This window comes from Paenibacillus sp. MDMC362, assembly GCF_003269305.1.
Classification (GTDB): Bacteria; Bacillota; Bacilli; order Paenibacillales; family Paenibacillaceae; genus Paenibacillus_AQ.
Genome location: NZ_QLYT01000024.1, coordinates 230,687 through 329,608 on the forward strand (window position 1 = coordinate 230,687; position 98,922 = coordinate 329,608).

Annotated in this window: 94 protein-coding genes and 1 riboswitch (1 of these 95 running past the window's edge); of the genes, 78 read left to right on the forward strand and 16 right to left on the reverse strand. The window is 50.8% G+C overall.

Annotated elements, in window-relative coordinates:
* From DP091_RS13530 to DP091_RS13545, 4 genes are all read left to right on the forward strand, one after another.
* Positions 1–1,041, forward strand: the 3' portion of a protein-coding gene (locus DP091_RS13530; protein WP_113058779.1) for a sensor histidine kinase. 306 nt of this gene lie to the left of the window's left edge; the window shows 1,041 of its 1,347 coding nt (coding positions 307–1,347); the start codon falls outside the window, past its left edge; the stop codon is at positions 1,039–1,041.
* Positions 1,038–1,676 carry a response regulator transcription factor gene (locus DP091_RS13535; protein ID WP_113058780.1) on the forward strand — a complete coding sequence of 213 codons (639 nt, stop codon included), beginning with the start codon at positions 1,038–1,040 and terminating at the stop codon, positions 1,674–1,676. The genes DP091_RS13530 and DP091_RS13535 overlap by 4 nt, the downstream gene beginning before the upstream one ends.
* 190 nt (positions 1,677–1,866) lie before the next feature.
* The gene (locus tag DP091_RS13540) at positions 1,867–2,820 is read left to right on the forward strand and encodes a DoxX-like family protein (protein WP_113058781.1); all 954 of its coding nucleotides are present in this window, start codon (positions 1,867–1,869) and stop codon (positions 2,818–2,820) included.
* Complete coding sequence (locus tag DP091_RS13545; RefSeq protein ID WP_113058782.1) at positions 2,804–3,481, forward strand: DUF4166 domain-containing protein; 678 nt, start codon at positions 2,804–2,806, stop codon at positions 3,479–3,481. The genes DP091_RS13540 and DP091_RS13545 overlap by 17 nt, the downstream gene beginning before the upstream one ends.
* On the opposite strand, the gene DP091_RS13550 is transcribed toward DP091_RS13545, so the two are convergent.
* Positions 3,471–4,769, reverse strand: a complete 1,299-nt coding sequence (locus DP091_RS13550) for an MFS transporter (protein ID WP_113058783.1) — start codon at positions 4,767–4,769, stop codon at positions 3,471–3,473. The genes DP091_RS13545 and DP091_RS13550 overlap by 11 nt on opposite strands.
* 157 nt (positions 4,770–4,926) lie before the next feature.
* On the opposite strand from DP091_RS13550, the gene DP091_RS13555 reads away from it, so the two are divergent.
* The 9 genes from DP091_RS13555 (at position 4,927) to DP091_RS13590 (ending at position 13,116) form a co-directional block, all read left to right on the forward strand.
* Positions 4,927–5,682 carry a DUF2087 domain-containing protein gene (locus tag DP091_RS13555; protein ID WP_113058784.1) on the forward strand — a complete coding sequence of 252 codons (756 nt, stop codon included), beginning with the start codon at positions 4,927–4,929 and terminating at the stop codon, positions 5,680–5,682.
* A 27-nt stretch (positions 5,683–5,709) separates the two neighbouring features.
* Positions 5,710–6,063, forward strand: a complete 354-nt coding sequence (locus tag DP091_RS13560) for a GIY-YIG nuclease family protein (RefSeq protein WP_113058785.1) — start codon at positions 5,710–5,712, stop codon at positions 6,061–6,063.
* Between the two features lie 149 nt (positions 6,064–6,212).
* On the forward strand, positions 6,213–7,061 hold the full coding sequence (locus DP091_RS13565; protein WP_113058786.1) for a DegV family protein: 849 nt from the start codon (positions 6,213–6,215) through the stop codon (positions 7,059–7,061).
* 117 nt (positions 7,062–7,178) lie between these two features.
* On the forward strand, positions 7,179–7,340 hold the full coding sequence (locus DP091_RS31335) for a hypothetical protein (protein ID WP_181469803.1): 162 nt from the start codon (positions 7,179–7,181) through the stop codon (positions 7,338–7,340).
* Between the two features lie 148 nt (positions 7,341–7,488).
* A complete protein-coding gene (nagZ, locus tag DP091_RS13570; RefSeq protein WP_113058787.1) occupies positions 7,489–8,832 on the forward strand; it encodes a beta-N-acetylhexosaminidase in 1,344 nt (447 codons plus the stop codon).
* A 206-nt stretch (positions 8,833–9,038) separates the two neighbouring features.
* Positions 9,039–9,989, forward strand: coding sequence for an RNA polymerase sigma factor RpoD (gene rpoD, locus DP091_RS13575; protein WP_071220275.1), 951 nt, complete (start codon positions 9,039–9,041; stop codon positions 9,987–9,989).
* A 199-nt stretch (positions 9,990–10,188) separates the two neighbouring features.
* A complete protein-coding gene (locus DP091_RS13580; protein WP_113058788.1) occupies positions 10,189–11,211 on the forward strand; it encodes a UDP-N-acetylmuramate dehydrogenase in 1,023 nt (340 codons plus the stop codon).
* 126 nt (positions 11,212–11,337) lie between these two features.
* Entirely contained in the window at positions 11,338–12,267 is a 930-nt protein-coding gene (locus tag DP091_RS13585) for a manganese-dependent inorganic pyrophosphatase (protein ID WP_113058789.1), read from the forward strand.
* 333 nt (positions 12,268–12,600) lie between these two features.
* Positions 12,601–13,116 carry a hypothetical protein gene (locus DP091_RS13590; RefSeq protein ID WP_113058790.1) on the forward strand — a complete coding sequence of 172 codons (516 nt, stop codon included), beginning with the start codon at positions 12,601–12,603 and terminating at the stop codon, positions 13,114–13,116.
* Positions 13,117–13,343: 227 nt separating this feature from the next.
* Here DP091_RS13590 and DP091_RS13595 read toward each other — a convergent pair whose 3' ends face one another.
* Positions 13,344–14,069, reverse strand: a complete 726-nt coding sequence (locus DP091_RS13595) for a hypothetical protein (RefSeq protein WP_113058791.1) — start codon at positions 14,067–14,069, stop codon at positions 13,344–13,346.
* A gap of 283 nt (positions 14,070–14,352) precedes the next feature.
* Between DP091_RS13595 and DP091_RS13600 the strand changes: the two genes are divergently transcribed.
* The 6 genes from DP091_RS13600 to DP091_RS13625 all read left to right on the forward strand — a co-directional run bounded on the left by DP091_RS13600 (position 14,353) and on the right by DP091_RS13625 (position 20,058).
* Positions 14,353–15,120, forward strand: coding sequence for an amino acid ABC transporter substrate-binding protein (locus DP091_RS13600; RefSeq protein ID WP_113058792.1), 768 nt, complete (start codon positions 14,353–14,355; stop codon positions 15,118–15,120).
* Between the two features lie 157 nt (positions 15,121–15,277).
* On the forward strand, positions 15,278–15,937 hold the full coding sequence (locus DP091_RS13605; protein ID WP_113058793.1) for an amino acid ABC transporter permease: 660 nt from the start codon (positions 15,278–15,280) through the stop codon (positions 15,935–15,937).
* A 15-nt stretch (positions 15,938–15,952) separates the two neighbouring features.
* Positions 15,953–16,699: an amino acid ABC transporter ATP-binding protein gene (locus DP091_RS13610; protein WP_113058794.1), complete on the forward strand. Its 747-nt coding sequence runs from the start codon at positions 15,953–15,955 to the stop codon at positions 16,697–16,699.
* Positions 16,700–16,893: 194 nt separating this feature from the next.
* A complete protein-coding gene (locus tag DP091_RS13615; RefSeq protein WP_113058795.1) occupies positions 16,894–18,387 on the forward strand; it encodes an alpha-N-arabinofuranosidase in 1,494 nt (497 codons plus the stop codon).
* A gap of 8 nt (positions 18,388–18,395) precedes the next feature.
* On the forward strand, positions 18,396–18,674 hold the full coding sequence (locus DP091_RS13620; RefSeq protein ID WP_113058796.1) for a DUF6171 family protein: 279 nt from the start codon (positions 18,396–18,398) through the stop codon (positions 18,672–18,674).
* 142 nt (positions 18,675–18,816) lie between these two features.
* A complete protein-coding gene (locus DP091_RS13625) occupies positions 18,817–20,058 on the forward strand; it encodes an MFS transporter (RefSeq protein WP_113058870.1) in 1,242 nt (413 codons plus the stop codon).
* Between the two features lie 153 nt (positions 20,059–20,211).
* Here the strand turns inward: DP091_RS13625 and DP091_RS13630 are convergent, their stop codons facing one another.
* On the reverse strand, positions 20,212–20,604 hold the full coding sequence (locus DP091_RS13630; protein ID WP_113058797.1) for a DoxX family protein: 393 nt from the start codon (positions 20,602–20,604) through the stop codon (positions 20,212–20,214).
* Between the two features lie 221 nt (positions 20,605–20,825).
* On the opposite strand from DP091_RS13630, the gene DP091_RS13635 reads away from it, so the two are divergent.
* Genes DP091_RS13635 through DP091_RS13655 form a run of 5 tightly spaced genes read left to right on the forward strand, consistent with a single transcriptional unit; the run spans position 20,826 to position 23,143 of the window.
* The gene (locus DP091_RS13635; protein WP_113058798.1) at positions 20,826–21,032 is read left to right on the forward strand and encodes a spore coat protein; all 207 of its coding nucleotides are present in this window, start codon (positions 20,826–20,828) and stop codon (positions 21,030–21,032) included.
* A 15-nt stretch (positions 21,033–21,047) separates the two neighbouring features.
* The gene (locus DP091_RS13640) at positions 21,048–21,410 is read left to right on the forward strand and encodes a spore coat protein (protein WP_113058799.1); all 363 of its coding nucleotides are present in this window, start codon (positions 21,048–21,050) and stop codon (positions 21,408–21,410) included.
* Positions 21,411–21,437: 27 nt separating this feature from the next.
* Entirely contained in the window at positions 21,438–22,574 is a 1,137-nt protein-coding gene (locus DP091_RS13645; RefSeq protein WP_113058800.1) for a zinc-dependent alcohol dehydrogenase, read from the forward strand.
* A 54-nt stretch (positions 22,575–22,628) separates the two neighbouring features.
* On the forward strand, positions 22,629–22,847 hold the full coding sequence (locus tag DP091_RS13650) for a hypothetical protein (protein WP_113058801.1): 219 nt from the start codon (positions 22,629–22,631) through the stop codon (positions 22,845–22,847).
* Positions 22,844–23,143, forward strand: a complete 300-nt coding sequence (locus DP091_RS13655) for a spore coat protein (protein ID WP_113058802.1) — start codon at positions 22,844–22,846, stop codon at positions 23,141–23,143. Before DP091_RS13650 ends, DP091_RS13655 begins: the two co-directional genes overlap by 4 nt.
* A gap of 93 nt (positions 23,144–23,236) precedes the next feature.
* Here DP091_RS13655 and DP091_RS13660 read toward each other — a convergent pair whose 3' ends face one another.
* Positions 23,237–24,151: an AraC family transcriptional regulator gene (locus DP091_RS13660; protein WP_113058803.1), complete on the reverse strand. Its 915-nt coding sequence runs from the start codon at positions 24,149–24,151 to the stop codon at positions 23,237–23,239.
* Between the two features lie 192 nt (positions 24,152–24,343).
* On the opposite strand from DP091_RS13660, the gene DP091_RS13665 reads away from it, so the two are divergent.
* Positions 24,344–26,107, forward strand: coding sequence for a glycoside hydrolase family 35 protein (locus tag DP091_RS13665; protein WP_113058804.1), 1,764 nt, complete (start codon positions 24,344–24,346; stop codon positions 26,105–26,107).
* Between the two features lie 94 nt (positions 26,108–26,201).
* Here the strand turns inward: DP091_RS13665 and DP091_RS13670 are convergent, their stop codons facing one another.
* Both DP091_RS13670 and DP091_RS13675 read right to left on the reverse strand, forming a co-directional pair.
* The gene (locus DP091_RS13670; protein ID WP_113058805.1) at positions 26,202–27,455 is read right to left on the reverse strand and encodes an MFS transporter; all 1,254 of its coding nucleotides are present in this window, start codon (positions 27,453–27,455) and stop codon (positions 26,202–26,204) included.
* Positions 27,456–27,484: 29 nt separating this feature from the next.
* Complete coding sequence (locus DP091_RS13675; protein WP_258394506.1) at positions 27,485–28,528, reverse strand: ROK family transcriptional regulator; 1,044 nt, start codon at positions 28,526–28,528, stop codon at positions 27,485–27,487.
* A gap of 161 nt (positions 28,529–28,689) precedes the next feature.
* Here DP091_RS13675 and DP091_RS13680 point away from each other — a divergent pair, with 161 nt between their 5' ends.
* The 4 genes from DP091_RS13680 to DP091_RS13695 are packed head-to-tail and all read left to right on the forward strand — an operon-like array spanning position 28,690 to position 32,837.
* A complete protein-coding gene (locus DP091_RS13680) occupies positions 28,690–29,742 on the forward strand; it encodes a LacI family DNA-binding transcriptional regulator (protein WP_113058807.1) in 1,053 nt (350 codons plus the stop codon).
* A gap of 25 nt (positions 29,743–29,767) precedes the next feature.
* Positions 29,768–30,928 carry a Gfo/Idh/MocA family protein gene (locus DP091_RS13685; protein ID WP_113058808.1) on the forward strand — a complete coding sequence of 387 codons (1,161 nt, stop codon included), beginning with the start codon at positions 29,768–29,770 and terminating at the stop codon, positions 30,926–30,928.
* Positions 30,929–30,979: 51 nt separating this feature from the next.
* Positions 30,980–31,711: a ThuA domain-containing protein gene (locus DP091_RS13690; protein ID WP_113058809.1), complete on the forward strand. Its 732-nt coding sequence runs from the start codon at positions 30,980–30,982 to the stop codon at positions 31,709–31,711.
* A gap of 19 nt (positions 31,712–31,730) precedes the next feature.
* Positions 31,731–32,837 (forward strand): Gfo/Idh/MocA family protein, encoded by a 1,107-nt coding sequence (locus tag DP091_RS13695; RefSeq protein WP_113058810.1) that lies wholly within the window; start codon positions 31,731–31,733, stop codon positions 32,835–32,837.
* Positions 32,838–32,972: 135 nt separating this feature from the next.
* On the opposite strand, the gene DP091_RS13700 is transcribed toward DP091_RS13695, so the two are convergent.
* Together DP091_RS13700 and DP091_RS13705 are read right to left on the reverse strand one after the other, a co-directional pair.
* Positions 32,973–33,665 (reverse strand): pentapeptide repeat-containing protein, encoded by a 693-nt coding sequence (locus DP091_RS13700; protein ID WP_113058811.1) that lies wholly within the window; start codon positions 33,663–33,665, stop codon positions 32,973–32,975.
* A gap of 129 nt (positions 33,666–33,794) precedes the next feature.
* Complete coding sequence (locus tag DP091_RS13705; RefSeq protein ID WP_113058812.1) at positions 33,795–35,633, reverse strand: DUF2334 domain-containing protein; 1,839 nt, start codon at positions 35,631–35,633, stop codon at positions 33,795–33,797.
* A gap of 175 nt (positions 35,634–35,808) precedes the next feature.
* On the opposite strand from DP091_RS13705, the gene DP091_RS13710 reads away from it, so the two are divergent.
* The 3 genes from DP091_RS13710 (at position 35,809) to DP091_RS13720 (ending at position 37,944) form a co-directional block, all read left to right on the forward strand.
* Positions 35,809–36,336 carry a GNAT family N-acetyltransferase gene (locus DP091_RS13710; protein ID WP_113058813.1) on the forward strand — a complete coding sequence of 176 codons (528 nt, stop codon included), beginning with the start codon at positions 35,809–35,811 and terminating at the stop codon, positions 36,334–36,336.
* A 97-nt stretch (positions 36,337–36,433) separates the two neighbouring features.
* Positions 36,434–37,519, forward strand: coding sequence for a redoxin domain-containing protein (locus DP091_RS13715; protein ID WP_113058814.1), 1,086 nt, complete (start codon positions 36,434–36,436; stop codon positions 37,517–37,519).
* 101 nt (positions 37,520–37,620) lie between these two features.
* Positions 37,621–37,944, forward strand: coding sequence for a hypothetical protein (locus tag DP091_RS13720; protein ID WP_113058815.1), 324 nt, complete (start codon positions 37,621–37,623; stop codon positions 37,942–37,944).
* 201 nt (positions 37,945–38,145) lie between these two features.
* Here DP091_RS13720 and DP091_RS13725 read toward each other — a convergent pair whose 3' ends face one another.
* Positions 38,146–39,039: a hypothetical protein gene (locus DP091_RS13725; protein ID WP_113058816.1), complete on the reverse strand. Its 894-nt coding sequence runs from the start codon at positions 39,037–39,039 to the stop codon at positions 38,146–38,148.
* A 359-nt stretch (positions 39,040–39,398) separates the two neighbouring features.
* Here DP091_RS13725 and DP091_RS13730 point away from each other — a divergent pair, with 359 nt between their 5' ends.
* The 10 genes from DP091_RS13730 to DP091_RS13775 all read left to right on the forward strand — a co-directional run bounded on the left by DP091_RS13730 (position 39,399) and on the right by DP091_RS13775 (position 49,900).
* On the forward strand, positions 39,399–40,268 hold the full coding sequence (locus tag DP091_RS13730) for a WXG100 family type VII secretion target (protein WP_113058817.1): 870 nt from the start codon (positions 39,399–39,401) through the stop codon (positions 40,266–40,268).
* Between the two features lie 17 nt (positions 40,269–40,285).
* Entirely contained in the window at positions 40,286–40,486 is a 201-nt protein-coding gene (locus tag DP091_RS13735; RefSeq protein WP_113058818.1) for a hypothetical protein, read from the forward strand.
* Between the two features lie 5 nt (positions 40,487–40,491).
* The gene (locus DP091_RS13740) at positions 40,492–40,812 is read left to right on the forward strand and encodes a DUF4176 domain-containing protein (protein WP_113058819.1); all 321 of its coding nucleotides are present in this window, start codon (positions 40,492–40,494) and stop codon (positions 40,810–40,812) included.
* A 212-nt stretch (positions 40,813–41,024) separates the two neighbouring features.
* Positions 41,025–43,094, forward strand: a complete 2,070-nt coding sequence (locus DP091_RS13745) for a bifunctional aldolase/short-chain dehydrogenase (protein WP_113058820.1) — start codon at positions 41,025–41,027, stop codon at positions 43,092–43,094.
* Positions 43,095–43,203: 109 nt separating this feature from the next.
* Entirely contained in the window at positions 43,204–44,469 is a 1,266-nt protein-coding gene (gene rhaA, locus DP091_RS13750) for an L-rhamnose isomerase (protein WP_113058821.1), read from the forward strand.
* Positions 44,470–44,540: 71 nt separating this feature from the next.
* On the forward strand, positions 44,541–46,010 hold the full coding sequence (locus DP091_RS13755; protein WP_113058822.1) for a rhamnulokinase: 1,470 nt from the start codon (positions 44,541–44,543) through the stop codon (positions 46,008–46,010).
* Positions 46,011–46,040: 30 nt separating this feature from the next.
* Positions 46,041–46,817 carry a DeoR/GlpR family DNA-binding transcription regulator gene (locus DP091_RS13760; RefSeq protein ID WP_113058871.1) on the forward strand — a complete coding sequence of 259 codons (777 nt, stop codon included), beginning with the start codon at positions 46,041–46,043 and terminating at the stop codon, positions 46,815–46,817.
* 105 nt (positions 46,818–46,922) lie between these two features.
* Positions 46,923–47,660, forward strand: a complete 738-nt coding sequence (locus DP091_RS13765) for a (Fe-S)-binding protein (protein ID WP_113058872.1) — start codon at positions 46,923–46,925, stop codon at positions 47,658–47,660.
* Positions 47,647–49,167, forward strand: a complete 1,521-nt coding sequence (locus DP091_RS13770; protein ID WP_113058823.1) for a LutB/LldF family L-lactate oxidation iron-sulfur protein — start codon at positions 47,647–47,649, stop codon at positions 49,165–49,167. Before DP091_RS13765 ends, DP091_RS13770 begins: the two co-directional genes overlap by 14 nt.
* A complete protein-coding gene (locus DP091_RS13775) occupies positions 49,160–49,900 on the forward strand; it encodes a LutC/YkgG family protein (protein ID WP_113058824.1) in 741 nt (246 codons plus the stop codon). The genes DP091_RS13770 and DP091_RS13775 overlap by 8 nt, the downstream gene beginning before the upstream one ends.
* A 184-nt stretch (positions 49,901–50,084) precedes the next feature.
* On the opposite strand, the gene DP091_RS13780 is transcribed toward DP091_RS13775, so the two are convergent.
* Positions 50,085–50,939: an SDR family oxidoreductase gene (locus DP091_RS13780; RefSeq protein WP_113058825.1), complete on the reverse strand. Its 855-nt coding sequence runs from the start codon at positions 50,937–50,939 to the stop codon at positions 50,085–50,087.
* 293 nt (positions 50,940–51,232) lie between these two features.
* On the opposite strand from DP091_RS13780, the gene DP091_RS13785 reads away from it, so the two are divergent.
* Both DP091_RS13785 and DP091_RS13790 read left to right on the forward strand, forming a co-directional pair.
* Positions 51,233–52,741 (forward strand): UDP-N-acetylmuramoyl-L-alanyl-D-glutamate--2,6-diaminopimelate ligase, encoded by a 1,509-nt coding sequence (locus DP091_RS13785; RefSeq protein ID WP_113058826.1) that lies wholly within the window; start codon positions 51,233–51,235, stop codon positions 52,739–52,741.
* Positions 52,742–52,764: 23 nt separating this feature from the next.
* Positions 52,765–53,850 carry a PQQ-dependent sugar dehydrogenase gene (locus tag DP091_RS13790; RefSeq protein ID WP_113058827.1) on the forward strand — a complete coding sequence of 362 codons (1,086 nt, stop codon included), beginning with the start codon at positions 52,765–52,767 and terminating at the stop codon, positions 53,848–53,850.
* Between the two features lie 220 nt (positions 53,851–54,070).
* Here DP091_RS13790 and DP091_RS13795 read toward each other — a convergent pair whose 3' ends face one another.
* Entirely contained in the window at positions 54,071–54,718 is a 648-nt protein-coding gene (locus DP091_RS13795) for a helix-turn-helix transcriptional regulator (protein ID WP_071220311.1), read from the reverse strand.
* 287 nt (positions 54,719–55,005) lie between these two features.
* Between DP091_RS13795 and DP091_RS13800 the strand changes: the two genes are divergently transcribed.
* From DP091_RS13800 to DP091_RS13850, 11 genes are all read left to right on the forward strand, one after another.
* Positions 55,006–55,242 (forward strand): ferredoxin family protein, encoded by a 237-nt coding sequence (locus DP091_RS13800; protein WP_015736133.1) that lies wholly within the window; start codon positions 55,006–55,008, stop codon positions 55,240–55,242.
* A gap of 844 nt (positions 55,243–56,086) precedes the next feature.
* Positions 56,087–57,247: an ROK family transcriptional regulator gene (locus tag DP091_RS13805; protein WP_113058828.1), complete on the forward strand. Its 1,161-nt coding sequence runs from the start codon at positions 56,087–56,089 to the stop codon at positions 57,245–57,247.
* Between the two features lie 28 nt (positions 57,248–57,275).
* Complete coding sequence (locus DP091_RS13810; protein WP_113058829.1) at positions 57,276–58,280, forward strand: asparaginase; 1,005 nt, start codon at positions 57,276–57,278, stop codon at positions 58,278–58,280.
* Positions 58,281–58,374: 94 nt separating this feature from the next.
* Positions 58,375–59,964 carry a glutathione ABC transporter substrate-binding protein gene (locus DP091_RS13815; protein ID WP_113058830.1) on the forward strand — a complete coding sequence of 530 codons (1,590 nt, stop codon included), beginning with the start codon at positions 58,375–58,377 and terminating at the stop codon, positions 59,962–59,964.
* A 114-nt stretch (positions 59,965–60,078) separates the two neighbouring features.
* Complete coding sequence (locus DP091_RS13820) at positions 60,079–61,005, forward strand: ABC transporter permease subunit (RefSeq protein WP_071220315.1); 927 nt, start codon at positions 60,079–60,081, stop codon at positions 61,003–61,005.
* A 12-nt stretch (positions 61,006–61,017) separates the two neighbouring features.
* Positions 61,018–61,926, forward strand: a complete 909-nt coding sequence (locus DP091_RS13825; RefSeq protein WP_113058831.1) for an ABC transporter permease — start codon at positions 61,018–61,020, stop codon at positions 61,924–61,926.
* 15 nt (positions 61,927–61,941) lie between these two features.
* Positions 61,942–62,946, forward strand: coding sequence for an ABC transporter ATP-binding protein (locus tag DP091_RS13830; protein ID WP_113058832.1), 1,005 nt, complete (start codon positions 61,942–61,944; stop codon positions 62,944–62,946).
* A complete protein-coding gene (locus DP091_RS13835; protein ID WP_113058833.1) occupies positions 62,943–63,932 on the forward strand; it encodes an ABC transporter ATP-binding protein in 990 nt (329 codons plus the stop codon). The genes DP091_RS13830 and DP091_RS13835 overlap by 4 nt, the downstream gene beginning before the upstream one ends.
* A gap of 46 nt (positions 63,933–63,978) precedes the next feature.
* Positions 63,979–65,439 (forward strand): leucyl aminopeptidase family protein, encoded by a 1,461-nt coding sequence (locus tag DP091_RS13840; protein WP_113058834.1) that lies wholly within the window; start codon positions 63,979–63,981, stop codon positions 65,437–65,439.
* A 29-nt stretch (positions 65,440–65,468) separates the two neighbouring features.
* The gene (locus DP091_RS13845; RefSeq protein WP_113058835.1) at positions 65,469–66,155 is read left to right on the forward strand and encodes a copper homeostasis protein CutC; all 687 of its coding nucleotides are present in this window, start codon (positions 65,469–65,471) and stop codon (positions 66,153–66,155) included.
* A 35-nt stretch (positions 66,156–66,190) separates the two neighbouring features.
* Positions 66,191–67,144, forward strand: a complete 954-nt coding sequence (locus tag DP091_RS13850; protein WP_113058836.1) for an ROK family protein — start codon at positions 66,191–66,193, stop codon at positions 67,142–67,144.
* A gap of 394 nt (positions 67,145–67,538) precedes the next feature.
* Here DP091_RS13850 and DP091_RS13855 read toward each other — a convergent pair whose 3' ends face one another.
* A complete protein-coding gene (locus tag DP091_RS13855) occupies positions 67,539–68,066 on the reverse strand; it encodes a hypothetical protein (protein WP_113058837.1) in 528 nt (175 codons plus the stop codon).
* Positions 68,067–68,325: 259 nt separating this feature from the next.
* Positions 68,326–68,456: riboswitch (cyclic di-AMP (ydaO/yuaA leader) on the forward strand.
* Between the two features lie 3 nt (positions 68,457–68,459).
* Between DP091_RS13855 and DP091_RS13860 the strand changes: the two genes are divergently transcribed.
* A complete protein-coding gene (locus DP091_RS13860; protein ID WP_113058838.1) occupies positions 68,460–68,936 on the forward strand; it encodes a C40 family peptidase in 477 nt (158 codons plus the stop codon).
* 224 nt (positions 68,937–69,160) lie between these two features.
* On the opposite strand, the gene DP091_RS13865 is transcribed toward DP091_RS13860, so the two are convergent.
* Positions 69,161–70,435 (reverse strand): stalk domain-containing protein, encoded by a 1,275-nt coding sequence (locus DP091_RS13865; RefSeq protein ID WP_113058839.1) that lies wholly within the window; start codon positions 70,433–70,435, stop codon positions 69,161–69,163.
* Positions 70,436–70,655: 220 nt separating this feature from the next.
* On the opposite strand from DP091_RS13865, the gene DP091_RS13870 reads away from it, so the two are divergent.
* Complete coding sequence (locus DP091_RS13870) at positions 70,656–71,051, forward strand: 2Fe-2S iron-sulfur cluster-binding protein (RefSeq protein WP_306438118.1); 396 nt, start codon at positions 70,656–70,658, stop codon at positions 71,049–71,051.
* A 97-nt stretch (positions 71,052–71,148) separates the two neighbouring features.
* Here the strand turns inward: DP091_RS13870 and DP091_RS13875 are convergent, their stop codons facing one another.
* Complete coding sequence (locus DP091_RS13875; protein WP_113058841.1) at positions 71,149–72,006, reverse strand: AraC family transcriptional regulator; 858 nt, start codon at positions 72,004–72,006, stop codon at positions 71,149–71,151.
* A 204-nt stretch (positions 72,007–72,210) separates the two neighbouring features.
* On the opposite strand from DP091_RS13875, the gene DP091_RS13880 reads away from it, so the two are divergent.
* The 4 genes from DP091_RS13880 to fucU all read left to right on the forward strand — a co-directional run bounded on the left by DP091_RS13880 (position 72,211) and on the right by fucU (position 76,784).
* A complete protein-coding gene (locus DP091_RS13880) occupies positions 72,211–74,004 on the forward strand; it encodes an L-fucose isomerase (protein ID WP_113058842.1) in 1,794 nt (597 codons plus the stop codon).
* A 25-nt stretch (positions 74,005–74,029) separates the two neighbouring features.
* Positions 74,030–74,689, forward strand: a complete 660-nt coding sequence (locus tag DP091_RS13885) for a class II aldolase/adducin family protein (protein WP_113058843.1) — start codon at positions 74,030–74,032, stop codon at positions 74,687–74,689.
* A gap of 73 nt (positions 74,690–74,762) precedes the next feature.
* Positions 74,763–76,274 (forward strand): rhamnulokinase, encoded by a 1,512-nt coding sequence (locus DP091_RS13890; protein WP_113058844.1) that lies wholly within the window; start codon positions 74,763–74,765, stop codon positions 76,272–76,274.
* An 81-nt stretch (positions 76,275–76,355) separates the two neighbouring features.
* Positions 76,356–76,784, forward strand: a complete 429-nt coding sequence (gene fucU, locus DP091_RS13895; RefSeq protein WP_113058845.1) for an L-fucose mutarotase — start codon at positions 76,356–76,358, stop codon at positions 76,782–76,784.
* Positions 76,785–76,843: 59 nt separating this feature from the next.
* On the opposite strand, the gene DP091_RS31880 is transcribed toward fucU, so the two are convergent.
* Positions 76,844–77,335, reverse strand: a complete 492-nt coding sequence (locus DP091_RS31880; protein ID WP_258394507.1) for a DUF4183 domain-containing protein — start codon at positions 77,333–77,335, stop codon at positions 76,844–76,846.
* Positions 77,336–77,840: 505 nt separating this feature from the next.
* Here DP091_RS31880 and DP091_RS13905 point away from each other — a divergent pair.
* From DP091_RS13905 to DP091_RS13930, 6 genes are all read left to right on the forward strand, one after another.
* The gene (locus DP091_RS13905; protein ID WP_113058846.1) at positions 77,841–78,254 is read left to right on the forward strand and encodes a DUF4183 domain-containing protein; all 414 of its coding nucleotides are present in this window, start codon (positions 77,841–77,843) and stop codon (positions 78,252–78,254) included.
* Positions 78,255–78,951: 697 nt separating this feature from the next.
* Positions 78,952–79,494: a MauE/DoxX family redox-associated membrane protein gene (locus DP091_RS13910; protein ID WP_113058847.1), complete on the forward strand. Its 543-nt coding sequence runs from the start codon at positions 78,952–78,954 to the stop codon at positions 79,492–79,494.
* Positions 79,485–80,075, forward strand: coding sequence for a thioredoxin domain-containing protein (locus DP091_RS13915; RefSeq protein ID WP_113058848.1), 591 nt, complete (start codon positions 79,485–79,487; stop codon positions 80,073–80,075). The genes DP091_RS13910 and DP091_RS13915 overlap by 10 nt, the downstream gene beginning before the upstream one ends.
* 28 nt (positions 80,076–80,103) lie before the next feature.
* Positions 80,104–81,882, forward strand: coding sequence for an ABC transporter ATP-binding protein (locus DP091_RS13920; RefSeq protein ID WP_113058874.1), 1,779 nt, complete (start codon positions 80,104–80,106; stop codon positions 81,880–81,882).
* A 276-nt stretch (positions 81,883–82,158) separates the two neighbouring features.
* Positions 82,159–83,655 carry an amidase family protein gene (locus DP091_RS13925; RefSeq protein ID WP_113058849.1) on the forward strand — a complete coding sequence of 499 codons (1,497 nt, stop codon included), beginning with the start codon at positions 82,159–82,161 and terminating at the stop codon, positions 83,653–83,655.
* Between the two features lie 20 nt (positions 83,656–83,675).
* Entirely contained in the window at positions 83,676–84,212 is a 537-nt protein-coding gene (locus DP091_RS13930) for a hypothetical protein (protein ID WP_113058850.1), read from the forward strand.
* A 143-nt stretch (positions 84,213–84,355) separates the two neighbouring features.
* On the opposite strand, the gene DP091_RS13935 is transcribed toward DP091_RS13930, so the two are convergent.
* Entirely contained in the window at positions 84,356–84,637 is a 282-nt protein-coding gene (locus tag DP091_RS13935) for a CD3324 family protein (RefSeq protein WP_006211013.1), read from the reverse strand.
* Positions 84,638–85,075: 438 nt separating this feature from the next.
* Here DP091_RS13935 and DP091_RS13940 point away from each other — a divergent pair, with 438 nt between their 5' ends.
* The 11 genes from DP091_RS13940 to DP091_RS13990 all read left to right on the forward strand — a co-directional run bounded on the left by DP091_RS13940 (position 85,076) and on the right by DP091_RS13990 (position 98,821).
* Positions 85,076–86,794, forward strand: a complete 1,719-nt coding sequence (locus DP091_RS13940; RefSeq protein ID WP_113058851.1) for a GAF domain-containing sensor histidine kinase — start codon at positions 85,076–85,078, stop codon at positions 86,792–86,794.
* Entirely contained in the window at positions 86,772–87,434 is a 663-nt protein-coding gene (locus DP091_RS13945; protein WP_113058852.1) for a response regulator, read from the forward strand. The genes DP091_RS13940 and DP091_RS13945 overlap by 23 nt, the downstream gene beginning before the upstream one ends.
* Positions 87,435–87,611: 177 nt before the next feature.
* Positions 87,612–88,172 carry an NADPH-dependent FMN reductase gene (locus DP091_RS13950; protein ID WP_113058853.1) on the forward strand — a complete coding sequence of 187 codons (561 nt, stop codon included), beginning with the start codon at positions 87,612–87,614 and terminating at the stop codon, positions 88,170–88,172.
* Entirely contained in the window at positions 88,169–89,881 is a 1,713-nt protein-coding gene (locus tag DP091_RS13955; protein ID WP_113058854.1) for a VOC family protein, read from the forward strand. Before DP091_RS13950 ends, DP091_RS13955 begins: the two co-directional genes overlap by 4 nt.
* 102 nt (positions 89,882–89,983) lie before the next feature.
* Positions 89,984–90,526, forward strand: a complete 543-nt coding sequence (locus tag DP091_RS13960) for an NADPH-dependent FMN reductase (RefSeq protein ID WP_113058855.1) — start codon at positions 89,984–89,986, stop codon at positions 90,524–90,526.
* Positions 90,527–90,645: 119 nt separating this feature from the next.
* Positions 90,646–92,265, forward strand: a complete 1,620-nt coding sequence (locus DP091_RS13965; protein ID WP_113058856.1) for a response regulator — start codon at positions 90,646–90,648, stop codon at positions 92,263–92,265.
* Positions 92,262–94,058 carry a cache domain-containing sensor histidine kinase gene (locus DP091_RS13970; protein ID WP_113058857.1) on the forward strand — a complete coding sequence of 599 codons (1,797 nt, stop codon included), beginning with the start codon at positions 92,262–92,264 and terminating at the stop codon, positions 94,056–94,058. Before DP091_RS13965 ends, DP091_RS13970 begins: the two co-directional genes overlap by 4 nt.
* Positions 94,055–95,035, forward strand: coding sequence for a substrate-binding domain-containing protein (locus tag DP091_RS13975; protein WP_113058858.1), 981 nt, complete (start codon positions 94,055–94,057; stop codon positions 95,033–95,035). Before DP091_RS13970 ends, DP091_RS13975 begins: the two co-directional genes overlap by 4 nt.
* A 131-nt stretch (positions 95,036–95,166) precedes the next feature.
* Positions 95,167–96,666, forward strand: a complete 1,500-nt coding sequence (locus DP091_RS13980) for a sugar ABC transporter ATP-binding protein (protein WP_113058859.1) — start codon at positions 95,167–95,169, stop codon at positions 96,664–96,666.
* 43 nt (positions 96,667–96,709) lie between these two features.
* On the forward strand, positions 96,710–97,678 hold the full coding sequence (locus DP091_RS13985; RefSeq protein ID WP_015736085.1) for an ABC transporter permease: 969 nt from the start codon (positions 96,710–96,712) through the stop codon (positions 97,676–97,678).
* Between the two features lie 123 nt (positions 97,679–97,801).
* The gene (locus DP091_RS13990) at positions 97,802–98,821 is read left to right on the forward strand and encodes an ABC transporter substrate-binding protein (RefSeq protein ID WP_113058860.1); all 1,020 of its coding nucleotides are present in this window, start codon (positions 97,802–97,804) and stop codon (positions 98,819–98,821) included.
* The last annotated feature ends 101 nt before the right edge of the window (positions 98,822–98,922 follow it).

Genomic DNA, 98,922 nt, shown 5'->3' on the forward strand with positions numbered 1-98,922 from the left:
GCCCAGGTGCTTTTGACGGAAGCTTACCGAATTCATTATGGGTGGTTATTCGTATGGACGGTTCCCTATTATGTGGCCGCGTGTGCCTTGCTAATTCGCGCGTTGTCGCACGAGATGAACCCGCAAAAACGCAAAGGCATGTGGATCACCACCTGGATTATGGTGCCTACCTTGCTCGGCGTGATGCTGCTGATTAATGTGGGAAATCTGATCTCGCCCGGTTATGATTCGTTCCGGTACGTGTCCCTGTTCATTCTGTATTCGCTGGGCGTTGCCGTCATCTGTACCTTTGTGTACGGCGTCCTGGGTGTACGCCTGAAGTTCGAGCGCGATCCGCTGGATCGCACAATGCAAGCCGTCAGCTCGGGGACATCGATGCTGAATCATACCATTAAGAACGAGATCGGGAAGATTGCGATGAGCACGGAAAACGTAAAGCGGCTGCTGCCACAAGACAACGGCGTTGCCATCGAACAGCTTGAAGTCATAGCGAATTCATCGGAGCATCTGCTTGCCATGGTGGGGCGCATGCAGCAGCAGATGAAGGCGTTTAAGCTGATGGAACAGCCAGTCCGCGTGGATCAGCTGCTTGCTGAACTGCAGCTCCGCGAACAGGATCTGCTGCGCAGGCATGGGGTCGGATTGAACGTAATCTGCCGGCAGCGACCGTGGCTGCTCGCGGATACCGTCCATTTGAAAGAAGCGATCAGCAATCTCATTCACAACAGCGTGGAGGCGATGCCTGAGGGCGGGCTGATTACGATAACGATAACGGCGGACCGCAAAGGGGCGGCGATTACCGTTAAAGATAACGGGACCGGCATTCCAAGAGCGCAGCAGGAGCTTGTATTTGAACCTTTTTACAGTACCAAGGGCCACAAGAAAGATAACTTCGGGCTTGGTTTGTCCTATGTCTATAACGTGATGAAGAGAAGCGGTGGTTCCGTAAGTCTGGAGAGCCGCGAATCGGTCGGTACGGAGATTTCGTTATATTTTCCGCGCAGTAAAATCATTCGATTATCCGGGAGGGAAGAAGCTTGAACCGCATACAAATCTTCTTGGTAGAGGATGATCCGGATTGGGTTAAATCGATGACCGTTTTTCTGAATGCCCAGGAAGACATGATCGTTGTCGGCACGGCCGAGTCGCCCGAACAAGCGATTGCGATGGCGCAAATCCTCTCCTTTGACATCGTGCTGATGGATATTCAGCTGACTGCAGGCCGACTTGACGGGATATACACGGCCGCCGAAATTCTTGAGCGTAAACCGCAAGCCAAGGTCATCATGCTGACCTCGCTGGGTGACGAGCTGGTGATCATGCAATCCTTTACGGCTGGAGCCGTCAATTATATTGAGAAGCCGAGGTTTAAGGAGCTTCCGGCAGCGATCCGAAGCGCCGTGCTTCATCCGGGATCGATGGAGGTGCTGCTCAAGGAATTTGCCCGCCTCAAGCGCGAAGAGCAGCTTCGCGGCTTAACGCCTGCGGAGCGTGAGGTGTTTGATCTGTTGGATGAAGGGTACACCCATTCCCAGATGGAGCAGAAACTGTTCAAAACCGAGAGCACGCTCAAAAACCAGATCAATAAAATTTTGAAAAAGCTCGGGGTAAGAAGCAGCAAAGAAGCCGTGGAGAAGGTCCGCCGGAAAGGCATTGTAAAAGAGAACGACAACTAGCACCGGTGCGGATTAAGACTGGATCATATCGAAGGATCGGAAGAGGTACTACGAAACGTAGTACCTCTTCTTGATATGTTCTACAAAAGTGAGGTCTAACGGCGAGTCTCCGGCCGCTGTAAAATGACTTGTAGATAGAGAGGTGTCCGGCTTAAGAAACTAGAGGACATCCCGAGGGGAGCTAAAGCGCATGAAGAGAAATCCGATCTATGTAGAACTCGATATCCAGACGGATATGGATAAGCTGTGGACGTTGACGCAAAAGCCTGAGCTGCATCAACAGTGGGATCTGCGATTTTCCGAGATTCATTATGTACCGGAGGCTGATTCGGATATTCAGCGGTTTTTATATAAAACCCGCATTGGGTTCGGACTGGAAGTGACAGGGGCGGGAGCCACAAAAACGGCTGTACAACCGAAGACGGGGAAACGGATCTCGGTGCTGCGATTCGGCTCGGATCAGCGCAGCTCCCTCATTCGGGAGGGAAGCGGCTATTGGAAGTATGCGGACAAGGGGAGCGGGGGCATACGTTTCTCTACCCAATACGATTACAAAACGCGGTTCGGCCTGGCGGGCGCCTGGTTTGACCGTTTGTTGTTCCGGCCTTTATTCGGCCTGGCGACGGCTTGGAGCTTTGATGTGCTGCGATTGTGGGCAGAGAAGGATATTCCGCCCTCGGCAACGATCCGGAAGGCATTCATCCATGCCTTAAGCGTGATGATGCTGGTCGTTCTATGGTGTTATGAGGGGCTGGTACCGAAGCTGTTGTTCCCCGAAGCCGGGGAGCTTGATCTGTTGAGGCAGTCGGGCTTGGCTGGAGAGCAGGAGGGGTTGGTGTTAACCTTCCTCGGCATTGCCGAGATCGGCGTCGGCTTATTGACGCTGCTCTTTCACAAGAGTCGGTATTGGTACAGGCTGCAAATTATCTTGCTTGCGATCTTGATGCTTGGAGCATGGATAACGGATCCTCAGTTAATGAAAGCCCCGTTCAATCCGTTAACGCTTAGTGGAGCCATGATGGGGTTTTGCTTGATGGCTTCGCTGTCCGCTGCAGATTTACCAAGCGCCTACCGCCCGGCACGAAAACCAGTCCCCGGGGATAAATCCCGCAAAGGAGGGGAGAAACGTGACCTCGATCTATGAAAAAGCGCTCGGCTCGCAATTTCAAATGCTCCATCCCAAAATTCGGGAGCGGTTCGGATTTGACAGCAAAGATCATATCGCTTCGATTGGCGAAGGCGTCATGGAAGAGATCTGGTACGCGCCTTGGGCTGCACTGCCTCTCTATATAGGCACGATGCGGCATATTATGTTTCCGAATCGAGGGAAAGGAATCCCGTTTCGGATTGAGAACTATGCTTATCGTGACGAATGGGGAAGAGAAACGGTGACGTGGTGCCGCAGCTTTGATTTTGCGGGTACTCAGCGGCGGTTTGATGCCACGATGATCTATAGCGCACAGCGCAGCCGTATCGTGGATTATTTAGGGAATAAACAGCACCTGGCGGTCGATCTCCGGATAGCCGCGGGGGAGAGCGGCGGCATTTGCATACAATCGGGGGAGCAGAGATTTTATGAGGGGCTTTTGCAGTTTCGATTTCCCCGGTGGTTCACCGGAACAGCCGATGTAAACGAATGGTATGATGACGGGAATCAACGATACCGGATATCCGTTGAGGTGCGCAATCCGATCTTGGGGCCTGTCTTCCGGTATAAGGGAAGCTTCCAGGCCCGCACCATTGCTGTTGCCGATGGAGCCGTTCCGCTCCATGTAAAACCTCTGCGAGTTGAGGCTAGAGAGTAGCGGCGGTATCGGAAGAGGAGAGGCTGCTGCTCTTGCGCTCACGGAACATTCGGTAGTATAGAAACGAAGATACAACATAAAGCGTTCCGGTAATGCAAAATGTGATCGCATATCCCCAATAGCTGCCGTAAGTGGTGACGAGTTTGGATTGTACGGGTCCCATGGTGGCCCAGCCCAACATGAAGGCCGTTTGCGTAACCGAATTGGCGATTCCTCTTCGGTGATCCGGTACGCGGTCGATCAGAATCGAGGATTGTATCGGATTGGCGGCATTCATCAAGGCTTGGCGGAACAGGAAGCCGACCGATGCAATGAGAAGTACGTTCGTGAATCCGGTTAACAGCAGGAAGGGCAAGGATAGAACTTGAAAGAGCACCACGGCCTTAACGGCTCCCACCCGATTCACCAGCGTAGGTCCGATCAGCATCGATACAATGGTCATGACTTGTCCAAGTGATATCAGAATGCCGACGGCCGATAAAGATACCGAGAAGCGGTTGGTAAAGTACAAATTCAAATAAGGCACGACAAGCCCCGAGCCCAGGCCGATTAACAATTGGGCAAGCGCGAACTGCCCGATGACTTTGTAATCCCCCAAACCGGGGGCGTTTACTGCTCTTCCTGCCTGAGCCGGTTGATGATCAGGAAGCGGTGCATCCAGTGCCCGTATGTCTTCGGCCTTCTGATCGGCTGTGAACAAGAGCGGGATGAATGCCGCCAAGGTAGCCAGGCCGCCTATGAATAGCACGGTTTTCAAGCTGCCGATCTTGTTCATACCAACGGCCTGCAGGGCATCCGCCAAGAATCCGCCTCCCATGCTGCCGAGCACTTGAGAAGCAAGGACAAGCGAGGCGTGGATGCTGAAGATCCGCATGCGAGCCGATTTCGCCGTGTTTTCCGCTAGAAAGGGGATAGCCAGCACCTGAAAAAAGGATGCGAACAGACCGGTATATATCGCGAGACCGAGCAAGCTGAATTCGCTCTCCAGAAAAGAGCGCGCGATCAGCCCCGCACCGCTTAACAATGCCCCCAAGACGAGGATTCGCTTGCGGCTGCCGCGGTCTCCGATCAGGCCAATCGGAATGAACATTAATGCCGTTGCCAGGGATTGAATACTGACCACTGTTCCATTCATGGAGTCATTATACCCAAGACCTTGTATGTACAAATTGTAGAGCACGCTAAACATGCCGGTACCGATCTGATACAGCACGTTGGCTAGAAAAAACAGCTTGATGTTGCGCGGCCAAGAACGCATTTCTTTTGCCGACTGTTGGATGAAACTCATGATGATACCCCCTAAATTTTACAGCAGCAACCTCTATTCTAGCAGGTTCCACATAAGGGAGAAAGAAATATTATATCGAAATGAAGTGTGATTGACATGTTATAGACAAAAATATAAAATGTCTATATAAATTACTAATTGAAAAGTGGTGTTTGCATTGGATCCTAACGAGCGATTCTGGAATGCTTCTGTAGATGAGCTTAAACAAGGCTATATCGACGAAGGTCCCGTTTGGGTATGCCTCCTGTGCGGCAAGACGATCGAGAAAGGGATCATCTATCCGGACCAGGATGTATTGTATGAGTCAGAACGCTATATGACCGTTCATATCCGCCGGGAGCATGGCTCGGTGTTTCAGTATCTGTCGGGGCTCGATAAGAAGCTGACTGGATTGACCGAGCATCAGAACCGATTGCTGCAGCTTTTCTATCAAGGCATGAACGATAAAGAGGTGCAACAGGAGCTCGGCATAGGCAGTGCTTCGACGATTCGCAATCACCGGTTTGCCTTGAAGGAGAAGGAAAGACAGTCCAAGGTACTGCTGACTTTAATGGAGCTGCTGAAGGAAAAGGATGACCATGCACCGGCATTCGTGGAGATTCCCAAGCGCGCCAAGATGGTGGATGAGCGCTACAATGTCACCGAAGAAGAGCGGCAAGCGATCCTGGCCAAGGTGTTTCCTGAAGGGACCGATGGTCCGCTGAAGACCTTTAAGCTCAAAGAGAAGCAGAAGTATGTTGTGTTACGAGAAATTGCAGCTCGTTTTCAACCGGACGTCAAATATACGGAGCAAGAAATCAACGATACGATCGGGAGGGACCATCCCGATTATGTGACGATTCGCCGATATTTGATTGAATATGGTTTTTTGGATCGCAAGGACGATGGAAGCGAGTACTGGTTAACGACGTAAACGCTAAGATTAGGAGGGTTTAACGCGATGAATCGCAGACAGGAACTAAATCAAATGTATAAGGAAATCAAGATCGAAGCAGGCGTGTATCAAATTCGAAACACAAAGAACGGCAAAGTGTTTGTGGCCGGAACGAATAACCTGAAGACCATGAACGGCAAACGATTCGAGCTGCAGATGGGAACGAGCTACAATAAGACGCTCCAGCGGGAATGGATTGAGTATGGCGAGGATGCTTTTGTCTTCGAGATTCTGGAGACCCTGGAACCGAAGCAGGAACCGTTCTATGATCTGAAGGACGCGGTCAGCAAACGGGAGGCATATTGGATTGAACAGCTGGAACCTTTTGGGGAAAAGGGGTATAACGCAGAGCGAAAATAAGGTTTTTGTGTGGCGAACTGATGTGCAGCCATGAAATCACATTCCTTTCGTTTGCAATACGCAGTAAGGGTAAGATATGATGAATTTAGCGGCTTTAATCGCTTCCTTTCCTACTTCTTACTACACGAAAGCGAGACGTGAACACTATAATGAGATCCATAGCATGGGTAACCGACAGCACGAGTACGATCGATCCTGACTTCGCCAAGGAGAATCATATTTATATTGTACCTTTGAGGTTGATACTTGGACAGGAGGAGTACAGGGAAGGAATTGACATTACGGCTGAGGCCTTTTATGAAAGAATGAAAGATGAACCGAAAGTCAGCAGTTCACAGCCTCCAATCGGCGAATTCATCGAATTATATGAATCCTTGAAAGAGAAGTATGATGATATCATCGCCATTCACTGTTCTTCCGAGCTCAGCGGAACCTTGAATTCATCTATGCAGGCGGCAGAGATTGCCGAGGTACCCGTGGTTGGCATCGATTCCCAAGCGGGAGCGTTCCCGGTGCGCGAAATGATCCTGTCTGGGATTCACTGGCATAGCCAGGGGGATACCGTGCAGGTGATTAAAGAGAAAATTCAGTCCATGGTGCAAAATATGTCGTTCTACCTTATTCCGGCAAGCCTGCACCGGCTTCATAGCAGCGGCCGGGTATCCGGCACCCAGCTTCTTCTCAGCAACCTGCTCCGCATTCATCTGCTGCTCCGTTTTGATGAAGGCAAGGTCATTGTGGAAGAGAAGATCCGGACGTTCAAGAAGGCTAAGTCGCGAATGCTGGAGCTTATGAGAATGGATTTGCAGAAAATTAAAAAGGTCTGCATCATGCACGCGAACAACGTAGAAGAGGCCGAGGAGATCCAGAAGGAAATCAGCGGAGCCCATCCGGCGTTGAAAACCGAAATTATGACCTTTATTCCCGTTGCGGGCATCCATGCCGGCGAAGGCACCATTGCCATGTCGTGGATTAAATATCATCCCGCATATTCCTAGTTATAGTACAGATCCTGCCTGCAGATACTATCTGCAGGCTTTTGCTCGTAATTCGATTCGATATGATCTTTGATGGTTGTATATGTAGTAGGAGACGATTCCAAGGAAAGGACTGACGTGAATATGAAGGTGATTATCACGCAGGCTGAAGCGATGCAAAAGAATATATGGGATGATATTATGCTGATGTTCGGAAGAACGGATGAGGATGAAGTGTGGGACACAGAGCAGTTTATATTAACAGAGGAGCAAGCCCGTAAGCTCGGCCTGCTTAAATAGGCGGAGATGGGTCGCTGTTGACGCGGCTCTTTTCTACTTCTATCGAGCAGCTTCAACGGGTTTGGACTGTATGGAAATCATGTTATGATGGAAGGACTCTGTGGAACAGAGGACGAATATAGTAGTGTGAAATTGAAGGAAGGTGACAATGTTGAAGCGTGAGACAAAATGGATGTGCTTAACGATGCTGGTTGTCATCTTGCTATTGGCTGTGGCAGGTTGTCGGGGCGGAGCCGAACCGGGCAACCCCGGGGACAACGGACAAGGAGCTTCGCCGTCGGAGGAAATACAGGAGCCGCAGACTTCGTCTCCAGCTGATGAAGACGGGACACCGCCTCCATCTGGCAGCACGGACAACAAAGGCGAGGAAGGGAACCTGCCCGAGGACGGGACTGATGAGGCGGTAACGGAGCTTCTGAATAGCATGACCGTCAAGGAGAAGATCGGTCAGCTGGTGCTGGTGGGAATCGAAGGGACTACCATGGATGATACCTCGCGCAGATTGCTGAAGGATTACCATGTTGGCGGTTTTATCTTTTTCAAGGATAATATCGAGAACGCCCAGCAGTCGGTAGACCTGCTGAATGAGCTGAAAAAAGCAAATGCTGTGAATCCGGTTCCGCTCTGGCTGAGCATTGATGAGGAGGGAGGACGGGTTACCCGTTTTCCTGATGAATACGTGAAGCTGCCGTCAAGCGGTAAAATTGGGAGGAGCGATGATCTTACGCTGACCAAGCAGGTTGGCGGTCTTATCGCGCAGAAGGTGTCGGGAGTCGGAATCAATATGGTTTTTGCCCCGGTGCTTGACATTGACAGCAATCCGGACAATCCGGTTATCGGCGATCGATCGTTTGGCACAACGGCAGAAGCCGTAAGCACGCAGGGAATCGCCTCGATGAAGGGGATACAGGAGAATGGTGTCGTACCTGTAGTGAAGCATTTCCCTGGGCATGGCGATACTTCGGTCGATTCTCATCTTGGGCTGCCCGTTGTTGACCATGATCTGAAGCGCCTGCATGAATTGGAGCTGGCACCGTTTCAACAAGCGATTGATGAAGGAGCCGATGTAGTCATGGTTGCGCATCTGCTGATGAAGAGCATCGATCCGGATACGCCATCCTCCTATTCGAAACCCGTTATCAACGATTTGTTAAGGGAAGAAATGGGGTTTAAGGGTGTCGTTATAACGGATGATATGACTATGGGGGCGATTTCCGGCAGCACGGACGTAGGAGAGGCTTCCGTGAAGTCCGTCGTCGCAGGGAGCAACATGATTCTGATCGGACATGAATATGCATTGGAAGAAGCCGTCATTCAGGCATTAACCGAGGCTGCCCATAGCGGCGTGATCCCGGAGGAGATGCTGAACGACCGGGTGAGGGCAACGCTTGAACTAAAGCACAAATATCAGCTGAGCGATGAGCCCTTGAAGGCTCCCGACGTGAAATCGTTGAATCAAGAAACGAAAGCGGTACTAGATCAGCTTAAGTAAACGTAGCATATGTAGTGTACGAAGATGAAGCATATAAAAACCCGATCTCAGCCTGAGATCGGGTGAACAGAACTAGAATATATTAGAAGTTGATATAGTGTGAAAAATATGCTAGAATGAAGGATAAATAACTATTGGCTTAATGTCATAATAACCTAATGCTAGATTAGCATGAAAATATGGGATTGTCAACAGGGGGGCATAGAATGGAGAACCGTCAAAGTGCGGATTTTGCATTGGAACGAGAGGTTACGGAAACAGAGAAAGCGGCTAATTCTCCGACAGAGGATTTTTCGGTTCATGACGATCTCTCACTTCCACCAGGCATCAAGATTAGCGATCCGGTTCGCATGTACCTGAAAGAAATCGGTCGTGTTCCCCTCCTTACAGCCGATGAAGAAGTGGAACTGTCCAAACGAATAGAGGAGGGAGATGAAGAAGCGAAACGCCGTCTCGCCGAAGCGAATCTTCGTCTCGTTGTAAGTATAGCAAGACGCTATGCTGGCCGGGGAATGCAGTTCCTGGATCTGATACAGGAAGGCAATATGGGCTTGATCAAAGCGGTGGAGAAGTTCGACTACTCCAAGGGATTTAAGTTTAGTACGTATGCCACTTGGTGGATTCGTCAGGCGATTACCCGCTCGATTGCTGACCAAGCAAGAACCATCCGGATTCCGGTGCATATGGTAGAGACGATTAATAAGCTCGTACGTGTCTCCAGGCAGCTCCTTCAGGAGCTGGGACGCGAACCGACACCGGAAGAAATCGGTAAAGAGATGGATATCTCGCCAGAAAAAGTACGTGAGATCCAGAAGGTATCCCAAGAACCTGTGTCTCTGGAAACGCCGGTCGGCGAGGAAAGCGACTCCAATCTGGGTGATTTCATTGAGGATCAGGACGCATTGGCGCCGGCAGATGCCGCAGCGTTTGAGCTGCTGAAGGAACAGCTGGAGGAAGTGCTGGATACGCTCACCGAGCGTGAAGAGAATGTGCTCCGACTGCGCTTTGGACTTGAGGATGGACGGACCCGCACCCTGGAGGAAGTAGGCCAGGTATTCGGCGTTACGCGTGAACGCATTCGGCAGATCGAGGCGAAGGCGCTTCGTAAATTGCGTCATCCGAGCCGCAGCAAACGACTCAAGGATTTCCTTGAATAAATTCTGGGGGACAAATAAAGAGATGATGAATGAATCCTTGGTTACGGTCTACGGGCTGTAATCCAGGGATTTTTTGCTATTTCGCCAGGATTCCACTCCAGATTGACACCACCTAAGCAGTTGGATCATAATGATGTAACATCCCCACATTTAGTAAGGAATGTGCCTAATGTGAAGAATAGGGAGTGACATGTCTACGATGACTTTACATACATCTGCTATCGACCGATTGTGCAAGCGCAATGTGGAGCTGTCTGCTTTTTCGACGTATGGGATCGGCGGTTCAGCCAATTATCTGGCCATGCCTGAAACGGCAAATGACCTGGCGGATCTCCTGCAGGACTGCAGGAAACGCGGGATACCATGGTACATCTTTGGAATGGGCTCGAACATTCTGTTTCCGGATGAACCGAAACATGACCTGGTGTTTATATCGCTCAAAAACCTGGTGGAGCTGCGGGTGTCGGGCGATAAATGGTACGTTTCATCCGGCGCGCCGATGTCGTTATTGTCTTTGATGGGGTTAATGGGTGGGACGGATTTGCTTGATTTTACTTTTTTGCTGCCTGGCTGCGTAGGGGCCGGCATCTATATGAACGCTAAATATAATGCTCGTCAAATCTGCGATATTCTGGACACGGTCTATTATATCGATACGACGGATCCGAGCTTAAAGGTACGGTCCATTCCCGTAGCGGACTGTTTATTTGCATACAAGCAATCCATCTTCCAGCAGCATCCGTGGATCATAGTAGGGGCCGATCTTAATATTCCGGTCAGCTCGGAGGAACAGATCAGCATGACATCTGAAGTTCTCACAGAGTGGAAGACTCGCGGCAGCCATCCATCCTCATTGCCATCGTTTTTCTCATTCTTTCTGGGTGAAGTGCACGCGCTGGCAGGAAGGGGAATAGAGACGCCGCAGTCGATGCTTGACATCATCAAGTACCGGACGAGTAAACGCCATTTCGACTACCCGTCCTGCGGTTCCGTATTCAAAAATAATTATGATTATGGAGTAGCCGTCGGCTCGCTCGTGGATCAGCTGAATATGAAGGGAACCGAATATGGCGGCGCGATCATCTCTCCGCATCACGGCAACATGATTCTGAACCAGAAGCATGCGAAGGCAACCGATATCCTCTACTTGATGAATCTGATCTCGGAATCGATTAACAACCATTTTGGATTCGTTCCGGAGCCGGAAATTGTATTGGTATAAACACGGTCTAAAAATAATCTCTGTAAAGGAATTGGAATAAGTAGAATTTAACGATATAATCAGATAGGTGATCATCTGTTTATTGATATAAACGATGAAATTTATGTTGCGAGAGGGGCATTATATATGGCAAAAACATTAATTTTTGGACACAAAAATCCGGATACGGACACAATCTGCTCTGCTATTGCTTATGCTGATTTGAAGAACCAGCTCGGCCTTTCTGCCGAGCCCGTGCGTCTTGGAGACGTTAACGGTGAAACGCAATATGCGCTCGATTACTTTAAGGTCGAAGCTCCTCGTTTCGTTGAGACGGTTGCAAACGAAGCCCAAGACGTTATCCTCGTGGACCATAACGAGCGTCAGCAAAGCGCAAGCGACATTGATCAGGTTCGCGTGATTGAGGTTATCGATCATCACCGCATCGCGAATTTTGAGACAAGCCACCCATTATACTACCGTGCGGAGCCTGTCGGCTGCACAGCTACCATTCTGAACAAGATCTACAAGGAAAAAGGTATCACCGTTCGCAAAGAAATTGCTGGCCTGATGCTGTCCGCCATCATCTCGGACTCCCTGTTGTTCAAATCCCCAACCTGCACAGACGAAGATATCGCAGCAGCTCGCGAGCTGGCTGAGATCGCTGGCGTGGATGCAGACAGCTATGGGTTGGAGATGCTCAAGGCAGGCGCCGATCTGAGCGACAAAACCATCGCGCAATTGATCTCCCTGGACGCCAAGGAATTCCAAATGGGCGGAGCCAAAGTGGAAATCGCACAGGTTAACGCGGTGGATACCCATGATGTATTGTCCCGTCAAGCCGAACTCGAAGATGCGATTCAAGCGATTATTGCCGACAAAAACCTGGACCTGTTCGTCTTCGTAGTGACAGATATTCTGAACAACGATTCGATCGCTCTTGCACTCGGTAAAGAGTCCAAGGCCGTTGAGAAAGCCTACAATGTGTCCCTGTCGGAGAACAAGGCTCTTCTTAAAGGCGTGGTTTCCCGCAAATCGCAGATTGTTCCTGTCCTGACCGAAGCATTCAATCAATAATATTTGTGTGAACCTAAACAAGCCTGACCATCGACTGAGGAATCAGCGGGGAAGGCTTGTTTTTTTATTTGGGATGTTTCCCGGTTCGACATAGCGGACGATCCTTCATCGTCCCGTATTTAAGCGCTTCCGAAGATTGAAATATTGTAATGAATTTACATCAAATTGACATCCATTTTACCAAGTGGGTCCTTATAATAAAGTTATGAATGATAAAATACATATACGTTTCAAATATCCAGGAATTGGGTTACTAATATTTAATGCGTGATAAGTCGGGTAGGGTTCACGAGCTGAATCCATTTAATGGAAGGAAGAGGGAGCGATGAGAAGATGAAGAAGTCGGCTTGGAAATTGGGAGCAATGATGCTGCTGGTACTGATCATGATGACAACCGTTGGCGTAGCCTCAGGCAACAATTATGAGCCGGTTCCGAAAGCTTCGAATCAGGAAGCTGTCTATATTAACGGGCTTGAGATTAGAGACGGCAAGGTCTATCTGCAAGTAGATCCGATTGAATGGTACGAGGGCGAGGAAGCGAATCAGGTATTCCGCGAACGGGAGCAGGACCCTGAGATGACGGAAGCACCGGATGGTTATTATATCGTAAATGATACGGAAGAACAGATTGAACTTCCTGTGGCTGATGATGCCGAAGTGCTGCTTCAGTTGTACGATCATACCGGACGGTATGAGGATGCTCAGATTTCCTGGAACCAGATGGTGAGCCTGGACAAATTCACGAATATCTACGAAAAGGATGATATCGTAGACATGAAATGGTTTCCATTTCATATCACCGTCGAAGATGGCGTCGTAGTGAAGATGATCCAGCAATATGTGCCTTAAATGGATGTTAAATAGAATAAACGGACGATAAAGAGCCGCTTCATGGGTTATTCCTAACCGATGGAGCGGCTCTTGTGTTAAGAGATAAGAAAGTATAAACATCCGAGGCTTAGCATCCTTATCTCGCAACAAAAACTTCCGCTAAATGCGGTCTGTCTATTTGGGAAAGTACGTCGATAGACGTTTTTCTTATTCAATGACAAAAGGTTATGCGTTAAGCGGGTACATTACCGGCTATGTTTCATCGGTTTGAGTTTACCATTCACCACATCGCTCACGAACGGAGCAATTCTGGATTTGCGCTCCTCGTATTCTTCCTTCGTCAGTTTGCCTTCGGTCAACTTCTGATCCAGGCGCTTCGTGAGTGCCTGGACTTGTTGATCAATGACGGACTGGACGGGCACGTCTTGCTCCTTCGCGATCTGTGCCAGCGATTTTCCAGATTGGAGCGACTGTTTGAGTGCTTCCGGCGTCGTCTTCAGAAGTTTGGCCAGCTCGTCGCTATCCGAGATCAACCGGCCATGGCGCTGATGCATCCGCTGCTTCTGCCACCCGCCTTTGGCGTCAAGCAGCTTGTCCGCGGCAGCGGAGTAATCGATGGATTTGCCCAGCTGCTTCGGATGCGAGGAGATTTTATCCTTCAACAGCTCAACGATCTTGGCTTTTACGGCCTCTCTGGATACACCTTGTTCCTTGGCTATTTCCGCGAGTGTCGAGGTTTTGAGTTTATCTCGAAGAACTTGCGGTTCCAGCTTCAGAAATTCGGAGATTGCCTTGAACATATGACCGGGTTTATGTTGCCCGCGTTCGTCTTGGGAAGAAGGAACAGCCGGTGATTCTGTTTGCTGTCCGACCGGTTCCGCCGAGACCGAGACGGGAAGATAAGCGAGGCCCATGACTACAGCGATGGCGACAAGCACCAGCCGCTTCACTGACTTCAAGTGGGTTGTCATTGTTGTTTACCGCCTTTCTTGATGTTGGTCTTACAGTCCATCATTCTTTCCCGCTAAACTGAATCCATCCTTAAAATAACCTTAAAATAGGATGAAAATACATAAATTTCATATCAGGCCGTGAAAATTGACCATTCTATGAAACTATCGACTCTTCTCTGCTAATATGGTATCATGGAGTCTTGATAACGTATTAAAGTGAAAAAGCAGTTTTTGCATCTGATGCGGATTCCTGTGCATCCAGAATATAGCTGCGTTTAATGTCTACAAGGGGGATTTTTTGGTGAAAAAGATAGCATCAGTATTAGCAGGCTTCATGCTTTTATTAACCGTAGTCGGCTGTTCAAGCTCAGCGAGCGGTGGCAATGAGCTGGTTGTCGGGATCGATGACAAGTTTGCGCCAATGGGTTTTCGTGACGAGAGCAATGAAATTGTCGGCTTTGATATCGATTATGCCCGTGCAGCAGCTGAGAAGATGGGCAAGGAAGTCAAGTTCCAGCCGATTGACTGGAAATCGAAGGAGTCCGAACTTAGCAGCGGCCGCATTGATTTGATATGGAACGGCTATACCATCACCGATGAGCGTAAGGAGAAAGTGTTGTTCACCAAGCCTTATCTGGAGAACAGTCAGGTCGTCGCCGTGCTGGCTGATTCGGATATAACTTCGATCAGCGATTTGGCAGGCAAAGAGATCGGTTTGCAGTCGCTGTCCTCGGCTGCCGATGCGTTAAGCGCCAACGAGATTCACACGCAAGTGAAGAAGATTAACGAGTTCCCTGACAATATGCTGGCTCTGAGCGATTTGAAGAATGGACGCGTAGAGGCTGTGGTCATAGACGAAGTCGTGATGAAATACTTCATGTCCAAGGAAGAGGGAACATACAAGATTCTCGAAGAATCCCTGGCACCGGAGCAGTACGGGATCGGGGTTAAAAAAGGCAACGAGGAGCTGCTTCAAAGCCTGCAAAAAGCACTGGACGAAATGAATGCCGATGGCACGGCAGCCAAGATTTCCGAGAAATGGTTTGGCGAAAACAAAGTGTTGAAGTAAGATGTTCCACAAGGATGGTTAATCATCCTCCCATAGGTATTCCAAGAAACCGGACTTTGACCAAAGGCTCCGGTTTTGTGTTCCTTCCATGGGTCTACGATATTCTTGAAGAACTTCAAGCATCTCAAGAAGTTTTTCCATTAGGAGTTAAGCGTATATGAGTATGGATTACATTGTTCAAATCGGCAAACCGATGCTGGAGGGCGCACAGACAACGATACTGTTGTTTTTAATTGCTATCCTGGTTTCCATCCCGCTCGGGTTTGTGTTCACGTTAATGGTTCGAAGCGCAATCAAGCCGCTGGCTTGGTTGGCCAATGCCTATATTTATGTGTTTCGTGGTACCCCGCTGCTGCTGCAGCTGTTGTTCTTTTGTTTTGGGCTGCCAGTGCTGCCCGTGATCGGAGAGTATCTCGTGCTGGACCGTTTTGTAGCCGCATGTTTGGCATTTGTGCTAAACTATGCCGCTTATTTTGCGGAAATTTTCCGGGGAGGCCTCTTGGCGATTGACAAGGGTCAATATGAGGCGTCCAAGGTGCTGGGCCTGAACCGCTGGCAAACGACCACGAAAGTGATTCTGCCCCAAATGTTTCGCGTAGCCCTGCCGGCGGTATCCAACGAATCCATTACGCTGGTAAAAGATACGGCATTGCTATATGCCGTAGCGGTTCCGGAGTTGTTGCACTTCGCCTATACGGCGGTCAATCGCGATGTTACGATTATGCCGTTTTTCATTGCAGGCGTAATCTACCTGCTAATGACGCTCGTGTTAACCATGTTGTTTAAGTTTCTGGAACGTCGATTTAAATATGAATAGAAGGACTGTCGTGTAATGGCAATTATCGAAGTAACCCATGTGAAAAAATCCTTCGGCCAGCTGGACGTGCTGAAGGACGTCAGCTTTGAGATTCAGAAGAATGAAGTGATTGCCGTCATTGGACCTTCCGGTTCGGGTAAGAGCACCATGCTCCGGAGCCTGGTGCATCTGGAGGAGATTAATGGCGGATCGATCAAGCTGCAGGATCAATATCTCGTGAAGGACGGCGTGTATGCCAGCCCGCCGGGGATCAAAGCGATCACGTCCCGGATGGGCATGGTATTCCAGCATTTCAACCTGTTTCCTCATCTCACGGTACAGGAGAATCTGGTGCTGGCACCCAAACATGTGAAGAAACAATCAAAGGAAGAAGTCCGGTTAAACAGCGCCTCTCTGCTGAAGAAGGTCGGTTTATCTGATAAAGCAGATGTATACCCCGGAAATCTGTCGGGCGGACAGAAGCAGCGTGTGGCCATTGCGAGAGCACTGATGATGAATCCGGACATCATGCTGTTTGACGAACCGACATCGGCGCTGGATCCCGAGCTGACAGGCGAGGTGCTGGCAGTTATCAAGCAGCTGGCCGAGGAGCATATGACGATGGTGATCGTCACGCATGAGATGAGTTTTGCCAAAGAAGTGGCGGACCGAATTATCTTCATGGATAACGGACAGGTCGTCGAATCCGGCACGCCGGATCAAATATTTAATCAACCCAAGGCAGAGCGCACCCGGGAATTTTTAATCCGGGCGACGCGTTGAAGAGAGACTGGCCCAGAGCCCGATCGGAAGATCGGCTTGGGCCGGTCTTTTTTTGGTGAAAAATAAGGCTATTTCGTGAAAGCGTTTAAATTACGGGTTGACGGAATCCGGTTTGGTCGATATCATTGTTTTAAAGATTATTAAACTGTTTCATATAAACATCTATAAAACAACGGCGAGGAGTCGAATAAGTCATGAGTCATGTTATTACCATTCATTCGGATTTATCCAAAGGCAAGATCAACCGCAATATTTATGGTCATTTCTCCGAACATCTGGGTCGCTGCATTTATGAGGGCATATGGGTGGGCGAGGATTCACCGATCCCGAATACGGAGGGGATCCGCAATGATGTACTGGAGGCGCTGAAACAGCTTAACATACCGGTACTGCGCTGGCCTGGCGGTTGTTTTGCCGACGAGTACCACTGGAAGGACGGCGTCGGTCCGCGAGAGAACCGGAAGCAAATGGTCAATACGCACTGGGGCGGCGTTGTGGAGAACAACCATTTTGGCACCCACGAATTCCTCCGTCTTTGCGAGCTTCTGGGTTGTGAACCATACATATCGGGCAATGTCGGCAGCGGCACCGTGCAGGAAATGTCGGAATGGGTTGAATATATGACCTTTGATGGCGTGTCGCCGATGGCCGCATGGCGCCAGGAAAATGGCCGCGAGAAGCCATGGAATGTAAAATATTTTGGCGTGGGGAACGAGAACTGGGGCTGCGGCGGCAATATGCGGCCGGAGTATTATGCCGATCTGTACAGACGTTATCAGACTTATGTTCGCAACTATGGCGATAACAAGATCTATAAGATTGCTTGCGGCCCGAACGTGGATGATTACCGCTGGATGGAAACCGTCATGAGAGAAGCGCATCCGTTCATGGATGCCATCAGTCTTCACTATTACACCATTCCGGGCGAATTCTGGACAGGCAAAGGCGCTGCTACCGGATTCAGCGAACAGGAATGGTTCACCACGATGAAGAAGGCGCTTCATATGGATGAATTGATTACGAGACATTCGGCAATCATGGACCAGTATGATCCTAACAAGCGGATCGGCCTCATTGTAGACGAGTGGGGGACCTGGTTTGACGTTGAGCCTGGCACCAATCCGGGCTTCCTGTATCAGCAAAATACGATTCGTGATGCTCTGGTGGCGGGTTTAACGCTGAATATATTCCACGAGCATAATGATCGGGTGGTCATGGCGAACATTGCGCAGATAGTCAATGTGCTGCAGTCCGTCATTTTGACCGAAGGCGAGAAGATGATTCTTACTCCGACCTATCATGTGTTTGATATGTATAAAGTGCATCAGGATGCAGAGCGTTTGGCTACCAACTACAGCGGCGCTGATTATGAGATGGACGGCGAGAAGATTCCGCAAGTATCCGTAACGGCTTCGAAGGATCATGCCGGCAAAATCCATGTGAGTCTGTGTAATGTGAGTCATTCGGAGCAAAGCGACGTGACGATTCAGCTTCGAGGATTAAGCGGAGCGGTGTCCAAGATCGTAGGCCGACAGCTAGCCTCCGATTCGCTGGACGCTCATAACACTTTTGAATCGCCGGAGACCCTGAAGCCGGCAGCATTCCATGCTTTTGAACAGGAAGGCGACGTACTGCGTGCCAAGCTGGCACCGATGTCCGTTACCGTCCTCGAGATCACGGCAGGATAAACGAAGGGATGGCGGATAATCGGTGTAAAGGTTGTCATGACGATTACCGGGTTAATGAGGAACAAATTATGCGCGTCCTATCTTCTCCAATGTTCACGTCTGACCGTTGCGTGCCGGATGGTGAGTATGATGCCCGCCTGCGTGCGTGCTTCTCCTGTCCAAAGCTGCAAGGGGACGCGACATGCACGCTGTGCGGCTGCATCGTACAGGTCTCCGCAAAGCTGAAAGACAAGCGTTGTCCTTATCCGGGGCAGGACCGTTGGTCGGTTGCCCATAGCGCTTCATAGCCGAGTTATAGTAAGTCTGCTCTCATGGATAGATCATGGGAGCAGGCTTTTTATAGTATAGGTGAACTTCCGTTATCTTTACAGAAGCTTTCAACCTATGTTATGACTATTAGAAAAAAGATCAGCAGGGCAGGGTGTGAACATGAAACGAGGAGGCTTTCTATACTACTGGACCGCGCATTCAAGCATTTCGCTTGCAGGCGTTGTCTACATCATGGTACTGACTACCTTTATGTACCAAGAATCCGGATCGGCCTTTATTGCCGCGTTATTCCCGCTGTTTAACGCAGTCGCACGGTTAATCGCCGGCCTTACGGCTCCGCTTGTGATGGAGAAATTCGGCTTCTCCAAGCTTCTGGTGAGGCTTCAAGTCATGAAAGCTCTGTTGTTAACCGCGTTGGTTATCGCATTTCCCTACATCTCATCTCAGGTTTCCGTGCTGTGTATGTTTATCTTGTTCATTGCTTTTACTGAAGGATGGGGAAACCCGCTCATTCAGTCCATGGTTCCGAGAGTAGTTGCACCTGACCGGCTGGTTAAGGCTAACAGCTCTCTGTCCGTGACCAGTCAATCCTTGCAGATTGCAGGATATACCTTCACGGGCTTTCTCGTTGTTCGGTTTGGACATATGCCGACGTTAATCATGACCTGCGTACTCATCTGGATATCCGTTGTGTGCCTTTCGATTGCTGCGCGCTCCATGAGGGAGAAGGAAACGGCTGCGACTGGACGTGCGAAACCAGGCTGGGAAGTGATTCGTGAAGGCTGGTTCTACCTGTGGAGAAATTCTACATTAAGAATCGTCACGATGATGGATATGATTGAAGGGATCGCGGGAACCATCTGGGTGGGAGCGATCACGTTGGTATATGTCAAGGAAGTGCTGCATCAAGGCGAAGCTTGGTGGGGATTCATTAATGCCAGTTATTATATAGGCGCCATTGCGGGTGGGCTGCTGATGCTGCTCCTGTCTTCCTTTATCCAGAAAAATCTGATTCCATGCATGGCCGTAGGATCAGCGGTGTTCAGTCTGCTTACCCTGTGGTATGGCCTAAACAGTGTCCCGATCATGGCATTGATCCTATGCATTGCGATGGGACCAGCCTATCAGCTGCGGGATGTGGCGCAGCAAACCGCGCTCCAATCCAGTGTGGATCAAGAGCTGTTGCCGAAAATTTACGCTTCGCGTGATATCTTGCTGTCCACGGTAACGAGTTTATCGATTGCGGTCATGGGTCTAATTGCGGATACACTCGGTATTCGCATGGTGTACATTGCAGGCTCAATCTGTATTGCGATATCCGCAGGGTTGTCCTTCGCCCTTCTGAGACTGCAGAGGAAATCGGCTATAGCGGCCGAAACGGGCGGCAGCAGCTTTTCATAACATGTAAAAAAGAGCCGTACCTTCGGATCAGGATCTTGGGAGACTGATCTTAGGTGCGGCTCTTTTTAAGATATCAGAAAGTATAAACTTGGGAGGATGTGCTGCCTGATATAAGGTCGTCGTCTGGATTACCGGCAAACCTTTGCGTATACTTTAGGCTTTGTTTTTCTTGCTAAACAACGAATCGATTGAGAGCAGGCTGCTTCCGCTAAGGGCAAGATGAACGGCCATGGCCAGCAAGGCAATATCCAATTCATAGCCACCCAGGAAGCCCATGCCGAGCTTGGCCTGAAAAATAGCTACGACAAGCACAACGCCAAGAACAAGGGAGGCAATTCTCGTTCCCAAACCGATAATCAATGCAATACCACCCACGATTTCGATAATGGCCACAACGGTCGCCATGAATGCGGGGATTCCCAAACTGGCGAAAAAGCCCTCGATGTTGCCGATGCCGCTCTGGAATTTATCCAAACCGTGAGCCAAAAAGATAACGCCCAGAATAACCCGAATAATGAAAGTACCCGTAGAAGAATAACTACGCATGAATGGTAACAGCTCCTTATTTTTTAAATGGTTATCAACTAACTTTTGTATAGCTGAAACTATAGATTGTATCATACTCATTAATACTGTTGATTGTCAAGTAACTAACTAAAAATAATCGAAATATACTATTTCCAATAAACTTACAAGAAGATAGCATAGTTCGAATGGATCTAGGTGAAAATATTCCCGTTCATAAAAATGCTAGGAGGGAATACCCTATGCCGCAACAAGGACTGGCCATGCATGAATCGATGGAATTGCACGAGTTGCTCAATTTTAAGACCGTATGTCTTGCAAAATCGAAAATGATGCAGGGCTTGGTATTTGATCAGGATTTAAGAGCCCTTATGCAAAAAGACGTGGAGCAATCACTGCAGGCGATCAGTGAATTGCAGAGTCTCTATACCAACGCAACGATCCAATAAACGGAGGGAAACTTAATGAATCAGGATTACTTGGACCCTATTAATTCCGAAGGCATGCCCGACCTAGCGAACTCTTTCCTGGCCCTGGACTTCTTGTTGTCCGTCAAGACGGGCGTTCGCAATTATGCGTTTGCCTTGTCCGAGACAGCTACGCCCGAAGTCCGAAATATGCTGAGGACACAATTGGACCAAAGCATCGCGCTGCATGAAGAGCTCAGCCGACTCATGATTGAAAAAGGCTGGCTTCATCCGGTGGATACCGGGAAACAATATCAGCTGGACATGAAGTCGGCCCAAATGACTGCCCAGATCGCCCAGATGAAATTGTTCCCGGAAGATACATCCCGCCTCGGTACCTTTGCGACACCAGAATATTAACCTTGGAATATTGGAGGATACCCGATCATGAAAGCCGTCACGTACCAAGGCATCAAGAATGTGCGGGTCAAAGAAGTCCAGGCTCCCAAAATCCAAAAAGACGATGACATCATCGTTAAATTGACGTTATCCGCGATTTGCGGTTCGGATCTGCATTTGATTCACGGTATGATCCCGAACTTTCCGGCAGATTACATTATCGGACATGAGCCGATGGGTATCGTTGAGGAGGTAGGGCCAGCTGTGACCAAGGTTAAGAAAGGCGATCGTGTGGTCGTTCCGTTTAACGTAAGCTGCGGGGAATGCTTCTTCTGTAAAAATCAACTGGAGAGCCAATGCGACAATTCCAATGAGAACGGTGAGCTCGGAGGGTTCTTTGGCTACTCCGATTTAACGGGGGGATATCCCGGGGGGCAAGCGGAGTATATGAGGGTACCCTACGGAAACTTTACGCCATTTCGAATTCCGGATGACTGCGAGGTAGAAGACGAGAAGCTGTTATTAATGTCAGACGTAATGTCTACTGCATATTGGAGCGTGGATAATGCAGGGGTGAAGGATGGGGATACGGTCGTTATTCTTGGCTGCGGGCCTGTGGGGCTGCTTGCACAGAAGTTTGCGTGGCTCAAGGGCGCTAAACGCGTCATTGCCGTTGATTACGTTGACTACCGGTTGGAGCATGCCAGACGCACAAACAAGGTGGAAACGGTGAATTTCGAGCAGCATGAGAATGCTGGCGAATATTTGAAGGAAATCACCAAGGGCGGGGCAGACGTTGTCATCGATGCGGTAGGCATGGACGGGAAGATGACGCCGCTTGAATTCCTCGCCTCCGGAATGAAGCTTCACGGAGGGGCTATGGGTGCGCTGGTCATGGCCTCTCAGGCTGTTCGAAAAGGCGGAATGATCCAGATTACAGGTGTATACGGAATGAGATACAACGGTTTTCCACTGGGCGATATTGTTCAACGCAATGTTAACATTCGCTCGGGACAAGCTCCCGTTATTCATTATATGCCTTATCTGTATGAATTGATCACGAAAGGCAAAGTCGATCCAAGCGATATTATTACGCATATGCTGCCGCTGGAGCAAGCCAAGCACGGATACGAAATTTTTGATACAAAAACAGACAACTGCATCAAGGTTGTTCTGAAGCCGTGAGCGTGCAGCCTGCCGGTAACCCTTTATGTTGATGAATGGAGGTGTTTTTGCTAGATGTCCCACACATACGGAGTTCATGAAACGCTGGATTTGCATGAGATTGCAGCATTCAAGAGTAATGGCCTGATCAAGGCGAAAACGATGCAGCTCCTGGTGTCAGATCCGGAGCTTAAGACGCTGCTGAAGCAAGATGTGGATTTGTCGACTCGGCAAATACAGCAGTTGAGCGATCTGTTATCCAAAACGGTGCCGAATGGAGGATATACATCATGAACACCATTATCGAGTATTTAACCGGAATGAATGCCATGAACGATCAAGCCGTCGCAACGGATTTCTTAATCACGGCAAAAAGCGGGATCCAGAATTACGCTGTAGCGATTACCGAGACAGCTTCACCGGAGATCAAGGCGGTGCTGCTTCAGCATCTGCACGAAGCCATTCAAACCCATGAGCAGATTACGAATTACATGATCCAAAAAGGCTACTACCATCCTTACCAAATATCGGATCAGATCCAGCTTGATCTTCAAACGGCACAGACAGCTCTGAAGATCCCGTCAAGCTAATATCAGCAAATTAGCCATCCTTTTAGGATGGTTTTTTTGTTTGGTTACCGTTGTTTGTTTAGGATGCTAAGCAAACCCTGCAAGGGTGAAAACTTAATGTCTTGGACGGTATTCTGTCGGCGACTGCCCGGTCCAGCGGCGGAATTGCCTTGAAAAATGGCTGGCTGAGCGAAAGCCGAGTTTGTCGGCAATCGCCGTCATTGGCAGATGGGTCGTGACCAGCAGCTCTTTGGCCAGGGTGAGCTTTTGTCGGCTGATATATTGTCTTGGCGATATTCCGTAAACATGGCGAAACAACTTGCTGCATTGGCTGCGGCTTAAATTCAGCTCTTTGGATACGGCTGCGACAGAGATCTCCTCTGTGAGCCCTGATGACAGCTTCTCTTCAATGGCGTGCGCCGCATCGGCTGCAAGCAAGGAAGACGGCTTGTGGGAGCCTGATACTGCCTGTGTCGACGAAGACAGCTTGAGCTCATCCTGCACCTTCAGGAGAGAGAGCACATCGTGGATGATGAGCAATGTATAGGATTGGAGCAGCAGTCTGTCTTCAAAAGTGAGATTGTATTCAGCCCTCGGGTTCTCCGGTTGAAGCGAATGGGATTCCGGCTGACTGCGTCGAACGATTCCCTCCAGCTCTTGAACGTATGCCTTCAGATTGCTGTGCTCGCTTTCCTGCTGACGAATGTGGCGGTAAGGGGCAGCGGATAATGAGCTCCGAATTTCCCGATCATCGAGATCAAAATGAACATTAAAGTATCCATATGGCCCATTGGCCAGATTCGTGGTTTGATGGGGGACTCCGGATTTGATCAGAAGCCATTCTCCTTGCCGCAGCGTAAAAGACTCCCGATGAATTTCCTGCAGGACTTCGCCTTCCAGACAGTACAGCAGCTCAAAGAGGTGATGATGATGCCTCGGATAACTCCAGCCGGGCGGCTGGGAATCAAAATGGCATCCCGTTACTTGAAGCGTGTGAATCATATTGGGAAAGCGAAAAGCGATATCCATAATGGCCATGCTCCTTTAGCTTCGAAAATTCCAGTGATTATGCCATATATTGTATCATAATAGGTTCTTCTCGATTCTGAATATTGGCACAAAAGGTATAAAGAATGCTCCATATGGGGATTGAGCAGCACGAGCTTTTGATAGATGATGACAATAGCAAGCAAAATGATACGAGCAGGGAGGAAACAGGAAATGAAAGATCAACTGAAAGCGGTTAATCAACAGTTCGTGCTCGGTGATGAGCCGATCCAGATTTTGTCGGGTGCCGTACATTATTTTCGGATCGTGCCGGAGTATTGGGAAGACAGACTAATGAAGCTGAAAAGCTGTGGATTAAACACCGTGGAAACCTATATTCCTTGGAATTTGCATGAACCCAAGGAAGGACAATTTACGTTTGATGGCATCGCCGACTTGGAGAGATTCGTCCAAATCGCCGGTGATCTCGGGCTGCATGTGATCCTTCGGCCAAGCCCTTACATATGCGCAGAATGGGAATTTGGCGGGCTGCCGTCCTGGCTGCTGCAGTATCCAGATATCCAACTGCGATGCATGGATCCGTTGTATCTGGAGAAGGTTGACCATTATTATGATGAACTGATTCCGCGGCTGGTTCCGTTATTAACCTCCAATGGAGGCCCGGTGATTGCAATGCAAATCGAGAACGAGTACGGGAGCTACGGAAATGATACGGCATATCTGGAATATTTGAAGGATGGCTTGATCAAGCGGGATGTAGATGTATTGCTGTTCACTTCGGATGGTCCCACCGACGGAATGCTGCAAGGGGGAACCGTTCCAGGCGTGCTTGCCACCGTCAATTTTGGTTCAAGAACCGAAGAGGCTTTTGCCAAACTGCGGGAATATCGGGCGGAAGACCCTCTCATGTGCATGGAATACTGGAATGGATGGTTTGATCATTGGCTGAAACCGCATCATACCCGGGACGCGGAAGATGCTGCCGCCGTATTCAAAGAGATGCTGGACTTGAATGCATCCGTGAACTTCTACATGTTTCATGGGGGAACCAATTTCGGATTTTATAACGGGGCGAATTTTCACGAGAAGTATGAGCCGACGATCACCAGCTATGATTATGATGCCCCACTCTCGGAGTGCGGGGATGTAACGGCTAAGTACGAGGCTATTCGCAGCACAATTGCGAAGCATCAGGGAAAAGAGCTCTCTGATTTTCCAAGTTTGGCTCAGCCCGTCAAGAAAAAAAGCTATGGCTCGGTTCGCATGACGCATTCTGCCGACTTGCTGGAGCATCTGCCGACGCTATCCGAGGCGGTGAAGCGTACAACACCTGTACCGATGGAACTGCTGGGTCAAAGCTATGGCTTCATCGTTTATGCAACGGATATTTCCGGACCTCGCCAGGGAGAGTCGTTGCATCTGCAAGAGGTGCATGACCGGGCACAGGTATTCCTGGACGGTAAGTATCAGGGGACGGTTGAACGCTGGAATCCCCAAGCCCTCCAGTTCGATGTTCCGGCAGCCGGCGCCAAGCTGGAGATCGTTGTCGAGAATCTGGGGCGTATCAATTACGGCCCGAAGCTGAAGGACTATAAAGGAATCACTGAGGGAGTCCGGATGAACAACCAGTTCCTGTATGACTGGAACATCTATCCTATGCCGCTAGACAATCCCAATGCGGCACCGTTTCAACCGCTTACGGGTCCGTTTGAACAGCAGGATCGCCCTACCTTCTATCGGGGTGAATTCTCGGTGGATGACATTGGAGATACGTTCGTCCGCTTGGACGGATGGGGAAAAGGGGTTGTCTGGGTCAATGGCTTCAACCTGGGGCGTTACTGGGAACAAGGACCGCAAGCAGCGCTTTACCTGCCTGGACCCCTGCTGAAGCAGGGCCGCAATGAAATCTTGGTGTTTGAGCTGCATCATACCGAAACGGCAAGCATCGAACTTGTCGATCAACCCGACTTGGGTTAATTCGGGTGTGTGTAGGCAAACGACCATAATCAATAAAAGGGAGCCCTCTTGTACTTATAAGAGGGCTCCCTTTAGTGTTCAAGGAATCATAGGATTAGACCAATTGCTTGCGGACTTTTAGATAACGGTACAGAAGGATGCCAAAGAGCGAGCATAGGATGGCACACAATCCGATGAAGCCATAGCCGGCCTGAAGCCCGCGCAGCAGCCCGAGCTCAGTTCCGCTGCCGTACATTTGCTTGAATCCGTTCGTGATCGCGCCGATCGCGTAATTGCCGATAACGCTGCCGATTCCCATCATGGTGACGATGAACGTAATCGCGGTGTCGCTCTCTTTCGGATATCTTTTGGCAATAAGCGCCATGACCGTTGGATATATCGGAGCAATTCCAATGCCTGCTGCCGCGAACAGGAACGCATAGGATTCTCCGCCAAAGATTGCAATAAATGTGCATACGCCTGTCAACGCGGACAGGATGATGATGGACAGCGTGAAGCCGATCCGGTCCGTTATTGGCCCGAGCAGCAGGCGTGCTGCCGAGAAGCAGAGGAAGAAGGCGGACAGCATCCCGGCAGCAGCCGTGGGTTCCCATTTGTACGATTTTTCAAGAAAGTTTACGAGCCAACCGCCAACTGCCATCTCCGATACGACACCAAAGGATAGGATCATGACGACCAGCCACAGCGCAGGATCTTTAACTAACAACTTGAGCGGGGTTCGGTCCGTTTCGGATAGATCGTCCCCGGGAAACTTGCTCATGAGAGCCGGGATCATCGGCAGCACGGATAACATCAGCATGGCCAGATACATGCCCCGCCAGTCCAGCGTGTAATTAAACACGGTTACGGTCATGAGGCCGGATGCAATCATCGGTGCCACGGTTGAGCTGATTCCGTAGAAGAAATGGGACAGATTCATCATCGTGCCTGTGTTTCGCACAAAGATCCGGGCCGCCAATATGGCGAGACCGATCTCCAGCATACCGTTTCCAATGTACATCAAGAAATAGGATGCGGTAAACATCGGGTAGCTGTGCGACAGGAAGATCAACACACCCGAGATGGCCATCGAACCGAAGGCAGTCATACTGACCCACTTGATCCCGATCTTTCGGGTTAACAGCGCGGTAAAAGAGCAGGCAATCAAGTACCCGAGCGCGTTCAGCGATAGCAAGGTGCCGATCTGCATTTCATCCAGGTGGAAATCGAATTGAATCCTTGGAATGGCGGGTCCCTTAATGTTTTCCGATATTCCAAATATGATAAAGCCCAGAAAGATGGTTGCCAGATGAAGGGTGTAGTCTTTGCTGAATTTAGGTTTTGCTTTCGTTTGAAGGTCTGTATTCACGGTTATTCCCCAATCGTCATCGTTGAATTTTACATTGCACTTGTATCGGATATCATCATGTCCAGAGCAAGCCGCTGCAGGCCGGCTATATAGTCTTGCTCCCATTCGCGAAGCAGCATTTCGGGCAGATGGCGCTCCGGTACGTAGGCGGATGCCCGGTCTTTAATGGAGAGCAGAGTGGAGGGCAGCAGGTTATGCTCACACCACAGAATGGCATCCGGATTGAGAATCGCGGTGAAGGCGGCGCTTAATCGGCCCAACGCATCGATTTGCTCCTCATCCGGTTCGATGAGACTGCTCATGACGGCACTTTTACGCTCCAATACATCTTGAAAATTGTTGTTATTGCTCATCGGTACGTAGCCGATCTCACCCGTGAAGAACGACTTGCCCCGAACGACGTTTCCGTTGATCAGCAGCCCGGCCCCCGGTCCATTGTGTCCGAGATACACGTATACAAGAGAAGCTTCCTCCGTGCGGCTCAGATTCTGATAGCCAAGCACGGCCGCATTCATGTCATTCTCCACGATCACTGGAATCGAGAACTGTTTCTCCAGATAAGATTTGAGGTCGTAATCCTGGAATGTCCCGTACAGCGGCACGTGAAAAACGACGCCATCACGCACCGCAGCCGGCATGCCGACGGCGATCGAGCGGATCTTCGGATAACGGTGGATCCAGCTTCTTAGCTGGGAAGCCAGCGCTTCCGGTCCAAGCTGGAGAATGCCCTCTTCAGCTTGTCGTTCGACCAGATCGCCGTTCCAGTTAAACATGGTGTACACGCTCCGCTCCTTCTCATAATAAACGGCGAGACCCAGCATATAGTCCGGGTTAAACGCGTAGCGGTTTGCACGTCTCCCGCCGCTGGACTCATCCAGTCCGAGCAGGGTAACTTCGCCTTCCTGCGCCATCTGTTCCAGCACTTTGCTCACCGTTGGAAAGCTGATGCCGAGCCTGTCACTCAGCTCCGCTTTGGTTCCGCTACCGAGCTCCAGCAGGGAAGCGCGGAGCGCGCGCCGTACGGCGTATTTCATGGATTGCGGTGTGGGTAAAGGTTCTTTGCGCGTATCCATCACCACTTCCCTTTCTTTTTAAACAGGTTTAATAAGTATCTGGAGAAGATTATGGCACATCTGAAATAAGGGTGCAAGAACAATTTTGCAGGTTAAGACGGTTGACAACAGCGAGGCTCCATGAGAAAATGTACGCGCGTACATAAATTGCAGGAGGCTTGATGAATATCGCTAGTCGTAAAGAGGTAGCACAGCTTGCCGGCGTTTCGGAAGCGACGGTCTCCCGCGTATTGAACGGGGTCGGACCTATCAAGGAAGAGACCAAGCAGCGGGTGCTGGAAGCGGCGGATCAGCTTGGGTATGCCCCGAGTGCGCTTGCCCGAAGTTTTGCCCGCCGAAGAAGCGGTAATCTGGGCGTTGTCATGCCCTACCTGCCGAAAGCCCGCATCTTCTCCGCTTATTATTTTTCCGAAATATTAAGCGGTATTGGCAGTAAGGCGCTGGAAAGCCAATATGACCTATTGATGCTGTTCCGTGAGCCCGGCGGTTCAATGGACTACTTGAACCTGTTCCGCACCCAGAAGGTCGACGCTTGCATTATTCTTGGCTCGCGGGATGATGAAGGCGAACGTGCGGCCATCAAGCAGCTGAGTGAAGCGGATCACCCTTATTGCCTGATTAATCAATACTTTGACGGCGAGGCGTTTCACGTTATGGATGCCGATCATGTGGATGGCAGCTATCAAGCCGTTCGTCACTTGACGCAGCAGGGATTTCGGAACATTGCTTTTCTTAATGGGCCGCCCCTGTATTCCAATAGTCGCGATCGGTTGAAGGGGTACAGCCGGGCACTCAATGAAGCGGGAATCGAGCTGGATGAAAATTTGCTGTTCGAAGGCAACTTCAGCCGCAAAAGCGGTTATGCCGCTGCCGAGCACGTCGCCGGGAAGCTGGAACGGATTGAAGCCGTATTTGCCGCCAATGACCGCATGGCGATTGGACTTCAGCAGGGGCTGCGTGCGCTAGGCATTTCAGAGGAGCGAATGCCTGCCTTTGTCGGGTATGACGATTCGGAAGCCGCCGAGCTGTGCACGCCGCCGCTTACCAGCGTGAGGGTTCCGTTCTATGAACTGGGATGCCTTGCAGCGGATCATGTGCTTCGTATGCTGGACGCCTCCGATCTGCCAGAAGGCAGCGAAACGAACGCAGTGCTCCATCGCCAGCTGCCAACTCGCCTGGTGATCCGTGCATCTTCGCTTCATCGAAATGAATGAACTCTTATTCAAGGAGGAATGAAGGATGAAACAATTACGTGTCGGCATGATTGGTTATAAATTTATGGGTAAGGCCCACAGCAATGCTTACCGGAGCCTGCCGATGTTTTTCCCGGAGGCGCTGAAGCCTGAAATGGTGGCGATCTGCGGCCGCAATGTACCGGCCGTGCAAGCAGCTGCGGATCAATTGGGCTGGGGTGAAAGCGTTACCGATTGGAAGGAGCTTGTCAATCGGGAAGATATCGATCTGATCGATATCAATGCGCCAAGCGATGCCCATAAGGAGATTGCCATTGCCGCAGCCAAGGCGGGGAAGCATATATTTTGCGAGAAGCCGCTTGCCTTGACCTTGGCGGATGCCAGAGAGATGCTGCAGGCGGCGGAAGAAGCGGGAGTCACCCATATGGTCGGGTTTAATTATAGATTTTCGCCAGCCGTAAGACTGGCCAAGAAGCTGGTTGAGAGTGGAAGATTGGGTCAGATTTATCATTTCCGCGCCTGGTTTTTGCAGGATTGGATCATGGACCCGCAATTCCCGCTGGTATGGAGATTGCAGAAGGAAGTGGCCGGATCCGGATCGCATGGGGATCTTGGTGCCCACCTGATCGATCTGGCGCATTATCTGGTCGGTGATATGCAGGAAGTGATCGGAATGAGCGAGACCTTTATCAAGGAGCGTCCCATTGCCAGCGAGATGACCGGGTTAAGCGCAAAAGGAAGTGCAGGCGGTCCCATGGGGAAAGTGACGGTAGATGACGCCACGTTGTTCATGACCCGCTTCGAGAACGGGGCGCTGGGCAGCTTTGAGGCGACGCGTTTTGCCGCAGGGCACCGCAGCACCAATTCCTTTGAGATCAACGGCAGCTTGGGCAGCGTCAAATTCGATTTTGAACGAATGAATGAGCTGGAGGTTTACTTTACGTCCGACGATGAGGATGTTCAGGGCTTCCGCCGCGTGCTGGCAACCGATCCCGTTCACGATTATATGGAGGCATGGTGGCCGCCGGGACATACGATCGGTTTCGAGCACACCTTTACGCATGAAATCCTGGAGCTATCGACTGCTATTTCCGAGGGAAGGCAGCCTGTGCCGAATTTCGAGGATGGCGTGAAATGTCAGGCTGTGCTGGAAGCCGTGGATAAATCCATTGAAGAACGCCGCTGGGTGCGGTTGTCGGAAATGTAATCAAGTCATTCGGCCAATTCTGGCCGGACACATAAAAAAGGAGTGCTACGCATGAAAAAGGCTTTGATCGTATGGGGCGGCTGGGACGGACATGAACCTGAGCAGGTTGCCGGCATTTTCGCGGAATTGCTTCGGGCTGAGCAATATGAGGTTGAGGTGTCCGACACGCTGGATGCTTTTAATGATGCAGAGAAACTTCAGGCCTTGGATCTGATCGTGCCGGTATGGACGATGGGAGAAATATCGAAGGAGCAGGCGAGCAACGTATCGCTTGCCGTGCAGAAGGGAACCGGCTTGGCGGGCTGTCACGGCGGCATGTGCGATTCGTTTCGCAACAATGTGGATTGGCAGTTCATGACCGGAGGTCAATGGGTTGCGCATCCGGGCAACGATGGCGTGAAGTACCAGGTTGAGATTAAATCGAGCTCCAGCCCCCTGGTGGAAGGGATGCAGGATTTTACGGTGGTCTCCGAGCAGTATTATCTGCATGTCGATCCGGCCGTTGAAGTGCTGGCAACCACTCGCTTTCCGGTTGTGGCCGGACCGCATCTGCTGAACAAAGCGGTTGATATGCCGGTAGTATGGACGAAGCGCTGGGGATATGGACGGGTCTATTACAATTCCCTCGGCCATCATGCCGATATCGTCGATATGCCGCAGGTGAAGGAAATGATGCGCAGGGGACTGCTCTGGGCTGCTGAAGGAAAAGCATTATATTCGGGTTCGGACATGAGTGTGTTTACGGAAGGTCAAGGCTACACAGGCATGGGAGACAGCCAATAGGCAGAAGGAGACTAGGAACATGAAGAAAGTAAAGGTTGGCATCATTGGCTGCGGAAAAATCAGCGGCATCTATATGGAAAACTGCCATAAGTTCGATATCCTGGAGCTGACGGCGTGTGCGGATATCGATCGTGCCCGTGCCGAGGAACAGGCTGCCAAGTATCATATTCCGAATGTATACACTACCGAGGAGCTGCTTGCAGATCCGGAGATTGAGCTGGTCATTAATCTGACGATACCTGCACTACACGCGCAAATTATGCTGGATGCGCTGCAAGCCGGCAAGCATGTGTACGTGGAAAAGCCCCTTGGCGTAACCCGTGAAGAGGGTAAGGCGGTGCTGGATATGGCTGCGTCCAAAGGACTGCTCGTTGGATGTGCTCCCGAGACATTTCTTGGAGCAGGAATCCAAACGGCACTGAAGCTGATTGAAGACGGGCGCATCGGCAAGCCGATTGCAGCGACCGCATTTATGATGAGTCGCGGTCATGAGCATTGGCATCCCGATCCGGAATTTTATTACGCCGCCGGCGGCGGTCCGATGTTCGATATGGGGCCTTACTACCTGACGGCGCTGGTTCAGCTGCTGGGACCAATCCGCCGTATCAGCGGCATGACCGGAACGGCCCTTACGGAGCGGACGATTACCAGTGAGAAAAAACAGGGTCAGAAAATTCAAGTAGACATTCCTACTCACGTGGCTGGACTTATGGAGTTTCATAACGGCGCGATTGGCACGCTGATTACGAGTTTTGATGTATTTGGAGGCAGCACGCTGCCTAATATTGAAATCTACGGCACCAAGGGGACAATGCTCGTCCCGGATCCCAACGGCTTTGGCGGTTCCGTTCAATATCGATTGACCGGAGAAACCGAGTGGACGGAAGAGCCGCTGCTTCCCGGGTATAACGAGAATACAAGAGGGATCGGCCCGGCGGATATGGCCTACGCCATCCGCAGCGGAAGAGCTCATCGTGCGAGCGGCGAGCTTGCCTATCATGTGCTTGAAGCCATGTGGGGCTTCCATGATGCTTCCGATGAAGGCAAGCGCTATGAGATGGTCAGCACCTGTGACATCCCGGCGCCGCTCCCGCTTGATTTGCAGAAATACACCCTTGATCAATAATAGGATGATCTAATAAAGCGGCTTAACCCGAAAGGTCCAAGCGGACCACGGAGTAAGCCGCTTTATGCTGTGCATGTATATACGTTCCCATCTAAACGAAAGAACTTGATTATATGGGCTAAGTATAACTTAAGGTCATTCTTTCACGACAAGACCGAATATTTTGGTTAACGGGATGGCTTGATGAGGCGATATGATGCATCCTTGAAGATCTTCCAGGGTCACGCCAATGTTATGAAAGTCCGTTCGGCTTAAGTCGATTCCCGCAAGCTTCGTGCCGGAGAACTGCGATTGGTCGATCTGGCAATCCACAAATTCCACCTTGCTTAATTCGGAATGATAAAAATCCGATTTTACGAGCGAGGTGGATTGGAAGGACACCTGCTTCATGTTAGCAAAACGGAACGTAGCGTAGTCGCCCGTACAATGATCGAATACGACATTACGGATGGTAGCTGCCGTCAAGTCGAGCCCCAGAATTTTGCAATGATTGAATTGTACGCGGTACATAATGGCCTCACTAAGATCGACGTTGGACAAGTCGCAGTGGTTAAACACAAGATCCGTTAGTTCGGCATGGTGGAGCGTGACGTGCTGGAACGTAACATTATGGAATATCATTTGATCGAATTGAACCTTGTCGGCTGAAATATAAGACAGGGTTTCGTCCTGACAAGTGGATTGAATAAATGAGGATTCATCGTCAACGCCAGTATCGGATAGAATCATAGGCTCAAGCTGCTTGGGGAGCTTGGGTTTCACGATTTTAACTGGGGATGATGGACCGGCTGTATTGTTGATAGAATTGCTTTTGCTATTGGATGACATGATTTCTCCTCCAAATGTAGAAATAAGTATAGAGATGATCCTATAGAGTCTATCGGCGTTCTTTCTTAGATGACAGACCGCGTACAGCGGAAGTTAGGCATAAACCCGGTTTCGTTGTATAGAAGTATATCATGTCCTTATCCGAATTGTCCGGTCCCTGGAATTGATGGCGGCGTCCAAGGTTCCGCCGAGCCGATTCGGAGACCATACCAGGAGACTGACACGGTCATTGCCCATCAGGTCGCCAATGTAAGGAGTCATCCGTTCTCCGGCAACCCAGGGCCCAAACCGTTCTTCCTGCCGCCCGAAGGCACTCCCCGAACTATATAGAACGAACCAGTTCCCTTCGGTATGTTCAACGAGAATCATATCATCCAGCCCGTCGCCATCCACGTCGCCAAGCATCAAGGATATGGATGAACCCATTGGACGCTTGGCGGAATACCAATCTCCCGCGTCCACGAGCTGTTTCCCGGTGCTTAACCAGACCTGGCATGTGCCCGAGCCGGAATTCCACACAACCAGGTCATCCAGCCCATCGCCGTTCACATCTCCTATGGAGAGTATCATGCCTTCACCCCGTGCGGAAACCTCATGCTGAATTAGGGGAGAATAAAAATCACGCCCGGAGCTAAAAGCAATGGCGGCTTTCCCTGTGACAGGGTCCCATATCAATAAATCATGCCTGCCGTCCCCGTCAAAATCTCCCGTAAGAGCTTTCCAGTCCACGGCTCCGGATTCACAGAGCCAATGGCCCGAAGGTACTAAACGGATGCCTGAGCCCAAGGCAACCTCACATATCCCAAGCTCCGCATTCCATACAGCCGCATCGATGCTGCCATCTCCATCGTAATCGCCAACCATCGCAGTCCCACCCGGGTGTAGCGGCCAGTCTGCCAACACGGGGCGTATATATCGTATGCCATTATGGATTTTCATGGGGAACCCGACCTCAAGAGCAGCGTCGTACCATAGGTTGTTGGTCTCGTCCCGGACGATCCATCGATCCGGCAGCCCTTTTCTCTTGGCTCGCAGAAACCTAGGGTGTTTCATGGTCATCCTGTCCAGCAATCGGGTTTCCCTGAAATCCGGTATGAAGGGCATGATCGAGGTTATGGACACAAACGATTTAGGCTCCCTCTTGAAGGCTTGAATGATTCTTCTGAGCGGCGAATGCTCGTCATATTGCACAGTGCCGTCAGCAAGGAAGCGGATATAGGGAAATTCGAGATAGGGGTGGTAAAAGAATGAAGCCAGCTCGCGGGCGCCTGTGAAAGTCTGCAATGTCCGTTCCATCCTAGTGACTTCTTCCTCGATCTTATCACCTGCCACATAATAAAGCGGAGTGGGAACGTAGATCGTTCCGTTTGTCAACGGATCGTCCGGGATATGCTGAAGTGCGGCTGTCCTTGCATCCGGGCTGGAAGGCGGAGATTCATAGAGGATGCCGTTACAGATCTCGATAATATGCCGCTGGACAGATGAAGCAGTATAATGAGGAGTTTCATACCAGACCGCCGGAAGACCAGCTGATTGGAACATCTTATGAGCCCGCTGTACCCGCTGATATGCATAAGATTGCTGGAGCTGGGGGAGCGATTGGAGCGTTGCAGGAGAGTCATCCGGAGGACAGTCGGCGCTGCATTCGGGATATGCAAACTCGAATCCGTCGCCGCTTACCGATCCCCCGTACTGATGCGTATATCCATGAATACCAAGCGAGGCGCCAAGGTCTGCCATCGTCTGCAGCAGCCGGACAAATCGAAGGGAAGCTTCATCATGGTGATCCTCTATCGACCGATCCACATGATGTCCCGGATCGACATATCGCGGAATGACGGCCACATGAAAGGGAATCTGCAGCTGATGCAGGTACTGCGCGATGACCAGCAGCTTCGCCTGTTGTTCTTCCGTCTCATACCAGCCGCCCGGTCCGATATCTTCAAGCCGTATCAATGCCTTATTCATCGAGATGCGCTCCTTCCAAAGTCAGCTGTAGGTGATAGCAATATCCTGATATGTTTATGCCGGGAATGGGCACTGCGCCATCGGGGATGAAGCGTTCACGAAGAAAAAAAAGGATTGCGGATCATGTCCGCGAATACATAGGGATTAAGATATGGGCAGGAGGAAGAGGGAGTTCATGCAGATTAGACATGCAAATGATCAGGATGCAGAAGGCATCGCCAACGTCCATGTGAATAGTTGGAAAACGACGTATAAGGGGATCGTGGATGATAGCTTTTTAGAAAATTTGTCCGCCGCGGATCGGATCGAAGGCTGGCGCCGAAAGCTTGCCAATATGCCGGAGGACGAACAACTTCTGGTCATTGCCGATGAAGTAGGCCAGATTTACGGGTTCATGTCTTACGGCACGGAGCGAGAGCAGAAGATTTCTGATGTAGGAGAACTCTACGCGATCTATCTCCTGGAAGAGATACAGGGGATGGGCTGGGGACGGGAGCTGTTTGCGAGGCTGAAGGAGTTCCTGCAAAAGAAAGGGTATCGATCTTTACTGGTCTGGGTGCTGGAAGGTAATTCGGCTGAACATTTTTATAAACATATGGGCGGCCAGGAACGGAGACGAAAAGAGATTGTAATCGGCGGAAAAACGCATACGGAAGTGGCTCTGCTGTGGAGTTCCATTGACCGGATTGGGGCATTCTCCTAAAAAATGCCCCGCTTGAGTTTACATTAGAGAGGGAATCTACTATGATGAGAATATACCCCGGCGGGTAATTGGATTGCCGGCCTGAGGAGGTTTGCATTTGAGTATAATTCCGATCGGTCCTTTTATGATGAGGGCCGACATCGTGATTTTTCTGATCTGTGCGGCGGCCGGATTTGCTGCGCTTCGAATTCGTTTGCGTCAGATGCCGCAGCGGGAATGGATCCTGGACACTTATTTATCTGTACTTATCATTGGTTTTATTTCATGGAAATTCGGGATGCTGGTGTTCGATCCGATCCGCACTGTTCAGCATCCCACCTCGCTTATTTACATGACCGGCGGGACGAAGGGGATATGGCTCGGGGCCGTTCTAGCCCTGGTCTACGCAGCTCTGCGCTGGAACAAAAAAAGGGAGAATTCAGGTCTGCTGCTGAAGTCCGCACTGTTGTCTGCATTTGCGTGCGGATGGGCCGGGTATGTATTTCAGTGGTTGTGGGTGGACGGTGCCGGTGTAAACTCCTCATTATTCTATATGCTATTATTCGGCATATTGCTGACGATGAGCTGGCTTCATTTCCATTCTTCGCTGTCCCGCTTCCTTACCCTGGGACTAGGGAGAAATGGAGCAGTGCTGCTCATCATGGGGGCTCTCTTCGTGTGGGTGATCTATGACTTTGCTTTCACCTCGGCCAGCGAGCGAGGAGCGATTGTATCTCCGAATGTGGAAGGCAATCCGGAAACCATTGCTGAAGGGCTAAAGCCCGGACTTCGGGCACCGGATTTTTCGCTGATGAATCGGGAAGGGCAGGTGGTCAAACTGTCCGATTATCGGGGGCAAACCGTTCTTCTGAACTTCTGGGCCTCCTGGTGCCCGCCTTGCAAGGTAGAAATGCCTTATATGCAGGATTTTTACGATAAATATCAGGATGAGAATGTGATCATTCTGGCTGTTAATATGACGCATTTGGAAAATAGCATGAGCGAGGTGCAAACTTTCGTCGAGAAAAATGGCTTAACCTTCCCTGTCTTATACGACCAGAGCGGAGCAAGCACGAGACACTATGAGGTGGTGGCCTATCCGACCACCTACGTCATTAAGCCGGACGGTGTGATATCAGAGCGGTTTCAAGGCGCAATCGACGAAGATTTAATGGTTAGAGCCTATCGTAAAGCTAGTGATTAAGTGAGGTTCAATTGCGGATTTTTGGCGACGTGGACATCTATCTCTGCCGCCTTCTCACCAGGGGGAATATAATACACAAACGCTGGGGAGGGGGAGATAGAGTGCAGCGAATACCAATTTCGGCAGAAGGATGCAAAGGTTACGTCGGCAAAACCGTTTGCGCTGTCATGCGTGATGGAACGGAAGTCGTGGGGACCATACGCGGTGTACATGATCGAGGCCTTGAACTCGAATTTGCGAACCCGTCCGCATATATATTGTCCGCAACAGGCAAGAAGGGCAAGAAATCCTCGAAGTCTACTAAAGGCGGTGCGCACACGTCCGCATTTGGACCTTACGGTTACGGCGGATACGGCTGGGGAGCCAATGTGCTTGCATGGGAAGCCATAGCGCTGTTGTTCCTCATTCCGTTTTTGTTTATTTAAGCGGTCACAGGCTTTAGATTACGGGCGCAGTGTTTTTATAGAAGAGACAGGCGGGGACTTCCCCGGCACTGTCTCTTTTTTAGATGTCAGGAAGTATAAACTTCGAAGCATGGGCCTTCCTGATATCGCAAGAAAATCATCCTGTAAACGCGGTCTGTCTTCTGAGAATGTTCGTCGATTAACGTTTTTCTTAAACAAGACTTATATATTACGAGTGGAGTGGACATTGTGGATGGGTTCAACGGAGGTATTCGATTGACCAAGCAGCCATATGACCGGTGTGAATGAGACAAGAAAACAGCTGCCCGCCAGAATCGGAAGCAAGGACCATTCGGCGATGGAGTATCCAAGAAACGTCTGCCATCCGATGGAGATTAATCCGAACAAATACGCCAAGCCGCTAATATGGATCAGTATCGGTTTAACCGCAGGGTTGACGGATTTCCTCATGGACAGCCACGCCACAAAAGGAATCGCTTGCAGAGCATGGAACCCTAATCCGTGCAGCCAGATGATATTGCCGCCGATCCCGGTAAAGCGTCCCGCATTAATGGAGATCCATATGCCGGCTGCAAAAGATACCAGCACCGCGATCATGGCATAACGTATGCCGAGCCCGAGTTCCGGATGGGCTTGCATTACGCGCTTGCGGAAGTACTGGGCGCCAAGGATCAGGTAAAATACGATAAGCAGAATCGCAACAGCAGGAAAAATAGCCGAGATGACAAAATCAAAGGTCGAGCCGTCCTGTACGAACCGCGGATCGACACCGCGGAAGTTTTGAACGGTTTCGGCGAAATAGGAGAACAGAACAAGCGGAATATAACACCAGCGGTAGATCGACTTGCTTCGAGGCCTCATACCGGAAACCGGTAAAATGATGGCGGTTGATATGATGAAGATCCCCAGGGCAGCGTTGAAGGAAAACGCTTTGGAGATATCTCCGTCGGGCGAGACAGGTCCGCCATTCACCAATACCCATATTCCGCATATTCCAGCTAACAAAAACCCGAGCAGCCCCGTCAGCAAAAGCCAAGTCTCCTGCTTATACAGCTTGATCGCCCGGTTCGTCGCTTCACGTGCAAGTTGATTCATATGAATGACACCCTCTCCGTAATGATGAATTGTTTATAATTTACAGGAGAATGGGGGTGACTTTAACAGGCTGGGGATGTAAGGGGACCCTGTACCCCGGAATGATTTCAAGGCTGGACTAAAGCCGGGGATGAGCGGGTGTTAATCAGGACGGGAGAGAAACGGAGCCAGTTCTTTTTTACTAGATTAGTCACCAAGAAATGAACCTCTCGCTTGATTGCTCCTTTCCTGTATACCTACTAAAATTGAAAAATGTGGTTATTCACGAGATGGGCCGGTTAATAGGTTTATGGAATCGAAATATGCTGTTAAACTGCCTGAAGAGCAGAGCAAAAAAGACAGAAGGGGCGTCCGTATTTATGTCCAATCGAATTTTAGTTACACCCGAGCAGTTGGAGCAGGTATCCACGCAATTTGCTCAGTCTGGACAACTTAGCAGCGATATGGTGGAGAGGCTTCAACGAAGCATTCATGAAATGGAAGGCCAGTGGGAGGGGATGACCCGCGAGCGGTTTTACGGAGATTACCAGCATGCCAGGACAACGATGCTCAAGTTCGTGGAGTGCTTACAATCGATATCCACCGAACTGAAGCAAATATCCGTCAAATTCCGCACCACGGATGAGATGGTGAACGGTGCTTCCGCTGGAGGAGCAGTTGCCGGTTCAGGAGCGGTTGCCGGTGCAGGCATTCTGGCTGGAGCAGCCTCCGGAACCGGAATCGCAACGGCAGCTGCAGCAGGCTCTGCAACCATGGCTTCCGGTGTTTCTGCAAAATCTTCAAGTAACCCGCTGGATGCAGCACTTAAAGGTGTAAATGTGGAAGGCAGCGTAATCAAGCATGAAGAGAATGGGTTATTTGCCAAGGCCATAACAGGCAGCGCAGGGGCCAGCCTTTCCGAAGGAGCGCATGCCAGCGGGGCGGTTGTAGAAGCAGGCTATGCTAATGATCATGTCGAAGGATCGGTTAGCCTGGTTAAGGCCGAGGTTGAGGCAGCCGTCAAGGATGGCACGCTCAGCGTCGGGGCTGAAGCAACATTAAACAAATATGAAGGCGGCGTGAATATTCCGCTTCCATGGACGGATAAGGAGCTGCATATTGGAGGTTCCGCTTCACTCGGCGTACTCGGCGCATCGGCTGAGGTAGGGAAGAGCGGTTTAAAGTTCCACGTGCCGTTAGGACCAGGAGCAAGCCTTGTCGGGCTCGGAGGAGCGATTACGGTAAAATAGAAGGGGGAGCACCGCCGATGAGCGATAAACAAAAACGTTTCAAATACATAATGGTGATCATTGCTGTTGTCGGTGTGCTGGGCACCGTGATTCCCAACCTGCTTGACACAAGTTACGCAGCTGCGGAAAAAGCAGTCATTTGCCTATCCTTTCTCGTTGGAGTACCGCTCGTTGTGTCGATTGTATATTGGATCGGTAAAAAAATATTGAAGGGTTGATCAACATGGAACAGCATGAGCAAACGGAACAGAAGCTGCTGCCAATCGGATCTGTAGTCAAGTTCAAGGAATGGGACCAGACGCTGATGATCTATGGTCGAATGCAGAACGACTCCAAGACGTTGAAGCGTTGGGATTACGTGGCCTGCTTCTATCCTCACGGGAATCTGACCGCGGATTCCAATATTTTTTTCAACCATAAAGATATCTCGGAGATTGTATTTATGGGTTACGTCAATGATGACGAAATTGCGTTTCGTGATGTATTGATTGAAGGAATTGCAAAGGCGGATCAAATGGCAGCCGCAGGCCCGAACAAATCATAGTTTCATCATATAGCAGCATAGCAGCTCTGATTAGAGGCAACTCTGGCAGGGCTGCTTTTTTTGTTTGTAATAGATTCACAAAACGTAATCCTAAATAAACATAAATAAATCTGTGTTTATTTTTGAAAATATACTATCCAAAGATAAACGGGCGTGATATTATGGGAAACAAATGAAAGCAAATTCATATGGTCAATCGGAGGGGAAACTTCATGGTTCAAAGCTTATGGGAACAGTCAAAGGCACAGCAAGCACAAAATACATTGGATGAGCTGGTCTACCGTTCGAATTTAATCGGTTCCGACCGGCGTGTATGCAACTGGGGCGGCGGCAATACGTCCAGCAAAACAACGATTCAGGATTTTCGCGGCAAAGACATAGAGGTTATGTACGTAAAAGGCAGCGGATCGGATCTGGCTACCATGAAAGCGGGCAATTTCACAGGCTTGCGGATGGAGGACATCCGGCCACTATTCGAAAGGGATTCGATGTCGGATGAAGAGATGGTAGCTTACCTGGGTCACTGCATGGTCGATGCGAAGCACCCGCGCGCATCCATTGAAACGCTGCTGCACGCTTTCTTGCCGTTTCGGCATGTGGACCATACGCATCCGGATGCAATAATCAGCTTATGCTGCGCCCATAACGGCAAAGAATTAGCCCGGGAGATCTTTGGCGACCGATTTGTGTGGGTACCATACGTTCGCCCTGGATTTACGCTGTCTAAGATGATTGCCGAAGGGGTGTTGGCTAATCCGAAAGCCGAGCTTGTACTAATGGAGAAGCACGGGCTCGTCACTTGGGGCGATACATCGGAAGCCTGTTACGCACAAACGATTCGTATCATTAGTGAAGCGGAAGCCTTCATCGAAGCGCGAGTGAATAACGACAAGCTGTTCGGTGGCCGGAAGTTCGCCCCACTGGCCTCGGAAGTGCGCCGCAGCATTGCCGCCGAAGTGATGCCAGCGGTCCGCGGTGCTGTCAGCGATGTGAAGAAGATGATCCTGTCCTTCGACGATCAAGAGGATGTGCTGGACTTTGTCGGCGGTATCGATTCGCCGAAGCTGTCCCAAGTAGGCGCAGCTTGCCCCGATCATTTGGTTCATACCAAGGTAGTTCCTCTCTTCATCGACTGGACACCTGATGCTGAAGATGTCGAAGGCCTTAAGGCAAAGCTGATCGAAGGCATTGCAGCATACAAAGAGCAGTATCAAGCTTATTTTGAACGCAACCATCATGAAGGCGACATGATGTTCGAGGCAGCTCCGCGCGTCATTCTTATTCCGGGCATCGGCATGATCAACACGGGCAAGAGCTGGGCGATGTCGCAAGTCAGCGGCGCCCTGTATCATCGGGCGATTGCGGTCATGCGCGGCGCGACGGCCCTGGGCGATTTTGTATCCCTGAGTGAAAATGAATCCTACAACGTGGAGTATTGGCCGCTTGAGCTGTATAAATTGAGTCTCGCACCGGCCGAAGCGGAGTTTTCGCGCCAGATCGCTTTTATCACCGGGGGAGCAGGCGGTATCGGAAGTGCCACGGCCCGCAGGCTGGTAGCTGAAGGCGCACATGTCGTTTTGGCGGATTTGAACCTGGAAGGCGCGCAGCAAGTAGCTGAGGAAATCAATGCAAAATACGGGGAGAATCGGGCCTTTGCTGTTAAAATGGATGTAACCGACGAAGAGGCCGTAACACGCGCCTATCGAGAAACCTCCATCACTTATGGCGGTGTTGACATTATCGTCAACAATGCGGGCCTTGCGACATCCAGCCCGTTTGACGAGACATCGCTGAAGGAATGGAACCTGAACATGAACGTGCTGGGCACAGGTTATTTCCTGGTTGCACGGGAGGCCTTCTCGTTGATGAAGACACAGGGCGTTGGCGGAAGTATGGTGTTTGTCGGATCGAAAAATTCGGTCTATGCCGGCAAAAACGTGACTGCATACAGCTCCGCAAAAGCACTGGAGGCTCACCTGGCTCGCTGCATTGCTGCGGAAGGCGGAGAATACGGCATTCGAGTCAATACCATTCTTCCGGATGCCATTCTGCAAGGCTCCGCGATCTGGAATTCGAACTGGAGAAACGAGCGGGCAGCAGCTTACGGGATTGAACCGGATCAGCTTGAAGAGCACTATCGTAAACGCACAACGCTGCTTGTCAACATCTATCCGCAGGATATTGCCGAAGGCATCGCTTACTTTGCATCATCAAGATCTTCGAAGACAACCGGCTGCATGCTGACGATTGACGGCGGGGTGCCTGCTGCGTTTACTCGTTAATCGAATGAAGATACAACGCATCTACCGCAAGAAGTCAAGATTTTCTTATTAAGATGGGAAGCTGGGTCAGCGATGACCTAGCTATCCTCATCATAGGGGAGGATATGGGATGAGGCAGGATGTTGCAAGGAACTTTGAAGAAGCGAAAAAGCTCTATGGGCAGCATGGCATCAACGTGGACGAAATTTTGACGGAACTTGAACGCATTAAAATCTCCATTCACTGCTGGCAAGGAGACGATGTCCGGGGATTCCTGTTTCGCGACCAAGAGCTGTCCGGGGGCATCTCCGTGACCGGAGAATATCCAGGCGCTGCAAGTACGCCGGAACAGCTGCGGGCCGATCTGGAAAAAGCGCTGTCGCTCATTCCGGGATCCCACAAGGTGAACCTCCACGCGATCTACGCGGATACCAACGAAACCGTTGATCTGGATCAGCTGGAGCCGAGGCACTTCCAATCTTGGGTGGATTGGGCTAAAGAGCAAGGAATCGGACTCGATTTTAATCCGACCTGCTTCTCCCACCACAAATCGAAGGATGGGTTTACGCTGAGTCATGCCGATCCGGCAATCCGTCAATTTTGGATTGAGCATTGCAAGGCATCGCGAAGAATCGGGGCTTACTTCGGCGAACAGCTGGGTCAAACGTGCGTGACGAATATCTGGGTTCCGGATGGATACAAGGATATGCCGGTAGACCGAATGGCGCCGAGGCAGCGGCTGAAGGAAGCGCTGGATGAAATTTTTGCTGAAGATATTAATCCGCAATGGAACCTCGATGCCGTCGAGAGTAAACTGTTCGGACTGGGCTCCGAGGCTTACGTTGTGGGTTCGCACGAGTTCTACATGGGATACGGCATTCGAAACAACAAGCTGATCTGCCTGGATGCGGGTCACTTCCATCCAACCGAGAGCATTGCCGGCAAACTGTCATCGCTTGCCCTTTTCACCGACGGACTTCTCCTTCATGTCAGCCGGCCGATGCGCTGGGACAGCGACCATGTCGTTATCATGGATGATGAACTGACCGAGATTGGGCGCGAGCTGGTACGCAATAACCTGCTGGATGTTACCCACATTGGACTGGACTTTTTCGATGCCAGCATTAACCGTATCGCCGCGTGGGTTATCGGTACCCGCAATACGATTAAGGCGCTGCTGCGCGCCAAGCTGGAACCTGTGGATCGGCTGAAACAGGCCGAACTTGAAGGCGATTACACAACTCGCCTGGCGTTAACGGAAGAGTTTAAATTCTATCCGTTTGGAGCGGTGTGGGATTATTACTGCGAACGCATGGGCGTACCTGTAAGAGAAGAGTGGCTGTCCGAAGTGAAACAGTATGAACAGGATGTATTGCTGAAGCGTACGCAAGCATGAGAAGAGACGGAGTATCACTCGGGCTCGTGCCTGAATCGTTGATTATGATCTGACAAGGAGGCTGGGGAGCCTTGAGCGTTCTTGCATTTGATTTGGGCGCAAGCAGTGGCAGGGCCATGCTGGGCCAATGGAACGGCCGAACCATCGACGTAACGGAAATTCACCGGTTCCCGAACGATCCGGTTCGAATCGGCGACCGTTTCCAATGGGATATATTGCGGATCTACCACGAGATGAAGCAGGGCTTGCTCCGATTGAAGGGACAGCATAGTCTCCCGACGAGCATCGGCATTGATTCCTGGGCGGTGGATTTCGGACTTCTGGATCGGAGCGGGGAGCTGCTTATGAATCCGTATCATTATCGGGACACGCACACGGATGGCGTGATGGAACAGGTCTTCCGGGATGTGCCTCCTGCCGAGATCTTTGATCGGACGGGGATTCAGTTCCTCTCCTTCAACACGATCTATCAGCTGGCTTCCTTGCAGCGGCAGAAGCCCTACCTGCTTCAAGAAGCCGAGCGTTTTCTGATGATTCCCGATTTGCTTCGGTACTTCTTGACCGGCGAGATGGCGAATGAATTTACGAACGCTACCACTACGCAGCTGTATAACCCGCTTTCGGCGAGCTGGGATGATCATCTCTTGAAATCATTGAATATGCCTCATAAGTTATTTCACCCTGTTTCTCAGCCCGGTACGCATGTTGGGGCTCTGAGATCAACCGTCACGGAGGAACTGGGGATCCCGCCGATTCCGCTCTATACGGTTGCAGAACATGATACGGCTTCCGCCGTGGTCGCGGTTCCGGCTATAGAGCGTTCGTTCGCTTACTTAAGCTGCGGTACCTGGTCGCTGATGGGAACTGAGGTCGATCAGCCTGTCATTCATGAACGGGCCAGAGAGCTGAACTTCACGAATGAGGGAGGAGCCTACGGCACGTACCGATTGCTCAAGAACATCATGGGACTTTGGATCCTGCAGGAGTGTCAGCGGACCTGGGGACGAGAAGGGTTAACCTACTCCTATCCCGATTTGGTTAAGATGGCGGATGCGGCGCCGGCATTTGCTTGTTTTATTGATCCCGACGATCCCGCATTCCTCCCAGCCGGAGATATGCCGAAACGGGTAGTGGAATATGCGGCGCGCACAAACCAGAGCGTTCCGCAGGATGTAGGCGCTCTTGTACGCTGCATTATGGAGAGCCTGGCCATGCAGTACCGTTATGTGCTGGAGTTGACCGAAGAATTGTCGGGGCAAAAATTTCAGGGCTTGCATATGGTGGGCGGTGGCATTCATAATGAAACATTATGCCAGTGGACTGCGAATGCGATAGGGAAACCCGTATGGGCCGGACCTGCGGAGGGCAGTGCCATCGGCAATATGGCCGTGCAGTGGATCGCGCAAGGCGAGCTGTCCGATATATGGGAAGCACGCGCAGTCATTAGAGAGTCCTTCCCGGTCAAGACCTACGAGCCGAAGGAAACTTCCTTATGGGAGGAGGCTTACGGGGTGTTCGGTCAGCGGACCGGGAAGAGATAGAATATACGAACAGTAAGGATGGGCGGTATGATGCTGGTTGCAGAACGATATGAGAAAATAGTACAGTTGGTCAACGAAAGAGGGAGCATCCGAGTCTCCGAGCTGAGTCAGCTCTGCGGTGTAACGGAAGAAACGATTCGCCGCGATCTTGACAGGCTGGAGCAAGCAGGGCGCCTGCGCCGTTCCCATGGCGGAGCGGTTAGCGTGAAGGATCAACCGGAAATTCAGCGGTCGCAGCCGGAAATACCATATGCTGAACGGGAAATCATGCATGCGCTGGAGAAGCAGCGGATCGCGGAGGAAGCGGTTAAGCGAATCCATCCGAATGATCGCATCCTGCTGGATGCAAGCTCTACGGCTTGGTACATGGCGAAAATCATACCGGATATTCCGATTACCGTACTGACGAATTCGATTAAGGTGGCTGCTGAGCTGAGCACCAAGGAGAGGGTTCAGGTGATCTCCACAGGCGGCATTCTGGCTCATCGTTCCCTGTCCTTTGTCGGTCCGCTTGCGGAACGCTCGCTGGATGCTTACTACGTGGATAAAGCCTTTCTATCCTGCAAGGGTGTGCACATCGAGCGGGGCCTTAGCGAATCCAATGAGCTTCAGGCGAAAATCAAGCATAAAATGATCGGAATGACAGATGAGACCATTCTGCTCGCCGATGCCAGCAAATTCGGCACGCAGGCTTTTGCGCAGGTTGCCGATCTATCCCAAGTGAATCTGATCATTACCGATCGCAGATTGACGGATGAGGAAGCGGCACCTTATCGAGCTTTGGGCATCAAGATCGAATCTGTATAGAGCAAACTTCTATAACATAGCAGCATGGAATCCCCCCGTTCCGGGGGGTTCTTGCTAGAGGCCGATTCTTCGGTCCATATCCTGATGATAAGCGGGGTGAAGATGTTGAAGATTTCATTATTTGTCACTTGTCTCAGCGATGCCTTGTTCCCGCGGGTAGCTGAATCGATGGCAAGACTGCTGGCAAGGTACGGCGTGCAGCTGGAATTTCCCGAAATCCAGACTTGCTGCGGCCAACCTGCTTACAACAGCGGTTATTGGGAAGAGGCGCGCATCAGCGCCAGAACGATTTTGGACGCTTTTGACGACAGCGACTTTGTGGTGTCCCCTTCGGGGTCCTGCACGTATATGATTCATCATTATCCGGATTTGTTCAAGGACGATCCCGTTTACCTGAATAAAGCGAAAGCGCTTCAATCCAAATGCTATGAGTTTACGCAATTCCTCGTTGACGTGCTGGGTGTGTCCGATGTTGGCGCAGTCTATCCGCAAAAGGTAACCTATCACCCATCCTGTCACGGAAGCCGCTTGCTCGGGGTTAAGGAGCAGCCAATGAAACTGCTGAGTCACGTCAGAGGGTTGGAGCTCGTCCCCTTGCCGTTTGCAGAGGATTGCTGCGGGTTCGGCGGAACGTTTGCCGTGAAAATGGCGGACATTTCGGGGGCGATGGTCACAGAGAAAAGCGATCATGTGCTGGAGACCGAGGCATCCGTGCTTGTCGGTCTCGATATGGCCTGCCTTATGAATATTGCCGGCAATCTGCGCCACCGGGGCGCGAAGGTTCAGGTCAAGCATTTGGCCGAGCTGTTGTATGAGGGGGTGGGCGTACATGAGCACAGCTGAATCGAATGCGCAAACGGTTAAGGTACGTGCAGGTTACGCCCTCAACAATGATTTTCTGCGCAATGCGGTGAAGTTTACGACAGAGCGGCTGCGGCTCGGCAAAAAGCTTGCGTCGGAGGAGCATGGCAACTGGGATGAGTGGAGGGAACGGGGACGCCAAATCCGGCTCCATACTATCGCTCACCTGGATTATTATTTGAATGAGTTTGCTGAGCAGGCCAGGGCGAACGGAGCCCATGTCCATTTTGCGGAGACGGCGGAAGAAGCGGTCGCGATCTCCCTTGAGATTGCGGAGCATAAGTCGGCCAAGTCCGTCGTGAAATCAAAATCGATGGTGTCCGAGGAGCTGCATTTGAACAAGGCGCTCGATTCGATCGGAGTGGAGGCCGTCGAAACGGATCTCGGCGAGTATATTATTCAGCTGGCGGATGAAACGCCTTCTCATATTATCATTCCCGCCATCCATAAGAACCGTTACCAGATTGCGGAGCTGTTGTCTGCAGAGGCAGGCGAAACGCTGCCGCCCGATACGGCGATTATGGCAGGTTTTGTCCGCATGAAGCTGCGAGAAAAATTCCTTGAAGCCGACATTGGCATGACGGGGTGTAATTTTGCGATCGCCGAGACGGGTTCAATGGTGTTGTTCGAGAATGAAGGCAATGCCCGCATGGTGACGACGGTGCCCAAGACGCAGATTACCCTGATGGGCATGGAGCGGATTATTCCGTCATGGGCGGATCTCGAAGTCATGGCTACCTTGCTCCCGCGTTCGGCGACCGGTCAGAAGCTGACGGTATACATGTCCGGTATCAGTGGTCCGAAAAGAGAACTGGATGCCGATGGACCGGACGAGATGCATATTATCATCATTGATAACGGACGTTCTCTTCAGCTCGGCGACCCCGAATTTCAGGAGCTGCTTAACTGCATACGCTGCGGCGCCTGCCTGAATGCCTGTCCCGTATATCGCCATATTGGCGGGCACGCCTATGGAGGCACGTATAGCGGCCCAATCGGTGCCGTATTAACGCCGGCCTTGAACAAGAACGTCGCGGAATGGGACGATATAGCCAATGCATCCAGCCTGTGCGGCGCTTGTTATGAAGCATGCCCCGTGAAGATTCCGCTGCATGATATGCTGGTATCCCTGCGCCGCCGGAAGATTGAAGCCGGGCGCGGTGACAAGCTGGAAGCGATGGGCATGAAGGGCTTCTCGGCGATCATGGGGAATGCCAAGCGTTATCGCAGCGTGGTATCCCTCGGAAAGTGGGGCCAGAAATTGGTGGTTCGAGGCGGCGAGATTCGAACGCGGATCGGACCTTTGAAGGGGTGGAATTCATACAGGGTAACCCCAAGTCTCCCTAAGCAATCCTTCCGTGACCGATGGCCGGAGATGGAGCAGGATATTCGCGGAACTTCCGGGACAATGGACCCTGACATCGCAAACCGATTGAAGGAGCGGCTTCAGCAGCAGAAGTTCGGAAAGGAGGAGAAGGCCCATGACTAACGAAACCGAACGCAGCTGGCTGAGCCGTCTTGAAGAACAGTCTCGCAAGAAGCAGGAGCAGTTCATGGATGGAATTGCCGCGAAGCTGGGCAGAAGCCGGGTTCGCACCGCTCCGGAGCACCCTTTCCGCGGTGCCCCCGATTTCTGGAATGAGTTTGAGTGGCCGCTCGAGGAGAGGATTACGCAGTTTACCGCCAACTTTGAAGCGGCAGGAGGCCATGTGGTAAGGCTGAGCCATCACGAAGAGGTCAGCCGGTTTATTAGGGACAAAGCGATGGAGATGAGTGCGGCTACGATTCTTCGTCAGCAGGAAGACGCGCTGGACCGCCTGGGGCTGGAAGAGAGCTTGCCGGAGGCGCTTGTTCTTTCCTGGAATGAGGCAGCGGACACGGACTGGAGGGCTGTCGCTGCCAGAGCCGATTTTGGTGTCGTCATGGCGGATTATGCTGCGGCGTACACCGGTTCGATTACGGTGAAATCAGCTCCGCATAAAGGACGTTCGGTCAGCCTGCTGCCGACCGTGTTAATAGCCATCATCCCAATAGAGCGAATGGTTACCCGATTAGGCCAGATTCTGGTTCAGTTTGACCAGGCCGGACGCGAGCAGCTGCCGGCGGGAATCCATTTCATCTCGGGCCCGAGCCGTTCCGCCGATATCGAGAACGATCTTACGATTGGCGTTCACGGGCCAGGCATCGTGTACGCCCTGCTGGTCGATTCCTATGAGAATTAACGAATAATACAGGTTGCAGGATTAGCCCCAAGCAAGAGCAGTTACAGCATGCTCACTGGCTTGGGGCTAATTTAAGATAAGGGAATGTATAAGTTTGCAGTAAAACTGATAATCGCTATGTTTCCTCTAAATGCAGTCTGTCCACTGTGAAAGCACGTCGATAGATGTTTTCTTAAGTATGGGGTTATTTGCCCCTGCGTGTCAGTTCGGCCAGCCGTTCCCATTGCTCATGAGTCACTTCAGCCAGGTCGTTGAATTGTCCCGCACCCCGGAGCCATTCGCCGCCATCGATGGTGATCACGTCACCATTAATATAACCGGCATAATCGGAGATGAGATACGCGGCGAGATTAGCTAATTCCTCTGCATCCCCTACGCGTTTTAGGGGGATGCGATCGATCATCTTTTGCTCCAGGTCCGGCGTGGGCGATAATCTTGACCATGCGCCTTCGGTCGGGAATGGCCCCGGGGCGATCGCGACTTGTCGGATCCCGTAAGGGGCCCATTCCACCGCGAGGGAACGTGTCAGCGCAAGCACGCCCGCTTTTGCGGCTGCAGAAGGGACCACATAGCCAGAGCCTGTAGAAGCATAAGTTGTGACGATGTTAAGCATCGTTCCGCCTTTGCCCTGCTCAATCCAGCGTTTGCCGACTTCAAGGGTTGCGTAAAAGGTGCCATGCAGCACGATGTTCAGCACGGCATCTACAGCCCGGGGAGAGAGGCGCTCGGTAGGGCTGATGAAGTTCCCGGCTGCATTGTTGACAAGCACGTCAATACCTCCGTAATGCTGCTCTGCCGCATCAACAAAAGCCGAAATCTGCGCAGGGTCTCGAACGTCGCAGCTTTTGTACCATACCTCGCAGCCTTGCTGTTTTAATTCTTCAGCGGTCTGCTGTAGAACCTCCTCCCGGCGTCCGCATATGGCGAGTTTAGCGCCAAGCTGCGCGAATTTCTCTCCCATGGCGCGCCCAAGTCCCGTGGCGCCGCCCGTAATCATTACGACTTTATTTTGAAGCAAATCGTCCGTGAACGGTCCCATCGATGGTTCTCCTTTCAAGCAGATATGGAATAACGGAGTGGATTCTCGTCCCGCATCCTATATTCTTGCAGGCTGCATCAACCACTTTTAAATCATAATTGCAACCGCTTACTTTCAGCGTAACATGGTTAACACTTCCAGTCATCACATTCTTGTTTCAGAATGCCCCTGCTTGGTTAGGTTAATAAGAAATGTTGGTTAAAACGATACATAGTCGTAAATTCTACATCTTATATATGACACTGCCACCTGAACCTGGGATATTGATTACATCACGAGATGAGGAACCTGACATGATCCTGAAATCACTGACGGAGCGGCTGATTCTTAAGACGATAACGGGCAGTTCATCTGTGGATATTACGAACCTGGATACAGATTCAAGAGAGATCCGGCCTGGCGGCTTGTTTGTCTGTGTTCCAGGCTTTCACGTTGATGGCCATGACTATGCCTGGCATGCGATACGTAACGGCGCTGTTGCCATTGTGGCTGAACGGGAGCTGCCGGGACTACCAGAAAACGTTACACATATAAGGGTACCGGATACCAGAAGAATTCTGCCGATTCTCGCAAACGCCTTTTTTGGAGATCCTACCCAGCAATTGAAACTGATCGGAATAACCGGGACAAACGGCAAGACAACGACAACGCACATGGTAGAAAAGATACTGAACGACACTCACCGCAAAACGGGCATTATCGGTACCCTGTATATGAAAATCGGAGATCTTATGGAGAAAACGCTGAATACCACGCCGGATACGATCCAGCTGCAGCGTTATTTTCACACGATGGCCACCCATGGCGGGGCCTATGCCGTGTTGGAGGTGTCCTCCCACGGATTGGACATGGGAAGAGTGCGTGGTTGCGATTTTCAAACCGTGGTCTTTACGAATTTGTCGCATGATCATTTGGACTTCCACCAGAATATGGAGAGCTATCGCAATACGAAGGAGCTGTTGTTCGCCCAACTGGGCAACAGTAACCGTGACATGCTGAAGAAGGCGATCCTGAATGCGGATGATGAAGCATCATCCTATTATGCAAAACGCACATCCGCACAGATCGTAACCTATGGCATTCGAAACGAGGCTGATGTTCGGGCAACGCATATTCAAAACTTGCGGGAGGGCTGCAAGTTCCATGTAGACACGCCATGGGGACACGGCGACTTCAGTCTGAAGGTGCATGGTGTTCACAACGTGTATAACGCGCTTGCCGCCATAACCACTTGCTTGCTGGAAGGGATACCGCTTGAAGAAATCTGCAGAAGTCTAGAACAGTTTGCAGGGGTTCATGGACGTTTTCAAGAAATAGAGACGGGACGAAGATTTCGCGTGGTTGTGGATTATGCGCATAATCCGGATGGACTTAAGGCAACTTTGCAATCGGCCAAGGAAATTACGGCGGGCAAAATGATATGCGTGATGGGCTGCCGGGGCGAAAGGGATCGGTTGAAACGTCCGATCATGGCGGACATTGCGGCTTCATATTCAGATTATGTGTTGTTCACGACGGACAATCCGTTCTCGGAGGATCCGGAGCAGATTATGGCTGAGATGCTGGGAGGCTTAACCTCGCATGAGGCAGGGAATTGGGAGGTTATCCTGAACCGTAAAGAAGCCATTCAACGAGCTGTGGAATTGGCAGGTGACGAGGACAGGATCATTATTACCGGACGAGGACATGAGACCCGTTATGTAGCTGGCAGCCAGATCGAATCGTTTAGCGATGAGGATATTGTGATGCGTTCATTACAGGACATGGAGCAAGGCATCCAGATGATGACACCGGAGCTATAAAATTCACCGGGAGGTGCTGGATTATGAAACGAAAGGGACTTGGCGCTGTGTTAACCGCGGTTGTGCTTCTTCTTGCTGCTTGTACACAGTCTCCCCCTGCCAAGGAAGAAGGGAGGCAGGAAGACCATCGGGAAGAGAAATACGATTCCTCGTATCATGTGCTTGCAGAGCAGTTGAGGACCCCTTGGTCGATCGATTTTGACGGCGATACGATTTATGTCAGCGAGCGGGAAGGAAACATCGTTCAGATCAAGGACGGCACACTAACCAGGCAGTCGGTACAAACCGAGAAGCCGGTCGCCCACCAAGGAGAAGGCGGATTCCTGGGCTTTGCGTTAGCCTCGGATTTTCAGGATTCCGGCAAGGCCTTTGCCTACCACACCTATGATCAGGGTGGAAAGATTATGAACCGGTTGGTCCTTTTGAAGCAGGACGGGAATCAATGGACAGAGTCGCAAGTCTTCCTGGAGCGTATTCCCGGCTCTAATGTGCATAACGGAGGCAGAATTGCAATCGGACCCGACGATATGCTCTACGTAACGACAGGGGATTCGGGAGAAGGAGAGCTTGCGCAAAACCAGGAAAGCCTAGCAGGCAAAATCTTGCGATTGACGCTGGATGGCAAGGTACCGGCGGATAATCCGACTGCAGGCTCTTATGTCTATACGCTAGGGCATCGGAATTCACAGGGCTTGGCCTGGAATTCGGAAGGTGAATTGTACAGCTCAGAGCATGGACCGTCAGGTACGCCTGGCGGACACGATGAGATTAATGAGATCACGGCCGGCAGCAATTACGGCTGGCCCGAGATCTATGGCGACGATAGGTTAGAAGGCATGAAGCTCCCGATTTACCATAGCGGCGAAACGGCAATCGCACCTTCCGGCATCGCTTTTGATGAGCAGGACCGCTTGTACGTGGCAACTCTTCGCGGCCAGATGCTGTACCAATTTCGGCCGGAGGACGCCTCGCTTGAGGTTGTATTGGAAGGTGAAGGCAGATTAAGAGACGTCAAAGTCCATGACGGCAAAACCTATGTCATTACCAACAATACGGATGGCCGGGGTGTGCCTTCCGATCAGGATGATCGACTGCTGGTGCTGAAATAATCCAAAGAATTGGACATGTCTTGCGATTTAAGAGAATAGAATAGGACAAGGACAATAAGAAAACGTCTATCGACGTACTTTCTCAGAAGACAGACCGCATATAGCGGAAGTTTTTCTTGCGAGATAAGGTGGGTAAGCTTCTGAAGTTTATACTTCCTTATCTCTAACAAAAAAAGGCCCCTTCCCGTATGGAAGGAGCCTGATGTGGCAATAACAGATATTATGTTTGCTTGGCTTCGGTCTGTTTTCGAATACGGTATACACATTTTTTGTCGCCCTTGGCAAGGCACTCGGTGCGTTCCACATCCGCTTCCAGCAAGGATTGAAACAGGTCAAGCTCACAGCGGCATGCGTGTTGGAACCGATTGGCTACCTGGGATATAGGGCAATTCAGTTCCTCGAGGAGGTATTCTTCCTCGGTGACTTTTTTGTAATCTACCATATATCCGTTGTCATTCTGAATCTGAGCAAGGGCAGCAACCCGATCTTCTAGAGCATCGGCTTTCACCGTAGGCGTATACTTGTTCAGCAATGTATCCTTTCGCTTGTCGAACAGCCGTGAAATCATTTCGTCACCGGCCTCGTCCTGCAGCTCGTTCAGCAGATCGAGTGCAAGCGCATGATAGTTTTTAGGGAAAAAATCCTCGGCGGATTCCGTAAGACTGTATAAGGAGACGGGTCTTCCCATCGGCTGTTTCACGGTTCGATAGGTGATGTAACCCTCACTCTTCAAGCTTTCCAGATGGCGCCGGACGGCCATGCCTGTTATACCCAGTGCCTCGGTTATGGATTTTGTGCTGAGTTCACCATTTATTTTTAACATTTGCATGATATACTCGCGGGTACTGTATGCGACTTCTTGATCCACTATAATCACCGCCTTGTTTCTCGATGAATGCTTTCTTTTTCAACTAAAAAGGTTAAAAAGCAATATGTCTCATCTTATGTCTTTACCTTCTATAAGTCAACCGGAATGGCAGTTTTTGAGGCTATCATCACGCGGTTTATTGACAATTGGCATGATTAACCACATAATTATGATATATTTTAGTATAAAAAGTATGGAAACCAAGGAATGATGAAGATTGTGCTTTTGCAATGATAGCCAGCCGAAAGATTGAAAGATTATTTACACTCGGGAAGGTGGAATGACGGATGTATGTTATTGGCTCAGCTTGTATCGAAGAGAAAGCGGGAGAATGCGTTGACGTTTGCCCTGTGGATTGTATAGAAGAAGGAGATGACCAGTTCTACATCGATACCGATATTTGTATCTCCTGCGGGGCTTGCGAAGCGGCTTGTCCGGTGGCGGCCATTTTTTATTTTGAGGATCTGCCGGAAGACCAGAAGCATTATTTCGATAAAGCGGTTGAATACTACAAGAACAAGTAGGGCGCTCATGCGCTCCGGTTTGAGTCGGTCGGACGCTCCGGTTTGAGTCTATCCGCTCTGTTGTCCGTCCGTTTCGGGAATGGAATGGGCAAGGTAGAAACGGACTCCCAAAGGATCGGCTATCCTCAAACCTCCGCTGGTGGGAAAGTTCAAAAGATTAAAGATAAGAGACTAAAAGATAAGAGATTAAAGATTAAATGATTAAAATAGAAGAGCAAGGATTACACGTTGTAATTCTATATGTGATGCGATTAATAGTCGGAAAATATAGCGATGTTTAAGCTGCACTCATGCGTTAATCAAAATACGTGTTCTCTATACATAAGCCATCCGGGATATTCGAGGCTCCTCGAATTAATTTCTCGGGTGGTTTAATTCGTTATGGGAGGATCATGCAAGGAAGCCCTTGAAAACCTAGGATCCTAGCGGAAATATGACATAGTTCCTCCTTTTGAAGCCATCCAAGGATGAAGAATGTTCCCATCATTCTTTTCTTGGGTGGCTTTATTCATGAATTAACAGGGCGGTGTTATTTACATTTTAGAAAAATTTACGTCAGGTTGATGTCATATTGTTCACGGGACGTGGCCATTTGTATGTATACACGAGATTGATTTTCTTTCATAAAATTGTGAAACACTTACATTTCCAGAAACAAAAAAATATTAATTTAAATGTGTCATATATATTGACACATTTACAAAACGCGTTTTATTATTAATATCACTGGAGAATAAAAATAATAAATTTGACAATAATCACGGTTTTTTGATGATTCCGGATCGTTTTATTTAAAAAAATGATCTTATTAATCTACTGGTGAAATTAAATAGGGGATGTCTTCATGAAAAAGCATGATCAAGACTTTATGAAGCGGCAGAACAGACTCACAGTATTCCAAATCATCAAGAACGAACAGCCGATTTCAAGGGCAGCGATTGCCAAACAGACGGGAATGAGTCCGACAACGGTCAGCCGGATCGTATCGGAGCTGACGGAAGAAGGGTACGTTCACGAAACAGAAGAACAAGCCTCGGCCGGACGCGGAAGAAAGTCCTCCTTAATAAGACTGCTGGATACGGCGGTCATCTCGATCGGCGTTGAGCTTGATCGCCATCAAGCCAATATTGGATTCATCGATGTTCAGGGAAGTGTGTTGTGCAGCGGCAGTTTTCCGAGATCGCCGGAGGATTCGGCAGAATCCACGGTAGCCCGAATTGCGGGCACCATTGAAGAACTCATCCTGGAATGCGATATTGATCGCAGACGGGTGGTAGGGATTGGCGTGGGACTGCCGGGCATCATCGATGTTGATGCCGGAGTGGTCAATTTCTCGGTACAGCTTGGTTGGAAGAATGTGAGGCTTGCCGAGAGACTCAAGGAATTAACCGGGCTTCAATCGGTCGTAGACAATGAGCTGAAGGTAAAGGCGTTGGCGGAGCAGCTTAAGGGATCGGCATACGGCTCCAACCGGACGGTCCTCCTTGGGTTCGGTAATGGCGTGGGCTCAGCACTGATCCTGGAAGGGGAAATTTACCGCGGGGTGACCAACAGCGCAGGGGAAATCGGACACACGACGGTGGACCCTGAAGGTATGATGTGTGACTGCGGTAAAGCCGGTTGCCTCCAAACCTATATCAATATACCGTCCTTGTTGTCGGAAGCCAGCAAGATTAAACCCGTTCGTACGATTGAGGAACTGTTCGCGGAAAGACGGGCTGGAACACGATGGGCGACCTATTTAATCGATAGAGCCCTTGCGTATATGGCGATTACGATCAATAACGTCGTCAGCATGTATAATCCGGACAGCGTCATATTGAGCGGCGAGATCCTGGACAAGTTCCCGGAAGTTTACGAAGAGATCACCGATCTGTGCTACTCACAGTATATCTGGGAACCGCTTCAGGATTCCTTTACGATTGTCCGCTCCGAGCTTCACGAGCATGGGGTCATCATCGGATCGGGACTTGTCGCGCAGGATCGTTATTTTCAACTGAATTAATTCATCTGGAGATCGGGGGAGCAACATCATGGGATTTGTGCCATTAGTAGAGGAATATCGCGGAAATGTACTGGAGAACATCCACTACGGAGCGATCAGTGTTGTAGACGAGAACGGGAATGTGGTTTACGCAGCGGGTGATCCGCATCATATGACTTTTCTGAGATCGGCGGCTAAGCCGTTCCAAGCCATACCTGTGATGAAACGCCGGATTGACGAAGTATACGGACTAACCGGGGAAGAAACGGCATTGTTTGCCGCTTCCCACCGGGGTGAACGCTTCCACATTGATGCATTGGAATCTATTTTGAAGAAAACGGGGATTCAGGAAGAAGCGCTTCACTGCTGCGCAACTTATCCACTGAACGAGGATGCCAAGGCGCAGCGCCATCGGGATCATGAGGACAAACGTCGGATCTTCCATAACTGTTCGGGTAAGCACAGCGGCTTGATTGCCCTATGTAAGCATATGGGCTGGGATGAGAGCACGTATTATAAGCCGGAGCATCCGGCTCAGCAAGAAATCATTGAAACGCTGGCTTATTTTGCCGAGGTTCCGGTTTCCTCGATTCCGCAAGGCATTGACGGCTGTGGCCTTCCCATCTTCGCGCTTCCGCTGGACCGTATCGGGTACGCCTTCCTTAAGCTGGCTTGCCCGGATTTGATCGAGGACGCTGAGACGGCGGAAGCAGCTGCCAGAATGGCAAAACGGATGAATGAGTATCCGGATATCATTGCAGACACCAAGTTTGTGTGCTCAGCTTTGCTCCGGGACCACAATTTGACTGCCAAGGGCGGCGCCAAGGGCGTGTATGGCATCGGTCTTCGAAAAGAACGCTTGGCGATCTCGCTTAAAGTGTCCGATGGCTCCGAGCAAGTATGGCCATGCATCATCGCTTCCATCCTGGAGCGTCTGGGTTACGGCAATCAGGCTACGATCGACCGCTTGTATGCGCTGGTACCGAATGAGATTTTCAATGATGGCGGTACGCTGGTCGGCGAACGCCGCGCGGTATATGAATGGAATGTTTAAGACGTGAGGAACTCAAGGCGATCGGCAGGATGTTATTTGCCGAAGCGGCGAGTGAATCTATAGATATTCACTACATCAAAGGGGGAGTAAAACAATGAGATTCAAAGGTAGAACATGGTCACTGCTCATGCTGCTGCTCGCATTTACGATTGTTGCGGCAGGCTGCGGCGGAAACAGCGGAAGCGGCAAAGGGGCAAGTGAAGGCGGCGGCGAGACCAAGCCGGTGACAAAAGATAACAAAGATGTTGTCATTGCAATTAACGCCAACTTCATTACACTTGACCCTCACAATGCCGGAGACACGCACTCCATTTCGGGTGCACGCACGATGTACGAAGGTTTGATGGGTTTCAACGAGAAGATGGAACTCGTTCCTGTACTGGCTGAAGATTACAAGATCAGTGAAGACGGCCTGACGTACACATTCAATCTGCGCCAGAACGTGAAGTTCCATGATGGAACGGATTTCAACGCAGAAGCCGTAAAAGCCAACCTGGATCGCATCATGGATGAAAAGAACAACCTTAGAATGCGTAAAAGCTTCTCTGCCGTCGCCGATGTTCAAACTCCGGATGACCACACGGTTGTCATCACCCTTAGTCAGCCGTACAACGCTTTCTTGAACAAGACCGCGATGGCGCTGATGATCAGCCCGAAAGCGCTCAAAGAAAGTGCTGACATCACGAAGAATCCTGTAGGTACGGCAGCATACAAGTTCAAGGAATGGATTCAAGGTGACCGCCTTGTTGTTGTAAAGAATGAGGATTACTGGCAAGAGGGTCTTCCGAAGGTCGACAGCATTACGTTCAAACCGGTACCGGAGAACGGTTCCCGGATCGCAATGCTGAAAACGGGCGAAGCGGACTTCATTTATCCAATGCCAACGGAGCAGGTCTCTGAAGTAGAAGGCGATTCCAATATCGTCATCGACAAGATCGATTCCACGATCGTTCGTTATATTACGCTTAACACCATGAAGAAGCCTTATGACGATCTGAAAGTTCGTCAAGCCATCAACTATGCAATCGATAAAGATGCTTACATTAAAGTCGTTAAATCCGGACTGGGTTCGAAGTTGAAGTCTTCCATGTCATCCATGACACAGCACTATTCCGAGCAATCCGGTTATGATTACGATCTGGAGAAAGCAAAATCCCTCTTGGCGGAAGCAGGCTATCCGGACGGATTCGAAGCAGAGCTCTGGGGAGAGAATGATTCCGAAACGATGAAAGGCATGCAGTTCATCCAGCAGCAGCTGGCGCTTGTCGGAATCAAAGTCGACGTAAAATCGATGGAAGGAGCTACCCTGTCCGATCAGATTAACTCCGCTACGCCGGAAAACGCAAAAATTCAAATGTGGTATGTAAGCTGGTCCCCATCGTCCGGTGATGCCGACGGCGCAACCAAAGGTCTGTTCAGCAGCGAGTTCTTCCCGCCGGCTGGTTCCAATACCGCTTACTATAAGAACGACAATGTAGACCAATGGATCAAGGATGCCAACGCATCCGTCAAAGCGGAGGATGCAAAAGAAATCTATGCCAACATCCAAAAACAAATCTGGGAAGACGCTCCTTGGGCATTCCTCGGGGTTGATCAGGTCATAACCGGCAAGAGAGCTTATCTTGAAGGCGTTAAAGCCCTTCCGGACGGATCGATCAGCGTGATCAACGCAGAAGTCAAATAATCAGGCTGCGAAGAGCTTGCTAAACGTATACCTTGTGGTGGGCCGCCTCTTGAATCAATAAGGAAGCGGCCCATCGTATTTTAAAAGCAGGCATGTTGAAAGGAGGCACATCCTTTGGGAAGATATGCAATTCAGAGGCTGCTGGGTGTAATCCCGCTGTTGTTCGTTGTATCCATTCTTGTATTTATGTTCATTCACCTTATTCCTGGAGATCCGGCACGACTTGTTGCAGGTAAGGATGCCACCCTTGAGGAGATCAACGGGATTCGAGAGCAGCTAGGCTTAAACTTGCCGCTATGGCAGCAATATGTGAACTATATGAGTGATCTGTTGAAGGGTGACTTGGGTGTATCCGTTACTTCCAATCTGCCGGTAACGGACATGTTGGAAAGCCGGTTTTTCCCGACCATTGTCCTGACCTTTACCAGCCTTGGCTGGGCATTGGTTATCGGTCTGATCATTGGTATCATATCCGCCGTCAATCGCGGAAAATGGCCGGACTATATCGGAATGTTGACTGCGATATCCGGTATTTCCCTGCCAGGATTCTGGCTTGGTCTTGTACTGATTCAAATTTTTTCCGTTGAGCTTGGTTGGTTCCCGACAGGCGGTGTCGACAGCTGGCAATCCTATATTTTGCCTTCTTTTACGCTAGGGGCCGGGATTATGTCCATGCTGGCGAGATACTCCCGTACGTCGATGCTAGAAACGATGCGCGAGGATTATGTCCGGACCGGACGCGCGAAGGGTCTGCGGGAATTCGTTGTTGTCGGAAGGCATGCGCTTCGCAACTCCTTGATTCAGGTCGTAACCGTTGCTGGGCTGCAGTTCGGATTTTTGCTGGGCGGCTCGGTTATGGTTGAGACCGTATTCAGTATTCCGGGCATGGGGCGTCTCTTGGTAGACTCGATCGCTTTCCGGGACTATACCGTCATTCAAGCACTTTTACTGCTGTTTGCAGCGGAATTTATCCTGATTAACCTGATTGTTGATTTATTGTACGGTGTACTGAATCCAAAAATCCGGTATGCATCGAAATAGGAGGGGGAACTCATGAGCGACAATTCAACAGTGACGGTCCATTCCTCCGCGCCGGAGGATATGCTTGCAAAGAGCCAGGCAACTGGCAAATTCAGAGCGTTTACATCTAAATTCATGAAACAAAAGCTTGCCGTAATATCAAGCGGATTTATCTTGTTACTACTTGTGCTGGCGGTGATCGGTCCGCATATCGTTCCGTATCCTCCGAATGAGCCCAACTACGATGCGATGATGCAAGGCCCGTCGGCTGCCCACTGGGCGGGCACGGATGAGTACGGCCGCGATATTCTGAGCCGCTTGATTGACGGAACCCGGTTGACCATGGCGGTCAGCTTAAGTGCGGTATTCATATCCGCAGTTCTCGGCACGATTCTCGGCCTGATCAGCGGCTATTATGGCGGCTGGATCGACCGTCTCATTATGCGGGGCAGTGACGTCATGTTTTCCTTTCCTGACCTGCTGCTAGCCATTGGAATCGTAGCGATTTTGGGGCCGGGATTATCCAATGTGGTGATCGCGGTGGCGGTCTTTGGCACACCGTCGTTTGCCAGAATTATTCGAAGTGTAACACTCTCCGCGAAGGAGTCTTTATATGTAGAGGCGGCAAGATCGATGGGTGCCAAGCATAACCGGATTATATGGAAGCATATTTTTCCAGAGACGGTTCCCAGCATCATCGTCAACGTGTCGATGCGAATCGGCGGCGCCATTCTGGCAGCTTCTTCGTTAAGCTTCCTCGGACTCGGGGCCAAGCCGACGGAACCGGACTGGGGCGCTATGCTCAGTATGGGGCGCGATTATTTAAGCATTGCACCGCATATCGTGTACTACCCTGGACTATTGATATTCCTGACTGTGCTAGCATTCAATCTGATCGGTGATGGACTGAATGATGCCCTTGATCCGAAGACCAAAAACTAATAGGGGGGATAGATCGTGACGCAAACATTGCTTGAAGTAAAGGGTCTCAAAACCGAATTCAAACGCGATGGCTCATCGGTGCTTGCCGTAGCAGGGGTCGATTTTCACATCAATAAAGGCGAAGTGCTTGGACTCGTGGGTGAATCCGGATGCGGCAAAAGCGTGACCTCCCTGTCCATCATGAGACTTCTTAAGGATACGCCCGGCCGAATATCCGGGGGCTCGGTGAGTTTTGAGGGCAAGGATCTCGTACAATTGTCGGAAAAAGAAATGCGCCGCTATCGCGGAAACGAGCTGGCCATGATCTTCCAGGAACCGATGACCTCCCTGAATCCCGTTCTTCGTATCGGGAAACAGCTGGAGGAATCCATCATGCTGCACTTGGGTTATAGCCGCAAAAAAGCGCGGCAGCATGCCATCGACTCGCTCAAACTTGTCGGCATTCCGCGTGCGGACGAGGTCGTGGATGACTATCCGCACCAATTGTCCGGCGGTATGCGGCAGCGGGTCATGATTGCGATGGCGATGTCCTGCAATCCGAAGCTGTTGATTGCCGACGAGCCGACCACGGCCCTTGACGTCACGATTCAAGCTCAGATCCTGGATCTGATGAACCGACTCAAGACCGAGCAGGAAATGGGCATGCTGCTCATTACCCATGACCTTGGCGTCGTGGCCGAAATGTGCGACCGGGTGGTTGTCATGTATGCAGGCAGAGTCGTGGAAGAGGCGACGGTTGAAGAGCTGTTCGAGAATCCTCAGCATCCGTACACCAAAGGGCTTATTAATTCAGTGCCCAAGCTTAGACAAAAGGTACGCCGTTTGGAATCCATTCCAGGGAATGTGCCGGATCTGCGGAACATGCCGCAAGGCTGCAAGTTTGCTCCGCGATGCCCGTTCGTAATGGAGCAGTGCCTCTCCCAGGAGCCGGAGCTTCTCCCTGTCGCACATGAAGAACATCGTAAGAGCCGCTGCTGGCTGACACAGGAAGGTCATGCGAAGGGAGGAGAAACCGCATGAAAGAAACACCTCTATTAGAAGTAAAGAATTTGCAGAAATCATTCACGGTGAAAAAAGGCTTCTTCGGTACATCCAAGCAGCTTCGTGCCGTGGATGGAATCTCCTTCGCGATCCATAAGGGCGAGACCTTCAGTCTGGTTGGCGAAAGCGGCTGCGGCAAATCGACGACCGGCCGCCTGGTGACCCGTCTGCTGACGCCGAATAGCGGCCAGGTGCTGTTTAACGGAACGGATATTAGCGGATACAATGAGAACCAGATGCGCCCGCTGCGCAAAGACATGCAGATGGTCTTTCAGGATCCGTACGCTTCCCTTAATCCAAGGATGAAGGTCAAAGAACTGGTAGCAGAGCCCTTGCTCATCCATACCAAGCTGAGCACCAAGGAGCGGGACAAACTGGCCTGCGAGCTTCTGGAAACGGTCGGATTAAACAGTTTCCATGCCGAGCGTTACGCTCATGAGTTCAGCGGCGGTCAGCGGCAGCGGATCGGCATTGCCAGAGCGCTGTCCGTGCGTCCGAATCTGATTGTTGCCGACGAGCCTGTGTCCGCGCTGGATGTTTCCATCCAATCGCAGGTGCTGAACCTGCTGCAGGATCTTCAAGAGGAATACGGCCTGACTTATCTGTTCATCTCCCATGATCTCAGCGTGGTTGAGCATATCAGCGACCGGATCGGCGTCATGTATTTGGGAGCGCTCGTAGAGACCGCCGATAAAGATACGCTGTATGACCGCCCGCTGCATCCTTACACTCAAGCGCTGCTATCCTCGGTACCCGTTCCGGATCCGAAGCAGAAGAAGGAACGGATCATTCTGAAGGGTGATCTGCCAAGTCCGGTGAATCCTCCGACAGGCTGCCGCTTCCATACACGCTGTCCTTCCTGCATGGAAGTGTGCAAACAGATTACGCCGGTATATCGTGAGGTTGAGCCGGGCCATCAGGTGGCATGCCATTTATATGACGAAGAAATCATGAAAAAAGCTTAACACACGCATAACAGCGATGATTCTCTTATAGAGGAGGGAAGGTTCGATGAACATCACAATAGATGAAGCGCACCTGACAGATACTTCGATTTATGTGGTCTATGAGGGCGAGGAGTCTCGTTTTCGTTTAACGGAATCTCGAAAGCAGCGCATGACGCTGACGTGGTTCTATGGCCGCTCCGATCAAGAAACGGATGCTCTCGTTGTCGGCATGGGGCAGCGTTCGAAGCTGACGTTGGAGCAAGTGCGCAGAACAGGCGCATCAGCTGCAAGAGCATTGCTCAAGGAGAATAAAACAGGCGGAGCGCTGATTCGCCCCTCAGTCCGAGATGGCGGGTCTTCTTCCCGGATTTCGATACAGGAAGAACTCCAGGCGTGGGTGGAAGGCTGGATGTACGGACTATATCAATTCAATAAACATCGCGGGGTTACGGCCAATCTGCAATCCCTGTCTCTTCATCTTCGACTAGAAGACTGGGAGGGGCTTTCCCGCAAAGATCTGGAAGCCGTCATACGAACGGCAGAAATCCGGATCGAAGGAACGCAGTTCACCCGAGACCTGGTGAATGAGTCTCCGGAAACGTTAAATCCGGAAGCGTTCGTAGCGGTTGTTGAGGACCGTTTCAAGAAGGCACCCGTTCAGCTACATGTATATCGCGGACAAGAGCTCCGTGATCGGCAGATGAACGGTCTGATCGCCGTGGGTGCCGGCAGCAAATATGATCCCGCCATGATTGAGATTTCCTATAATGGGGCGGGATCCGGTAAGGAAAGCCCTCATATCGTGCTTATCGGCAAAGGCGTAACCTTTGATATGGGCGGCATGAACGTTAAGATCGGCCGAGATATCAGCGATGCTCGTATGGATATGGGGGGCGCCGCAGCCGTCGTGGGAGCCATGGATATTCTGGTATCGCACAAAGCTCCGGTACGCGTAACAGCGCTGATCGCCGTTGCGGATAATTTATCGGGACCGGATGCGATGCTTCCTTCTTCCGTCGTTCATTATCCGAATGGTTTAAGCGTTCAGGTCGCGAATACGGATGGGGAGGGCAGATTGATCATTGCGGATGCCCTGCTGCATGCATCGAATCTTGGCGCAGATAAAGTGATTGATATCGCAACCCTCACCGGTAATGTCGGAGCCGCATTGGGCTTGGAGATCGCGGGCATCTGGGGCGATCCGCAGATCACGGCCGATATGGTTGAGATCGGTGAGCGTAACGGAGAGCGCTTATGGCCTATGCCGCTGATGGACGAGTACGAATCAGAGCTTAGAAGCGATTACGCGGATCTGAAAAACGTCGGTACGTCCACTTTGGCTGGCGCTATAACGGCTGCGCTGTTTATCCGTCATTTTGTGGCGGATTCCATGGAATGGGTGCACATCGATATGGCGGGCACGGTTCAGTATAAACGGGAATTCCCTCATTCGGCAGCGGGGGCTACCGGATATGGCGCGAGATTGCTCGCGGATTATGTGGAGAAGCAGTTTCTCCAAGCATAAAGAATCAACTTCAATAAGGAGTGACGATGATGCTGCTAGAAATTATCGCAACATGCGTGGATGATGCCATCACAGCAGAGCAGAATGGCGCGGACCGCCTGGAATTGATCACAGCGATCACCGAAGGCGGGCTTACGCCGGGAATCGGGCTTGTTGAAGAGGTCGTGAAAGCCGTTCAGATTCCTGTTCATGTCATGGTCAGACCTCATAGCAGATCCTTTGTGTACAACGAACATGATATAGCTACCATGATTGCGGAGGTGAAGGCGATTCGCAAGGCAGGCGCAGCTGGCGTAGTAATCGGCATGCTGACTCCGGAAGGAAAGATCGACGAGGTCTCCTTAGTCAAAATGCTGGAATGGACAGGTGATATGCAGGTCACGTTCCACCGGGCTTTTGATGAATTGGAGGATCAGTTCGAAGGGCTTCGTACATTGCAGAAATACCGGTCGGTTACCCGCGTCTTAACGTCTGGCGGGCCGCAGCCTGCACCGCAAGCCATCCCGAGAATTCGGGAGCTGGTAGAACATACGGCAGGAAGCGAGCTTAAAATATTGGCAGGCAATGGCCTGAAGTGGGAAATCATACATGATTTTATCGACCAGACCGGCGTGAGCGAGGTGCATTTCGGCTCCGCTGTCCGGTATGGCCGATCAGGGCTGAAGCCCATTGATCCGGTTGAGCTGCGATCATTGGCTGACAGCTTACATCATTAGAAGTAGCAAACCTATCGGAAACAGGTGAACAAAAATTGCAAACCGTATTGAATAAACAGCAAGAATTTGTGGTTGGCGTTGACCTTGGGGGTACGAAGATCGCGGCAGCGCTCTTTGATTCCGAAGGACAGCTGCTGAACCGGGAGCAAATGGAGACGGCAGGCGCGCGTACGGCCGAAGAAGTGGTTACGAGAATTACGAATATGATTCGCAGCGTCTCGGGCGGCCAATCGCTCCGAGGGGTTGGCATGGCTTCGCCGGGAACGGTTAACAGCCGGGAGGGCATTGTCATCCATGGGACGAATCTGCCGCAATGGACGAATGTTCCCCTCAAAGCATGGATGGAACGTGAGCTGCATACGGAGGTTCAGGTGCTGAATGATGCTAATGCAGCCGCATGGGGAGAGTATGTAAGAGGTGCCGGAAGAGGGGCGACGAACATGGTGTACGTGACGCTGAGCACCGGTATCGGCTCAGGCATCGTGCTGGATGGGAGGCTGTTCCTGGGCAGCAGTTCCTTTGCTGGGGAACTGGGACACCATATCATTGATCCCAGCGGTCCGCAGTGCAATTGCGGCAGCCACGGCTGTTGGGAGGTATTTGCTTCTGGAACAGCCATCGGACTCGCAGCATCCCAGCGAATGCTTACCCAGCCAAGTGTCATATCAGAACTGGCGGCAGCTGATGCGGGAGTGAACGCCAAGCATGTATTCGAGGCCAAACGTCTTCAAGACCCCGTTGCAATGGAGGTCATTGATCGTGCCATCTATTACATGGCGCTTGGACTGGTTAACGTCATTCACAGCTTTAACCCCGATCGCATCGTCATTGGCGGGGGTGTGAGCAGAGCAGGTGAGCTGTTGTTCCCGCAGCTGCGGGAAATGACGGATAAGCTGGTCATGCCGTCCTATTTAGGGACGTACGAGATCGTTCCTGCAGGACTTCGGGACGATGTTGGTCTGGTTGGAGCTGCGGCTTTGTTCCAGTAGCATAGGCCTGAAGAGAATGATACGAATAGGATCAATGATAAATAGATACCAGAAAGAGCGCTCGGAATGACGACGTAGTATCCAGTTACCTAGCTAAAGAGAAATCAACAAAAGCCGCCCTCAGAAGGGCGGCTTTCCAATTATTCATAGAGAGAGCGGGAAACGGAGCGATCATTTATTTGCGTCATAAGTCCGTAACAAGTAACAAGTGATAGGCGTGAACCGTAAACCGTCATCCGTTTGCGCTGGAGTCGATTTTTTTGGTTTCTGGTTAGGTTTGTTTGTATCCGACAAACAATAAACGGTTGCTCGCACTTTCCCGCCCGCCGGCGGAAACCGCCGGCTCCAAACCCGCACGTGGGGTGACCTGCAGGCTTGGAGCCGGCGGCTGTCGCTATTCCATGTACTTGGATGCGTCAAACGTAATCAAAGACGTATGATTGGCATGCTCAATCAGCGAAGAGAGCTTGGTTACCTCGCGTTCCTTCTTGCGGGCTAGCGCCTGATAAGCCTCTGGATCATATAAGGCGACGTTGAACAGCGTTATGGCACCGTCTCCGCTGCCACGGCTGCTCTGGCGCTCCAGCTTCTTGCGGGAACCGAGATGGGCAAGCTGTCCGATATCGCTGCGTATTTGTTTGGCCAGCTCGATCGCTTCCATGATCGTAATGTCGGAGCCGTTCCAGGGAATAGTCTGCGTGGTATTGGAGATTGCCATCAGCAAATCCAGCTTCCTATAATCCGCCGCGGCCGCTTCGATTTCTTCCGTAATGGCATCTACGCTGCGCGTAGGGTATTCCGCCGTCTCCCCTTTTTCAATAATCGTGCTGCTGTTGTTCAAGCGTTCCGACATCAACTGATTGATGAGACGGTTAATTGCTGCCCGAACAGCTAGTGCTTCTGCCATCGTTATTTGACTCATAAGTGATGGATCACCTCTTTAATTTCATTTCTGATATGTAAACGCATGGATTTGTAAAAAGTTGCTAGATTAATTAAAAAAGCAGCGCGGAAAGGAGAACAGAGTTACATAATTGTCATGACTGAGTGAGACGGTTAACCAATCTCCTGCCGAAATTCTTCATCTTTACGACAGCTCCAAACATAAAACGATAGATTTTTAGGATATCATTGACAGCATCCTTGCTTGTATACTATATTAAGAGAAGGTTACAAAACGTTAATGAATTTTGCCGAATTTCGTTTGTGAAAACGGGGGAACCGTCTTGGGTGAATTACTCTTGTATAGAGAGTATAGGGAACCTTCAACCGAACCCTTAGCTAACTCCGTAGGCATCGAAGGAGAGAACATATTTTGAAGAAGTTTGTCATCACTTTGCTAGGGTCTGCAATTATTTTTTCTTCTGGTGCCGTTTCAGCATTTGCTGATCAACAACCGAATTTTCAGTATCAAGTGAAGCAATTGGTAGGAACTCCATACAAATGGGGCGGAACGACTACCAGCGGGTTTGATTGCTCCGGATTTATACTGTACATGTTTAGAAATTTCGACATTGATCTTCCGCGCACTTCCCAAAGCCAGGCTCAAGCCGGTGAACATGTGGATCGCCAAGATCTGCGGGTTGGAGATTTGGTATTCTTCAATACGAGCGGTAGCGGAATTTCTCATGCAGGCGTTTACATTGGTGACGGACAATTTGCACATGCTTCCAGCAGCAAGGGAGTCAGAATCAGCAAGCTTAGCGATTCCTATTACGAGCCGCGTTATGTCACGGCACGTCGTGTTTTGAGTCAAGAAAACTATGCAAAGCTGGTAGGAAGCGCAAGCTAGTTGGATTACGCAGCCATTTAGAGTACGATACATAATCAGAAAGCCTGACAAAGGGATGACCTTGTCAGGCTTTCTTTTTTTAGATATGAGAGAGTATAAACTTCGAAGCTTGTGACTTCCTGATATCGCAAGAAAAACTTCTACTAACTGTCTGTCATCTGTGAAAGTACGTCGATAGACGTTTTTGTTACTATAAGTCTATCATCCCACAAGGGGGTGTTCGGTTACTCCTTAACAACAGAGGCATTCACGGCAGCTTCCATTCCATTATTATAGAGACGGAACAAGCCCAGACGCCAGAAGGCGGCTCCCTTCAGGTCATAACGTTTGGCCAAGCCGAGTTTATCGTCCACGGAAGTGGTGGTTTCGCTGCTTAAACTGATGCCAAGCAGGAGCTTCTGCTTCGGGACGCCTGCTTGGAGTGCCAGCTGGATCGCTTGGTCCACCAGACTGTTCGGTTCGGGAACCTGAGATTTGGTTCCAACCGGATTGTACTGATAGGCCATAACAATCAGGTCATCAGCGATAGAGGCCAGTGTCTTGTAATCATAACCTTTATAGGCGCTGTTCAATGGCGGCACGGCTAAAGACAGGGCAACGTCATTCGGCAATGCTGCTTTCAATTGCTTGACGTAATCATTGAGCAGCTTCTGCTGCTTCACGGCATCCAGTTTAAATCCGAGCCCTTCAAAATCAAGCACAACACCGCCGAATCCGTTCTCCGCTACCGCGGCTGTGATGCCTTCAATGGACTTTTGGCGGAGGCTGCCGTCGCTCAAGACTTTGGTTAATTCGCCGTTTCCATCCAAGGCATAGACCATGAGGTACGGTTTAATCCCCTGGTCCGCGGCATCGGCAACAATCGATTGCGGCGTAACGTCTCCAGCCGCAGCGGGGAGACGGTACTCATCCCCTTGAAGCGTGAACTGACCCTCGCGATCGATGCGGCTCCAGCCAAAGGCGACTGAATTCATGGACCCCACGAGATCCCGTTCTTGGAAAGATTGTAATGCATAGAAAGCTCTCAAATGCATTTCGCGCTGCGGCGATACGAGGGAGACTGTACGAGTCGCCTGGTTCCAGCCCACATCAACGCCGAATTGGCTGCTGAACGAGCTGAGCGGGATCAGCACACGGCCTTCCCTTTGGACTGGCGGAGCTGCAAGCTTCACTTTTTTACCGTTGACGGTTGCGTTCGTGCTCCCCACTTGAAGTAATACTTCGGTCGATTGGCCTTTCACGCTGCCAATGGCCTTCACGGTTTGCGTCTTGCTATTCCACGTGATTTGAATGCCCAGTGCTTCTCCAACCGTCCGGAATGGAACGTAGGTGACCCCTTTGTCAATCCGCGGAGCCGCATCGAAGGTTAGCGTAACATCATCCAGCTTTACCGATATGGCAGGCTCAGCATGGACCTGGCTAACATGGGGTGCGGTGCCGAGCAAGGAAAGGGCAAGAACGGCAGCGACGGCTGTTTTTCCTATTCTTTTATGCAGCATGCTTTTGTGTTTCCTCCGATCCATTAAATAATAGAATGATTTCATAGAATATGGAATTGGGTCTAGCATACGCTAGTATAGCAAAATTTTCATAGAGTTCCAATTCCATGTGTCAATGTCATCGAATCGATAAGAGTAAGCATGTTGAATTATTAAACTTTCCAGTATAATAAATAAAGGATTCGATACATAACCTGATGATGACATGCATAGGAGGATAATGTGGGTGTTTAAATTCTGGAAAAAGAAAAAGGGCGGGGATAGCGGAGACAATGCCTTGATCCCTGCAGCGGAAGAGATGATGGAAGCGGTACCGGATCCGATCATTGAGCTTGCAGGCCGGGAGGTTCGCCGCAGCGTGGCGCCTGTTCTTGGCATGACGGTGCTTGATCTGGCCGAGCGGAATGACGTGGACTGGAACTCTTTTTGCAAAAGGGGGACTTGTGCGCGCTGCCGCTGCCTGGTGTTGGAGGGAATAGAGCATTTGTCCGAACCCAATTTGGCCGAAGAACGGCGCCTCGATCCGGAAGAAATCGAAGAAGGCTATCGACTGGGATGCCAGAGCAAGATCGAAGCGGTCGGTCCCATTAAAATCAAGCACGCCCCATACTTTTGATGACATAGAAGGCAAATTGCCGTTCATATTTAAAAAGCAGGCAGCCGTACCACAACGGCTGCCTGCTTCTTTGCTGGAAAAATAAAATTGCAATCCCTTACTCCGAACCCAGTTTGCTCTGTTCCCGGAATGAGCTCGGCGTTTGACCGGTAATTTTTTTGAATAACATCGAGAAGTACTTATCATTGCCGTAACCGACTTGGGAAGCAACCTCATGTACCGGCATTTCGGAATCCGCGAGCAGGCGCTTGGCCTCTTCGATCCGGCGGGATATCAAGTAATTGAAGGGGGAATCGCCGACTTCTTTTTTGAACAGATGGGATAAATAATGCTGACTGACATACATCGTATCGGCAATGTCCTTGAGACTGATGCTCTGGGTATAGTTGGTGTCGATAAAGTGTTTGGTCCGCAGCGCGATTTCGTTCTTGCCCTTCAAGGACTGGAATTGGTGTTTAACGTCCACAATGCGATAGATGACGGTAATCAATGACATCAGCAAGTTGGTGCTCAGCGTTTCATACCCCAGCACCTGCGAATCGCATTCACGGAGGATCTCGGAAAGATAGCTTTCCACTTTATAGGCGTATTTCTCACAGGATATGACTGGCTCCACATAGGCCGGGAGCAGCATCCCCTGGGGAACCCCTTCAATGTGAAGCGAATCCACGCCGCAGTAGATCACCTTGAAGGGTCCGTCCGTGATGGATCTCTCCTCGTGAGGAATGCCGGGGTTATAAATCGCGACATCGCCCTTGTGGAGTTCGTATATTTTTCCTGCAATCGTGAATTCTCCGCGTCCTTCTACAACATAGATGATCTCGCAGAAATCATGAATTTGTGGCGGTCCATAAAAGAAGTCCTCGTCCACGACCTGCCCGGCAAAGAGCAGCTGCGGATTTTTGATGAAGCGGAAGTGATCGCTTTTGCTATGCGAGATTTCGATCTTTGGCACGGTCTTGTCCCTCCTGGAAAGCAACATCCTCTAACTATTATAATGCAAAACGCCCTTTCAGTGCGGAAATCGTTTACATCTGCTAATCGGGATGGTTCACTGTCTTGCTGAAATTAGGAGCCGATATAACAAAATAGTGGGTTATCTCTTGCACCGAATCATCTTACAATGATGTCATAATCCTTATAGGGAGGCGTGACATACATGACAATTGAAAACGATTACAGATGGCGGGACGGTTTTCCGAGAATCGGGATTCGCCCTACGATAGATGGAAGACGGAGAGGAGTTCGCGAATCACTCGAGGAACAGACCATGAATCTGGCCAAGGCCGTCGCCGAGATGTTGACGAAGGAGCTCAAATATCCGAACGGCGAGCCAGTTGAATGCGTCATTGCGGATACGTGCATTGGCGGAGTGGCTGAAGCAACTGCAGCCGCCAAAAAATTCAAAAATGCCGAAGTCGGCCTAACCATAACCGTTACGCCTTGCTGGTGTTACGGCACCGAGACGATGGATGTCGATCCTTCGCGTCCGAAGGCGGTATGGGGCTTTAACGGAACAGGACGTCCAGGCGCGGTTTACCTGGCCGCGGTACTGTCGGCCCATGCCCAGAAGGGGCTTCCTGCATTCGGCATCTATGGCGAAGACGTTCAGGATGAAGGGGATACCCGTATTCCGGACGACGTTCAAGAGAAGCTTCTGCGTTTTGCACGGAGCGGCTTGGCTGCAGCGTACATGCGCGGACAATCGTATTTGTCCATGGGCTCGGTGTCGATGGGCATCGCCGGCTCGATCGTGGACGACAGCTTCTTCCAGGAGTATCTGGGCATGCGGAACGAATATGTAGATATGAGCGAGTTTACGCGCCGCTTGGAAGAAGGCATCTATGATCCTGAAGAATATGAACAGGCGCTTGCTTGGGTGAAGGAGAATTGTACGGAAGGACCGGATAACAATCCGGATCATCTCCAGAACAGTCGGGAGCGCAAGGATCTGGAGTGGGAAACCGTCGTCAAAATGACGCTGATCACCCGCGATTTGATGATCGGTAATCCGCGCCTGAAGGAGCTTGGCTTTGAAGAAGAGGCTCAGGGTCACAGCGCTATCGCTTCCGGATTCCAAGGTCAGCGGCAGTGGACGGATCATTCCCCTAACGGTGATTTCCTGGAGACCATCCTCAACTCCTCCTTCGATTGGAACGGCAGGCGTTCGCCGTATATCGTGGCAACCGAGAATGACAGCCTGAACGGAGTCGGCATGCTGTTCGGATACCTGTTAACCAATACGGCACAGATTTTCGCGGATGTGCGTACTTACTGGAGTCCGGCTTCGGTAGAACGGGTTACCGGCTATAAGCTTGAAGGAAAAGCAGAGAATGGCATCCTGCATCTGATCAATTCCGGCTCGGCTGCATTGGATGGAACAGGTGAGCAGGAGATTGACGGCAAACCGGCAATGAAGCCATTCTGGGAGATCACGGATGAAGAGGTCGAACGCACGCTGAAGGCTACGCAGTGGAGACCGGCTAACTTGGAGTATTTCCGGGGCGGCGGTTACTCGACCGACTACTTGACGCGCGGCGGCATGCCGATGACGATGTTCCGTCTTAACCTGGTAAAAGGGCTTGGTCCCGTGCTGCAAATTGCCGAAGGCTATTCTGTGGATCTGCCGGCGGAGGTACACGACACGCTCGATAAGCGTACAGACCCGACATGGCCAACAACCTGGTTTGTGCCGAACCTTACGAGACAGGGTGCATTCTCAAGCGTTTATGAGGTCATGAACCAGTGGGGCGCTAACCATGGCGTGATCAGTTACGGACATATCGGAGCGGATCTCATTACCCTGGCTTCGGTCCTGCGTATTCCGGTCAACATGCATAATGTGCCGGCTGAAGAGGTGTTCCGCCCACGTGCATGGGGAATGTTCGGAACGACCGATCCGGAGAGCGCAGACTTCCGCGCTTGTCAGAACTTCGGTCCTCTATATAAATAAGGTCAATCGAGAGGAGTAGGAGAACATGCTGAACATCGAAACGAGAAATGAGCTCTGCAAGTATGCCAAAAAAATCGTCGACAGCGGACTCGTTGTAGGACCGGGAGGAAACATCAGCGCGAGAGCCGGGGACAAAATGTATTTGTCCCCGAGCGGTTTTGCGCTGGAGGAGATCGAGCCGGAGCAATGGATCGAAGTCGATATCCCGACGGGCGAAATTACCAATATTGGTCTGCGGCCTTCCTCCGAAGTGCTGATGCACCTGTACGGATACCGCAGCAACCCCGATATCGGGGCGATGGTGCATACACATCCATCCCACTGCATTGCCTTTACGTTGGTGGAACAGGAGCTGCCGGTAATGTTTCCGGACCAGGCAGCATTGGTCGGCCGTACGGCATACATCCCTTACATCATTCCTACGACAGATTTGCTGGCAGATGCCGTCGCGGAGAAAGTAACGACGGCCAGTTCCATCCTGCTCGGTAACCATGGACTGGTCACAACCGGTCGGAATCTGCGTGAAGCGTATTACCGAACCCAGGTGGTTGAAGAGAGTGCGAAGATTTACCTGAGCGCCAAGGCTGCCGGCACACCGGTGCCGCTGACAGATCAGGAAGTGGATGATATCGCTGCGCTGGAGAGCGAAGATTATCGTATTCAGCTCCTGCAGAAGATGAAATAGAACGATTGTGGATCAGATCCGGTTGTTTAAACTCGGATTGGTATTGTACTACAGGTGAGAAAGGATGCGGCTTATGAGCAATTCATCCGCGGTGCTTGCGTTTGACTTGGGGGCCAGCAGCGGCCGGGCGCTGCTGGGCGAGATCACCTCTTCTGATCATGAATCGCCCGGCATGCTGAAGATTACCGAGATTCACCGCTTTGCCAATGTATCCGTCCAGATGGGCCAGCATTTGCACTGGAATTTCCCGATGCTGCTGCAGGAGGTTAAGCATGGCATCCGCAAAGCGTTCCAAGCCGGCTATCAGCCGGTCAGTTATGGCATCGATTCATGGGGCGTCGATTATGGACTGATCGACCGTAACGGGGAGCTCATCGGAGTTCCTTATCATTACCGGGATCTGCGGACGGAAGGCATGGTGGAGGATACTTGCGAGCAGGTCGGGAGGGAGCGTCTGTTTCAAGAAAGCGGTCTGCAATTCATGCCGTTTAACACGATTTTCCAGTTAAATGCGATGCTAAAGTCAAAATCTCCGATGCTTGATATTGCAGATAAGTTCCTACTCACTCCGGATCTACTGAACTATTATCTGACGGGGCTCCAGGCGTGCGAGTTCACCATGGCCACCACGACTCAGCTCTATCATGTTACAGAAGGCAAGTGGAATGAACCCTTAATGGAGGAGTTGGGGCTTTCCGCATCCCTGTTCATTGAACCCGTACAGCCGGGAACCGTGATTGGAAGGCTGCAGGATGCCGTGGTGCAAGAGCTGGGCGTTCCGGCGATTAAAGCGATTGCCGTGGCATCGCATGATACGGAATCCGCCGTGGTAGCCGTTCCTGCGAACACCTCCCGATTTGCCTATCTAGTATGCGGTACCTGGTCGCTTCTAGGAACCGAGCTTCCGGAGCCGCTTGTCCATACGGACGTGTTGGAGGAAGACTTCTCCAATGAGGGTGGAGCCTATCAAACCTTTCAATTACTGAAGAATATCATGGGCCTTTGGATTCTTCAGGAGTGCAAGCGTCAATGGGAGAATCAAGGATTGACGTATTCATTTGCAGAGCTGGTCGAACTTGCTCAGGACGCGGAATCGTTCCGCAGCTTCATAAACCCGGATGACCTGCGCTTCATGAATCCGGCGGATATGCCGGCTGAAATCCGGGATTATTGCCGGGAGACAGGGCAGCCCATTCCTCATAGCACCGGAGAGTATGTCCAGTGCATACTGCAGAGCTTGGCTATGAGATACCGGGAAGTGCTTGAGCGAATGGAGGTTCTGACAGGGCACCATTACGATGGGCTCCATATGGTTGGCGGCGGCATTCAAAACGAGTTGTTGTGCCGTTATACGGCCAATGCCATGGGCCGAACAGTGTGGGCCGGACCGATTGAGGCAAGTGCCATCGGGAACATGCTGGTTCAATTTGTGGCGAATGGCACATTGCGCAATCGGGAAGAGGGAGTGGAACTCGTCAAGCGGTCTTTTCCGCTTGCCTGGTACGAGCCTGAGTCCAACGAGGATTGGGAGGCAGCATTCCAGCATTACAAGTCCATTGTCGAACAACAGCAGGTACAACAGTAAGTTTAAGGGATTCATAGCGAATGGCGGTCTCCTAATATTCCAAGCCTTACATCTAAATTCGATAGAGAAGGATGTCATATCATGCTAAAAGGCATATCACATGTGCTCTCGCCTGAGCTGCTGAAGATTCTGATGGAGATGGGGCACGCGGATGAAATTGTGCTCGGCGATGCCAATTTTCCGGCAGCCAGTCATGCCCAGCGGTTGGTCCGGGCAGACGGACACGGAATTCCTGCGTTATTAAACGCGATATTGCCGTTATTTCCGCTCGATACGTATGTAGAGTCCCCGGTAGCGCTGATGGCTGTGACGCCGGGGGATACCGTAGAAACTCCGATCTGGGATGAATACCGAGAGATCGTGCAGCAGTTTCATGCCGTTCCCGTGCAATTTGATGAGGTAGAGCGATTCTCGTTCTATGAGCGGGCGAAGAATGCTTATGCCATCGTGTCGACCGGCGAAAAAGCGCTGTACGCAAATGTCATCCTCAAAAAAGGTGTTGTCGTTTAAATAAGGAATGCAAAGAACCCCACCCTGCTTCCCGGCTGAGTGGAGTTTTTTTGTTTGCTCTAAGCCCCCACCTGAACGGTGAGATACAAAACCTCCAGCAAGATCGGTGTTCCGGACAGGAGCACATCGCCGGGAGAATACAAGGTTAGTGATCCCGGAGTGATGGTGTAGATTCGACCTTCCTGAATCATGCCGTTGATATAAACCGTTGAGGAGGTGTTCGGACCGACTGCAATGCTCTGAAATGTATGATTTCCGTCATCATCCGTAAATTGATCGGCAGATATGATAAAGGGAGCATCCAGATTAACTTCGGACATCAATACGTAAAAGTAACGAAGCGTGGTCGGCAGTACAACGATCTCCGGCACTATCACGCTTCCCGGTATACCTTGGATGCCTTGCGGACCGGGAGGACCCGGAGGACCTTGAGGACCTGGGATGCCTTGCACCCCGGGAATGCCTTGAATCCCCGGTAAACCAGACAGCCCTTGGGGACCCTTCTGACCCGGAATGCCGGATGCTCCGACGGAGCCCGGTAGACCTGGCACGCCTGGAGGCCCTTGAATGCCTGGATCACCTTGCAGCCCCGGAATACCTGGCTGTCCAGGTAATTCTTCTGATCTCCTTATCGGTTGTGTTTCCGACAATTCAGACGGGATGGTGGCCGGATGATCGGATCTGGTCTTGCGCGGTCGGATCCTTTTTCTATTGCAAGGTGATACGACATGTTTACATCGGCTCTTTTTAAGGTTTCTGCGTTTGTGATGCCTAGGTGAAATTATTATTCGATACCGCTTCCGTTTAATCACGGGAGTTTTCAGTCTCATCACCGCCCCGGGTATGAATGTATGTACTTAGTTTATGTCATCGGAGGGGAAGTCGAGTGGACATATATCCTTCACTTAAGGATATATTGACCGGATCATACACCATTCTCTCATTTATTTTTGCTTGAATAGGAGAATGCCGGAAACAAAACATAAAAAACTATCATTTAATGGTAATATGGCAAAAGTCATAGTTGTAACATCCCTAATTAAGAGGAGTGATGATATGCCCGTTATCAAACCTATCATTACCGCTGTCGCATCGGTTCCCGTTGCAACAGGAGGAACGATCACCACAACGGTAACGCCAACGGTAACCCGTTATTTTGCACTGATCGCCGAGGGTATGATTGGAGCAGATTCGATTACCATGCCGGCAACGAGTTTTGTTGATGATGCCGAAGCAGCCGTGACAGCATTCCCCGCGTTGACAGGTTCAGATTACTTTAATGTGTATATAAACGGCATGCTTCAGCAACTTTCCTTATCGACATTAACAACCGCCAGCTTGGTGCTCGATACGACGGATGTTCCGGCGGGAATACCGGTGTTATTGGAAATCGCCAGTTTCACGAACACGGCATCCGCTATCACGACACAGCCGACGATCTCGGCGCCGGTCATTACGATCATAAGTTAACATTCCAAGAAAATAGGGTTGCCCTACGCGATAGGGGCAATCCTATTTTATGCCGCTTCATAATAAGGGATAATATCCTATTATTTGATTGTAAGATGTTATCCTTGTAAGAAATGATAAATATAGTATATTAAAAATATCTTAAAAGCTAGTTACTCAGGACAACCCTCTCACGCCACCTCTAATATGAACCCGCTTACAATGTATTCGGCTTATGAAATCGAAGCCCCGCATCCAGTCTTTAATACACCGAGTGCTTCTGCACAGCAACGCCTTTCATATAAATGAGTGAAATTCATGTTTTGAAAGGAGGTGAACATTTATGTGTATTCTTCGTCATACTTCTTGCAACACAACGGAGCAATGCGGACGTGATAAATTCGGCGTTCGTCTTGAGGTATGGGACTGCGGCAATGGTTCCGAAGAGAGATATACTTGCGGTTGCTAAATTTTGTGTAAGCGCATGCATAAACAGCGGAACTTTTTGTTCCGCTGTTTATATTTCGCACCCGTTCCCTGGCTTCTAATCCCCCGTTGAAGAGTGAGGTATCAATAATGATAATGGGTCCTTTGCAATTACAATACGAAAGAGAAACAGTGAGCAGCGAAGAAGAGGAGCAAGCTGCAGTACAAGCTAGTTACCGATGCCATCGAATGGGAGCCTGGTCTCCCTGGCTGTCAGGAAGGAGGAGGGGGCATGTCCATGGGCTCGCTTTGCCTGTTGTATCTGACCGTGATTTTTGTGTTTTCGGGAGTGTCGAAACTGTTATCGTTAGCGGATTTCAGGAAGACGATCGAACGATTGCAGCTGCCTGCAGGTCGCTTGCCCATTGTACCTGTTCTCATCTGCGCCGCTGAGATCGCAGCCGGAACAGGTTTATTGTTTTCTTGGAGCAGAATCCTTGCGCAAATCGCGATTTTTATCATGTTGGCAGGGTTTGCCTACGCTGTTTACCAAGCCAGAGTCGTGCAGCAACAGGAGATCACGTGCAGCTGCTTCGGATCCTGGTCTAATGAGACCCTTGGCATGATTACAGTTGTAAAAATTGCATTCTTAGGGAGCATCAATGCATTGATATGGTTAATGTCTGAACCTGTGAATCTCTTCAGTATGCCAGGCCCAGAAATGATTCTTTCCCTGTTGTCAGCCATCGGCCTCGTCGTTATATCGTTGGTTATGTTGAATGTGTATTCTTTTGAAACCAGGCAGGAGAAGGGGGAGAAGGAATTATGGATCTGATCACTACCGTACTGCTGATTCAATATGGGTTAATATTCAGTTTAGCCTACTTTGTCATGAGGCTGTACCGGCATGTTCGGGTGTTGGAGCTGAAGCCGCAGCCAGCCGTAAGCGGGCATGAGGAACCAACCGTTCCGAAGGAGGGACTGGAACTCGGCATGCAGATCCCCCAAGCGACCTATTCGAGCTTGAACGGAGTTCCACTTAATATGTATGACGGCAGGTCCAAAATCCTCCTGTTTACGATGAACCACTGCAATGCGTGCAAAGAAACATACGGGGCTATCAAAACGTTCATAACATCGCATCCGGACCTTCGGGTCACGCTGTTTCTGTACGCCCAGGATGCGGAAGAGGCCGCTGAGATGGCCAAGGTCAACGGATTAACGGATTTGCAGGTTGTGTGGGCAGACAAGGCCTTGATCGATTCATTTAAAGTGAACCGGTTTCCGTTAGCGTTCTATTTATCTGAGGAGCAGACGGTGATCAACAAAAGCGTAACCAATTACTTGCATCATTTTGAAGAAATGATCAAGCAGCTGCCGCAGGCAAAACCTTCAGCCCTTAATAAATCGGCTTAATGACGAAGGAGGCTCAAGGTTGTACAACATGAAATATGCAAACCTGATGTTCAAGGTTATGATGCAGGTGTACCGCATCTCGCCACGCATGTTCACTAGATCTACGATGATATATCTGCTTCAGGCTTTTTTGCCTATAGCACAAATTTACGTTACGGCTCAAGTCATAGACGCTATTACCGGGGTTTTGACTCGGGATGAAGCCCCATACCTAGCATTGTATTGGCTGTTACTCCAGATGGCGGTCATTCTGATTGGCCTCGTGCTGGCATCTCTTCAAAAGTATACCGAGCGAAAGATGAATGCTTATGTATCCTATTGGTTTAATCTTCAAGTGTCCGAGAAGTTAAGCAAGCTTCCGTTCGTATTCTTTGAATCTCCAGAAAGCTATGACAAGCTGCAGCGTGCTCTTCGCAATCTGAATATCTGCGGAATTAACATGGTGTTTTACATGTTCTCGATAATTCAGAACCTCATTACCTTGACGGGTTTGCTCGTTCTCTTGTTCAGCTTTCATTACATATTGCCTATCGTTATGCTGCTTCTGATCGTCCCGCTGTTGATCATCCAGAAGAAAGAGGGGACTTCCCGCTTCGTGGTCATTCATCAGCAGACGGCTTCGTCACGAATGGCGGCGTATATGAACCAACTGCTGCAGACGAAGGAAGCGGCCAAGGAAATCCGGCTGTTTCATGCCAAGGATTATTTATTGAACAAATGGCGGGGCATCTATTTCAACAATACGTATGAAATGCTGGGCGTTGAGCGAAAAAACATGAAGAATCGCCTGATCGTGGAATCGGCGGTGACGATTTGTTCTTTTAGCATTTTAGCCGTGTTCTTGTGGCTCGGCTCACGCGTCAAACTAACCATCGGCAGTTACGTCGCTCTCTATCAAGCGGTCCAGGACACGCGATATTCCATACAGAACATCAGTCAGAACATCGGGCAAATCTATCATGACGGTCTGTTTATCCACGAATTGTTCGAATTTCTGGATACGCCGGTTCCTCAGCCGGAAAAAGCTCTGCCGATGACCACGCCTTTGCAGGAGGGGATCGAAGTCGATCGCGTTACCTTTTGCTATCCGAATCAGGATAAGCCTGTACTTGACGATTTGAGGATTCGCATCAAGCCCGGTGAAAAGGTTGCCATCGTCGGGGAGAACGGTGCGGGGAAGAGCACGCTCGTAAAAATCATGCTAGGCTTGTATGAACCGACGCATGGCGTTGTGCGCTATGGCGGCATCCCGATCCAGGATTATGATTCCGCCAGCTTCCGCAGCAAAGTAACGGCGGTGTTCCAGGATTTTTACCGATATGAATGGACCCTTGAGGCTAACATTGCGCTGCGCGAGCATGCTCCAGATGATCGGCAAGCCCATCGCCGATTGAATCATGCCATGGAGAAGGCTTCGATGACCCTGCTAGCGGATTCGCTGCCGGACGGAGTATCAACCCAACTGGGAACGCGCTTCTCCGGCGGACGCGAACTGTCTCAGGGCCAATGGCAGAAGGTAGCGATCGCCCGGGCGTTCTATCGGGATTTTGAAGTGATCTATCTGGACGAGCCGACGGCGGCCGTTGATCCGCTAACGGAGTCCGCGATATTCGAGAGCCTGATGTCCATGACCGAAGGAAAAACCGCCATCTTCATATCGCACCGATTGGGAAGCTGCAGACATGCGGACCGTATTCTCGTTCTCAAGGAAGGGCGAATCATTGAAGAAGGAAGACATGAGGAGTTAATTGAGCAGGGTGCCCACTATGCCGAGATGTTCAATAAGCAGGCTGAGTGGTACCGGTAATGGTTCTGAAAGGACTGCAGAAGCTTATAGGAGCGGATCAGAATGTCATTCTTGATCCGCTTTTTCGTTTTTGTTGGCAATTAGATGAGTGCAAACAAAATAAGGGGAATTGAGCCATTCAGGTGCCGATCGGGTTTACGCCAATAAGAGGAATTTTGTTCCTATACCCCGAATTTACATATAAGAACCTGAAATGTTTGGAGGCTAAAATATGAAACAATAATCCCCGCCATCTACCGCAAGTTCAGAAAGTGAAGAAAGTCAGGGGGACTATATATGATCATGGATAAAAAAGCATGGATTGTGGAAGCAACCATTTCGGATATGCAGCATGCGATGACTGAGGGTTGGATGACTTCAGTAGAGCTGGTTCAATTATATTTGGAGCGGATCGGGTTATACGATGGAATTCTCCGCTCGATTCTTGAGATAAACCCTGAAGCGCTGCAAATTGCCGAGGCGCTGGATCGGGAACGCAAGGACCAGGGTACAAGAGGATTGCTTCATGGTATTCCCATCCTGCTTAAGGATAATATCGACACCGGGGATCGGCTGCATACGAGCGCCGGCTCCATCACCCTTGCGGATTCGTTTGCCTCCCAAGATTCCTTTGTTGCCGCGAAGCTTCGTAAAGCGGGTGCTGTTATATTGGGAAAGAGCAACATGACCGAGTGGGCGAATTTCATGTCATCGACGATGTGGGCAGGATATTCGTCAAGACATGGACTTACATTAAACCCATACGGTCCAGGGGAAATGTTTGTTGGTGGTTCAAGTTCAGGCTCCGGTGCTGCGGTGGCGGCGAATTTGGCCGCAGCGGCCATCGGGACGGAAACATCAGGATCGATTATCAGTCCTTCCAGCCAGAACAGTCTGGTTGGCATTAAGCCGACGATTGGACTGGTAAGCCGATCAGGCATCATACCCATCACTCACGCACAGGATACGGCAGGTCCAATGGCCAGAACGGTGGAAGATGCAGCGATTCTGCTTAGCGCGATCGCGGGAGCTGACGATCTGGACGAAGTGACCAAGATCGATCCTCAACGAAGGGTGGAGGACTACACGAAGTATCTGGATTCGAGTTATTTGAAGAAAGCCCGAATTGGGATCCCCCGATACTACTATAAGCACCTGGATCGGGATAGACTAGATGTTGTAGAGTCCGCCATTGAAGTGCTGCGGAATCAAGGAGCTGCCATTATTGATCCGGTAGAGCTGCCTTGCCAGGATACCAAATGGGATGCCAATGTCCTTCGCTATGAGTTCAAAAAATATGTCAATGATTATTTGGCGAACGTAGATGCGTCTCTGCCTGTTCATTCGTTGGCCGAGGTTATCGCTTATAATGAGGCACACGCCGAGGTTGCCTTGAAATATGGACAGGGTACATTGATCTGGGCTGAAGAAACGAGCGGCACGCTGACCGAAACAGAGTATCTTAAGAGCAAGCAGAAGAATAAAGAAATGGCGGGAGCGAGAGGGATCGACCATGTTTTGCAGGCGTATCAGCTGGACGCCCTGCTGTTTCTGGGTAATGAATATGGACCGGATTTGGCTGCCCGGGCAGGGTATCCATCGGTAACCGTTCCCGGCGGCTATGCCGAGAATGGCGTCATAGCGCCGGGAGGATATATTACGAAGGGGCCGCAGGGCATTACGTTCATCGGGACGGCATTTAGCGAGCCCGTGCTGATCCAATTAGCCTACGGCTTTGAGCAGGCTACCCAGCATCGCGTGCCACCGAGGCTTTCATCCCCGTCATCAGAGTGAAAGAGAGGTGAAGTTTCATCATGCCGCGCAATTTGGAGTATGTTCCTTACGGTTACGAGCCCCCAAAGCCGACAACCAAAGGTACCTTAATATTCTACGACCTCTTCGAGCAGGTTCAGGAGGATTTGGAGCAGGCCGCTGCCATTTTAGAAGAACGGTCATTTGTAAAATTGGTGTTGTATCCGCTGCATGAAGAGACGGCGAAGCGGATGTTCAAGGAGCCGGTCAGCCCTTATTACAAGCGGGAGAAACAGCTTCAGGAATGGATCGAAGATCATGCAGGATCATCGGTTGTGATTGAACCCTTCGAGTCGAAACGAAAAAAATACACGCCGATCGATACCGCGCTTCGTCATCTGGTTGAGAAGTACGGAAGTCCCCATTTTCTTATTCTGACACCTGAGATGGCAAATGCGTTTGCCTCCTTTTCTTCCTTTGAGGAATGGATTGTAAAGCTGAGGCTAATCCTCTTGTCCGAGCCGCCGTATCTGCACCCGCGTTTGGAGAAATTTCGCCATCGTTGGGATGTCGCAGGGGAGAAGCGGGAAGAGCGTTAGTTATGACAAATGCCCGACTGTAGATTCGCCTACAGTCGGGCATTTTCTGTTATGCAGTATCGTTCATATAAAATGGAAAGGACTGCGCCCCAAGGGAACAGTCCTATGTCAATCCGTGAGCAGACCGTAAAATCTCATCGATTTTAGGTCCCTACGCGGGTAAGTTTACTGATGATCTTGCGCACGCTTTCTCCAGACAGGAAGTAGGTCCGTTCCAATTCCTCAATGGACCGTCCTTTGCAATAAGCGCGATACATTTCTTTATTTCGACTTTCGATGCGTTGTTTGGAACCGCTTAACTCTCCCCAGCCGGCTCTTTGCTCGCTCTGTTTCGGTATGTAGAGTAATTCTCCATCTATATACTGTTGAATTTGCTGCAGCAGCTCGGGGGGAAGCACTTCTCTTCCGTTCTTGTAATGGCCCATCGATGCCCTCCTCTTTCTGTATACATATTTAAGCTATCGTTGAGTTTCAAAACAATTGCATTGATCATGCTTGCCCTCCTCCTTTCGTGATATTGGTTTTTTTGGATTTTTGAATTATTGGATTTAAAAATAGATATAGGGAGCCCGCAGCGGGCTCCCATTTTAACGGATATTCGCTTTACGCGAATACCACCTCATGGATCTGAATCATTGCAATCAGCCTCCTTTCAGCTCATTTCGTCGGCCCCGACTTCTATATTAAGCCATATGCAGGTGGGAATTTGCAAGAGATAAAACAATATTAATTGTTTTTTACCAAAATTCACGGGGTGAATGATTTGGGAAATGTCTGAAGCGCTTCATAGGATTTTGATGGTGTGTGACAGGATTATATAATATAGTTACCTCAGAATGCAAAAAAAGAAGGAGCTTTCGCGTATGTCCAATCACGATCCGCACATTCAGGAGTTAATTACGCTGAAGACGATCGCAGAAACATTGAACGAGTCCAATGAGCTTGGGCCCATGCTGGACGTAGTTATTGCCAAACTGCTGGAGCTAACCGGACTTACGACCGGTTGGCTGTTCCTGGTGGAAGATCGGGGAACGCATGAATTCGTAGCCAGCGGGAATTTGCCGGCCGCCCTGAGACGGAACGATAATGAACCCATGAGATGCGGCAGTTGCTGGTGCCTGGAGCGTTACGATGATGGACGTCTGAAAAATGCCGTGAACATATTGAATTGCAAACGTCTGGATAACGCCGTTCGGTATCAGTGGGGGGATACGGAAGGCATAACCCACCATGCAACCGTTCCGCTTCGATCCGGCAGCCGCAGATTCGGCGTGCTGAATGTGGCTGCGCCCGGGAAGCTGCATTTCAGCAAAGAGGAACTGGCGCTCCTGGAATCGGTAGCTTACCAAATCGGGAGCGCCATTGAGCGCATGCGGCTATACGCAGCCGAGCAGCGCCGAGCGGATTTGTTTGCCCGGCTTGGGGAATATAGCAGCGCACTCGGTGCTTATGCTTCCCAAGCGGTTAACCGGCCTGAATTAACGAAGCAAGTCATGAGTTTAATGGGGCGGTACTTTGACTGGCCGGTTGCCGCATTGCTGGAGCCTGTCGGCAGCGAAATGACGCTGCGTGCCCTCTACAGCAGAGGGCAGACGACGCTGCCCCATGCCAAATTTCCGCTTGCTGAAGCCGCACGAACCCGTGCTGGCAAGCGAGAGGTCAATCCGAATCCGGTCAGTGCAGAAGACGCACAGCGGCTTGCGGATCTTTTGGTTGAACAGGGATGGATATCCACCATCTCCCGAGCGGTTGCGGTTCCGCTGGCGGCTGCCGGGGACACCTCATTTGGACTGCTTTTAGTAGGGTTCGATCATGACGGGGATTCGTACCGGGCAGATATCGAGGTGATCGAGGCACTGGCTGAACATATCGGCATGACCCTTCAGCGCATCCGTCTGGAGGAGAACCGGCGGGAGCTCGCAAGAATGGATGAACGGAATCGTCTCGCCCGGGACCTCCACGACTCGGTAAGCCAAACCCTGTTCTCGCTGGTGATGATGTCCAAGGGGGTGGGGGGAATGCTCACCGCGTTGCCGCATGAGCAGACAGGCATGCTGCAGGATACCATCCATGATATACAGGTCTTGTCGCAAAGCGCGCTTAAAGAAATGCGGGAGCTGATCATGCAGCTTCGCCCACCCGGACTTGAAGAAGGGCTTATGACAGGCCTAAAACAATACGGCGAACGATTGAAGCTTCATGTAAGTTCACATATCAACGGGATACGGGACCTGCCCCGGATCGTGGAAGAAACATTGTGGAGGATCGGTCAAGAGGCGCTGAACAATGTAAGCAAGCATGCGGATACCAAGGAAGTAACGGTCGTATTAACCCTGCGGGAAAATGAAGTTGAACTTCGGATTGAAGATCATGGCCGCGGGATTACCATGCAACGGTTGAACGAGCTGACAAGACATTCGATTGGGTTGTCCAGCATGCGGGAACGGGCGGAATCGCTCGGAGGGCAATTCCGTCTATATAGTGTATACAGAGAGGGAACGATCATTGAAGTTTCGCTGCCCTTAAGGGTGAGATCAATAGAGAATGGGGGGATCACCGATGATCCGATTGTTGATCGCTGACGATCATGCCATGGTACGACGGGGATTGCAGGTTTTTCTGGCTACGCAGCCGAATATCGAGATGGTTGGCGAAGCCGCGAATGGCGAGGAAACGTTAGAGAAGGCCAATCACCTGAATCCCGATGTCGTGTTAATGGATCTGAATATGCCGATCCTCAATGGAATCGATACGACCGCACGGTTAAAAAAAGAACAGCCTCGTATTAAAGTCATCGTGCTGACTTCGTTTATCGATTATGACCATGTGCTGCCAGCCATTCGGGCGGGCGCACGCGGCTATCTCCTTAAGGATATTGAGCCTGAGGATCTGGTGGCTGCGATCAGACGCGTGTATGAAGGCCAAGTTGAACTGCATCCGGATGCAGCCGGCCTGCTTATGACGCATGTTACATCACCGGCGGGGACGGATGAGACCAGCGGGTCCGGCCATCAGGAAGCTGCGCAGCTAGATAAGCTTACCCGCCGAGAGCAGGAAGTACTGCAGCTGATTGCATCAGGGATGAATAACAGGGAAATCAGCGAAGCGCTTTATATTACCGAGAAGACGGTCAAAACCCATGTCAGCCACCTGCTCGATAAACTGGGGGTTGCCGACCGGACACAGGCTGCCATCTATGCGCTCAAGCATGGAATCGTATAAGGATTGCGGTAACTGCGTACATAACGATCATATCTAAGACTATAGTTGTAGAAGCTCTCAGCCGAAGGCATGAGAGCTTTTGCTTGTAAAATCACTCTATATGTTGACGATTTCCATGGCTTACCTCCTCTACAATGTACTTAACAAAATCTTTGTACCCATAAGGGAGGAAGTACTATGAAAATCGTGATTATAGCTGGCAGCAATCGCAAGGAAGCCACAAGTACCGTTCTGGCCAAAGCCCTGGAAGCGCAAATGAATGCGTTGTTCGTGGAAGTGAATCTGTTTAATCTGTACGAAACACCGCTTCCGTTCTATTCACCAGACGAGATATTCAACCGCCATGATGGTGTGCGCGAGCTGCAGCGTCTGCTGATGGAGGCGGATGGCATTATTTTGACGACACCAGAGTACCACGGCGGGATGAGCGGAGTCTTGAAGAACGCATTGGATCATTTGGGACAGATGCATTTCTCAGGTAAACCGGTTCTTTCGGTAAGCTCTGCGGGAGGGGCGGTCGGCGTGAGTTCACTGCAGCAGATGCAGGCTATCATCCGTAATTTGCACGGGATTAATAGTCCGGAATGGATATCCATTGGCGGTTCTCAGCGGACCATTTACGAATCCGAAGCGGCAGGAGGCAAGATTGTACTGGATTATCGGGCTAAAGAGGCGCTGTCCATCTTTATGGAGCTGGTCGAGAAGATCAGCGGCAAAGAGGAGGTTGAGATCTCATGATCATTCATTTTGCCGGACTGAAATTAAAGACGGTATCCATTCAGGGTGTGAAACAATTCTACCACGGGTTACTTCATTTCCCGGTAGCAAGCGAAAGCGAGGTTGAGATCATATTTCAGCCTACACCGGATTTCACGCTCGCTTTTGAAGAAGCGTATGAACCCATAGCTCCTGCCCATATCGCGTTTGAAGTGCCATATTCCCAGTTTGAATCCATGATCCAGAAGCTTGCAGAGCAGGTGCCTTTGTTGAAATGGCCTGACGGGGAAGTGGTTGAGCGCTTTGATTCCGGCGTGAACGTGTACTTCAAGGATGGCGATGGAAACTTGCTGGAGTTTATCGCGCATGAAGATCTGAAGGAAGGGGTGCTTGCGCCGAACGGCACCTATGGCATCCTGTACTTGCGGGAGGTGGGATTGCCTGTGGAGGATCCGGTAGCCGCTAGATTATGGATGAAGCGGACGCTCGGGTTAACAATCGCCAAGGAGTCGGAGCAATTCGCTTTTGCCATTGGAGGAACGGCTCATGCCGTTGTTGTATCAACAAAGCGCAAATGGATTCCGATTGCCATGAATGCGCTGGCACCATCCTTGGAGATCACTTACGGAGTAACGGATGAACGGTTTCTGGACCGGGTTCGTTCCATTCTGGATCGGCGGATGATGGTTTCGGATAACGAGGAAGGTTTGCATTTTAGAATGTATGGTTACAGCATCCGAATGAAACTAACAAGCTTGCCCAAAGACATTGCAGCCAGGCTGAATCTCCCGAGTGCAATCGAAGGGAAGGAGGTGAATTCGGTTATTAGTGACCAGTATTTGGAGGATGGTCTTACGGCCTTGAGCCGCGGCGGCGAGGTTGGCTGGTTTGAAGGACATGTTGGCGGGGCGTATTTGGCCGCTTATTACATGCAGAAGGAGTTTGAATTGCCGCAAAATGTACTGCAGGGCCTGGCCGCCAATTGCCTGCATTTGCGTAGCCAACATGAAGATTGGTTTGAACCCTATCCTCCCGAGCCTGCGCAGCCTGAATTAATGAATCAGCTCATTGAAGGTCTGCTGCCTAACCTGACGAATCTGAGCACCTCCGGACACGGGGTAACCCTGGCCGTCTTAGGACTGAAAGCATTACGGGACCGTCCGGACTTACTGACGCCGTCTATCGTGCGAGGCATCCTCAAGCTGATGGAAGGTGCAGCAGTTGAACACAAGCCTGCAAGGTATTATGGCATTGAGGATTATACGCAGCTGGATCCCGCGGAAATCTCACTTTCGGAAATCCCGCCGTACCGGAATGCATCCGATTTGGCACGCCGTGCACTTTCGGAGCTGGAACTCGTGCTGCCGGATCAGCACGTTGATGGCAAATATTATTTTTTTGCCGGTGAGCTTGAGCATGGCGTTACCCACGCACACGCACTGATTGAGCTGGAGCGGCTAGGATATGCTCAGCTTGCCAAACTTGGTCAAAGCAATCACCGGCTGCAAATGATACTCAACCGTTTGAGGCCACAAGCGCTTTCGAATCAGGGAGTTGAAGCTGCCGAAGGTGCGTCGATTTCGGATTCAGCCTATTGGAGCAAACGGTATGAAGATCCGCATGCCATCAAGGTGCCTTATGCAGCACTAGCTCTGCTCCAGTATGTACCGTCTGAACAAAGGGAAGACATGGAGCGCAGCGTGTGTAAAATGCTCTCGTTGATGAAGTAGGACAAACGACATTTTGACATTGGTAAAATATGGTGTTAGGCTGAATATTAGTTGTAAAATTTCAATGAAATGTGCGTAGAAAGCATAGAACTGGAGGGTATCATGAACGTTGCAATCGTTGTAGGAAGCATTAGAAAAGAGTCGTACAATATGAAACTGGCGGAATATTTAAAGCAGCGCTACTCGGATCAGATCACGTTTGAAATTTTGGGGCTTCGCGATCTTCCGTTTTATGATCAAGACATTGAGTTGGACCCTCCTGCGGTCGTCAAGGATTTCAAAGAGCGGATTGCTGCCTCTGATGCGGTGTTGTGGATCACGCCGGAGTATAATTACTCCATACCGGGCGTGCTCAAGAACGCACTCGATTGGTTGTCGCGCGTTGATAAGGTTATGAACGGGAAGCCTTCCTGGATCATGGGGGCGTCGATGGGACAGCTTGGGACGGTTCGAGCTCAAGAGCATCTCCGGGATATTCTGTTTTCTGTCGGCATAACTTCGCCGCTGCTCCCTAACAATGAGGTATATATCGGGGCGGTGCATGAGAAGATGGATGAGTCCGGCAAGCTGATTCATGAGCCGACGATCGGTTTCCTCGATATCGTGGTGAACAATTTCATTACGTGGATGAACGCCCGTAAATAAATATAAAGTCATGGAGCCCTTTGGCAGTTGCCTGCCAAAGGGCTTTTCCTGTATATTCACCTCGTAACACGATATCACCTAAGCAAATGGGAATTGCTTTTGAACGGGGGAGGCTTTGATTGTATACGATTCTTATTGTGGACGACGAACCGATTGTAAGAGAAGGGATTCGAAACCGGATTCAGTGGGCAGATCATGGCTTTGAATGCATCGGAGATTGCGAGAACGGCAGGGATGCATTGGAGGCTGTAACTCGCCGTCAACCCGATGTGGTGTTAACGGATATCAACATGCCGTACATGGATGGCCTGGAGTTGTCACGCCATATTACGGAGCGTTTTCCCAAGACGAAGATCATCATCCTGACCGGTTTTGACGATTTCGAATATGCCCAGCAAGCGGTGAAGCTGCAGGTCACGGATTTTATTCTGAAACCGGTTACTTCGGCGGAGTTAAGGGAGATGCTTGATAAACTCAAGCTGGAAATGGATGAGGAGCGGGGACATACGGAGCACTTGAAAAGGCTCAAACATCAGCTGAATGAGAGCTTGGTCCTGCTTAAGGAGCGATTTCTTGAACGACTGGCGTCATCGCCGATGAGGCGATCCGAGATCGAGAGCAAGTTGTCATATTTTGATATTCGGCTTCCGGGGCCGCTTTATATCGCGATGGCAGCGGATATGGATGAGCTTCGAACGGATGAACAGCATGTCGATAACGAGCTGTATGCATTTGCCTTATACAACATTATGCAGGAGATCCTGGCGGACGAGCCCGGTACAGCTATTTTTAGGTACAAGGAGAACAAAGTTATGACCATCCTGTCGGGCTCCGGCGAGGAGGAGCTGCACGCTCGGGCGCAGGAGCTGGCGGAGGACATTCGCGGATCTACGAAGCAGTTCATGAAATTCACGGTTACGCTCGGCATCGGAACGATTTGCCGCGAGCTTCAAGATATTCGTTATTCCTGCAGGGCTTCGGAAGCTGCACTGGAATACCGGCTCCTGTTCGGCCGCGATCAGGTGGTCCATATCACGGATCTTGAAAAGCGGGGGGACGTTCCCCTCCAGGATGGGATTGAAACCGAGTCAGCGCTAATCTCCGCAATTCGAGCCGGTACGGACTTAGAAGTCAAGTCGTGCATCCGGCGGCTGATCAGCGAACTTGGAAGCGCTTCAATTTCGATCGAACTCTGTTACGTGCGGGTCCTTCGGGTCATGCTGGCCGTGCTTCAAACTTTGATGGAAATCGGCAGCAATGGGAACGAGCTGATCGGCATGGAGAAGAGGCTGCTGTCGGATCTGTATTCTTTTCGGTCCTTGGAAGAGATCGAGCGCTGGCTAACCGAGGTGTGCGAGCAGGCGTTAAGGGATGTTGCCAAGACGAGAAAGGATATTACCCTCACCCAGATGCTGGAGGCGGTCGATTTCATCCATCGGCATTATGAGGATGCCGAGTTATCGATTAAGGCCGTATGCAGCCGGATCTTCATGAGCACGAGTTATTTTAGTGCCTTGTTCAAGTCGCATACCGGGAAGACCTTCGTTGAATACGTAACGGAAGTCCGCATGGAGAAAGCAAAGGAACTTCTGAAGCATTCCTTGTTGAAAACCTATGAAATTGCGGCAAAAACCGGGTATCAGGATCCTCAATATTTTAGCGTGCTGTTTAAGAAACATACCGGAGATACGCCGACGGAGTACCGGAATAAAATGACGTCTGACGGGGTACAGTCATGAAGGCTCCGCAGCGGATCAAAAGCATTCAGTCCCGCATTGCCAGCTCATTCGTGATGCTTGTATTGTTTACAGCGCTGCTGTTGATTTTCATCTCCTACCGGCTGTCCGAATCGGCTGTTCGCGAAACGGCGGAGAGTTATACCTCCGAGTTGATCAATCAAGTGAATGCGAATATCCAAACTTACATCACCGGGATGAAAGACATCTCGCTGGCGACGATGAACAACCCGAACGTAAGGGAATACCTCGCCTCAGCCGATGAACTGCAGCCTGCGGAACTGGCTATGTTGAAAGCGAAGATATCGGAATATTTCCACTCGATTCGCGTTTCGCGCAAAGACATTGCTTCGATCAACATCTTTGGAGCGGGCGGAACCTTCATTTCCGATCGTTCCAACGCGGAGTTAAATCCTTATATTGAAATATCCGATCAGCCCTGGTATCGGCAGGCGAAGGAAAATCAAGGACAGACGGTGATCTCTTCCTCGCATGTACAGCCCGTCATTAAGGGGGAGTACCGCTGGGTTGTATCGTTAAGCCGCGAGCTCAGCGGCATGGATTCGGGCCAAGGGCTTGGCATCCTGCTGATCGATCTTAACTTCAAAGTGATTAACGATATGCTCAGCAAGCTCGATCTGGGGAACCGGGGTTATGTGTTCGTTATCGACCGCGAAGGCCGGATTGTTTATCATCCCCAGCAGCAGCTGCTTTACAGCAATCTGAAAACGGAGAGATTGGAGCAGGTGCTGCAGGACAAGCAAGGAGGTTTTGTCGTGAAGGAGGACGGAGCAAGCCGGATTTACAGCATCAAGGACACGGATTTCGGCTGGAAAATCGTCGGCGTTTTTTACGAGAATGAGCTGGTGGACAATAAGAAGCAGATGCAGCTGTCTTTTGCTATAGCGGGATTGTTATGCCTCCTCGTCGGCGTGCTGTTCTCCGTCGTCCTCTCCCGCAACCTGACGCGTCCCATCAAGAAGCTGCAAGAGAAGATGATGGAGGTGGAGAAGGGGAATTTTGACATCCGGGTCCCGGTGGGGCATTCCAGGGAAATCTCCGGACTGGCCCGAAGCTTTAACGTGATGGTGCTGAAAATTAAGGAATTGATGTATCAAATCGTGGTAGAGCAAGAGATTAAGCGAAAAAGCGAGCTGAATGCGCTGCAAGCCCAAATCAACCCCCATTTTCTCTACAATACGCTGGATTCCATCATATGGATGGCCGAGAGCAAGAAGCATGACGAGGTGATTCTGATGACGTCGGCTTTAGCAAGGCTGTTTCGGGCTTCGCTCAGCAAAGGGAGAGAAATGATACCGATCGCGACCGAGGTGGAGCATATTACGAATTATTTGAAAATACAACAAATGAGGTATCAGGACAAAATCCGTTTTGCCCTGAATATCGATCGGGGGCTTTACCCATATCTGACGTTGAAGGTGCTGCTGCAGCCGCTGGTGGAGAATGCCATTTATCATGGCATCAAGAACAAGGAAGGGCCCGGAACGATCACGATTACGGGGATGCGTCGAGATAACCGCATTGAATTTCAAGTCACGGACGACGGCATCGGAATGGATCAGTCCATGGTGGAGACACTGCTCACGTCCAAAGAGGGCATACCATCGAGAAACAGCGTTGGCATTGCGAATGTTCATCAGCGGATACAGTTATATTTTGGAACGGAATATGGTCTTAGCTATGCAAGCGTGCCCGGATCGGGGACGAGTGTAACGCTGGTCATTCCGGCCGTTCATGCAGATGAATGGTTGCGTACGGAGGGGGATGCGCCTTGAAGTCGTACCTGCGAATGCGTTATATGGTACTGCTGCTGATTCCGTTGCTTATTCTGGGTTATGCCGTTTATCAATGGTCCAAGGAAGAACCCGGAACCAAGAAGGTCATCGTCGGCGTAAAGGCCCTGGACGAGAATGAATTCTGGCGGGTGTTGATTGAAGGGGTGCACACGGCTTCCAGGGAATTCGGCGTGGACGTCTCGGTGATAGGACCCTCTCAGGAAATCGAGGTTGACATGCAGATTCAATTGTTGGAGGAGGCCGTCAAGCAGAAGCCGGATGCGATTGTTTTGGCCGCCGGTGATTATAATCGCCTGGTTCCCGTAGCAGAGTCGATTCGCAAGGCCGGGATCCCGCTTATTATGATTGATTCCGCCGTGAATGGCGATTACGCGCAGAGCTTGATCGCGACCGACAATGTGAATGCGGGGCAGAAGGCCGGCATGGAGCTTTCGTCACGCCTTCCGGAACATGCCAAGGTTGCCATCATCAGTTTCGTGCAGGGCACCTCGACCCAGATTGAGAGGGAGCAAGGGGTTCGAAGCATTTTGGAGCAGCGTGGCGGCACGGAAATCGTAGGCACCTACTACAGCGAAGGCAAGGAGGAGAGGGCATACGAAATCACGAAAAAGCTCCTGCTTGAGAGGCCTGACCTGAATGGAATCGTCGGACTGAATGAGCCTTCCACGGTAGGGGCCGGCAGAGCGATTCGGGAACTGGGGCTGGTGGGCAAAGTCAAGCTGGTCGGATTCGACAGCTCGGTGAAGGAAGTCAAGCTGCTCGAAGAGGGAGTCTTGCAATCCACGATCGTTCAGAAACCCTTCAACATCGGTTATTTGGGCATCAAAACAGCCGTATCCGTTATCGAGGGTAACAAGATGCCCCCGTATATATATACCGATTCCGTTATCATCAATAAGGATAATATGTATACCGAGGAGAACCAGAAGCTGCTCTTTCCCTTTGTGGAGGAGTAGCTTCTTCTCTTTTGGATTTCTGCAGCGGATCATAGATTATTCAACATCGATCAGAGAATATTCCATTCCTTCGCGGGCTAGCGGTTTGTACAATGATTCATAAAAGGTGCCAGATAGAGAGGTGAGGGACATTGAGCGGATGGCTGATACAAATGGAAGGGATCATGAAGGAATTTCCGGGCGTGCTTGCATTAAATAACTGCCGGTTCGACCTGCGGGCCGGTGAAGTTCATGCCCTTATGGGTGAAAACGGTGCGGGCAAGTCAACCCTGATGAAAATCCTGACCGGCGTTTATCAGAAGGATGCAGGAACGATCGAATTCAAAGGGCAGCCCGTTGAGTTGTCGAACCCGAAAGCGGCTCAGGACGCGGGAATCAGCATGATTCATCAGGAGTTGAATCTGGCCCCTGACCTGACAGTCGCCCAGAATATCTTCATCGGGAGGGAGCCGCGGCGAAAGCTCCGATTGTTTCTGGACGACCGGGCGCTGCACCGGCAGGTGAAGGAACTGTTCGAACGGATGGGCCTCGACATGGACCCCTCCATCAAGGTATCGGAATTAACGGTTGCCAAGCAGCAGATGGTGGAGATCGCCAAGGCATTATCCTACAACGCCGATGTGCTGGTCATGGATGAGCCGACAGCGGCTTTGAGCGAAACGGAGATTGAGGATCTGTTCCGCATCATACGACAGCTTCGCGAGAACGGAGTTGGAATCGTTTACATTTCACACCGGATGGATGAGATCAAGCGAATCACGGATCGCATTACAGTGATGCGAGACGGGCAGTACATCGATACGGTATCCACGGCTGAAGTGACGACCCAGGACATTATCTCGAAGATGGTCGGTCGGCAGATTTATGAGACTTCGAAGCCGGAGAGGTCGGCTGGCGAGCGGGAGACGGTGTTGGAGGTTGCAGGACTTAATCAAGGCAGAAACTTGAAGGACATTAACCTGACTCTGAAAAAGGGAGAAATTCTAGGCATTGCAGGTCTCGTTGGCGCGGGACGGACCGAGCTTGCCCGGGCAATCTTCGGCGCCGACCGCATTCATTCCGGCGAGATCCGCGTACACGGGCGCAAAGTCACGATCAAGGGCCCGCACGATGCGGTGCGGCAAGGAATCGGCTATCTATCCGAGGATCGGAAGCGCTATGGATGCGTCGTCGATCTCGACGTGAAGAACAATGTGGCTATTGCCTCATACGGCAGCTTCCTCCGTCCCGGCGGTTGGATGAATACGGCGAAGATTCGCGAGCAGGCGGAGGATATGGTCTCCCGATTGAAGGTCAAAACGCCGCATGTCGACCAGGAGGTCAAGTTCCTCTCCGGGGGCAATCAGCAGAAGGTTGTCATTGGCAAATGGCTGACGAGGGATTGCGACATCCTGATCTTCGACGAACCGACGCGAGGGATCGACGTTGGGGCCAAGAGCGAAATCTACCGATTGCTGAACGATCTTGCAGTACAGGGCAAGTCCATTATCATGATCTCGTCGGAGCTGCCGGAAATTCTTCGGATGAGCCACCGGATTCTCGTCATGTGCGAAGGCCGGATTACAGGTGAGCTGGATCATGAAGAGGCGACCCAAGAAAGCATTATGCATCTGGCTACAGCGAGGATGTAAGACGCCGTCGCCGTCATCTATTCACGTCAGGAGGAACAAGCAGATGAACATTCAAATCAAATCGGGCGCGCTCCAGCAGGTGCTGGCTCTTGCCAGCTTGGTCGTTCTCGTCCTATTCTTTACGTTCTCGTCCAGCAATTTCTTTCAGTTCTCCAACATCGTGGGCATTCTTCTTTCCACAGCGGTAATCGGCGTGCTGGCTTTGGGATCCACCTTTGTCATTATTACCGGCGGCATCGACCTGTCCGTCGGGACAGTCATGACGCTGAGCGGCGTTATGACCGGGGTATGCATCACCTTCTGGGGATTGCCGGTCCCCGTCGGCATTCTTGGCGGCATCTTGACTGGCGCCCTGTGCGGGCTTCTGTCCGGGACGGCGGTGGCGAAAATGAAGATTCCGCCTTTTATCGCAACACTGGCGATGATGATGATCGCAAAAGGTCTCGCGCTCATCATTTCCGGAGCCAAGCCGGTCTACTTCAACGATGCCGAAAGCTTTGCCGAGGTGTCCCAAGGCAGCGTGCTGGGCTGGCTGGTACCGGGTCTCGATATTCCCAATGCGGTTGTCATTTTCTTCATTGCGGCGATCCTCGGCTATCTCATCCTATCAAAGACCATCATCGGCCGGTATAACTTTGCGCTGGGCAGCAACGAAGAGGCGACCCGATTGTCCGGCGTCAACGTGGGCTTCTGGAAAATCGTGATCTACACCTTAACCGGCGCATTTACCGGTTTGGCGGGCGTCATGATGGCATCGAGGCTGAACTCGGCCAATCCGGCGCTGGGTGCCGGGTACGAGCTGGAAGCCATCGCGGCGGTTGTGATCGGGGGAACTTCGCTCAGCGGAGGCAAGGGCACCATTATCGGAACGGTGATCGGGGCGTTGATCATGAGCGTGCTGACGAATGGATTGCGCATTCTGTCCGTGCCGCAGGAATGGCAGACCGTTGTTGTAGGGTTCGTTATTATACTCGCGGTGTATGCGGATATTTTGCGAAGACGCAAAGCGTAAGCCCTTTTTTTGGGCCTGCTGCCGGAGCTCGGTTGGCCGTAGGTTGGCTTGATCTCGATAGAAGCTTCCATAATGGAAGATCTATAGCTATATCAATATGTGTAAACAAGGGGAGATTGCATTATGAAAAAGCTTTCCGTATTGGCTCTGATTCTTATGCTGACTGCAAGCATGCTGGCGGCTTGCGGTTCATCGGGCAATAACGCTGCCGGAGGTGCCGACAGTCCAGGCGAGGGCGGATCCGGTTCAGGAGCCGGTTCTGCAGCCGAAGGAGAAATCTATATCCCGATCATTTCAAAGGGTTTTCAGCACCAGTTCTGGCAGGCGGTGAAAGCCGGTGCCGAGCAAGCAGGGGAAGAGCTTGGCGTGCGGATTACCTTTGAAGGACCTGAAACGGAATCCCAGGTGGATAAGCAGATCGAAATGCTGCAGGCTGCACTCGATAAGAAACCAAGCGCGATCGGTTTTGCTGCGCTGGATAGCCAGGCCTCCATTCCATATCTGAAAAAAGCCCAGGAAAACAACATTCCGGTCATCGCCTTCGATTCGGGCGTGGAAAGCGACATTCCGGTAACGACGGCTTCTACCGACAATATGGCTGCATCCGCGCTCGCGGCGGACAAAATGGCGGAACTCATCGGGAATGAAGGCAAAATCGCCATGGTGGTCCATGACCAGACCAGCGTAACCGGGGTCAGCCGCCGAGACGGCTTCAAGAAGCAGATCGAAGAGAAGTACCCGAATATCGAAATCGTTGACATCCAGTACGGAGGCGGGGATCACCTGAAATCGACGGATTTGGCCAAAGCGATGATGCAGGCGCATTCGGACTTAAAGGGGATATTCGGCGCGAATGAAGGCTCCGCCGTCGGCGTCATCAATGCGGTGACGGAGATGAAGAAGGAAGGCCAGATCATCGTGGTCGGATTCGATTCCGGAAAAGCGCAGAGTGACGCGATCAAGAACGGAACGATGGCGGGAGCCATCACGCAGAATCCGGTCGGCATCGGATATGAGACGGTAAAAGCCGCCGTGGCGGCCATCAAAGGGGAGAAGGTTGAACCGCAGATCGATACGGGATTTTACTGGTACGACAAAAACAATATCGATAGCGACGAGATCAAAGCTGTGATCTATGAATAAATGAAATGAGGGGAGCCCTCTAGAGGGCTCCCCTTAACGCGGCATCCGCTTACGCAGATGCCACCTCCATATTCTGAATCAATTCGTTCAGCCTCCTTTCC

Bases quoted from the DNA above. Each gene is read 5' to 3' on its own strand.
- DP091_RS13540 (WP_113058781.1), top strand. From the start codon at position 1,867: ATGAAGAGAAATCCGATCTATGTAGAACTCGATATCCAGACGGATATG.
- DP091_RS13550 (WP_113058783.1), bottom strand. From the start codon at position 4,769: ATGAGTTTCATCCAACAGTCGGCAAAAGAAATGCGTTCTTGGCCGCGC.
- DP091_RS13560 (WP_113058785.1), top strand. From the start codon at position 5,710: ATGAATCGCAGACAGGAACTAAATCAAATGTATAAGGAAATCAAGATC.
- DP091_RS13565 (WP_113058786.1), top strand. From the start codon at position 6,213: ATGAGATCCATAGCATGGGTAACCGACAGCACGAGTACGATCGATCCT.
- nagZ (WP_113058787.1), top strand. From the start codon at position 7,489: ATGTTGAAGCGTGAGACAAAATGGATGTGCTTAACGATGCTGGTTGTC.
- rpoD (WP_071220275.1), top strand. From the start codon at position 9,039: ATGGAGAACCGTCAAAGTGCGGATTTTGCATTGGAACGAGAGGTTACG.
- DP091_RS13580 (WP_113058788.1), top strand. From the start codon at position 10,189: ATGACTTTACATACATCTGCTATCGACCGATTGTGCAAGCGCAATGTG.
- DP091_RS13585 (WP_113058789.1), top strand. From the start codon at position 11,338: ATGGCAAAAACATTAATTTTTGGACACAAAAATCCGGATACGGACACA.
- DP091_RS13590 (WP_113058790.1), top strand. From the start codon at position 12,601: ATGAAGAAGTCGGCTTGGAAATTGGGAGCAATGATGCTGCTGGTACTG.
- DP091_RS13595 (WP_113058791.1), bottom strand. From the start codon at position 14,069: ATGACAACCCACTTGAAGTCAGTGAAGCGGCTGGTGCTTGTCGCCATC.
- DP091_RS13605 (WP_113058793.1), top strand. From the start codon at position 15,278: ATGAGTATGGATTACATTGTTCAAATCGGCAAACCGATGCTGGAGGGC.
- DP091_RS13610 (WP_113058794.1), top strand. From the start codon at position 15,953: ATGGCAATTATCGAAGTAACCCATGTGAAAAAATCCTTCGGCCAGCTG.
- DP091_RS13615 (WP_113058795.1), top strand. From the start codon at position 16,894: ATGAGTCATGTTATTACCATTCATTCGGATTTATCCAAAGGCAAGATC.
- DP091_RS13620 (WP_113058796.1), top strand. From the start codon at position 18,396: ATGGCGGATAATCGGTGTAAAGGTTGTCATGACGATTACCGGGTTAAT.
- DP091_RS13625 (WP_113058870.1), top strand. From the start codon at position 18,817: ATGAAACGAGGAGGCTTTCTATACTACTGGACCGCGCATTCAAGCATT.
- DP091_RS13630 (WP_113058797.1), bottom strand. From the start codon at position 20,604: ATGCGTAGTTATTCTTCTACGGGTACTTTCATTATTCGGGTTATTCTG.
- DP091_RS13635 (WP_113058798.1), top strand. From the start codon at position 20,826: ATGCCGCAACAAGGACTGGCCATGCATGAATCGATGGAATTGCACGAG.
- DP091_RS13640 (WP_113058799.1), top strand. From the start codon at position 21,048: ATGAATCAGGATTACTTGGACCCTATTAATTCCGAAGGCATGCCCGAC.
- DP091_RS13645 (WP_113058800.1), top strand. From the start codon at position 21,438: ATGAAAGCCGTCACGTACCAAGGCATCAAGAATGTGCGGGTCAAAGAA.
- DP091_RS13650 (WP_113058801.1), top strand. From the start codon at position 22,629: ATGTCCCACACATACGGAGTTCATGAAACGCTGGATTTGCATGAGATT.
- DP091_RS13655 (WP_113058802.1), top strand. From the start codon at position 22,844: ATGAACACCATTATCGAGTATTTAACCGGAATGAATGCCATGAACGAT.
- DP091_RS13660 (WP_113058803.1), bottom strand. From the start codon at position 24,151: ATGGATATCGCTTTTCGCTTTCCCAATATGATTCACACGCTTCAAGTA.
- DP091_RS13665 (WP_113058804.1), top strand. From the start codon at position 24,344: ATGAAAGATCAACTGAAAGCGGTTAATCAACAGTTCGTGCTCGGTGAT.
- DP091_RS13675 (WP_258394506.1), bottom strand. From the start codon at position 28,528: ATGGATACGCGCAAAGAACCTTTACCCACACCGCAATCCATGAAATAC.
- DP091_RS13680 (WP_113058807.1), top strand. From the start codon at position 28,690: ATGAATATCGCTAGTCGTAAAGAGGTAGCACAGCTTGCCGGCGTTTCG.
- DP091_RS13685 (WP_113058808.1), top strand. From the start codon at position 29,768: ATGAAACAATTACGTGTCGGCATGATTGGTTATAAATTTATGGGTAAG.
- DP091_RS13690 (WP_113058809.1), top strand. From the start codon at position 30,980: ATGAAAAAGGCTTTGATCGTATGGGGCGGCTGGGACGGACATGAACCT.
- DP091_RS13695 (WP_113058810.1), top strand. From the start codon at position 31,731: ATGAAGAAAGTAAAGGTTGGCATCATTGGCTGCGGAAAAATCAGCGGC.
- DP091_RS13700 (WP_113058811.1), bottom strand. From the start codon at position 33,665: ATGTCATCCAATAGCAAAAGCAATTCTATCAACAATACAGCCGGTCCA.
- DP091_RS13705 (WP_113058812.1), bottom strand. From the start codon at position 35,633: ATGAATAAGGCATTGATACGGCTTGAAGATATCGGACCGGGCGGCTGG.
- DP091_RS13710 (WP_113058813.1), top strand. From the start codon at position 35,809: ATGCAGATTAGACATGCAAATGATCAGGATGCAGAAGGCATCGCCAAC.
- DP091_RS13725 (WP_113058816.1), bottom strand. From the start codon at position 39,039: ATGAATCAACTTGCACGTGAAGCGACGAACCGGGCGATCAAGCTGTAT.
- DP091_RS13730 (WP_113058817.1), top strand. From the start codon at position 39,399: ATGTCCAATCGAATTTTAGTTACACCCGAGCAGTTGGAGCAGGTATCC.
- DP091_RS13735 (WP_113058818.1), top strand. From the start codon at position 40,286: ATGAGCGATAAACAAAAACGTTTCAAATACATAATGGTGATCATTGCT.
- DP091_RS13740 (WP_113058819.1), top strand. From the start codon at position 40,492: ATGGAACAGCATGAGCAAACGGAACAGAAGCTGCTGCCAATCGGATCT.
- DP091_RS13745 (WP_113058820.1), top strand. From the start codon at position 41,025: ATGGTTCAAAGCTTATGGGAACAGTCAAAGGCACAGCAAGCACAAAAT.
- rhaA (WP_113058821.1), top strand. From the start codon at position 43,204: ATGAGGCAGGATGTTGCAAGGAACTTTGAAGAAGCGAAAAAGCTCTAT.
- DP091_RS13760 (WP_113058871.1), top strand. From the start codon at position 46,041: ATGCTGGTTGCAGAACGATATGAGAAAATAGTACAGTTGGTCAACGAA.
- DP091_RS13770 (WP_113058823.1), top strand. From the start codon at position 47,647: ATGAGCACAGCTGAATCGAATGCGCAAACGGTTAAGGTACGTGCAGGT.
- DP091_RS13775 (WP_113058824.1), top strand. From the start codon at position 49,160: ATGACTAACGAAACCGAACGCAGCTGGCTGAGCCGTCTTGAAGAACAG.
- DP091_RS13780 (WP_113058825.1), bottom strand. From the start codon at position 50,939: ATGGGACCGTTCACGGACGATTTGCTTCAAAATAAAGTCGTAATGATT.
- DP091_RS13785 (WP_113058826.1), top strand. From the start codon at position 51,233: ATGATCCTGAAATCACTGACGGAGCGGCTGATTCTTAAGACGATAACG.
- DP091_RS13790 (WP_113058827.1), top strand. From the start codon at position 52,765: ATGAAACGAAAGGGACTTGGCGCTGTGTTAACCGCGGTTGTGCTTCTT.
- DP091_RS13800 (WP_015736133.1), top strand. From the start codon at position 55,006: ATGTATGTTATTGGCTCAGCTTGTATCGAAGAGAAAGCGGGAGAATGC.
- DP091_RS13805 (WP_113058828.1), top strand. From the start codon at position 56,087: ATGAAAAAGCATGATCAAGACTTTATGAAGCGGCAGAACAGACTCACA.
- DP091_RS13810 (WP_113058829.1), top strand. From the start codon at position 57,276: ATGGGATTTGTGCCATTAGTAGAGGAATATCGCGGAAATGTACTGGAG.
- DP091_RS13815 (WP_113058830.1), top strand. From the start codon at position 58,375: ATGAGATTCAAAGGTAGAACATGGTCACTGCTCATGCTGCTGCTCGCA.
- DP091_RS13825 (WP_113058831.1), top strand. From the start codon at position 61,018: ATGAGCGACAATTCAACAGTGACGGTCCATTCCTCCGCGCCGGAGGAT.
- DP091_RS13835 (WP_113058833.1), top strand. From the start codon at position 62,943: ATGAAAGAAACACCTCTATTAGAAGTAAAGAATTTGCAGAAATCATTC.
- DP091_RS13840 (WP_113058834.1), top strand. From the start codon at position 63,979: ATGAACATCACAATAGATGAAGCGCACCTGACAGATACTTCGATTTAT.
- DP091_RS13845 (WP_113058835.1), top strand. From the start codon at position 65,469: ATGCTGCTAGAAATTATCGCAACATGCGTGGATGATGCCATCACAGCA.
- DP091_RS13855 (WP_113058837.1), bottom strand. From the start codon at position 68,066: ATGAGTCAAATAACGATGGCAGAAGCACTAGCTGTTCGGGCAGCAATT.
- DP091_RS13865 (WP_113058839.1), bottom strand. From the start codon at position 70,435: ATGCTGCATAAAAGAATAGGAAAAACAGCCGTCGCTGCCGTTCTTGCC.
- DP091_RS13870 (WP_306438118.1), top strand. From the start codon at position 70,656: ATGTGGGTGTTTAAATTCTGGAAAAAGAAAAAGGGCGGGGATAGCGGA.
- DP091_RS13880 (WP_113058842.1), top strand. From the start codon at position 72,211: ATGACAATTGAAAACGATTACAGATGGCGGGACGGTTTTCCGAGAATC.
- DP091_RS13885 (WP_113058843.1), top strand. From the start codon at position 74,030: ATGCTGAACATCGAAACGAGAAATGAGCTCTGCAAGTATGCCAAAAAA.
- DP091_RS13890 (WP_113058844.1), top strand. From the start codon at position 74,763: ATGAGCAATTCATCCGCGGTGCTTGCGTTTGACTTGGGGGCCAGCAGC.
- fucU (WP_113058845.1), top strand. From the start codon at position 76,356: ATGCTAAAAGGCATATCACATGTGCTCTCGCCTGAGCTGCTGAAGATT.
- DP091_RS13905 (WP_113058846.1), top strand. From the start codon at position 77,841: ATGCCCGTTATCAAACCTATCATTACCGCTGTCGCATCGGTTCCCGTT.
- DP091_RS13910 (WP_113058847.1), top strand. From the start codon at position 78,952: ATGTCCATGGGCTCGCTTTGCCTGTTGTATCTGACCGTGATTTTTGTG.
- DP091_RS13915 (WP_113058848.1), top strand. From the start codon at position 79,485: ATGGATCTGATCACTACCGTACTGCTGATTCAATATGGGTTAATATTC.
- DP091_RS13920 (WP_113058874.1), top strand. From the start codon at position 80,104: ATGAAATATGCAAACCTGATGTTCAAGGTTATGATGCAGGTGTACCGC.
- DP091_RS13925 (WP_113058849.1), top strand. From the start codon at position 82,159: ATGATCATGGATAAAAAAGCATGGATTGTGGAAGCAACCATTTCGGAT.
- DP091_RS13930 (WP_113058850.1), top strand. From the start codon at position 83,676: ATGCCGCGCAATTTGGAGTATGTTCCTTACGGTTACGAGCCCCCAAAG.
- DP091_RS13935 (WP_006211013.1), bottom strand. From the start codon at position 84,637: ATGGGCCATTACAAGAACGGAAGAGAAGTGCTTCCCCCCGAGCTGCTG.
- DP091_RS13940 (WP_113058851.1), top strand. From the start codon at position 85,076: ATGTCCAATCACGATCCGCACATTCAGGAGTTAATTACGCTGAAGACG.
- DP091_RS13945 (WP_113058852.1), top strand. From the start codon at position 86,772: ATGATCCGATTGTTGATCGCTGACGATCATGCCATGGTACGACGGGGA.
- DP091_RS13950 (WP_113058853.1), top strand. From the start codon at position 87,612: ATGAAAATCGTGATTATAGCTGGCAGCAATCGCAAGGAAGCCACAAGT.
- DP091_RS13955 (WP_113058854.1), top strand. From the start codon at position 88,169: ATGATCATTCATTTTGCCGGACTGAAATTAAAGACGGTATCCATTCAG.
- DP091_RS13960 (WP_113058855.1), top strand. From the start codon at position 89,984: ATGAACGTTGCAATCGTTGTAGGAAGCATTAGAAAAGAGTCGTACAAT.
- DP091_RS13970 (WP_113058857.1), top strand. From the start codon at position 92,262: ATGAAGGCTCCGCAGCGGATCAAAAGCATTCAGTCCCGCATTGCCAGC.
- DP091_RS13985 (WP_015736085.1), top strand. From the start codon at position 96,710: ATGAACATTCAAATCAAATCGGGCGCGCTCCAGCAGGTGCTGGCTCTT.
- DP091_RS13990 (WP_113058860.1), top strand. From the start codon at position 97,802: ATGAAAAAGCTTTCCGTATTGGCTCTGATTCTTATGCTGACTGCAAGC.